The organism is Lentzea xerophila (assembly GCF_051094245.1).
GTDB lineage: Bacteria > Actinomycetota > Actinomycetes > Mycobacteriales > Pseudonocardiaceae > Lentzea > Lentzea xerophila.
Window position 1 is genome coordinate 7,782,902 of sequence record NZ_CP194934.1, and the last position, 111,957, is coordinate 7,894,858.

113 protein-coding genes and 1 pseudogene (2 of these 114 only partly in view) are annotated in these 111,957 nt (G+C 69.5%); 48 read left to right on the forward strand and 66 right to left on the reverse strand.

What is annotated here, in order from left to right; translation table 11 throughout:
• Together ACRSBM_RS37240 and ACRSBM_RS37245 are read left to right on the forward strand one after the other, a co-directional pair.
• Positions 1–86: the 3' end of an ABC transporter ATP-binding protein gene (locus tag ACRSBM_RS37240; RefSeq protein ID WP_434451146.1), read on the forward strand. It extends 823 nt beyond the left edge of the window; 86 of the gene's 909 nt are visible here — the last part of the coding sequence; its start codon lies off the left edge, out of view; it ends in the stop codon at positions 84–86.
• Positions 83–1,264 carry an ABC transporter permease gene (locus tag ACRSBM_RS37245; protein ID WP_434451149.1) on the forward strand — a complete coding sequence of 394 codons (1,182 nt, stop codon included), beginning with the start codon at positions 83–85 and terminating at the stop codon, positions 1,262–1,264. The genes ACRSBM_RS37240 and ACRSBM_RS37245 overlap by 4 nt, the downstream gene beginning before the upstream one ends.
• Here the strand turns inward: ACRSBM_RS37245 and ACRSBM_RS37250 are convergent.
• From ACRSBM_RS37250 to ACRSBM_RS37265, 4 genes are all read right to left on the reverse strand, one after another.
• Positions 1,254–2,495 (reverse strand): cryptochrome/photolyase family protein, encoded by a 1,242-nt coding sequence (locus ACRSBM_RS37250; protein ID WP_434451152.1) that lies wholly within the window; start codon positions 2,493–2,495, stop codon positions 1,254–1,256. The genes ACRSBM_RS37245 and ACRSBM_RS37250 overlap by 11 nt on opposite strands.
• Before the next feature lie 71 nt (positions 2,496–2,566).
• Positions 2,567–3,880, reverse strand: coding sequence for a citrate synthase (locus ACRSBM_RS37255; RefSeq protein ID WP_434451155.1), 1,314 nt, complete (start codon positions 3,878–3,880; stop codon positions 2,567–2,569).
• 225 nt (positions 3,881–4,105) lie between these two features.
• A complete protein-coding gene (locus ACRSBM_RS37260) occupies positions 4,106–5,044 on the reverse strand; it encodes a carbohydrate kinase family protein (RefSeq protein ID WP_434451158.1) in 939 nt (312 codons plus the stop codon).
• Positions 5,041–5,625 (reverse strand): TetR/AcrR family transcriptional regulator, encoded by a 585-nt coding sequence (locus ACRSBM_RS37265; RefSeq protein WP_434451161.1) that lies wholly within the window; start codon positions 5,623–5,625, stop codon positions 5,041–5,043. The genes ACRSBM_RS37260 and ACRSBM_RS37265 overlap by 4 nt, the downstream gene beginning before the upstream one ends.
• A gap of 82 nt (positions 5,626–5,707) precedes the next feature.
• On the opposite strand from ACRSBM_RS37265, the gene ACRSBM_RS37270 reads away from it, so the two are divergent.
• Positions 5,708–6,847: an acyl-CoA dehydrogenase family protein gene (locus tag ACRSBM_RS37270; protein WP_434451164.1), complete on the forward strand. Its 1,140-nt coding sequence runs from the start codon at positions 5,708–5,710 to the stop codon at positions 6,845–6,847.
• 85 nt (positions 6,848–6,932) lie between these two features.
• On the opposite strand, the gene ACRSBM_RS37275 is transcribed toward ACRSBM_RS37270, so the two are convergent.
• From ACRSBM_RS37275 to ACRSBM_RS37285, 3 genes are all read right to left on the reverse strand, one after another.
• Positions 6,933–8,339 carry a transposase gene (locus tag ACRSBM_RS37275; RefSeq protein WP_434451167.1) on the reverse strand — a complete coding sequence of 469 codons (1,407 nt, stop codon included), beginning with the start codon at positions 8,337–8,339 and terminating at the stop codon, positions 6,933–6,935.
• 181 nt (positions 8,340–8,520) lie between these two features.
• On the reverse strand, positions 8,521–9,732 hold the full coding sequence (locus tag ACRSBM_RS37280; RefSeq protein WP_434451169.1) for an amidohydrolase: 1,212 nt from the start codon (positions 9,730–9,732) through the stop codon (positions 8,521–8,523).
• A 61-nt stretch (positions 9,733–9,793) separates the two neighbouring features.
• Entirely contained in the window at positions 9,794–10,684 is an 891-nt protein-coding gene (locus ACRSBM_RS37285) for an aldose 1-epimerase family protein (RefSeq protein WP_434451172.1), read from the reverse strand.
• A gap of 38 nt (positions 10,685–10,722) precedes the next feature.
• Here ACRSBM_RS37285 and ACRSBM_RS37290 point away from each other — a divergent pair, with 38 nt between their 5' ends.
• Both ACRSBM_RS37290 and ACRSBM_RS37295 read left to right on the forward strand, forming a co-directional pair.
• Positions 10,723–11,499: an MBL fold metallo-hydrolase gene (locus ACRSBM_RS37290; RefSeq protein ID WP_434451174.1), complete on the forward strand. Its 777-nt coding sequence runs from the start codon at positions 10,723–10,725 to the stop codon at positions 11,497–11,499.
• Positions 11,496–12,212, forward strand: coding sequence for an AAA family ATPase (locus ACRSBM_RS37295; RefSeq protein ID WP_434451176.1), 717 nt, complete (start codon positions 11,496–11,498; stop codon positions 12,210–12,212). Before ACRSBM_RS37290 ends, ACRSBM_RS37295 begins: the two co-directional genes overlap by 4 nt.
• Before the next feature lies 1 nt (position 12,213).
• On the opposite strand, the gene ACRSBM_RS37300 is transcribed toward ACRSBM_RS37295, so the two are convergent.
• Positions 12,214–13,608: an APC family permease gene (locus tag ACRSBM_RS37300; RefSeq protein ID WP_434451178.1), complete on the reverse strand. Its 1,395-nt coding sequence runs from the start codon at positions 13,606–13,608 to the stop codon at positions 12,214–12,216.
• An 80-nt stretch (positions 13,609–13,688) separates the two neighbouring features.
• On the opposite strand from ACRSBM_RS37300, the gene ACRSBM_RS37305 reads away from it, so the two are divergent.
• Positions 13,689–14,480, forward strand: a complete 792-nt coding sequence (locus ACRSBM_RS37305) for a hypothetical protein (protein WP_434451181.1) — start codon at positions 13,689–13,691, stop codon at positions 14,478–14,480.
• Here the strand turns inward: ACRSBM_RS37305 and ACRSBM_RS37310 are convergent.
• The 8 genes from ACRSBM_RS37310 to ACRSBM_RS37345 form a co-directional block, all read right to left on the reverse strand.
• Positions 14,467–15,672, reverse strand: coding sequence for an MFS transporter (locus ACRSBM_RS37310; RefSeq protein ID WP_434451184.1), 1,206 nt, complete (start codon positions 15,670–15,672; stop codon positions 14,467–14,469). The genes ACRSBM_RS37305 and ACRSBM_RS37310 overlap by 14 nt on opposite strands.
• Before the next feature lie 107 nt (positions 15,673–15,779).
• Positions 15,780–17,714, reverse strand: coding sequence for an asparagine synthase (glutamine-hydrolyzing) (gene asnB, locus ACRSBM_RS37315; protein WP_434451187.1), 1,935 nt, complete (start codon positions 17,712–17,714; stop codon positions 15,780–15,782).
• 212 nt (positions 17,715–17,926) lie between these two features.
• Positions 17,927–18,583, reverse strand: a complete 657-nt coding sequence (gene pdxH / locus ACRSBM_RS37320; protein ID WP_434451189.1) for a pyridoxamine 5'-phosphate oxidase — start codon at positions 18,581–18,583, stop codon at positions 17,927–17,929.
• 155 nt (positions 18,584–18,738) lie between these two features.
• Positions 18,739–19,440, reverse strand: coding sequence for an urease accessory protein UreD (locus ACRSBM_RS37325; RefSeq protein WP_434451192.1), 702 nt, complete (start codon positions 19,438–19,440; stop codon positions 18,739–18,741).
• A gap of 24 nt (positions 19,441–19,464) precedes the next feature.
• Complete coding sequence (ureG, locus tag ACRSBM_RS37330; protein WP_434451194.1) at positions 19,465–20,100, reverse strand: urease accessory protein UreG; 636 nt, start codon at positions 20,098–20,100, stop codon at positions 19,465–19,467.
• Complete coding sequence (locus ACRSBM_RS37335; protein ID WP_434453379.1) at positions 20,090–20,701, reverse strand: urease accessory protein UreF; 612 nt, start codon at positions 20,699–20,701, stop codon at positions 20,090–20,092. Before ACRSBM_RS37335 ends, ureG begins: the two co-directional genes overlap by 11 nt.
• The gene (locus ACRSBM_RS37340) at positions 20,698–22,380 is read right to left on the reverse strand and encodes an urease subunit alpha (protein ID WP_434451197.1); all 1,683 of its coding nucleotides are present in this window, start codon (positions 22,378–22,380) and stop codon (positions 20,698–20,700) included. Before ACRSBM_RS37340 ends, ACRSBM_RS37335 begins: the two co-directional genes overlap by 4 nt.
• Positions 22,377–22,976 carry an urease subunit gamma gene (locus ACRSBM_RS37345; protein WP_434451200.1) on the reverse strand — a complete coding sequence of 200 codons (600 nt, stop codon included), beginning with the start codon at positions 22,974–22,976 and terminating at the stop codon, positions 22,377–22,379. Before ACRSBM_RS37345 ends, ACRSBM_RS37340 begins: the two co-directional genes overlap by 4 nt.
• Before the next feature lie 143 nt (positions 22,977–23,119).
• Between ACRSBM_RS37345 and ACRSBM_RS37350 the strand changes: the two genes are divergently transcribed.
• The 5 genes from ACRSBM_RS37350 to serC all read left to right on the forward strand — a co-directional run bounded on the left by ACRSBM_RS37350 (position 23,120) and on the right by serC (position 27,629).
• Positions 23,120–23,944 carry an ABC transporter ATP-binding protein gene (locus tag ACRSBM_RS37350; protein ID WP_434451203.1) on the forward strand — a complete coding sequence of 275 codons (825 nt, stop codon included), beginning with the start codon at positions 23,120–23,122 and terminating at the stop codon, positions 23,942–23,944.
• Positions 23,941–24,741: an ABC transporter permease gene (locus tag ACRSBM_RS37355; RefSeq protein WP_434451206.1), complete on the forward strand. Its 801-nt coding sequence runs from the start codon at positions 23,941–23,943 to the stop codon at positions 24,739–24,741. Before ACRSBM_RS37350 ends, ACRSBM_RS37355 begins: the two co-directional genes overlap by 4 nt.
• The gene (locus ACRSBM_RS37360; protein WP_434451209.1) at positions 24,720–25,790 is read left to right on the forward strand and encodes a sensor histidine kinase; all 1,071 of its coding nucleotides are present in this window, start codon (positions 24,720–24,722) and stop codon (positions 25,788–25,790) included. The genes ACRSBM_RS37355 and ACRSBM_RS37360 overlap by 22 nt, the downstream gene beginning before the upstream one ends.
• Positions 25,787–26,389: a response regulator gene (locus ACRSBM_RS37365; protein WP_434451211.1), complete on the forward strand. Its 603-nt coding sequence runs from the start codon at positions 25,787–25,789 to the stop codon at positions 26,387–26,389. The genes ACRSBM_RS37360 and ACRSBM_RS37365 overlap by 4 nt, the downstream gene beginning before the upstream one ends.
• 112 nt (positions 26,390–26,501) lie before the next feature.
• Complete coding sequence (gene serC / locus ACRSBM_RS37370; protein ID WP_434451213.1) at positions 26,502–27,629, forward strand: phosphoserine transaminase; 1,128 nt, start codon at positions 26,502–26,504, stop codon at positions 27,627–27,629.
• Positions 27,630–27,689: 60 nt separating this feature from the next.
• Here serC and ACRSBM_RS37375 read toward each other — a convergent pair whose 3' ends face one another.
• Positions 27,690–28,802 carry an ABC transporter permease gene (locus ACRSBM_RS37375; protein WP_434453381.1) on the reverse strand — a complete coding sequence of 371 codons (1,113 nt, stop codon included), beginning with the start codon at positions 28,800–28,802 and terminating at the stop codon, positions 27,690–27,692.
• 95 nt (positions 28,803–28,897) lie between these two features.
• Here ACRSBM_RS37375 and ACRSBM_RS37380 point away from each other — a divergent pair, with 95 nt between their 5' ends.
• The gene (locus tag ACRSBM_RS37380) at positions 28,898–30,106 is read left to right on the forward strand and encodes an RNA-guided endonuclease InsQ/TnpB family protein (protein WP_434451216.1); all 1,209 of its coding nucleotides are present in this window, start codon (positions 28,898–28,900) and stop codon (positions 30,104–30,106) included.
• Positions 30,107–30,112: 6 nt separating this feature from the next.
• Here the strand turns inward: ACRSBM_RS37380 and ACRSBM_RS37385 are convergent, their stop codons facing one another.
• From ACRSBM_RS37385 to ACRSBM_RS37395, 3 genes are read right to left on the reverse strand one after another with little or no spacing between them, the layout of a single operon-like run.
• Positions 30,113–30,763, reverse strand: coding sequence for an ABC transporter ATP-binding protein (locus ACRSBM_RS37385; protein ID WP_434451219.1), 651 nt, complete (start codon positions 30,761–30,763; stop codon positions 30,113–30,115).
• On the reverse strand, positions 30,760–31,800 hold the full coding sequence (locus tag ACRSBM_RS37390; RefSeq protein WP_434451221.1) for a peptidoglycan-binding protein: 1,041 nt from the start codon (positions 31,798–31,800) through the stop codon (positions 30,760–30,762). Before ACRSBM_RS37390 ends, ACRSBM_RS37385 begins: the two co-directional genes overlap by 4 nt.
• 8 nt (positions 31,801–31,808) lie before the next feature.
• Positions 31,809–32,303: a hypothetical protein gene (locus tag ACRSBM_RS37395; RefSeq protein WP_434451224.1), complete on the reverse strand. Its 495-nt coding sequence runs from the start codon at positions 32,301–32,303 to the stop codon at positions 31,809–31,811.
• Positions 32,304–32,392: 89 nt separating this feature from the next.
• Between ACRSBM_RS37395 and ACRSBM_RS37400 the strand changes: the two genes are divergently transcribed.
• The 5 genes from ACRSBM_RS37400 (at position 32,393) to ACRSBM_RS37420 (ending at position 36,155) form a co-directional block, all read left to right on the forward strand.
• Entirely contained in the window at positions 32,393–33,052 is a 660-nt protein-coding gene (locus tag ACRSBM_RS37400) for a response regulator transcription factor (RefSeq protein ID WP_434451227.1), read from the forward strand.
• Positions 33,049–34,191, forward strand: a complete 1,143-nt coding sequence (locus ACRSBM_RS37405; RefSeq protein WP_434451230.1) for a sensor histidine kinase — start codon at positions 33,049–33,051, stop codon at positions 34,189–34,191. Before ACRSBM_RS37400 ends, ACRSBM_RS37405 begins: the two co-directional genes overlap by 4 nt.
• A 101-nt stretch (positions 34,192–34,292) precedes the next feature.
• Positions 34,293–35,225 (forward strand): septation protein SepH, encoded by a 933-nt coding sequence (gene sepH, locus ACRSBM_RS37410; protein ID WP_434451233.1) that lies wholly within the window; start codon positions 34,293–34,295, stop codon positions 35,223–35,225.
• Between the two features lie 16 nt (positions 35,226–35,241).
• Positions 35,242–35,583, forward strand: coding sequence for a hypothetical protein (locus ACRSBM_RS37415; protein ID WP_434451236.1), 342 nt, complete (start codon positions 35,242–35,244; stop codon positions 35,581–35,583).
• A 149-nt stretch (positions 35,584–35,732) separates the two neighbouring features.
• Positions 35,733–36,155 (forward strand): hypothetical protein, encoded by a 423-nt coding sequence (locus ACRSBM_RS37420; protein WP_434451239.1) that lies wholly within the window; start codon positions 35,733–35,735, stop codon positions 36,153–36,155.
• Here ACRSBM_RS37420 and ACRSBM_RS37425 read toward each other — a convergent pair.
• Positions 36,142–36,366, reverse strand: coding sequence for a hypothetical protein (locus ACRSBM_RS37425; RefSeq protein ID WP_434451241.1), 225 nt, complete (start codon positions 36,364–36,366; stop codon positions 36,142–36,144). The two genes, ACRSBM_RS37420 and ACRSBM_RS37425, sit on opposite strands and share 14 nt — an antisense overlap.
• A 157-nt stretch (positions 36,367–36,523) precedes the next feature.
• Here ACRSBM_RS37425 and ACRSBM_RS37430 point away from each other — a divergent pair, with 157 nt between their 5' ends.
• The 3 genes from ACRSBM_RS37430 (at position 36,524) to ACRSBM_RS37440 (ending at position 41,284) form a co-directional block, all read left to right on the forward strand.
• Positions 36,524–38,263: an ABC transporter ATP-binding protein gene (locus tag ACRSBM_RS37430; protein WP_434451244.1), complete on the forward strand. Its 1,740-nt coding sequence runs from the start codon at positions 36,524–36,526 to the stop codon at positions 38,261–38,263.
• Positions 38,260–40,104, forward strand: coding sequence for an ABC transporter ATP-binding protein (locus tag ACRSBM_RS37435; protein WP_434451246.1), 1,845 nt, complete (start codon positions 38,260–38,262; stop codon positions 40,102–40,104). The genes ACRSBM_RS37430 and ACRSBM_RS37435 overlap by 4 nt, the downstream gene beginning before the upstream one ends.
• Before the next feature lie 562 nt (positions 40,105–40,666).
• Positions 40,667–41,284 carry a DUF2537 domain-containing protein gene (locus ACRSBM_RS37440; protein ID WP_434451248.1) on the forward strand — a complete coding sequence of 206 codons (618 nt, stop codon included), beginning with the start codon at positions 40,667–40,669 and terminating at the stop codon, positions 41,282–41,284.
• A gap of 31 nt (positions 41,285–41,315) precedes the next feature.
• Here ACRSBM_RS37440 and ACRSBM_RS37445 read toward each other — a convergent pair whose 3' ends face one another.
• Positions 41,316–42,107, reverse strand: coding sequence for a TrmH family RNA methyltransferase (locus tag ACRSBM_RS37445; protein WP_434451251.1), 792 nt, complete (start codon positions 42,105–42,107; stop codon positions 41,316–41,318).
• 209 nt (positions 42,108–42,316) lie between these two features.
• Between ACRSBM_RS37445 and ACRSBM_RS37450 the strand changes: the two genes are divergently transcribed.
• The gene (locus ACRSBM_RS37450; protein ID WP_434451254.1) at positions 42,317–43,813 is read left to right on the forward strand and encodes a glutamate--cysteine ligase; all 1,497 of its coding nucleotides are present in this window, start codon (positions 42,317–42,319) and stop codon (positions 43,811–43,813) included.
• An 87-nt stretch (positions 43,814–43,900) separates the two neighbouring features.
• Here the strand turns inward: ACRSBM_RS37450 and ACRSBM_RS37455 are convergent, their stop codons facing one another.
• Both ACRSBM_RS37455 and ACRSBM_RS37460 read right to left on the reverse strand, forming a co-directional pair.
• Positions 43,901–44,743: a hypothetical protein gene (locus tag ACRSBM_RS37455; RefSeq protein ID WP_434451257.1), complete on the reverse strand. Its 843-nt coding sequence runs from the start codon at positions 44,741–44,743 to the stop codon at positions 43,901–43,903.
• Positions 44,744–44,779: 36 nt separating this feature from the next.
• Positions 44,780–45,190, reverse strand: coding sequence for a hypothetical protein (locus ACRSBM_RS37460; protein ID WP_045312902.1), 411 nt, complete (start codon positions 45,188–45,190; stop codon positions 44,780–44,782).
• A gap of 368 nt (positions 45,191–45,558) precedes the next feature.
• Between ACRSBM_RS37460 and ACRSBM_RS37465 the strand changes: the two genes are divergently transcribed.
• The gene (locus tag ACRSBM_RS37465; protein WP_434451259.1) at positions 45,559–46,179 is read left to right on the forward strand and encodes a superoxide dismutase; all 621 of its coding nucleotides are present in this window, start codon (positions 45,559–45,561) and stop codon (positions 46,177–46,179) included.
• A gap of 129 nt (positions 46,180–46,308) precedes the next feature.
• Here the strand turns inward: ACRSBM_RS37465 and ACRSBM_RS37470 are convergent, their stop codons facing one another.
• Positions 46,309–47,073: an ABC transporter permease gene (locus ACRSBM_RS37470; protein ID WP_434451262.1), complete on the reverse strand. Its 765-nt coding sequence runs from the start codon at positions 47,071–47,073 to the stop codon at positions 46,309–46,311.
• A 61-nt stretch (positions 47,074–47,134) separates the two neighbouring features.
• Here ACRSBM_RS37470 and ACRSBM_RS37475 point away from each other — a divergent pair, with 61 nt between their 5' ends.
• A complete protein-coding gene (locus ACRSBM_RS37475; RefSeq protein WP_434451265.1) occupies positions 47,135–47,605 on the forward strand; it encodes a hypothetical protein in 471 nt (156 codons plus the stop codon).
• On the opposite strand, the gene ACRSBM_RS37480 is transcribed toward ACRSBM_RS37475, so the two are convergent.
• Positions 47,602–47,865: a DUF2530 domain-containing protein gene (locus tag ACRSBM_RS37480; protein ID WP_434451268.1), complete on the reverse strand. Its 264-nt coding sequence runs from the start codon at positions 47,863–47,865 to the stop codon at positions 47,602–47,604. The genes ACRSBM_RS37475 and ACRSBM_RS37480 overlap by 4 nt on opposite strands.
• Before the next feature lie 16 nt (positions 47,866–47,881).
• Here ACRSBM_RS37480 and ACRSBM_RS37485 point away from each other — a divergent pair, with 16 nt between their 5' ends.
• The 3 genes from ACRSBM_RS37485 to ACRSBM_RS37495 are packed head-to-tail and all read left to right on the forward strand — an operon-like array spanning position 47,882 to position 51,102.
• Positions 47,882–49,315 (forward strand): NCS2 family permease, encoded by a 1,434-nt coding sequence (locus tag ACRSBM_RS37485; protein WP_434451271.1) that lies wholly within the window; start codon positions 47,882–47,884, stop codon positions 49,313–49,315.
• Positions 49,316–49,355: 40 nt separating this feature from the next.
• On the forward strand, positions 49,356–49,781 hold the full coding sequence (locus tag ACRSBM_RS37490) for a MarR family winged helix-turn-helix transcriptional regulator (RefSeq protein WP_434451274.1): 426 nt from the start codon (positions 49,356–49,358) through the stop codon (positions 49,779–49,781).
• Between the two features lie 58 nt (positions 49,782–49,839).
• The gene (locus ACRSBM_RS37495) at positions 49,840–51,102 is read left to right on the forward strand and encodes an MFS transporter (RefSeq protein ID WP_434451276.1); all 1,263 of its coding nucleotides are present in this window, start codon (positions 49,840–49,842) and stop codon (positions 51,100–51,102) included.
• On the opposite strand, the gene ACRSBM_RS37500 is transcribed toward ACRSBM_RS37495, so the two are convergent.
• Together ACRSBM_RS37500 and ACRSBM_RS37505 are read right to left on the reverse strand one after the other, a co-directional pair.
• Positions 51,099–53,873, reverse strand: a complete 2,775-nt coding sequence (locus tag ACRSBM_RS37500; RefSeq protein WP_434451279.1) for a sacsin N-terminal ATP-binding-like domain-containing protein — start codon at positions 53,871–53,873, stop codon at positions 51,099–51,101. The genes ACRSBM_RS37495 and ACRSBM_RS37500 overlap by 4 nt on opposite strands.
• Entirely contained in the window at positions 53,870–54,607 is a 738-nt protein-coding gene (locus ACRSBM_RS37505) for a DUF3027 domain-containing protein (protein ID WP_434451281.1), read from the reverse strand. The genes ACRSBM_RS37500 and ACRSBM_RS37505 overlap by 4 nt, the downstream gene beginning before the upstream one ends.
• A gap of 58 nt (positions 54,608–54,665) precedes the next feature.
• Between ACRSBM_RS37505 and ACRSBM_RS37510 the strand changes: the two genes are divergently transcribed.
• Genes ACRSBM_RS37510 through ACRSBM_RS37520 form a run of 3 tightly spaced genes read left to right on the forward strand, consistent with a single transcriptional unit; the run spans position 54,666 to position 57,403 of the window.
• The gene (locus tag ACRSBM_RS37510) at positions 54,666–55,418 is read left to right on the forward strand and encodes a glutaminyl-peptide cyclotransferase (RefSeq protein WP_434451283.1); all 753 of its coding nucleotides are present in this window, start codon (positions 54,666–54,668) and stop codon (positions 55,416–55,418) included.
• 4 nt (positions 55,419–55,422) lie between these two features.
• Positions 55,423–56,937, forward strand: coding sequence for an MFS transporter (locus ACRSBM_RS37515; protein ID WP_434451285.1), 1,515 nt, complete (start codon positions 55,423–55,425; stop codon positions 56,935–56,937).
• Positions 56,938–56,968: 31 nt separating this feature from the next.
• Positions 56,969–57,403, forward strand: a complete 435-nt coding sequence (locus tag ACRSBM_RS37520) for a DUF2771 family protein (protein WP_434451288.1) — start codon at positions 56,969–56,971, stop codon at positions 57,401–57,403.
• On the opposite strand, the gene ACRSBM_RS37525 is transcribed toward ACRSBM_RS37520, so the two are convergent.
• Both ACRSBM_RS37525 and ACRSBM_RS37530 read right to left on the reverse strand, forming a co-directional pair.
• Complete coding sequence (locus ACRSBM_RS37525) at positions 57,404–57,988, reverse strand: HD domain-containing protein (protein ID WP_434451290.1); 585 nt, start codon at positions 57,986–57,988, stop codon at positions 57,404–57,406. It abuts the gene before it with no gap.
• A gap of 13 nt (positions 57,989–58,001) precedes the next feature.
• Positions 58,002–58,391 (reverse strand): cold-shock protein, encoded by a 390-nt coding sequence (locus ACRSBM_RS37530; protein WP_434451293.1) that lies wholly within the window; start codon positions 58,389–58,391, stop codon positions 58,002–58,004.
• A gap of 124 nt (positions 58,392–58,515) precedes the next feature.
• Here ACRSBM_RS37530 and ACRSBM_RS37535 point away from each other — a divergent pair, with 124 nt between their 5' ends.
• Entirely contained in the window at positions 58,516–58,719 is a 204-nt protein-coding gene (locus ACRSBM_RS37535) for a hypothetical protein (RefSeq protein WP_434451296.1), read from the forward strand.
• Here ACRSBM_RS37535 and ACRSBM_RS37540 read toward each other — a convergent pair.
• A complete protein-coding gene (locus ACRSBM_RS37540) occupies positions 58,691–59,308 on the reverse strand; it encodes an HAD family hydrolase (protein ID WP_434451298.1) in 618 nt (205 codons plus the stop codon). The genes ACRSBM_RS37535 and ACRSBM_RS37540 overlap by 29 nt on opposite strands.
• Before the next feature lie 52 nt (positions 59,309–59,360).
• On the opposite strand from ACRSBM_RS37540, the gene ACRSBM_RS37545 reads away from it, so the two are divergent.
• Positions 59,361–59,903: a TetR/AcrR family transcriptional regulator gene (locus ACRSBM_RS37545; protein WP_434451301.1), complete on the forward strand. Its 543-nt coding sequence runs from the start codon at positions 59,361–59,363 to the stop codon at positions 59,901–59,903.
• Here ACRSBM_RS37545 and ACRSBM_RS37550 read toward each other — a convergent pair whose 3' ends face one another.
• A complete protein-coding gene (locus ACRSBM_RS37550) occupies positions 59,904–60,863 on the reverse strand; it encodes a Gfo/Idh/MocA family protein (RefSeq protein WP_434451304.1) in 960 nt (319 codons plus the stop codon).
• A gap of 21 nt (positions 60,864–60,884) precedes the next feature.
• On the opposite strand from ACRSBM_RS37550, the gene ACRSBM_RS37555 reads away from it, so the two are divergent.
• Positions 60,885–61,259, forward strand: a complete 375-nt coding sequence (locus ACRSBM_RS37555) for a YccF domain-containing protein (protein ID WP_434451306.1) — start codon at positions 60,885–60,887, stop codon at positions 61,257–61,259.
• Between the two features lie 57 nt (positions 61,260–61,316).
• On the opposite strand, the gene ACRSBM_RS37560 is transcribed toward ACRSBM_RS37555, so the two are convergent.
• The 5 genes from ACRSBM_RS37560 to ACRSBM_RS37580 all read right to left on the reverse strand — a co-directional run bounded on the left by ACRSBM_RS37560 (position 61,317) and on the right by ACRSBM_RS37580 (position 65,507).
• Complete coding sequence (locus ACRSBM_RS37560) at positions 61,317–61,730, reverse strand: VOC family protein (protein WP_434451309.1); 414 nt, start codon at positions 61,728–61,730, stop codon at positions 61,317–61,319.
• A gap of 86 nt (positions 61,731–61,816) precedes the next feature.
• Complete coding sequence (locus ACRSBM_RS37565; protein ID WP_434451311.1) at positions 61,817–63,412, reverse strand: AMP-binding protein; 1,596 nt, start codon at positions 63,410–63,412, stop codon at positions 61,817–61,819.
• A gap of 14 nt (positions 63,413–63,426) precedes the next feature.
• Positions 63,427–64,212: a metallophosphoesterase gene (locus tag ACRSBM_RS37570; RefSeq protein ID WP_434453382.1), complete on the reverse strand. Its 786-nt coding sequence runs from the start codon at positions 64,210–64,212 to the stop codon at positions 63,427–63,429.
• Positions 64,213–64,265: 53 nt separating this feature from the next.
• Positions 64,266–65,057 (reverse strand): HAD-IIA family hydrolase, encoded by a 792-nt coding sequence (locus tag ACRSBM_RS37575; RefSeq protein ID WP_434451313.1) that lies wholly within the window; start codon positions 65,055–65,057, stop codon positions 64,266–64,268.
• Between the two features lie 3 nt (positions 65,058–65,060).
• The gene (locus tag ACRSBM_RS37580) at positions 65,061–65,507 is read right to left on the reverse strand and encodes a MarR family winged helix-turn-helix transcriptional regulator (RefSeq protein ID WP_434451316.1); all 447 of its coding nucleotides are present in this window, start codon (positions 65,505–65,507) and stop codon (positions 65,061–65,063) included.
• A 115-nt stretch (positions 65,508–65,622) separates the two neighbouring features.
• Here ACRSBM_RS37580 and moaA point away from each other — a divergent pair, with 115 nt between their 5' ends.
• Together moaA and ACRSBM_RS37590 are read left to right on the forward strand one after the other, a co-directional pair.
• Positions 65,623–66,681 carry a GTP 3',8-cyclase MoaA gene (moaA, locus tag ACRSBM_RS37585; protein WP_434451318.1) on the forward strand — a complete coding sequence of 353 codons (1,059 nt, stop codon included), beginning with the start codon at positions 65,623–65,625 and terminating at the stop codon, positions 66,679–66,681.
• 11 nt (positions 66,682–66,692) lie between these two features.
• Positions 66,693–66,941, forward strand: coding sequence for a MoaD/ThiS family protein (locus tag ACRSBM_RS37590; protein ID WP_434451321.1), 249 nt, complete (start codon positions 66,693–66,695; stop codon positions 66,939–66,941).
• Here ACRSBM_RS37590 and ACRSBM_RS37595 read toward each other — a convergent pair.
• Positions 66,905–69,352 (reverse strand): ATP-binding protein, encoded by a 2,448-nt coding sequence (locus tag ACRSBM_RS37595; RefSeq protein ID WP_434451324.1) that lies wholly within the window; start codon positions 69,350–69,352, stop codon positions 66,905–66,907. The two genes, ACRSBM_RS37590 and ACRSBM_RS37595, sit on opposite strands and share 37 nt — an antisense overlap.
• A gap of 451 nt (positions 69,353–69,803) precedes the next feature.
• Here ACRSBM_RS37595 and ACRSBM_RS37600 point away from each other — a divergent pair, with 451 nt between their 5' ends.
• On the forward strand, positions 69,804–70,448 hold the full coding sequence (locus ACRSBM_RS37600) for a transglycosylase family protein (RefSeq protein WP_434451327.1): 645 nt from the start codon (positions 69,804–69,806) through the stop codon (positions 70,446–70,448).
• Positions 70,449–70,563: 115 nt separating this feature from the next.
• On the opposite strand, the pseudogene ACRSBM_RS37605 reads toward ACRSBM_RS37600, so the two are convergent.
• From ACRSBM_RS37605 to ACRSBM_RS37620, 4 genes and pseudogenes are all read right to left on the reverse strand, one after another.
• Positions 70,564–71,456 (reverse strand): annotated as a pseudogene (locus ACRSBM_RS37605) (molybdenum cofactor biosynthesis protein MoaE).
• Positions 71,453–71,926: a cyclic pyranopterin monophosphate synthase MoaC gene (gene moaC / locus ACRSBM_RS37610; RefSeq protein WP_434451329.1), complete on the reverse strand. Its 474-nt coding sequence runs from the start codon at positions 71,924–71,926 to the stop codon at positions 71,453–71,455. Before moaC ends, ACRSBM_RS37605 begins: the two are co-directional and overlap by 4 nt.
• A 49-nt stretch (positions 71,927–71,975) precedes the next feature.
• Positions 71,976–73,361 carry an NAD-dependent malic enzyme gene (locus ACRSBM_RS37615; RefSeq protein ID WP_434451332.1) on the reverse strand — a complete coding sequence of 462 codons (1,386 nt, stop codon included), beginning with the start codon at positions 73,359–73,361 and terminating at the stop codon, positions 71,976–71,978.
• 142 nt (positions 73,362–73,503) lie between these two features.
• Positions 73,504–73,689 carry a hypothetical protein gene (locus tag ACRSBM_RS37620; RefSeq protein ID WP_319975820.1) on the reverse strand — a complete coding sequence of 62 codons (186 nt, stop codon included), beginning with the start codon at positions 73,687–73,689 and terminating at the stop codon, positions 73,504–73,506.
• 103 nt (positions 73,690–73,792) lie between these two features.
• Between ACRSBM_RS37620 and ACRSBM_RS37625 the strand changes: the two genes are divergently transcribed.
• Positions 73,793–76,045, forward strand: coding sequence for a helicase-associated domain-containing protein (locus ACRSBM_RS37625; protein ID WP_434451336.1), 2,253 nt, complete (start codon positions 73,793–73,795; stop codon positions 76,043–76,045).
• 86 nt (positions 76,046–76,131) lie between these two features.
• Here the strand turns inward: ACRSBM_RS37625 and ACRSBM_RS37630 are convergent, their stop codons facing one another.
• The 4 genes from ACRSBM_RS37630 to ACRSBM_RS37645 are packed head-to-tail and all read right to left on the reverse strand — an operon-like array spanning position 76,132 to position 81,261.
• Complete coding sequence (locus ACRSBM_RS37630; protein ID WP_030470877.1) at positions 76,132–76,737, reverse strand: GTP-binding protein; 606 nt, start codon at positions 76,735–76,737, stop codon at positions 76,132–76,134.
• Positions 76,718–77,464 (reverse strand): DUF742 domain-containing protein, encoded by a 747-nt coding sequence (locus ACRSBM_RS37635; RefSeq protein ID WP_434451340.1) that lies wholly within the window; start codon positions 77,462–77,464, stop codon positions 76,718–76,720. Before ACRSBM_RS37635 ends, ACRSBM_RS37630 begins: the two co-directional genes overlap by 20 nt.
• Positions 77,465–77,494: 30 nt before the next feature.
• Complete coding sequence (locus ACRSBM_RS37640; protein ID WP_030470879.1) at positions 77,495–77,914, reverse strand: roadblock/LC7 domain-containing protein; 420 nt, start codon at positions 77,912–77,914, stop codon at positions 77,495–77,497.
• Positions 77,911–81,261 carry a nitrate- and nitrite sensing domain-containing protein gene (locus ACRSBM_RS37645; RefSeq protein ID WP_434451343.1) on the reverse strand — a complete coding sequence of 1,117 codons (3,351 nt, stop codon included), beginning with the start codon at positions 81,259–81,261 and terminating at the stop codon, positions 77,911–77,913. Before ACRSBM_RS37645 ends, ACRSBM_RS37640 begins: the two co-directional genes overlap by 4 nt.
• Positions 81,262–81,743: 482 nt before the next feature.
• Between ACRSBM_RS37645 and ACRSBM_RS37650 the strand changes: the two genes are divergently transcribed.
• A complete protein-coding gene (locus tag ACRSBM_RS37650; protein WP_434451346.1) occupies positions 81,744–82,721 on the forward strand; it encodes an ABC transporter substrate-binding protein in 978 nt (325 codons plus the stop codon).
• Between the two features lie 58 nt (positions 82,722–82,779).
• On the opposite strand, the gene ACRSBM_RS37655 is transcribed toward ACRSBM_RS37650, so the two are convergent.
• The 3 genes from ACRSBM_RS37655 to ACRSBM_RS37665 all read right to left on the reverse strand — a co-directional run bounded on the left by ACRSBM_RS37655 (position 82,780) and on the right by ACRSBM_RS37665 (position 84,906).
• A complete protein-coding gene (locus ACRSBM_RS37655) occupies positions 82,780–83,559 on the reverse strand; it encodes an LppU/SCO3897 family protein (RefSeq protein WP_434451348.1) in 780 nt (259 codons plus the stop codon).
• Positions 83,560–83,788: 229 nt separating this feature from the next.
• Complete coding sequence (locus ACRSBM_RS37660; protein ID WP_434451350.1) at positions 83,789–84,271, reverse strand: LppU/SCO3897 family protein; 483 nt, start codon at positions 84,269–84,271, stop codon at positions 83,789–83,791.
• Positions 84,272–84,321: 50 nt separating this feature from the next.
• Positions 84,322–84,906 (reverse strand): hypothetical protein, encoded by a 585-nt coding sequence (locus tag ACRSBM_RS37665; protein WP_434451353.1) that lies wholly within the window; start codon positions 84,904–84,906, stop codon positions 84,322–84,324.
• A gap of 109 nt (positions 84,907–85,015) precedes the next feature.
• On the opposite strand from ACRSBM_RS37665, the gene ACRSBM_RS37670 reads away from it, so the two are divergent.
• From ACRSBM_RS37670 to ACRSBM_RS37695, 6 genes are all read left to right on the forward strand, one after another.
• On the forward strand, positions 85,016–86,656 hold the full coding sequence (locus tag ACRSBM_RS37670) for a DNA repair helicase XPB (RefSeq protein ID WP_434451356.1): 1,641 nt from the start codon (positions 85,016–85,018) through the stop codon (positions 86,654–86,656).
• Positions 86,653–87,081, forward strand: a complete 429-nt coding sequence (locus ACRSBM_RS37675; protein WP_434451359.1) for a hypothetical protein — start codon at positions 86,653–86,655, stop codon at positions 87,079–87,081. Before ACRSBM_RS37670 ends, ACRSBM_RS37675 begins: the two co-directional genes overlap by 4 nt.
• 68 nt (positions 87,082–87,149) lie before the next feature.
• Positions 87,150–87,830, forward strand: coding sequence for a response regulator (locus ACRSBM_RS37680; RefSeq protein ID WP_434451362.1), 681 nt, complete (start codon positions 87,150–87,152; stop codon positions 87,828–87,830).
• Positions 87,827–89,206 (forward strand): ATP-binding protein, encoded by a 1,380-nt coding sequence (locus ACRSBM_RS37685; RefSeq protein WP_434451365.1) that lies wholly within the window; start codon positions 87,827–87,829, stop codon positions 89,204–89,206. Before ACRSBM_RS37680 ends, ACRSBM_RS37685 begins: the two co-directional genes overlap by 4 nt.
• A gap of 128 nt (positions 89,207–89,334) precedes the next feature.
• Entirely contained in the window at positions 89,335–89,763 is a 429-nt protein-coding gene (locus ACRSBM_RS37690; RefSeq protein ID WP_434451368.1) for a GerMN domain-containing protein, read from the forward strand.
• 8 nt (positions 89,764–89,771) lie between these two features.
• Positions 89,772–90,704, forward strand: a complete 933-nt coding sequence (locus ACRSBM_RS37695) for an o-succinylbenzoate synthase (RefSeq protein ID WP_434453383.1) — start codon at positions 89,772–89,774, stop codon at positions 90,702–90,704.
• Between the two features lie 39 nt (positions 90,705–90,743).
• Here the strand turns inward: ACRSBM_RS37695 and ACRSBM_RS37700 are convergent, their stop codons facing one another.
• The 8 genes from ACRSBM_RS37700 to ACRSBM_RS37735 form a co-directional block, all read right to left on the reverse strand.
• A complete protein-coding gene (locus tag ACRSBM_RS37700; RefSeq protein ID WP_434451371.1) occupies positions 90,744–91,832 on the reverse strand; it encodes a CapA family protein in 1,089 nt (362 codons plus the stop codon).
• A 26-nt stretch (positions 91,833–91,858) separates the two neighbouring features.
• Positions 91,859–92,452, reverse strand: a complete 594-nt coding sequence (locus ACRSBM_RS37705; RefSeq protein WP_434451373.1) for an SRPBCC family protein — start codon at positions 92,450–92,452, stop codon at positions 91,859–91,861.
• A complete protein-coding gene (locus ACRSBM_RS37710; protein WP_434451376.1) occupies positions 92,449–93,273 on the reverse strand; it encodes an FAD binding domain-containing protein in 825 nt (274 codons plus the stop codon). The genes ACRSBM_RS37705 and ACRSBM_RS37710 overlap by 4 nt, the downstream gene beginning before the upstream one ends.
• The gene (locus ACRSBM_RS37715; RefSeq protein ID WP_434451378.1) at positions 93,270–95,696 is read right to left on the reverse strand and encodes a xanthine dehydrogenase family protein molybdopterin-binding subunit; all 2,427 of its coding nucleotides are present in this window, start codon (positions 95,694–95,696) and stop codon (positions 93,270–93,272) included. The genes ACRSBM_RS37710 and ACRSBM_RS37715 overlap by 4 nt, the downstream gene beginning before the upstream one ends.
• Positions 95,693–96,226, reverse strand: a complete 534-nt coding sequence (locus ACRSBM_RS37720; RefSeq protein WP_434451379.1) for a (2Fe-2S)-binding protein — start codon at positions 96,224–96,226, stop codon at positions 95,693–95,695. The genes ACRSBM_RS37715 and ACRSBM_RS37720 overlap by 4 nt, the downstream gene beginning before the upstream one ends.
• A 92-nt stretch (positions 96,227–96,318) precedes the next feature.
• Entirely contained in the window at positions 96,319–97,410 is a 1,092-nt protein-coding gene (locus ACRSBM_RS37725) for an XdhC family protein (protein ID WP_434451382.1), read from the reverse strand.
• On the reverse strand, positions 97,403–98,377 hold the full coding sequence (locus ACRSBM_RS37730; RefSeq protein WP_434451384.1) for a vWA domain-containing protein: 975 nt from the start codon (positions 98,375–98,377) through the stop codon (positions 97,403–97,405). The genes ACRSBM_RS37725 and ACRSBM_RS37730 overlap by 8 nt, the downstream gene beginning before the upstream one ends.
• Entirely contained in the window at positions 98,374–99,204 is an 831-nt protein-coding gene (locus ACRSBM_RS37735) for an AAA family ATPase (protein ID WP_434451387.1), read from the reverse strand. The genes ACRSBM_RS37730 and ACRSBM_RS37735 overlap by 4 nt, the downstream gene beginning before the upstream one ends.
• A gap of 245 nt (positions 99,205–99,449) precedes the next feature.
• Between ACRSBM_RS37735 and ACRSBM_RS37740 the strand changes: the two genes are divergently transcribed.
• Positions 99,450–99,680, forward strand: a complete 231-nt coding sequence (locus ACRSBM_RS37740; protein WP_434451390.1) for a PspC domain-containing protein — start codon at positions 99,450–99,452, stop codon at positions 99,678–99,680.
• On the opposite strand, the gene ACRSBM_RS37745 is transcribed toward ACRSBM_RS37740, so the two are convergent.
• From ACRSBM_RS37745 to ACRSBM_RS37765, 5 genes are all read right to left on the reverse strand, one after another.
• Positions 99,681–101,048 carry a beta-N-acetylhexosaminidase gene (locus ACRSBM_RS37745; protein WP_434451393.1) on the reverse strand — a complete coding sequence of 456 codons (1,368 nt, stop codon included), beginning with the start codon at positions 101,046–101,048 and terminating at the stop codon, positions 99,681–99,683.
• Positions 101,045–101,878 (reverse strand): carbohydrate ABC transporter permease, encoded by an 834-nt coding sequence (locus ACRSBM_RS37750; RefSeq protein WP_434451396.1) that lies wholly within the window; start codon positions 101,876–101,878, stop codon positions 101,045–101,047. The genes ACRSBM_RS37745 and ACRSBM_RS37750 overlap by 4 nt, the downstream gene beginning before the upstream one ends.
• Positions 101,875–102,759, reverse strand: coding sequence for a carbohydrate ABC transporter permease (locus tag ACRSBM_RS37755; RefSeq protein ID WP_434451398.1), 885 nt, complete (start codon positions 102,757–102,759; stop codon positions 101,875–101,877). Before ACRSBM_RS37755 ends, ACRSBM_RS37750 begins: the two co-directional genes overlap by 4 nt.
• Positions 102,760–102,761: 2 nt before the next feature.
• Positions 102,762–104,039, reverse strand: a complete 1,278-nt coding sequence (locus tag ACRSBM_RS37760) for an extracellular solute-binding protein (protein ID WP_434451401.1) — start codon at positions 104,037–104,039, stop codon at positions 102,762–102,764.
• A gap of 79 nt (positions 104,040–104,118) precedes the next feature.
• Positions 104,119–104,778, reverse strand: a complete 660-nt coding sequence (locus ACRSBM_RS37765) for a copper homeostasis protein CutC (RefSeq protein WP_434451404.1) — start codon at positions 104,776–104,778, stop codon at positions 104,119–104,121.
• A 370-nt stretch (positions 104,779–105,148) separates the two neighbouring features.
• Here ACRSBM_RS37765 and ACRSBM_RS37770 point away from each other — a divergent pair, with 370 nt between their 5' ends.
• Both ACRSBM_RS37770 and ACRSBM_RS37775 read left to right on the forward strand, forming a co-directional pair.
• Positions 105,149–105,754: an RNA polymerase sigma factor gene (locus tag ACRSBM_RS37770; RefSeq protein ID WP_086662592.1), complete on the forward strand. Its 606-nt coding sequence runs from the start codon at positions 105,149–105,151 to the stop codon at positions 105,752–105,754.
• Positions 105,755–105,759: 5 nt separating this feature from the next.
• Positions 105,760–106,236: a carboxypeptidase regulatory-like domain-containing protein gene (locus tag ACRSBM_RS37775; protein ID WP_434453385.1), complete on the forward strand. Its 477-nt coding sequence runs from the start codon at positions 105,760–105,762 to the stop codon at positions 106,234–106,236.
• A gap of 274 nt (positions 106,237–106,510) precedes the next feature.
• On the opposite strand, the gene groL is transcribed toward ACRSBM_RS37775, so the two are convergent.
• The 4 genes from groL to ACRSBM_RS37795 all read right to left on the reverse strand — a co-directional run bounded on the left by groL (position 106,511) and on the right by ACRSBM_RS37795 (position 110,584).
• A complete protein-coding gene (groL, locus tag ACRSBM_RS37780) occupies positions 106,511–108,130 on the reverse strand; it encodes a chaperonin GroEL (protein ID WP_434451407.1) in 1,620 nt (539 codons plus the stop codon).
• A gap of 216 nt (positions 108,131–108,346) precedes the next feature.
• Positions 108,347–109,570 (reverse strand): serine/threonine-protein kinase, encoded by a 1,224-nt coding sequence (locus ACRSBM_RS37785; RefSeq protein WP_434451410.1) that lies wholly within the window; start codon positions 109,568–109,570, stop codon positions 108,347–108,349.
• A 68-nt stretch (positions 109,571–109,638) separates the two neighbouring features.
• Complete coding sequence (locus ACRSBM_RS37790; protein ID WP_236220648.1) at positions 109,639–109,845, reverse strand: cold-shock protein; 207 nt, start codon at positions 109,843–109,845, stop codon at positions 109,639–109,641.
• Between the two features lie 97 nt (positions 109,846–109,942).
• Positions 109,943–110,584 carry an AIM24 family protein gene (locus ACRSBM_RS37795; protein WP_434451413.1) on the reverse strand — a complete coding sequence of 214 codons (642 nt, stop codon included), beginning with the start codon at positions 110,582–110,584 and terminating at the stop codon, positions 109,943–109,945.
• A 28-nt stretch (positions 110,585–110,612) separates the two neighbouring features.
• Here ACRSBM_RS37795 and moeA point away from each other — a divergent pair, with 28 nt between their 5' ends.
• Together moeA and ACRSBM_RS37805 are read left to right on the forward strand one after the other, a co-directional pair.
• On the forward strand, positions 110,613–111,851 hold the full coding sequence (gene moeA / locus ACRSBM_RS37800; RefSeq protein ID WP_434451416.1) for a molybdopterin molybdotransferase MoeA: 1,239 nt from the start codon (positions 110,613–110,615) through the stop codon (positions 111,849–111,851).
• A gap of 27 nt (positions 111,852–111,878) precedes the next feature.
• Positions 111,879–111,957: the 5' portion of a M48 family metallopeptidase gene (locus ACRSBM_RS37805; RefSeq protein WP_434451418.1), read on the forward strand. It continues 1,346 nt past the right edge of the window; the window shows 79 of its 1,425 coding nt (coding positions 1–79); it begins with the start codon at positions 111,879–111,881; its stop codon lies beyond the right edge, outside the window.

Below are 111,957 nucleotides of genomic sequence, written 5' to 3' on the forward strand. Positions count from 1 at the left end.
GTCCTGTGCACGAGTTCTCCCGGCAGCGGCCTTCGCTGACCGAGCTGTTCCGCAACGTCGTGACCACCGAGGGCAGGAGCGCATGACGTCGGCCCGAGCGGTCTCGTTGGTGGCCAAGCGCGAGTTCGTGACGAAGGTGCGCACCCGGTCGTTCCTCATCGGCACGGCGGTGATCATCGCCGTGCTCGCCGGGTACGTGGTGCTTCAGTCGTTGCTGTTCAACGACCAGCAGCAGAGCGTCGTCGGGCTCTCCGGGCAGGCGACGCAGCTCGCGGAACCGTTGCGGGAGAAGGCGAAGTCGTTCGGTGTCGAGGTCGAGACGCGGGACGTCACGACCATGGCCGACGCCGAGCAGCAGGTCCGCGACGGCTCGCTGGACGCGCTGGTGACCGGCGCGCCACCGGAGCTGAAGATGATCGTCAAAGGCTCCGGCGACGAGGTGCTGACGACGGCGCTGAACGACGTGCTGCGCCGGCAGGTCCTGATCGCGCAGCTCGCCGAGGCGGGCATCACCCCGCAGCAGGTCGCGCAGGACCTCGCGGACGTCAGCGTGGCCGTCACCGCGCTCGAACCCGTTGACCCGCAACGAGGTCAGCGCCTCGGGATCGGGTTGATCGTGGCCGCGCTGCTGTACTACTCGCTGCTGGTCTACGGCACGATGGTCGCGCAGGGCGTGGTCGAGGAGAAGTCCAGCCGGGTCGTGGAGATCCTGCTCGCGGCCGTGCGGCCGTGGGAGTTGCTGCTGGGCAAGGTGATCGGCCTCGGCGCGGTCGGCCTGCTGCAGCTGCTGGTGATCTCCACCGTCGGCCTCGGCCTGTCCTCCGCCTTCGACGTGATCGACGTGGGCACGCTGGGAGGTGCCGCGCTGCTGACCGGCGTCCTCTGGTACCTGCTCGGGTTCTTCCTGTACGCCACCGTGTTCGCGGCCGCCGCGTCGCTGGTGTCGCGGCAGGAGGAGCTGCAGTCGGTGCTGACGCCGATCAGCATGACGATCATCGTGGCGTTCGTGGCCGGCATCAACCTGATGATCGGCAGCCCGTCCGGCACGACGGTCACCGTGCTGTCGCTGCTGCCGCCGTTCGCCCCGATCCTGATGCCGGGCCGGATGGCGCTGGGCGTCGCACCGGCCTGGCAGGTCCTGCTGGCGGTCGTGCTGGCGCTGGCGGCCATCGCGGCGATCACCTGGCTGGGCGGCAAGGTCTACGCGAACGCCGTGCTGAGGACCGGCGCCCGCGTCAAGCTCCGCGAGGCGCTCAGGACCTGATGGCCTGGTAGCGGTCGAGCGCCACCCGGCGTTCGACCGCGTGGTCGACGATCGGCGTCAGGCTCGCTGAGTCCGGCGCGTACTTCCGGACGTAGGCGCCGTCCGGGTCGAACTTCCTCGCCTGCGTCACCGGGTTGAAGACGCGGAAGAACGGCGCGGCGTCCGTGCCGCAGCCCGCGACCCACTGCCAGTTGTGCTGGTTCGAGGCGAGGTCGCCGTCGATCAGGTGCCGCATGAAGTGCCGCGCGCCCCACCACCACGGCAGGTGCAGGTCCTTGACGAGGAAGCTGGCCACGATCATGCGCACCCGGTTGTGCATGAAGCCTTCCTGCTGGAGCTGGCGCATGCCCGCGTCGACGATCGGGAAGCCGGTGCGGCCGTTCTTCCACGCCTCGAACAACTCCAGGTCGTCGTCGTGCTTCAGCCGGTCGAACCTGCGGTCGTGGTTCTCGCGCGCCGTCTCCGGCCGGTGCCACAGGACGTCGGCGTAGAACTCGCGCCAGGCGAGCTCGCTGCGGAACGTTCCGGCACAGTCCTGCAGGAGTGTGCGCGGGTGCAGCACGCCCCACCGCAGGAACGCCGACATACGGCTCGTCGCGTCCAGGTCGGGCCGGTCGCGGGTCTTGTCGTAGTCCTCCAGCCGTTCGTCGCGGAACTTCTCCCACTGCGCCATCGCGTCCGGGAGTTTCTCTGCCACAGCCGGGATCTCGACGCTGTAGGCCGGCTCGATCCAGTCCACAGTGGACGAGTCGGAGTCAGCGGGCCTGCGCCAGCCGTGGTCCAGCCAGGCGTTGCGGAACGGCGTGAAGACCTTGAACGGCGTGCCGTCCTGCTTGAGCACCCGGCCCGGCGCGACGGCGTAGGGCGAGCCGGAGCGGACGAGTTCGATGTCCCCCAACGCCTCCTCGACGGCCTCGTCCCGGCGGCGCCCGTACGGCGCGAAGTCCGCCGAGATGTGGACGCTTTCCGCCCCGATCTCCTTCGCCATCCGCGGAACTTCCTTCACCGGGTCGCCGTGCACGACCATCAGCCGGCCGCCCAGTTCGTCGTTCAACGCGTGCAAACACCGGTGCAGGAAATCGATTCGCGGTTGTCCGGACGGTTTCAGCAACCTGTCGTCGAGAACGAACAACGCGAGTGATCGAGGAGATCTTTCCGCCGCCGCGAGAATGGCGGGATGATCGGATGTCCGCAGATCGCGACGGAACCAGAGGAGCGACGGGGAACTCACCGTTCGACGCTAGAACGAACGGGGCGCGCCTGCATGACAGGCGCGCCCCGCACGGGTGAAACAGAGTCCGACTAGCGGTTCTCCATCGCGATGAAGTCGCGCTCCGTCGGGCCGGTGTAGATCTGCCGCGGGCGGCCGATCTTGGTGGCCGGGTCGTTGATCATCTCGCGCCAGTGCGCGATCCAGCCGGGGAGCCGGCCGAGCGCGAACAGCACGGTGAAGAACTTGGTCGGGAAGCCCATCGCCCGGTAGATCAGACCCGTGTAGAAGTCCACGTTCGGGTAGAGCTTGCGGGAGATGAAGTACTCGTCGCTCAGCGCGGCCTCTTCCAGCTGCTTCGCGATGTCGAGCAGCTGGTCGTCGGCGCCGAGCTTGCCGAGGATCTCGTCGGCCGTCTTCTTGATGATCGCGGCGCGCGGGTCGTAGTTCTTGTAGACCCGGTGGCCGAAGCCCATCAGGCGGACGCCGTCCTCCTTGTTCTTGACCTTGTTGACGAACGACTTCACGTCGCCGCCGTCGGCCTTGATCTTCTCGAGCATCTCGAGCACCGCGCTGTTCGCGCCGCCGTGCAGCGGGCCGAACAGGGCGTTGATGCCCGCGGAGATGGACGCGAAGAGGTTCGCCTCGGAGGAGCCGACCAGGCGCACGGTCGACGTGGAGCAGTTCTGCTCGTGGTCGGCGTGCAGGATGAACAGCAGGTCGAGCGCGCGGACCAGGTCCGGGTCGAGGTCGTAGGCCTCGGCCGGGAAGCCGAAGGTCATCCGCAGGAAGTTCTCCACCAGGCCAAGGGAGTTGTCCGGGTAGAGGAACGGCTGGCCGACCGACTTCTTGTACGCGTAGGCCGCGATGGTCGGCAGCTTCGCGAGCAGGCGGATCGTGGAGATCTCCACCTGGTTCGCGTCGAACGGCGACAGCGAGTCCTGGTAGAAGGTCGACAGGGCCGACACCGCGGAGGACAGCACCGGCATCGGGTGCGCGTCGCGCGGGAAGCCGTCGAAGAAGCGCTTGAGGTCCTCGTGCAGCAGGGTGTGCCTGCTGATCTTCTGCGAGAAGTCCTCGAGCTGGGCGGCGGTCGGCAGCTCGCCGTAGATCAGGAGGTAGCTGACCTCGATGAAGTTCGAACGCGCGGCCAACTGCTCGATCGGGTACCCGCGGTAACGCAGAATTCCGGCGTCACCGTCGATGTAGGTGATCTCGGAGGAGCAGGAGGCCGTGTTGACGAAACCGGTGTCCAGGGTTACCAGACCGGTGGTCGACAGCAGCTTGCCGAGATCGATGCCGGACGCGCCTTCGGACGCCCGCACCACCTTCATCTCGAGCTCTCCGCCCTCGTGGCGCAGCGCGACGGTCTGTGGGTCGGTCGGCGCAGTCGTCGCGTCGGGCATTCAAGTCCCTCTCAACGCTCGGACGGGGTGGCGGCGGACCGCGCAGGTCTGCCGTCGTCTCGGACCACCCCGTTGGGATCTGAGTTCTTCAAGTCCACTCACGCTAGTCGGCGGAAGGCCCGCCTCGCAGCAGCGGTGTGAACCGATTCTGTGAGATGGGACCGGCATCACATCCGTAATGCCAGTTTCTAGCGCGGCTACCTCACGGTAGTCGGATCCTCCGTTTTATCCACCCAATGCGGCGGTGAGTTCGCTCGCAAAGGGCGGTTCGGCACCCGCACGGGAACATGTGATCGCGGCGGCCGCGCCCGCGTACGTCAATGCCGCAGTCCATTCGTCCCGTGAGAGCGCGCGCACCTTCCCGGCGCTGAGCGCTTCGTGGTCGTGCAGCCACGCGAGCAGGGCACCTTGCACCGTGTCGCCCGCCCCGATCGTGTCGACCACGTCGACCTTCACGGGTGGCACGTCGACCTGGCCGGTGGCGGTGATCACGGAGAGACCGTCGCCACCCTTGGTCAGCACGACGGCGGCCGGTCCCTGTGAAATCCACGTCCTTGCGATCTCGATCACGTCGCCGTCCTCGGTGTCCGCGAGCCACCGCGCGTCCTCGATGGACACCTTCAGCAACCCGACGTCCGGCAGCCACGAGGCGAACCGCGCGCGGTAGGCGCCCGGATCGTCGATGAGCCCTGCCCGGATGTTGGGGTCGAGCGCCGTGAGCAAGCGCTTGCTCTCGCGCCGCAGCACCTTCTCGTACACCGAGGCGCCGGGTTCGAGGACGAGCGACAGCGTGCCGAACGAGACCGCCGTGACGCCCTCGTCCAGCGGTCCGGGGTCCTCGACGAGCCGGTCGGCGGTGCCCTCGACGTAGAACGAGTAGCGCGCGCTGCCGTCCTCGGCCAGCCCGACGACGGCGAGCGTGGTGTTCTCCGGCCCGCGCTGGACGAGGCCGGTCTCCACGTCCGACGCGTGGAGGCGCTTGATCAGCTGCTCACCGAAGTGGTCGGTCGAGATCCGCGACAGGAAGCCCGCCGGCACGCCCAGCCGCCCGAGCGCCACGGCCACGTTGTACGGCCCGCCACCGAGCTTCGGCGCGAGCGGCGTGAGCTCGTCCTGCCCCACCGGCACCATGTCGACCAGCGACTCACCAGCAACCACGATCACTTCGGGCTCCCATCTCTCTGCAGCCCATCCAACAACAGTTCACCCAGTGCGGTGAACGCCTCGGCATCCGAAACGCCTGCCCGTTTCGTGAGGACACCCGTCTGGATGCTTTCGATGAGCAGCCCCGCCATCTCGGCGAACAACGTCGCGTGCACCTCGCGGAACACGTGCAGTTCCACACCGTCCTGGATGAACGACTTGATGCGCTCGGCGGCGGCACGGGCGTTGCGCTCGTAGGTGGCACGGGTGGGCGGGAAGTCCGCCACGTCCGCGATGAACGCCGCCGAGGCCTTGTTGAGCTCCTCCGCGGCCCCCGCGAGGTAGCTGCCGATGCGTCTGCGCACGTCGTCGAGGCCCGCGATGCGCTTCTCGATGCGCTCGGCGGCGCCCTTGAAGTACCGCCCGACGACCCTCACCGCGAGCTGTTCCTTGCTGCCGGCGAGCGCGTAGAGCGTGGATTTCGAGCAGTGCAGCCTGCCCGCGATGTCGTCCAGCGTGAGGTGACCGAAACCCTCGGTGAGGAAGAGACCCTCCAACCGGGTGAGCAGCTCGGCCTGCCGCTGCGTGAGAGCCCGCGCCATGTGACGACCCTGCCACATTCGCTGGCCGCTGTACTCCAGGACGTCCTACAGTACAGTTACCAGTACACACCGGAGGTCGACGATGCCCGCCGAGCGGCTGCTCCCCACCCAAGAGGCCGAGGACCTGATCGCGCTGGTCAAGGAGATCGCGCGAGACGAACTGAAGCCCCACGCCGCGGACGCCGAGGAGAACGAGAAGTTCCCCAGGGACGCGTTCCGCCTGCTGGGCAGGTCCGGTCTGCTGGGTCTCCCGTACGCCGAGGAGTTCGGCGGCGGCGAGCAGCCCTACGAGGTCTACCTCCAGGCGCTCGAGGAGATCGCCTCGGCGTGGATGACGGTCGCCGTCGGCCTCTCCGTGCACGTGATGTCCTGCTACGGCCTCGCCACCTTCGGCACCCGCGAGCAGCAGGACCGCTGGCTCCCCGAGATGCTCGAGGGCGAACTGCTGGGCGGCTACGCCCTGTCCGAGGTCCAGGCGGGCTCCGACCCGGCCGCCATGTCGACCCGAGCCGTCCGCCAGGGCTCCGAGTACGTCGTGAACGGCACCAAGGCGTGGATCACGCACGCCGGCGCCGCCGACTTCTACACCCTGATGGCCCGCACGTCCCCCGACGCGGGCCGGGGCATCTCCTGCTTCCTCGCCCCCGGCGAGACCGAGGGCCTCACCGCCGCCACGCCCGAGCGCAAGATGGGCCTCACCGGCTCCATCACCGCGCAACTCTCGTTCGACGACGTGCGCTTCGGCACCGACCGCCTGATCGGCAACGAGGGCGACGGCCTCAAGATCGCACTGTCCGCTTTGGACTCCGGCCGCCTCGGCATCGCCGCCTGCGCGGTGGGTCTGGCGCAAGCCGCGCTGGACGAAGCGGTCGCGTACGCCAAGACCCGCACCCAGTTCGGCCGCCCGATCATCGAGTTCCAGGGCCTCGAGTTCCTCCTGGCCGACATGGCCGCCGCGGTCGAGTCGGCCAGGGCGACGTACCTGCAGGCCGCCCGCCGCCGCGACCGCGGCCTCCCGTTCCGCCAGCAGGCGTCGATCGCCAAGCTCATCGCCACGGACGCGGCGATGAAGGTGACGACCGACGCCGTGCAGGTGCTGGGCGGTGCGGGCTACACCCGCGACTTCCCGGTGGAGCGCTACATGCGCGAGGCCAAGGTGTTGCAGATCTTCGAGGGCACCAACCAGATCCAGCGCCTCGTGATCGGCCGGGGCCTGCGCTAGAAGCCAGACTCCGCGAGACAACGTTGATGAGGGGAGCTTTCATAAACCTCAGGTTTATCTGGTGTTTTAACCTCAGGTGAGCTCTTTAGCGGGCCGTCGCGTCAGCGGCGGCTCGTTTCTTGTTGTGTGTCTTGGGTTTGGGTGAGCTGGGGTGTTTGCGGGTCACGGGGTGGCGGGGTGCGGGTGTGGAGGTGCGTCCGGGTGGGCGGCCGGGGCCGGGCTGGGAGGGTTTGCGGGACTTGGCCGGGGTGTCCAGCTCGGGCTGAAGTATCCGAAATCCGCGTTTGACCCGTAGCGGGGACATCAGGCCCGCGCGTTCCCAGGGCAGGCGGTGGTCTGCGACGAGGTCGCGGGCGGCGTGCAGGTGGGTGTAGGAGGCGGCGATCAGCCAGCTCCATCGTTCGGCCTGTTCGGGGGTGCGCAGCCTCGGTGCGGTCCAGCCGAGGTGCTGTTTGATGAACCGGAACAGGTGCTCGATGTGGAAGCGGCGCAGGTAGGCCCGCCAGAGCCGGTCCAGGTCGAACGAGCCGCCCGGTCCGGTCCAGAAAAGCCAGATCGGTTTCTCGTCCGGTGCCGCGGAGTGGATGCGGATCACGCTGCCGCGCACGATCTCCCGTGCCTTGCCTGGGTGCGGGGTCCGGCCGGGTTCGTCGAGTTTCTTGGAGTGCCGCGGGTGCAGGCCGTGCCAGGCCAGTACCGACAGCTCGTGCCGGCGGCCCCGGTCCGGCCGGGGTGGCACGATCCTGATCTCGTCGGGCTCGGGCCAGCTGGCCATCTCCGGCAGTTTCATCGCCGGTCCGTGCACCGGCGGCCGGCCGCGAGCCCCGGCCCGGCGCGGGGGCGGGTCGGTGCGCATCACCGAGTCCGACCGCACCCGGATCAGCATCTGCACCGGCAGTCCGGCCAGCTGCCGGCCGATCCAGGACGCACTGTAGTCACCGTCCAGACACACCACCGGCACGTGCGGCCGGTCGGCGGGCAACCGGTCGAGCAGGGACCTGATCTGGGTCACCGCGACCGCGTGATGGTTGTCATCGGGGCCGATCCGGGCCAGGTCGACCGGCGGCGCCCACGACGAGTGCTCGCTGTTGGTGGCGGCCAGCCACTGAAACCACCAGCCCTCGGTCACCGGTGCCCGCCGGTCACGCCGGTCCTTGGCCGCGTCGTAGTTCAGCGTCCGGCCAGGGCTGGTGACCGCGCCTGGACGGGGCCACTGCGAACAGTCCAGCGCGAACACCAGCGGATCGGCCACGTCCGCGGAGCCGATCACCAGCCGGGTCAACGTCCGCGCGAGCCCCTGGGTGTCGACCCGGCCATCCTTCAACGCCTTGTAGACGCTGCCGTGCCCGCGTCGCAGCGGCGTCTCCAACGTCAGCCACGGCACCGACGACGGCCGCTGCGGACTCACCAGCAACGCGTCCACCAGCTCGAACAACGTGTCCCGCCACGCGCCGAAACAGTCATAGAGCTCGCGCCGGAACCGTTGCAGCACCCGGACTTGGGCACTCAGACCTTGATCAGGCACACTAGGAGACACGGCCACCACTTGTCATGATCGAGTTCTTTGGACGGAACCCGAAGATGATCAAGCGGTGGCCGTGCCTATGTCAAAGATCAGGAGCCTCCTGGTTAAAACACCAGGTTTATGAAAGCTCCCCTCATCAACCTCACTGCTACACGGTCTCGCGGTAGAAGGGGTCGGCCACGACCCCTTCCCCCTTCCGCTCGTCGAACGTGTAAACCTCACGCCCCTCCACGTAAACGTGCAACGCCCGGCTCATCACGTCCAGCGGATCCCCGGACCAGATCACCACGTCGCCGTCCAGCCCCGGCTTCAACGCCCCGACCCGATCGTCCAGCCCCATGATCCGCGCCGGGTTCGTCGTGATCGACCGCAGCGCCACGTCGCTGTCCAGCCCTTCCTTCACCGCCAGCGTGGCCTGGTGCACCAGGAAGTGGATCGGCACCACGGGATGGTCGGTCGTGATCGCCAGCTCGACGCCGGCCCGCGCCAGGATGCCGGGGTTGCGCAGCCCCCGGTTCCGCAGCTCCACTTTGGACCGGGTCGTGAACAACGGCCCGATGATCACCGGAATCTGTTTCTCCGCAATGACATCCGCGATCAGGTGCCCCTCGGTACCGTGGTTGAGGATCAGCCGGTACCCGAACTCGTCGGCCAGCCGGATGGCCGTCGCGATGTCGTCCGCCCGGTGGGCGTGCTGACACCACGGCAGCTCACCCTGCAGGACCTTCCCGAGGATCTCCAGCGTGCCGTTGCGGTCGAAGGCCTTCCCGTCCTTCTCCGCCTCTGCCTTGCGCGCCAGGTAGTCCTGCGCCTTGGTCAGCTCGTCGCGGATGACCGCCGCGACGCCCTGCCGCGTCGACGGCAGCTTGCCCTTGTCGCCGTACACGCGCTTCGGATTCTCGCCCAGCGCGCTCTTGACGCTGACCGGCTCCTTCACGAGCATCTCGTCGACGGTGCGTCCCCAGCACTTCACCGCGACCGTCTGGCCGCCGATGGGGTTGCCGGATCCCGGCTTGATCACCGCGGTGGTCACGCCGCCGCTGAGTGCGTCGGCGAAGCCGAGGTCGGCGGGGTTGATCGCGTCCAGCGCGCGCATCCTGGCGCCGACGGGATCGGTCATCTCGTTGGTGTCCTGGCCGGCCCAGCCCTCGGCCTCCTCGTGGACGCCGATGTGCCCGTGCGCCTCGACGAAGCCGGGCAGCACCCAGGCACCGTCCGCGTCTACGACCTCGATCCCGTCCGGGATGTCGACGTCAGCGCCTACCGCGACGATCTTCCCGTCCTGGATCAGGACGGTGCCGCCTTCGACGGGGTCGCCGTCGACCGGCACGACGTAGCCCCCGGTGATCGCGATGTTCATGGTTAGCAACGCTAACGGTTCCGGCACGCATCGGCCAGCCCCAGAAGGCAACCGGGGAACGCTACGAAGCCAACGGCCGGATCCCCCACCGTCCGCCCCAGGACTTCCCCGGCGCGACCCAGACCAGGTCGACGCCGGAGTTCAACGCGTCCGGCGGACAGGTCATCGGCTCCACGGCCACCGCCCGCCCCCGTCCGGGATAGGAATCGGGCGTGTAGACCTGAACCCACCGGAACACCGGGTCGGCCCACACCTCGACGCCGCCCTCGGACGACGTCAACGTGTGGTGCACCAACCCGTCCGCGGCCGGCTCGCACCCGCCGAACGGTGTGTCCAGCCGTACCCCGTCCAACGGCCGCCCACCGCGGAAGTCGTACTCGGTGCCCTCCACCGGTACGGCCGGGCCGGACGGCACCATCCGCTCGACGTCCAGCGGCAGCACCGTCGTGGCGGCCAACGTCAAAGTGCACGAATCGGTCTTAGCGTTCCCGGCCCGCGGGTACGGATGCGTTCCCACCCCGAACGGCGTGGCGACGTTCCCGACGTTCTTGATCCCGTGGGTCACGGTCAGCCCGCGATCGTCCAGCGCGTAGGACACGGTGACCCGCAAAGCGGCGGGCCAACCGGCCTGCGGCTCCACGGTCGCGACCAGCGACACCAACGATCCGGTGTGCTCCAGCACGTCCCAGGGCCGCCGGCGCAGCAACCCGTGGATCGCGTTGCCGCGGGCGGGCTCGGTCACGTCGAGCTGCTGCCGGACCCCGTCCAGCACCCAGGAGGCCCCGGCGGTCCGGTTCGGCCAGGGCACCAGCACGGCACCGGCGCTCATCGGCGGTTTCTCGTCGGCGCCGAATGTCTCCACATACGGGACGCCATCCACCTCGAAGGACCGCAGACCCGCGCCTACAGTCGTGATCACGGCGGTGGCACCCTCGTACGAGATCCCCAACATGAGGCTGAAGCCTACGGGGCCAGCGGAAGGATTCGCCCATGAAGGTTCACCACCTCAACTGCGCCACGATGCGGCCGCCCCTGGTCGCGGGCGGGCTCGTGGCCCACTGCCTGCTCATCGAGACCGACCAGGGCCTCGTCCTGGTCGACACCGGGTTCGGCACGCACGAGGTGAGCGACCCGAAGGCCACCATCGACCCGCTGAGCCGCACGCTGCTCAAGCCCGCGCTCGACATCAACGAGACGGCGATCAGCCAGGTCGAGAGGCGCGGCCACGCGGCCGAGGACGTCCGGCACATCCTGCTCACCCACCTCGACCTGGACCACGCGGGCGGGCTGCGGGACTTCCCGAACGCCACCGTGCACGTGCTCGACACCGAACTGGAGGCGGCGACGAACCCGAAGTCCGCCAAGGAACGGGCGCGGTACCCGAAGGCGCAGCGCGACGGCGTCACCTTCCGGACCCACACGGCGCAGGGCGAGGACTGGTTCGGGTTCCAGGCCGTGCGGGACGTCCCCGGACTGCCGGCCGACATCCTGATGGTGCCGCTGATCGGCCACACCCGCGGCCACACGGGCATCGCGGTCAAGGGGAACGACGGCTGGCTGCTGCACGCGGGCGACGCCTACTTCTACCGCGGCGAGGTCGAGACGCCGCCGAGCAACATCTTCGCGCTGAAGCTCACCGCCAAGCAGACCGAGACGATCCGCGAGCAGCGTCTGTCCAATGTGGAACGCCTCAAGGAGTTGAAGGCACAGGGAGAGGTCGAGGTGTTCTGCGCCCACGACCCGGTCGAGCTGGCCAGGCTCGCGTGACGTTCGTCCGCCAGGTCCGCCTCGACGGGCAGCACGACACGCACCGCTACCCGTTCACGCTCCCGGTCGTCCAGCACCTGATCAAGCACCCACTGGAGCTCAGGACCCCGATCACGTTCCTCACCGGCGACAACGGTGCGGGCAAGTCCACGCTGGTCGAGGCGATCGCGGTGGCGGCCGGGTTCAACGCGGAGGGCGGCACGCAGTCGTTCCGCTTCGCGACGAAGGCGACCGAGTCGTCGCTCGGCGACTACCTGACGATCAGCTGGGGCACCAGGAAACCCCGCACGGGGTTCTTCCTGCGCGCCGAGTCGTTCTACAACGTCATCACCGAGATCGACCGGATCGGCCAGGGCATTCACGCGTCGTACGGCGGGAAGTCGTTGCACGAGAGGTCACATGGCGAGAGCTTCATCGACCTGATGACGCACCGGTTCGGCGGCAGAGGCCTTTACGTCCTGGACGAACCGGAGGCCGCGCTGTCCGTCAAAGGCTGCCTCACGGTGCTGCGGCGCATGCACGAACTCGTCGGGGAGGGCTCGCAGTTCATCATCGCGACGCACTCGCCGATCCTGCTCGCGGCACCGGGCGCGACCATCCTGGAGATCGGCGACACGATCGACGAGGTCTCCTACGACACAGCGGAACCGGTCGCGCTCACCCGCAACTTCCTGGGTGAGCCCGACCGGTTCCTGAGGCACCTGCTGGACTGAGCTACTTGCCGAGGTTCTCCGGGTGGATCTCCACCTTGCCGTGCAGCATGCGGTTGATGCCCCAGAGCACCAGGCCGGCGAGCAGCAGCCAGCCCGCGATCTTGTAGTCGTCCCACGGGCGGCCGGAGAGCACCGGCATCGCGAGGTACCCGCACGTGATCGCGCCGAGGACCGGAGCCCACGTGGGGGCGCGGAAGTGCTGGTGCTCGGACTTCTCGCGGCGCAGCACGAGGCACGCGATGTTGACGATGGTGAAGACGACCAGCAGCAGCAACGAGGTCGTGCCGCCGAGCTTGCCGATGTCCGCGGTGGACACCAGGATCACCGCGACGCCGGTCGTGAAGACGATCGAGATCCACGGAGTGCGGCGGAACGGGTGCACGGTGCCGAAGAACTTCGGGATGATCTTCTCGTTCGCCATGCCGTACAACAGGCGCGACGCCATCAGCATGTTGATCAGCGCCGAGTTGATGACGGCCAGCAGGCCGATCAACGCGAAGATCCACAGCGGGAAGCCCGGCGCGCCGACGGTGACGACCCTCAGCAACGCGCTGCTGCCGGCCTTCGCGAGCTCCTCGGACGGGATCAGCAACGACGACGTGATCGCGACCAGCACGTAGATCAGCGCCGCGATGCCCATGCCCCACAGCATCGCGCGCGGGAAGATCTTGACCGGGTTGCGGCACTCCTCCGCCATGTTCACCGAGTCCTCGAAGCCGACCATCGCGAAGAACGCGAGCGCCGTGGCCGAGGTGACGGCGAGCATCACGGTGCTGCCGGACGGGACGTGGATCTCGGTGAGCCTGCCGGGCTCGCCGTCACCGTTGATGACCGCCCAGGCGCCGATCAGGATGATGATGACCAGGCCGGACAGCTCGATGCAGGTCAGCACCACGTTGGCCTTGACCGACTCCGAGACGCCGCGGAAGTTGATGACCGCCAGCGCCGCGATGAACACGATCGCGATACCGGTGATCACGAGCGACTCCGGGCTGAGCGCGACGTCGAAGAACTCGACGAGCAGCTGCCTGAGGTACGTGCGGCCGAACGCGAGCGCCGCCGACGAGGCCGACGTGATGCCGGAGCACATGACCGCGAACGCGACCATGAACGTCAGGAAGTGGATCTTGAACGCTCTGTTCGTGTACAGCGCCGCACCGGCGGCCCTGGGATACTTGCCGACGAGCTCGAGATAGCTGAACGCGGTCAGGAACGCCACCACGAACGCGAGCAGGAAGGGCAGCCAGAGCGCGCCGCCGATCTTGCCGGCCACGTTGCCGGTGAGAGCGTAGATGCCGGTCCCGAGGATGTCGCCGACGACGAAGAACAGCAGCAGCTTCGGGCCGATGGCCCGATGTAGCTCTGGTTGCTCCGTTTGTGGAGTCGCTTCAGCCATGCCCGAGGATTCTGCCCGCCTCGCCTGGCCACCAGCACCAACGGACGCCCACCTCACCCAATTGGTGTAACAATCGCACGATGAGACTCGCGGCGTCCGCGATCATCGCCACGCTGGCGCTGACCGCCTGCTCCTCGTCCGAACCCGCGAGCGAGAACACCGCCCAGCACCGGGACGTGAAGAGCCTGGTGGCCGCGGTGACCAAGTCGGTCAACGAGAAGAAGACCTACCGCTTCTCCATCGCGCCACCACCCACGGGCGGCGGTGTCCGGGCGCCCTCCAGCGGCAGCGTGCGGCTGGGCGGCGAAGTGGCGAGCATGGACGCGACCACGACCCGTCCCGTGCAGACGGGCGGCGAGGCGGTGGAGCTGCGGCTGCTCTCGACCACAAAGGACAGTGCGTTCGTGAAGCTCCCCGCGGACGTCTTCGGGCTTCCCGCCGACAAGCCGTGGTTGCTGCTGGACCGCAGGGTCGACGACGACTTCACCACCACGTTGCTCGGTTTCCACGACGTGGTCTACCAGCAGGCCGTCTTCACGTCGTACCACCTGCCGGTGATCGAGGCGGGTGGTGAGCTCAGGCTGACCGCGCAGGTCGGCGGCCACACCCGCTACTCGATCTCGATCGACTACCGGAAGGCCTACGACACCCTGACCGACGAGGGCCTGCGCACCGAGGTGAAGCTCGCGCTCGACCAGCAGATCGCCGGCTCGACCGGCGAGGTCGAACTGGACGGCGCGGGCCTGCCGGTCCGCATCACGATCTCCACCGCGTTCCGGGGCGGGGAGGTCGTCGACGAGGCCCGCTTCTCCGACTGGGGCGGCGACGTGCGGATCACCGAGCCGGACCCGGCCGAGATCAGCTCGCGCTGAACCGGTAGCGCCAGATCGCCGGCAGGAACGCCACCATGACGGCGGTCGCCACGACCACCAGCAGGCCACCGACCGACACGGCCGCCGCGGTGCCGAACGCCGCGCCACCCGTGCCGTGCAGCAGGTCCGCGATGCGCGGCCCGCCCGCCACGACGACGATGAAGACGCCCTGCATCCGCCCGCGCATCTCGTCCGTCGCCGCCGACTGCAGGATGGCGCCGCGGAAGGCCATCGACACCATGTCCGCCGCGCCAGCCAGCGCGAGGAACGCCGCCGCGACCCACAGCGATCCGGCGAGGCCGAAGCCCATGATCGCGAGACCCCAGCCCACCACGGCGAGCGTCACCGCGACACCGTGCCTGCTGACGTTGGCGATCCACCCGGACGTGAGGCCGCACAGCACCGCGCCGACCGGGATCGCCGCGAACAGCACTCCCAGCGCGAACCCGCCGCCGGGCGGGTCGCCGAACGTGTGCTGGGCCATCTCCGGGAACAACGCCCGCGGCATGCCGAACACCATCGCGATGATGTCGAGCACCATGCTCGCCAGCAGCACCTTCTGCGCCCACAGGTAGACGAACCCGTCCAGCACGTCCCTGAGCCCGGCTCGCCGCACCACCCCGTCCAGCGGAGGCATCGGCGGCAGCTTCCAGACCGCGTAGACGGCGGCCACCAGCGCGATGGCGTCCACCAGGTACAGCGTCGACAGCCCGACGACCGGCATGAACGCACCCGCGAGCAACGGCCCGAGCACCGCGCCGAACTGCATGACCGTCGACCCCAGCGCGCTGGCCGACGGCAGCAGTTCCGCCGGCACCAGCCGGGCGATCGACGCCGACCGCGCGGGCGCGTTGGCCGCGAAGAACACTTGCTGCAACCCGAGCAGCGCGATGACCAGCCACACCGAGCCGACGTTCATCGCCGCCTGCACCCACAGCAGCACCGACGAGACCGCGATGCCGGCGTTCGTGACGAGCAGCAGCTTGCGGCGGTCGACGGTGTCCGCGATGGCGCCGCCCCACAGCCCGAAGACCAGCAGCGGAACCAGCGCGACACCGGCGGCGATGCCGACCCACGCCGACGACCCGGTGAGGTCGTAGACCTGCTTGGGCACGGCGACGGCGGTGAGCTGGGAGCCCACCGCCGTGATGATCGTGGAGAGCCACAGCCGTCGATAAGCGACGATCTTCAACGGTCGAGTGTCGATCACGAACGTCGAGCGCGCGCTTCTCCCCACAGTGGCCACTTCGTTAGCCTATGACAACTAACAAGCCATTTACGTGGGGCCTAGGCCACTCGTCAGAGGCGCACCGGGTACACCGGCTCGGGCACCTTCGGGCTGATCCGGCCCTCGACGAAGATCCCGTGCCAGATCATGAAGCACAGCACCGACCACAGCTGCCGGCTGCGGTCGAACTGCTCCGACCTGTGCTCGGCCAGCAGGTCCAGCACCGCGTTCTTGTCGAGCAGGTGCCCGGTCTGCGAGTCGGCGATGATCCCGCGCGCCCAGTCGTACATCTCGGCCCGCAGCCAGTGCCGGATCGGCACCGGGAAGCCCAGCTTGGGCCGGTTCAGCACGTGCGCCGGGATGATCTTCGCCAACGCCTTGCGCAGCGCGTACTTGGTCGTGCCCTCGGTGAGCTTCTGGCCGAGCGGCACCTCGGCGGCGACCTTGAACACCTCGGGGTCGAGGAACGGCACCCGCAGCTCGATCGAGTTCGCCATGGTCACCTTGTCGGCCTTGACGAGGATGTCGCCGCGCAGCCACGTGTACAGGTCGATGTGCTGCATGCGCGCGACCGGGTCCCAGTCCTCCGACTCGCGGTACCAGGGCGCCGTGACGTCCTTGAAGCCGACGCCCTCGACGTAGCCGGGGAACACCGCCCGCACCTGCGCGTCGCTGAAGTTGCGCGCGTTGCCGTAGTAGCGCTCCTCGAGCTTGAGCGACCCGCGCCGCAGCAAATCCTTGCCGCGCACACCCTCCGGGATGCTCTTCGACACCGCGCCCATCAGCTTGCGCACGCTGCCCGGCACCTTCTCGAAGGGCGACAACGACAGCGGCTCGTGGTAGATCACGTACCCGCCGAACAGCTCGTCCGCGCCCTCGCCGGACAACACGGCCTTGACGTACTTACGCGCTTCCTTCGCGATGAAGTACAACGGCACCAACGCCGGGTCCGCCACCGGGTCGTCGAGGTACCAGAGGATGAGCGGCAGCTCCTCCATCATCTCGTCCGGCGACACCGTCCGGACGACGTGCCGCACCCCGATGGCCGCCGCCGTCTCCGCGGCCACGTCCACCTCCGAGTACCCCTCGCGGTCGAACCCGCTGGTGAACGCGATGAGGTTCGGGTTGTGCAGCTTGGCCAGCGTCGCGGTGGCCGTGGAGTCGATACCGCCCGACAGGAACGCGCCGACCGTGACGTCCGGGTCGGAGATCATGTGCTTGGCCACCGAGTCACGCATGACCTCGGCGATCCGCTCGTGCAGCGCCTCGGCCTCGTGCGGCCCGTTCACCGGCCGCGGCGAGAACACCGGCTTGAAGTACCGGTTGAACAGCACCTGCCCACCGGGGCTCACCTTGAACGACGTGCCGGACTCGACGCGCCTGATGGCCTTGTGCAGCGACTCGGGCTCCGGCACGTACTGCAGCACCAGGTAGTGCTGCAACGCCGTCTGGTCCAGCTCCTGGCTGATGCCGAGCACCCCGGTCAGCTGCAGCAGACTCTTCTTCTCCGACGAGAACCCGACCCCGCCCGGCCCGGTGGCCCAGTACAGCGGCTTGATCCCGAACGGGTCCCGCGCTCCGAAGACCACTCGCTCCTGCGCGTCCCAGATCATGAACGCGAACATGCCGCGGAGCTTCTTGACCCAGTCGGCACCGTGGTAGTGGTACCCGGCGACGATCGACTCGCCGTCGCCCTCCGTCTTGAACTGGGCGCCGAAGTGCATGGCCAGCTCGGCCCGCAGCTCCTTGTAGTTGTAGATCTCGCCGTTGAAGTTCAGCGTGTACCGGGTCGGGTTCTCCGGCGGCCCCCACACCAGCGGCTGGTGGCTGTGGTCGAGGTCGATGAACCCGAGCCGGTTGAACCCGTAGACGACCTCGGCGTCGGCCCAGGTGTCCTGCTCGTCGGGACCACGGTGCCGCTGGCAGCGCAGTGCTGCGGCCACAGAACTCCGCGCCGAGGCCGCGGCGGCTTCGGTGGAACAGATGAGTCCGAGCACTCCGCACACGTGAAATCGCACCTCGTCGTTCGCTGTTGCTGAAATCCCAGTATGCCGAAGCTGGGTCGGCACACTCCCGCCACCCGAAGGACGCCCGGGCACCGGGCCGGGTTCCGAGCCCGGCGGTAAGTCGCAGCACAGCAAAAGGGGCGCCTCCCGCCCACAGGAAGCGCCCCATCGCGAAAGCTTCAGTTTCGCAGGGCCACACCGGCCCCGAGGTTCTACGGTGCTACTCGCTCCGAGCCCCAGCCGTCCCGCCCGAGCCGGAAGCGCAACCGGTCGTGCATCCGGTCCCGCCGTCCCTGCCAGAACTCGACCTCCTCGGGCCGGATCCGCCACCCGCCCCAGTGCGGCGGCACGGGGATCTTCTCGGTGTCCGCGAACTGCCGCTCGATCTTGTGCAGCGCGGACTCCAGGGTGGACCGGCCGCTGACCACGCGGGACTGCGGCGAGGCCCAGGCCCCGATCTGCGACCCGCGAGGCCGCGAGTTCCAGTACTCCGCGGTCTCCGCGGACCCGACCTTCTCGACGGTTCCGCGGACGTGCGCCTGCCGCTGCATCGCGAACCACGGGAAGGTCGCCGACGCGTAGCGGGTGGCCATCAGGTCGTGCGACTTGTTCGACGTGTAGTTGGTGAAGAACACCAGCCCACGGGCATCCAGGCCCTTCGCCAGCACCGTGCGCGACGACGGGCGGCCCTTGGTGTCGGTGGTCGCGAGCACCATCGCGTTGGGCTCGGGCAGGCCGGCTCCGGCGGCCTGGTCCAGCCACAGCTGGAGCTGTTCGTGCCAGGTGGCGGCAAGCTCCGACTCGCTGAGCGAGCCCTGCTCGTAGGACACGCGCATCGCCGGTAGTGCGATGTTCGTGGTCTCCGTCATCGGCGAACCTCCAAGCGGCGGCAGAACTCGTGGTCCCTGGACCCGCGACCATACGCACGGGGACCCGATCCCGAAACCGCCTGCGCGGTGATGACCACCACCTGAACGGTGACTGTCCGTACAAAGAACAGTTCTGGATCGAGTCCGGGATCGAGTCAGATGGCGTCGAGCACAGTTGTGACGGCGACCACGTCATCACCCAATGCGGTGACAAGGGTTCCGCCTGCTGCCAACGGAACGGCACTCCACCACTCACCGCCGTCACGAGCTCGCGTCACCGAGTCGAGAACCATTTCAGTGCCAACGACGCGTTTCCCCGCCAAGCCGGCGGAAGACCCGTCGACCGAGCTGTCACCCACCACGAGCTGTTGGTGCAACACCGGCCTCCCGCAACGGGTTGCGCGCACCGACGTGGACAGCGAGCCGGGCGTTTCGCCGGTGCGGCCGAGCACGAGCACCTCCCGCGTTCGCAACTCTGCGTGACTGTCCAATTCGGCCACCACCACTGCCGCGTGGCGCGCGCGGCTCGTCACGACTGTCGGTTCCGGCAGGTAGCGGACGGATCCCTCCACCACGAACCGAACTTCGGACGACGACGCCGCTCCGGACGAACCGGGCAGCAGCAAGGTCGCCGCCACGCCACGAAGGTCCAGCGACGCTCCAGGACCGACCTCGACCGTCAACGACAACGAGTCGCCGCCCAACGGGGCCGTCACCGACGACACGAGGTGCACCAGCGCAACAGGCCCCACGCGTCGGTGCGGCACCAACGTCAACGGCGACTGCGAACGCAGGACCCGCACGACGCTGTTGCCGTGCGAGTCCACCGTGACGACCAACCGCGCTGAAGCCTTCATCGGGGAGCCTTCATCGGAGAGGTTTCACAGCCCGGCCAGCACCCACTTCGCGACCTCGGGCGCGTCCGGGGTCTCGACCAGCGACTGGGCGATGACCGGCAGCTCCCCGCGCATCCGGTGCGCGTCCGAGATCATCACGTCCATGTCCGCGCCGACGAACGGCGCGAGGTCGGTCTTGTTGATGACCAGCAGGTCCGCCGTCGTGACGCCGGGACCGCCTTTGCGCGGCACCTTGTCACCGCCCGCCACGTCGACGACGAAGATCTGCCGGTCCACCAACCCGCGCGAGAACACCGCCGTCAGGTTGTCCCCGCCGCTTTCGATGATCACCAGGTCCAGCGCCGGGAACCGGTGCTCCAGCCGCTCGACGGCGTCCAGGTTGGCCGTGATGTCGTCGCGGATCGCGGTGTGCGGGCAGCAGCCGGTCCGCACGGCCTCGATGCGCGACGGGTCGAGCACGCCCGCCCGCCGCAGGAAGTCGGCGTCCTCGGTCGTGTAGATGTCGTTGGTGACGACCGCCAGCCGCAGCCGCGGTCCCAGCGCGCGGCACAGGGCCGCGGTCAGCGCGGTCTTGCCGCTGCCGACCGGTCCGCCGATGCCGATCCGGGGCGCGGAACCGTGGTGGTGGTCGTGCGGATCGGGCCCGTGGTCAGCTCCCAAAGAGACGCACCCCTTCACGTCGGACATGTGACTCTGCCAAGAGGTCCAAGGCAGGCGAACCCAGTGCGGGAAGCTCCTCGCACGCCCGCGCGGCGACCTCCTCGACACCGAGGGCGGCCACGATCGCGTTGACCCCGAACGGGTCCAGGCCGAGCAACCTGACCGCCGCCGACGCCGGTCCGCTCACCGCGAGATAAGCGCAGGTCAGGGCCGCTTCGTACGGCTCGGCGACCAGCACGCCGATCACCAGCGGCTGGTGCGGGTCTCGCGGGAGTTCGCCGAGCCGGGCGGCGGGCCACGCGCGCCGGGCCGCCCGCAGCATGCCCCGCCCCTGCGCCCGCGAAGCCTCGCGTTGGGCGGGTGACGGCGTGCGGGCGTCCAGCTCCGCGTCCAGCCGGGCGAGGTCCTCACCCCGTGCCGCCGCGGCCGCGAACCCTGCCGCCAGCAGACCGGAAGTCAGCAACCGGCCGTGCAGGAACGACCTGAGCGACGGCTCGTCGTGCACCAGACCGCGCGCGGCAGCCTCCTCCAGCCCGCCGGAGTGCACGTGGCCACCGCCGGGGAAGCGGGAGTCGGCGAGGATCAGCGCGGTCAGCATCAGAACAGGAAATAGCGTTGGGCCATCGGCAGTTCCGCGACCGGCGAGGGCTCGACCAGTGATCCGTCGACGTGCACGGCGAAGCTGTCCGGATCGACCCGCACGTCCGGCATCGCGTCGTTGAGCACCATGTCCGCCTTGCCGACCGACCGCGTCGAGGCCACCGGCAGCACCCGCCGCGCGTACCGGGAGGCGATTCCGGCCTCGATCGCCTCGGGCGCAACGAAGAACACCGAAGAGGCCGCACCGGCCGTGGCACCGAACATCGGCCGCGCCCACACCGGTTGCGGCGTCGGGATCGAGGCGTTCGCGTCACCCATCGCACCCCAGGCGATGAACCCGCCCTTCAGCACCACCGAGGGCCGCACGCCGAAGAACTTGGGCTCCCACAACACCAGATCCGCCAGTTTCCCGGCCTCGACCGAACCGACCTCGGCCGCGATCCCGTGCGCCACAGCGGGGTTGATCGTGTACTTCGCGACGTACCGCCGTGCTCGCAGGTTCGCGTCGAGAGACCGCCGCGAGGACATCACGTGCGCCGTCTGCCAGGTCCGGATGATCACCTCGCCGACGCGGCCCATCGCCTGCGAGTCGGACGAGATCATCGAGATCGCGCCCAGGTCGTGCAGCAGGTCCTCGGCGGCGATCGTGGTCGGCCGGATGCGCGACTCCGCGAACGCCAGGTCCTCCGGCACCGACGGGTTGAGGTGGTGGCACACCATCAGCATGTCGAGGTGTTCCTCGAGCGTGTTGACGGTGTGCGGGCGCGTCGGGTTCGTCGACGACGGCAGCACGTTCGGCAGCGAGACCACGCGGATGATGTCCGGCGCGTGCCCGCCACCGGCGCCCTCGGAGTGGTAGGCGTTGATCGACCGGCCACCGATGGCGTCCACTGTGGACTCCAGGAACCCGGCCTCGTTCAACGTGTCCGTGTGGATCGCGACCTGGACGCCGGACTCGCCGGCCACCCGCAGGCAGGCGTCGATCGCGGCGGGCGTGGTGCCCCAGTCCTCGTGCAGCTTGAACCCGCCGGCGCCGCCCGCCAGCTGCTCGCGCAGGCCTTCGGCCGAGACCGTGTTCCCCTTGCCCAGCAACAGGACGTTGACCGGCAGATGGTCCATCGAGGTCAGCATCCGGCCGAGGTTCCAGGCGCCGGGCGTGACCGTCGTGGCCTTGGTGCCCTCCGCCGGGCCGGTGCCGCCGCCGATCAGCGTCGTCAGCCCGGACGCCAGCGCCTCGTCCACGATCTGCGGGCAGACGAAGTGCACGTGGCAGTCGATGCCGCCCGCGGTGAGGATCTTGCCGTTGCCGGACAGGATCTCCGTGGACGGGCCGATGACCAGCGCGGGATGGACGCCGTCCATCGTGTCCGGGTTGCCGGCCTTGCCGATCGCGACGATCCGGCCGTCCCGCACGCCGACGTCGGCCTTGACCACACCCCAGTGGTCGAGGATCACGGCACCGGTGATGACCAGGTCGGGGGCACCCTCGGCGCGGGTCGCGACGCCCTGGCCCATCGACTCGCGAATCACCTTGCCACCGCCGAAGATCACCTCGTCACCGGAGCCCGCGCCGCGCGAACGGTCCTCGGTGACCTCGATGAACAGGTCGGTGTCGGCGAGCCGGATCCGGTCGCCGACCGTCGGCCCGAGCAGTTCGGCGTAGCGCTCGCGGTCGATCATCGCCGCAACCCCCGGACGATCCTCAGCCCTGCCAGCGGAACCAGCGTGACCTCGCGCTCGACGCCCGGCTCGAACCGCACCGCCGTGCCCGCCGGGATGTCGAGCCGGTAACCGAACGCCCGCGAGCGGTCGAACTCCAGGCCGGTGTTGACCGAGGCGAAGTGGAAGTGCGACCCGACTTGAACGGGCCGGTCGGCGACGTTCACCACGGTCATCGTGACGCGCGGCCGTCCGGGGTTCAGCTCGACGGGTTCGGAGCCGACGACCACCTCTCCCGGCGCCGGACCGGCCGAGGGCGCGATCGGGTGGTGGACGGTGACGAGCTTGGTGCCGTCCGGGAACGTCGCCTCCGCCTGCACCGAGTCGATCATCTCCGGCACACCCCGCATGACCTGCTCCGGCGCGAGCACCGTGCGCCCGCTCTCCATGAGCTCGCTGACCGTGCGGCCGTCCCGCGCGCCCTCCAGCACGTGGTCGGTGATCAACGCGATGGCCTCGGGGTAGTTGAGCAGCACCCCGCGTTCGAGCCTGCGCCGCGCCACGTCGGCGGCGACGTGCACGAGCAGCTTGTCCCGTTCATGCGGCGTCAGATGCACCGAGCTGTTCTAACACGCGGAAGAGCGCTTTCCCGGAGTGGAAACACGGCCGAAACACGACGGCGTGTCCACCGACCGGTTGACAACCGGGGTCAGCGGTGCGGTCGTCCCGCGCAGGGGGTCCAAGATCGCAGGATTGATGCATGAACGCGATCCGAGTGCGGGGCCTGAAGAAGGCCTACAGGGACCACCAGGCGGTGGCGGGGATCGATCTCGACGTCGCCCGCGGGGAGGTGTTCGCGGTCCTCGGCCCGAACGGCGCCGGCAAGACCACGAGCGTCGAGATCCTGGAGGGCCACCGCGACCGGGACGCCGGTGAGGTCAGCGTGCTCGGCGTCGACCCGGCCGTCGGCGGCAGACAGTGGCGTTCGAAGCTCGGCATCGTCCTGCAGAGCGCGACCGACGCCGCCACGCTCTCGGTGCACGAGGCCGTGCACCACTACGCCAGGTACTACGGCGACCCGCGTGACCCGGAGGAGGTCATCGACCTCGTCGGACTCACCGAGAAGGGCAAGGCCCGCGCCGGCACGTTGTCCGGCGGTCAGCGGCGCCGCCTCGACGTGGCGCTCGGCATCATCGGCCGGCCGGAGCTCGTGTTCCTGGACGAACCGACCACCGGTTTCGACCCGGAGGCACGCCGCCGGTTCTGGGGACTGATCAGGCTGCTGGCCTCCGAGGGCACCACGATCCTGCTGACCACGCACTACCTCGACGAGGCCGAGGCGCTCGCCGACCGCGTGGCCGTGCTCGCCGGCGGCCGGATCGTGGCCGAGGGCACGCCGCGGACGCTCGGCGGCCGCGCGCACGCCGACGCCACCGTCCGATGGCTGTCCGACCGCGGCTACACCGAGATCACGACCTCCGAACCCACCAAGACGATCGCCGAACTGTCCCGGCACGGCGAGCTGGCCGAGCTCACGGTCACCCGCCCGTCGCTGGAGGACATCTACCTGGAGCTGATCAAATGACCACCGCGGCTGTTCTGCCCGGAACCCTGTCACTCGGTCTCGCGAGGGGTGCGACCGAGCTGCGGGAGTTCTTCCGGCAGAAGGAGAACCTCATCTTCACGGTGTCGCTGCCCGCGCTGCTGATGCTGCTGCTCGGCACCGTCTACGTCCGCGAACCCGCCGCCGCGCAGATGTTCGCGGCCAGCATGATCGGCGCCGGCATCATCTCGACGTCGTTCGTCGGACTCGGCATGAGCGTGGTGGCCGACCGCGAGGACGGCACGCTGAAGCGCCTGCGCGGCACGCCGATGCCGTTCACGTCCTACTTCATCGGCAAGATCGTCCTGGTCTTCGTCACCAGCCTCTTCGAGGCCGCGCTGCTGCTCGGCGTGGCCGTGCTGCGGTTCGACGTGGAACTCCCCTCCAGCGCCTCCAGGTGGCTGACGTTCGGGTGGGTCTTCACGCTCGGCGTGATCTCGTGCTCGCTGCTCGGCGTGGCGCTGAGCGCGATCGCGAAGTCCACCCGCAACGCCGCGGGCGTGCTGAACCTGCCGTACATCGTGCTGCAGTTCCTCAGCGGTGTGTTCATCATGCAGTCGGTGCTGCCCGAGTCGCTGCGCACGGTGGGGTCGCTCTTCCCGCTGAAGTGGGTGTGTCAGGGTTTCCGCTCGGTGTTCGCACTGGACGACGGCTACGCGGTCATGGAGGCGGCGGGATCATGGGAGCTCGGCAGGATCGCGCTCGTTCTCGGGGCGTGGACGATCGCCGGTCTGGTGCTCGTCAGCCGGACCTTCAGGTGGACCAATACCAGTCGCTGATCACCTGGTACGTGCTCTTCGCGGTCACCCAGGCCATCACGCTCGTGCTCATCCTGATCGACGACAACACCCTCGCCGACCGGCTGTCGGCGGCGGGGTTGTTGTGCCTGAACGGCCTGTGGTTCCTGTTCTACGGCAAGAAGCTGGTGCGGAGCAGGACCGTGGGCTGGCGCGGGTTCGTCTACGCGGCCGGCTCGCTCGCCACGTTCGCGCCGGCGGTGTGGTTCAGCGGCAACGCGACGTTCGCCCTGTTCGGGCTGGTGCCGCAGATCTACATGGCGCTGCCGGTCGCGTGGGCGTTCTTCCCGATGGCGCTGTTCGTGTTCACGCCGCAGATCCTGACCTGGCTCGCGGGTGCCATCCCCACGCTGCCGTGGCCGGGCGCCCTTCTGATCATCGGCTTCTCCCAGGCGTTCGGCTGGGCGATCAGCCGGATCGCGCAACAGAACGAACAGCGCGGTGAACTGCTGCAACGCATCGAGGCGCTGACCATCGAGGCCGAGGGCGCGCGGTGGTCGGCGGAGATCCACGACACGCTGGCACAGGGCTTCACGTCGATCATCACGCTGCTGCAGGGCGCGCAGCCGAACGTGGAGCTGGCGCTGCGAACCGCACGGGAGAACCTCCGCGAGGCACGGGCGCTGGTGGCGGCCAACGCACCGTCGCCTTTGGACGGTTCGTCGCTGGAGGACGCGGTGCGGCGGCTGGTCGACGGCGTGGCGCTGGAGTCGGCGTTCCGCGTGATCGGCGACCCGGTCGGATTGCCGACCTCGGTCGAGGTGGTGCTGCTGCGCACGGTCCAGGAGGCGCTGACCAACGTGGCACGGCACTCCGGGGCGTCGCGGGTCGACGTCGTGATGAGGTTCGACTCCGACGGCGTCTCCCTGGAGGTGCGCGACGACGGGCGCGGGTTCGGTGACGCACCCGAGGGCTTCGGCCTGCGGGGCATGCGCGCACGGCTCGAACAGGTGGGTGGGACGCTCTCGCTGTCGTCGGACGACCAGGATGACGACACCGGAGCGTCGGTGCTGGTGGAGGTGCCACTGTGATCAGGATTCTGCTGGTGGACGACCACCCGGTGGTGCGGCAGGGGCTGCGCGGCATGCTCGTGGCGGACGACCTGGAGGTCGTCGGCGACGCGGGTTCCGGCCAGGAGGCGATCACCCAGGCCGCCCTGCTCAAGCCGGACGTCGTGCTGATGGACCTGCGGATGCCCGAGATGGACGGCGTCGCGGCGACCGCGAAGATCGCCGGCACCGGCCCGCGCGTCCTGGTGCTCACGACGTACGAGACCGATTCGGACATTCTTCGCGCGGTCGAGGCCGGCGCGTCCGGCTACCTGCTCAAGGACTCGACGACCGAGGACCTCATCGCGGCGATCCGGGCGGCGGCGCGCGGGGAGACCGTGCTCGCGCCCTCGATGGTCGCGAAGGTCGTCGGACAGGTCCGCACACCACCGCTGTCCGCGCGGGAGGCCGAGGTGTTGCGCCTGGTCGCGAAGGGCATGTCCAACGCCGAGATCGGCCGGGCGCTGTTCATCTCCGAGGCGACCGTGAAGACCCACCTGCTGCGGGTGTTCAACAAGCTGGGCGTCTCGGACCGCACCGCGGCGGTCACCACGGCCCTGGATCGAGGCATGCTGCAGTGACGCACGACACCCGGTTGACACCTCCCGGCTACCGTCCTGCAACACTGTGAGCTCCGGCAACGGCGCCGGTCAGGTCCTTTCAGCACAGTCGATCGCCCCGGAGGCGTGACCCATGACCCAGACCGCCGATCCGACCTCGTTGGTGCTTCCCGCCGAGCTCAAGCCGTCCGACGGCCGCTTCGGCTGCGGGCCGTCCAAGGTGCGTCCCGAGGCCGTCGCGGCCCTCGCGTCCGAGGGCGCGGCGCTGCTCGGTACCTCGCACCGGCAGAAGCCCGTCAAGAACCTCGTCGGCCGCGTCCGCTCCGGACTGCGCGAGTTGTTCCAGCTGCCCGAGGGCTACGAGGTCGTGCTCGGCAACGGCGGCACCACCGCGTTCTGGGACGCGGCGTCGTTCGGCCTGGTCCGCGAGACCGCGCAGCACTTCACCAACGGTGAGTTCTCCTCGAAGTTCGCGAAGGTCACGCAGACCGCGCCGTTCCTGAAGGACTCGCTGGTCACCAAGGCCGAGCCGGGCACCGCGCCCGAGCTCTTCTACGCCGAGGGCGCCGACCTGGTCGGCTGGGCGCAGAACGAGACCTCGACCGGTGTCGCGATGCCCGTGACCCGCATCGAGGGTTCCGGCGACGCGCTGATCGCGATCGACGCGACGTCCGGCGCCGGTGGCCTGCCGGTCAAGGCCGAGGACTTCGACGTCTACTACTTCGCGCCGCAGAAGTCGTTCGCCTCGGACGGCGGCCTGTGGCTCGCGCTGATGTCGCCGGCCGCGCTCGCCCGCGTCGAGGAGCTCAAGGACCGCTGGGTGCCGGAGTTCCTGTCGCTGCCGACCGCGCTCGACAACTCGACCAAGGACCAGACGTACAACACGCCGTCGGTCGCCACGCTCTTCCTGCTGGCCGAGCAGATCGACTGGATCAACGGCAACGGCGGCCTGGAGTGGGCGGTCGGACGCACCAAGGACTCCTCGGACCGCCTGTACGGCTGGGCCGAGAAGACCGCGTACACGACGCCGTACGTGGAGAAGGCCGCCGACCGCTCACAGGTCGTCGGCACGATCAACTTCTCCGACGACGTGGACGCCGCCACCGTGGCGAAGGTGTTGCGCGCCAACGGCATCGTGGACGTCGAGCCGTACCGCAAGCTCGGCAAGAACCAGCTGCGCGTCGCGATGTTCCCGGCCATCGAGCCGAACGACGTCACGATCCTCACGCAGGCGATCGACTGGGTCGTCGGCCAGCTCTGAAGTTCTCGAGATAGCAGCCTGGGGTGCACCGCGCAGAATCTCGGTGCACCCCAGGGCTTTTCAGGCGAGTGCCTCCGTGGGCGACTGACGAGCCGCCCGCACCGCTGGGTACACGCCGGCGATGGCGCCGATTCCGATCGCCGACCCCACTCCCCCGAGCAGGGCGGGCCACGGCAGTGCCGCCGGCCACTGCTGACTGATCGAATATCCGGCCGTGACCGCGATTCCCACGATCACGCCGACCAGCCCGCCGAGACCGGACAGCAGCACCGACTCGGTGAGGAACTGCCACCGGATCTGCCGCCGGGTCGCCCCGAGCGCCCGCCGCAGACCGATCTCCCTGCGCCGTTCCAGCACCGAGATCACCATCGTGTTCGCCACGCCGACGCCACCCACCAACAACGCGACCCCGCCCAAACCCAGGAACAACGCGTTGTAGGAGCTCTCCGCCAACTGCTGGGCCTCCAGCGCCTCGGACGGCCGGGACACCTTGACCTCGTTCGACTTCTGCGGGTTCAGCGTCGGGCCGAGCAGGTTGCGGACGTTGTCGACCTGGTCCGGGGACGTGCGCACGTAGACCGTGTTCGCGTTGCCCTCGAACCCGAAGGCCTCCTTGGCCGCGTCCCAGCCGATCAGCACCGACCTGTCGATCTCCGGTGAGAGCGGCAGCGGCCCGAGGATGCCGACGACGGTGAACCACTGCCCGTCGATCCACAGCTGCACACCGGGCTTCTCCACGCCCAGACGCGACGCCGCGGTGCCCCCGAGCACCACCGACTTCTCGCCCGACGACAGCCAGCGGCCGGCGCGGACCTCGGCGTCCAGCACCTTCAGCAGGTCCTGCTCCGCCGCCTGCACCTGCAGGCCGAGCGTGTCGCTGGACGGCACGAGGTCGTTCTTGCGGGCGTTCGCGGAGATCTTGCCCGTGGCGCTGGCCGACGACACCGCGCCGATCCGCTTGGCCATCGGCACCGCCGTCTCCGGCAGCTTCGCGTCCTGGCCGAAGAAGTCCTGGCCGGGCGCGGCGGTGAGGAGGTTGGTGCCCAGCTTGGACATCTTGTCCTGCAGAGCCGCCGCGCTGGAGGCCGGGATGCCGACGACGGCGACCACGGCGGCGATGCCGATCGCGATGCCCAGTGCGGACAACACCGCGCGGATCGGGCGGGTCCGCATGCCGAAGAACCCGAGACGGAGGAGGTCGATCACAACGCCCTCCCAACGAAAGCCCGCGTCCAACCAGTCATGGCGTTCCCAGTAGGTTGTTCTTCGTGCGAACGGCGTACAAATGCCGGGCCTACCCGACCCCTGAACAAGCTGCGGTGCTGTCGCGCACCCTCGGGTGCGTGCGTCTGGTGTGGAACAAGACGCTGTGCGAACGGACTCGCCGCTATCGCACCGAAAACGCACCCACGTCGTACAGAGAGACAAGCGCCACGCTGACCACGTGGAGGCGGGGTGGGGAACTCGCGTTCCTGTCGGAGGTGTCTTGTGTGCCGTTGCAGCAAACGTTGCGGCACCAACAGACGGCGTTCCAGAACTTCTTCTCCGGACGTACTCGCTACCCGAAATTCAAACCGCGGACGGCCCGCCAGAGCGCGCATTACACCCGATCGGCGTTCCGGATGCGCGACGGTTCGCTCATCCTGGCCAAGACGAGCGCGCCGCTGCGGTTCATCTGGTCCTTCGACCACATCGACGTCACCGACCTGAATCCAACGATGGTGGTGGTGTCCCGCGAGCCTGATGGCCGCTGGTACGTGAGCTTCGCGGTGGACGTTCCCAAGCCTGCTGCCCCTCGACCCACGAACCGCGCGATCGGGCTCGACCTCGGACTGGCGACCTTCCTGACGACCAGTGACGGCGTCCAGATCGCCAATCCGCGAGACCTGGCCCGCAAAGCCAGAAGCCTTGCCCGCTACCAGCGCAGACTTGCTCGGTGTCAACGCGGCAGCAACAACCGGCACAAAGCCAAAGCCAAGGTCGCTCGTGCTCATCGCAAAATCCGCAACGCGCGGCAGGACTTCCTGCATCGCACCAGCACCGCGTTGGTGCGGTCGGCGGACCTGATCGCGATCGAAGACCTCAACGTCACGGGCATGGTCCGCAACCGCCGGCTCTCCCGTGCCATCTCCGATGCCGGTTGGGGCGAGTTCCGGCGGCAGCTGGAGTACAAGTGCGAACGAGCCGGTCGTTCGCTGGTCGTGATCGACCGCTGGTACCCCTCCAGCAAGACCTGCTCGAACTGCGGGTACCTGCTCGCCGAGTTGAAGCTTTCCGCCCGGCACTGGACGTGTCCGAGCTGCCGCATCCGGCACGACCGGGACTTCAACGCGGCGAAGAACATCCTTGCGGCTGGTCGAGCCGTAGCCCGAGACGCCTTGGGCGATGCCTGCGGAGCTGATGTCAGACGGCAAGGGTCACCCCTTCCGCGATCGGTGATGAAACAGGAAGCGCGCGGCCGAAGTTTCGGTTCGTGAGCGAAGTCAAACGATCACCCCGTCCCGGACCTCGATGCGGCGCGGCGCCCAGGCAGCGATGTCCCGGTCGTGCGTGATCATCACGATCGTCGTGCCGTCGGAGTTGAGGCTCTCCAGCAACTCCAGCACTCCGGCGCCGTTCTTCGTGTCCAGGTTCCCGGTCGGCTCGTCGGCCAGCAGGATCCCCGGCGTGTTCACCACGGCCCGCGCGATCGCGACCCGCTGGCGTTCACCACCGGACAGCTCGTGCGGCTTGTGCAGCGCGCGGTGGATGAGACCGACCCTGTCCAAAGCGGACATCGCCATCGCCCGTCTCTTCGAGCGCGGAACTCCGGCGTAGACGAGTCCGGAGGCCACGTTCTCGATCGCGGACAGTCCCTCGGTGAGGAAGAACTGCTGGAAGACGAACCCGATCGTGCGCGCTCGCAACGCGGACAAAGCGTTGTCGGACAAGGTGGAGATGTCGTTGCCGTCGATCTCCACGGTCCCCGTCGTCGGCTTGTCGAGCGTGCCCATCAGGTGCAGCAGCGTCGACTTCCCCGAGCCGGACGGTCCCACGATCGCGAGCATCTCCCCGCCCCCGACGGTCAGGGAGACGTCGCGCAACGCCTGCACACCACCGGGATACGTCCGGCTCGCGTGGTCGACGGTGATCACTCGGTGGTCACCACCTTCATGCCCTCGCGCAGACCGTCGCCCTGCACCTCGACCTGGCCCTTGGCGAAGATGCCGACGGTGACCTGGATGGTCCTGCCGTCCTCGGTGACGACGCCGTAGCCGCCCTCGTTCAACGCGAGGAGTGCGCCGATCGGGACCGCGAGCACGTTCTGCTTCTTCGACACCGTGAACAGCGCGGTGACGCTGCCGGTGTCGATGCCCTCGGCGGCTTTGGGGTCGTCGACGGAGATCGTCACGACGATCTTCGGCTTGGAGCCCTGGTTCGGGTCGCCCGTGGTGCGGGAGATGCCGGTGATGGTGCCGGTGGTGGGCTTGCCGCCGGTGATCGACAGCTCGACCTTCTCGCCCTGCTTGGCGAGGCGCTGCTTGGACTGCTCCAGCTCGACGGTCACCGCGCGTTCGGTGCCGGTGACCTTCATCAGGTCGCCGCCGGCGGGTGCGCCGAGCTGGCTGGTCAGAGACGACACCCGGATCGCTCCCGGTTGGACGATCACGTCGCCGGAGCCGAGCTTTCCGGTCTGTTCCAGGCCGTTCGCCTTCTGCCACTTCTTCAGCGCGGTGGCCGTGTAGTAGGTGAACTTGTCGTCGGGGGTGCCGAAGTCCTTGAACCCCAGAGCGGCCAGGTTCTCCTCCACCACCTTGACGTCGGGTCCGTTCGACATGCCCGACTCAAGGTCGCGGTAGAGCGGCAACGTGCCGTAGAACAGCGGCACCGGTTTGGCGTCCGCGTGGAACACCGGCTTGCCCTGGTCGATGACAGCGCCCTGGTTCGGCAGCCCGGTGATGGTGCCACTTTTCCGGCCGGCCAGCGCTCGTTCCGCGCCGAAGCCGAGCTGGCCGGTCACCGACTGCTGGTCCGCGAGGTTCGTCCTCTTGACCGGCGCGGTCTTGGACGGGTCGTTCCGCAGCGGTGCGGCGTTGGCCTGGTTGGACGCGATCCTGGTGAGGACGACGACCCCACCGGTGCCGAGCACCACGGCGGCGACGAGTGCGGCGACGAGGATCTTCCTGTTCACGCGGCGTTTCATCCGATCGGCCTCGTCGCGGCCATGCCCTCGCCCATGCCGCAGTCCTTCATGTCCTGCTTGACCTTCTCGTCCTCCATGTCGGGCAGCTCGATCGTCTCGCTCGAGCCGCCGCCCTCGAACTTCGGGTCGGGCCAGTTGTAACCCCTGTCCCGCATGCACTTCGCCTGCTGGCGCATCTTGTCCTGCTCCTCCGGCGACGGTGGCTTGAACTCGCCACCGTTGGGCAGGTGCTTCTTGCAGGCCTCGTTGGCGGCGTTCATCTTCTCCATGTCGACGCTGCCGGCTTCGCCGGCGGGCACGGCCTCGAGCATCACGCCGCCGCTGCCGTCGTCCTTCGGATCCGGCATGTCGATACCGTTGTCCCGCATGCACTTGGCGAACTGGACCATGTCGCCCTTCTCGTCCTTCTTGGCGTCGGCCGGCTGGTCCTTCGACCCGCAGGCGGTGAGCGCCAGGAGCAGGCCCAGCAACGCTGCGATGGTGGGTTTCATGGCGACAGGTCTACGGAGGCCGTCATTCGGCCGCGTTAAGCGAAAGGCCTTATCCGGCGCTTATCCCCTGTTGGCGGAAAATAGGTGTCATGCGTGTGCTGGTGGTCGAGGACGAACAGCTGCTCGCGGACACGATCGCCGAGGGGTTGCGCAGGTACTCGATGGCGGTCGACGTCTGTTACGACGGCGAAGCGGCGTTGGAGCGGGTAGGGGTGCACGCGTACGACGTCGTGGTGCTCGACCGCGACCTGCCCCTCGTCCACGGCGACGAGGTGTGCCGGGCGGTGCACGCGACCGGCGGCGAGGCGCGGGTGCTGATGCTGACGGCGGCGGCCGAGGTGGACGACAGGGTGGCCGGGCTCGGGCTCGGCGCCGACGACTACCTGACCAAGCCGTTCGCGTTCGCCGAGCTCGTGGCCCGCGTGCAGGCGCTGGGCCGCCGGGCTCGTCCCGCCTTGCCGCCGGTACTCGAACGGGCGGGGGTCACGCTGGACCTGCCGCGCCACCAGGCGTCGCGCGACGGGACGTTCCTGCCGCTCTCACCGAAGGAGTTCGCCGTGCTGGAGGTGCTGATGCGGGCCGAGGGCAACGTCGTGAGCCCCGAGGAGCTGCTGGAGAAGGCCTGGGACGAGCACGCCGACCCGTTCACCAACGCCGTGCGGGTGGCGGTGATGACGCTGCGCCGCAAGCTGGGCGCGCCGCAGGTCATCCAGACCGTGCCCGGCGCCGGCTACCGGTTCGGCTCGTGAAGCTGCGGACCAGGCTGACGGCCTGGTACGCCGGGGTGTTCCTGATCGCGGGCGTCGCGCTGATCGGGCTCAACTACTGGCTGCTCGCCGAGTGGATGCCGCTGGAGGGCATGGCGGTCGCGCGCGCGTTGCCCGCCGAGGTGGCGGCGACGTACCAGGGCTTCGCGCCGGTCGAGGCCGCACAGTTGCCCGCCGAGACTCTGGTGGTCAAGGGGGCCGACTTCGCGGCGGACACGATGAGGACGGTCCTCTGGCAATCGATCGTTGCTCTGCTGTTCGCCGCCGTGCTCGCCGTCTGGCTCGGCTGGGTGGTGGCCGGACGGGTGCTGGCGCCGTTGCACTCGATCACGTCGACCGCGCACCGGCTGGAGGCGGAACGGCTGGACCAGCGCATCGAGCTGGACGGGCCGCCGGACGAGCTCAAGGAGCTCGCGGACACCTTCGACGGCATGCTCGACCGGCTCGCGTCGTCGTTCGACAGCCAGAAGCGGTTCGTCGCGAACGCCTCGCACGAGTTGCGCACGCCGTTGGCCGTGCAACGGACGTTGATCGAGGTGGCGTTGGCCGCCCCGGACGCGAACGACGACATGCGCCGTCTCGGAACGCATCTGCTCGACACGAACGAACGAAGCGAGAAGCTCATCGACGGGCTGTTGGTGCTCGCTCGCAGTGACCGCGGACTCGCCACGCGTGAGCTGGTGTGGCTGGACGAGGTGATCGACGACGAGATCGAGTCCTGCGCGGCTCTGGCTTCGGAGAAAAAGGTCACGTTTGCGGTTCGGACGCGCAGGTATCTGGTGGACGGTGATCCGGTCCTACTTGCCCAGCTCGTCGGCAACCTGTTGCGCAACGCCGTGCTCTACAACAAACCGGGCGGCTCCGTCTCGGTCGAGCTTGATCGGGAACTCGTCGTCACCAACACCGGTCCCACCGTGCCTGCCCAGGCAGTACCCGGATTGTTCGAGCCGTTCCGCCGGCTCCGCGACCGCACCGGGACCGCCGGATCCGGCCTCGGACTGTCCATCGTGCAGTCCGTCGCGAGGGCGCACCAGGGCTCCGCGAAGGCTCGTCCGAACGGGGGAGGCGGGCTCGTGGTCCAGGTGAACCTTCCGGAAACCGGCGTGCGACAGGCCTCGTGAACTGGCAAGATCACGTAGAGATATCGGCGAGTCTCCCACTCAAGGACGACTCGTTGTCCTAACGTTGTCTGCTGGCGAGGTGCGAATTCAGGGAGGCCACGATGCGAGCGCTGCGAGTCATCGGGCTCGACGAGGACGGCAAGTCCGTCATCCTCGAGGACCCCGAAAACCGCGGCGAGCGCTTCACGCTCCCCGCGGACGAGCGTCTTCGGGCGGCCCTGCGCGGTGACCTCGCGCGCCTCGGCCAGATGCAGATCGAGTCGGGCGAGGCCCTCATGCGGCCGCGCGAGATCCAGGCCCGCATCCGCGCCGGTGAGTCGATCGATCAGGTCGCGGCCGCCGCCGGCATGCCCACGCACCGCATCGAGCGGTTCGCCTACCCGGTCCTGCTGGAGCGTTCGCGCACGGCCGACCTGGCCCAGCGCGCGCACCCGGTCCGCGAGGACGGCCCGGACGTGCAGACGCTCGGTGAGGTCGTCGCGCACTCGTTCGGGCTGCGCGGCCACGACCTGTCCGACACCTCGTGGGACGCGTGGCGCGGCGACGACGGCCGTTGGATCGTGCAGCTGCACTGGAAGACCGGGCGCTCGGAGAACCGCGCGCACTGGGCGTTCCACCCCGGTGCGCAGGGCGGCACGGTGACGGCACTGGACGACGCGGCCGTCGACCTGATGGACCCGAACCCGAACCGGACCCTGCGCACGGTCCGGCCGGTGACGCAGCTGGCGCGGCAGGCCCTGGAGGCGACTCCGGTCCTTCCCGCCACCGTCCCGGTCGCCGAGGAGCCGGCACCCGTGCCGGTTCCCGCCCAGGCCGCGGCACCCGCTCCCGTCGTGGTGGAGAAGCCGGTCCAGGAGAACCTGCCCGAACCGGAGCCCGTGCCTGCCCCACCCGCACCGCCGGTGCAGAAGGAGCAGGAGCCCGTGGCGGAGAAGCCGGTGCGCAAGGATCCTCCTCCGAAGCGGGGGAAGAAGAACCACCCCATCGTCCCGTCGTGGGAGGACGTTTTACTGGGCGTGCGGTCGAACCGCTGAGTGAGCAGCTGACGCCATGGGACGTCGTGTCGCGCTGGCTGCCGGAGTGGGTGCACTCCTCGGGCTGGCCTGGTGGGGAATGTTCGAGCTCCTCGCCTCGGGCGCGGTCTGCTCGAAGGACGACTGGGGCTGTCTCCGCGCCTTCGTGATCGCCGCACCGGTGTTCGCGGTGGCCGGAGCGGTCGCGGGTGGGTTCGCACTGCGTTCGCTGAGCGTGTCGCGGGCATGGCTGGTGGCCGTGCCCGCGACCCTCATGGCCGTGGTCGCGATGGTGCTCCTGCTGGGGATGACTTTCCTGGCCTTCGCGGTGTTCGCCGCGCTGTACGCGTTGATCGCGCTGATCTCGACGCCGCGGTGAAGATCCGGTAGAGGACCTGTGCGGCCTGCTGCGGCTGGCGCGTCTCTGACCCGCCTGGCCGACCGCCGTCCTGGGACCGGTGGTCACGATCGCGGCCGCCGGTGGCTACGCCTTGGCTGCGGCACTGACCGCTCGTTACCGTGGGCGGCGTGACAGAGCAGAGCACCGCGGGCAGGACGGGTAGGGCGGGACGCCGGCTGTTGTTCCGGGTCGTCCTGTCGATGGCCGTCGGAGCCGGGCTGGTGCTCGGGTGGACGTGGGCGTACGAGTCGGGCTTCCTGAAGTCGTGGCTCGACAGCACGTCGATGTCGACGTTCCTGCTGCTCGTGCTGATCGGGCTGCCGCTCGCGCTCGTGTCGTCGCTGGTGCTGGCCGGGCCGGTCCTGTGGGTCTTCGGGGTGCGGCCGGTGTGGCCGATCATCCTGCTCGGGCCGGTCGTGCTGGGCATCGGGCTCTACTTCAAGGTGCACGAGCCCGTCCTCGGATGGTTCGCGAACCGGCACCACGCCGAGGCGTTGCTCGCGGCCGTCGCCTACGGGCTGGTCGCCCTGTTCACGTTCAAGAGGTCGTAGGCACGTCGTCGAGCAGGTGCAGGTTCCAGCCCTCGCGTTCGCACCAGTCCTCGGCCTCCTCGCGGGTGACGACCTTCGCGTGCCGCGGGCGGCCGCCGGCGAGGCGGTCCCAGCCGTCCGGAGCCAGGACGTAGTTCACTCCGTCGTGTGAGGCGATGAGCCGTCCGTGTGGAAACGCCATCGTCTGCTCGGTTCGCAGAAACCGCGTCATGGTGGTCATCGTGCCCTTGACCTCGACCTAAGTCGAGCCAGCAGGCTCCGGTGAGCAGAAAAACCGGATGCTGAGTGTCGGTCCTCCTTCGTAGTTTGGAGACGACCTGGAGGGGGCTCATCGCGTGAGCGATCAACGTAACTCGACAATCAGGACCTTGCAGAGGTTGTGGCCGTACGTGCGGCCGCACCGCGCACGGATGGCTGTCGTGCTGTCGGCGACGATGCTCGCGATGCTGTGCGGTCTTGGCATCCCGCTGCTCACGCAGCGCATCGTCGACGGCCCGATTCAGAACAAGGAGACCGGGCCGCTGCCCTGGTTGATCCTGGGGGTGCTGCTGCTCGGCCTCGGTGAGGCGGCGCTGTTCTACATCCGGCGCAAGATCGTCGCCCGGCCCGCCGCCGAGGTCGAGGCGCGCATGCGGTTCGACCTGTACCAGCACCTGCAGCGGCTGCCGGTGTCGTTCCACGACCGGTGGCAGTCCGGTCAGCTGCTCTCGCGCGCGACGAACGACCTCACGACCGTGCGGCGGTTCGTCGCGTTCGCGATCGTCTTCCTGATCGTGAACAGCGCGGTCGTGGTGATCGGGCTGGGCGTCATCGCGGCGCTCTCGCCGTGGCTGCTGATCGTGTCGTTGTGCGGCGCGCTGCCGTTGATGGTGATCTCGTACTTCTTCGAGGCGAAGTTCAAGGTCGTCGCGCGGCGGGCGCAGGACCAGGCGGGTGACCTGACGACGACGGTCGAGGAGTCGGTGCTCGGCATCCGGGTGCTCAAGGCGTTCGGGCGCGGGCCGGAACTGTCGAAGCGGTTCCTGGCTCAGGCCCGTGAGCTGCGCACGACGGAGCTGAACAAGATCTCGATCCTGGCCGCGCTGTGGTCGGTGCTGATCGTGCTGCCGGAGCTGTCGATCGCGGGCATGCTCGCCGTCGGCGCGGTCGGCATCGTGAACGGCTGGCTGACGGTCGGCGCGCTGGTCGCGGCGGTCGCGGTGAGCGCGTACCTGCGCTGGCCGGTCGACTCCATCGGCTGGTTGCTGGCGGAGACGAACCAGACCGCCTCGGCGCTGGAACGGTACTGGGAGGTCATCGACTCCCCCGTGACGATCACCGGCCCCGCCTCGCCCGCGCCGCTGCCCACGCCGTTGCGCGGGCACGTCCGGTTCGAGGGCGTGCGGTTCGCGTTCGACGACGGCCGCGAGGTGCTGTCGGGCATCGACCTCGACCTGCGTCCCGGCGAGACCGTGGCGCTGGTCGGCGCGACCGGCTCTGGCAAGACGACGCTGACCGCGCTGGTGCCGCGGCTCGCGGACGTGACCGGCGGCCGGATCACGATCGACGGCACCGACGTGCGGGACCTCTCCCTGGAGGACCTGAGGACTGTCGTGGGCACGGCGTTCGAGGAGCCCGTGCTGTTCTCCGCGTCGGTCACCGAGAACGTGGGGCTGGGCGTGCCGGACGTCTCCGAGACGGCGGTGCGCGAGGCGTTGCGGGTGGCCAAGGCCGAGGAGTTCGTGGAAGCGCTGCCGTGGGGTCTCGCGACCCGGATCGGCGAGCAGGGCCTGTCGCTGTCCGGTGGTCAGCGGCAACGCCTGGCGCTGGCCCGCGCGGTCGTCGGCAGGCCGGCGGTGCTGGTGCTGGACGACCCGCTGTCCGCGCTGGACGTCCACACCGAGGCCGAGGTGGAGGCCGCGCTGCGCCGGGTCCTGCGCGACACCACGGCGCTGGTGGTGGCGCACAGGTCGTCGACCGTGCAGCTCGCCGACCGCGTCGCGTTGCTGGTCGACGGCAAGATCGCCGCGATCGGCGCGCACCGGGAGTTGTTGGAGACCAACGAGGAATACCGGCGTCTGCTGTCCAGCATGGACGAGGACCTGGTCGAAGAGGAGGTGGCGTCGTGAGTGAAGTTGTCGCACCCGTTGCGGCTGAAGAAGAAGAGTGGCGCGGCGTCGCCGCCGAGGAGATCGACGAGATCTCGCACTCGACGGGCCTGCGCCTGCAGGCCCGCTCCCGCAAGCTGCTGGGTTCGTTGCTACGCCCGCACGTCGCCCGCACGTCGCTCGCGATCGCCGCGGTGGTCGGCGGCAACCTGGCGGCGCTAGCGGGCCCGCTGCTGATCGCCGCCGCGATCGACAGGGGCATCCCGTCCGCGCTGTCCGGCGGCCCGGCGATCCTGATCTGGTGCGTGGCCGGCTACGCGGTCTGCGCGGTGCTGACGACGTTCCTGCGCTGGGCGTTCCTGCGCGTCTCCGGCCGAGTCGGCCAGGACCTGCTGCTGGACCTGCGCGGCCGGATCTTCCGCCACTCGCAGGGCCTGTCCGTCGGCTTCCACGAGTCGTACACGTCCGGCAAGGTCATCTCCCGGCTGACCAGCGACGTCGACGCGTTGCAGGACCTGCTGGAAGAGGGCCTCGACAGCCTGTTCAACGCCGCGTTGTCGGTAGTGGGCATCGCGGTGATCCTGATCTGGCTGGACGCCCCGCTGGCCAGCGTCGTGATCGCGGGCTTCGTGCCGCTGTCCTTCCTGTGGCGCTGGTTCCGCCACCGCTCGATGGAGGCCTACCGCGGCACCCGCGGCGCCATCGCCAAGATCATCGTGCAGTTCGTCGAGTCCATGAACGGCATCCGCGCGGTCCAGGCGTTCCGCCGCCAGCCCCGCAACGAGCAGATCATGAACGGCTTCAACGGCCAGTTCCGCGACGCGAACACCGACGCCCTGGGCGTGATGGCCACGTTCGTGGCGACGATCCGCACCATCGGCAACGTCTCGCTGGCCGTCATCCTCGCCTGGGGCGCCTACCGAGTGGCGGGCGGCGCCCTGGAACTGGGCGTCCTGGCGGCGTTCACGCTGTACCTGCGCCGCTTCTACGACCCGTTCGACGAACTGGCGATGTTCGCGAACTCCTACTCCTCCGCCACCGCCGCCCTGGAGAAGATCTCGGGCGTCCTGGAGGAACAACCGTCGGTGCCAGAACCGAAGGCGCCCGTAGCGCTCCCCCACGCGAGAGGCGCGGTCCGCTTCGCCGACGTGGAGTTCCAGTACCCCGGCACGACCAGGCTGGTGCTCCCCCGCTTCTCCCTGGACGTCCCGGCGGGCCAGACCGTGGCCCTGGTAGGCGCGACAGGAGCCGGCAAGACCACGGTGGCGAAGCTGGTGGCCCGCTTCTACGACCCGTCAACGGGCTCCGTCCAACTGGACGGCACCGACCTGCGCTCGGTGGCGGACACAGACCTCCGCCGAGCCGTGGTGATGGTGACGCAGGAGAACTTCCTGTTCTCCGGCTCGGTAGCCGACAACATCGCACTAGGCCGCCCCACCGCCACCAGAGCGGAAATCGAAGCCGCAGCAGCCGAGGTGGGCGCACACGAGTTCATCGCCGCCCTCCCCGACGGCTACGACACAGACGTCCGCAAACGAGGCGGCCGCCTCTCCGCGGGCCAACGCCAAATGGTCGCCTTCGCGCGAGCCTTCCTGGCCAACCCAGCGGTACTGGTCCTGGACGAGGCAACCTCGTCCCTGGACGTCCCCACCGAACGCGCGGTGCAGGCAGCCCTGGAAACAGTGCTGGCGGACCGAACGGCGTTCATCATCGCCCACCGCCTGTCGACGGTCCTGATCGCAGACCGCGTACTGGTGCTGGATGGTGGCATTGTGGTGGAAGACGGCTCCCCCGAGGAGCTGATCGGTGAGCGGGGCCGCTTCGCGGCCCTGCACACGGCCTGGCGCGACTCACTCGCCTAGGCCTGCGGTCGCGTTCGCGCCAATGGGGATCTGGCGCGAACGCGACCCACGCTCCCCCCACCGGGCACCGGGCACCGGGCGACTGGAAGCGTGCCGCCCACCCCCGCACGGCAATAGCAAACGCGAAGGCGAGCACCCATACAACGCCAATGGCGAAGCCGAGGCGACCGCCAAACCCCACTGAGCAGCGGTAATGACGCAACCACCGGGCGATTGGGGCTTGACCTTGAGAGGCGGGATGCGACCGTTGAAGGGATCGGCCGGGCTCCTTATGCCCGGCCGTTTAGGCCGATGAATGCATCCCGCCAGAGGCTCAAGGTCAAGCCCCAATCGCAATCGTCGCGAAGCGGCGATGAAAAGACCCGACCCGGTAAAGGCACCAGAACCAGCCACCAACGCAAGGCGACCGCCCGCATAGGCGACCACCCCGCTGGAACCGCCGCCAACCCACGCAAACCAACCCACGCAAGCCCCCAACAGCAGTCCCTGATCCCCGCACCCGTTCTCCCCCAAACCCCGTTCCGATAGGTTCCTCCAGAAGCTCCAGACCGAGGAGGGTTCAGTGGAGTTGCGAGTCCGGGACGGCCGCGCCGTGCTAGCCGGGGAGGACCCCTCCGGCGATCACGCGGGTGAGCGCGAGGTCGACCCGCACAGCCTGCCCCTCGGTGTCGATCTGGCCGAGGCGCTGCACGAGTGGGCGAAGGTGGCCGACGCGGTCGTGCGCACCGAGACGCCTGCCGACGGCGTGGCCAGCGCGCTGGTCAGCCGCAGGGGCAAGCAGCTCGCGGGCAGGATCGCGGCGGTCATGAACACCGCGGTCCACTACACCGACCCGGTCAGCGGCGAGCAGGTCAGCGTCGACGCGCCGGCACCTCCAGACGCACCTGCCAAAGCCGTGCTGGTGGAAACCGAGGAGGAACCCGAGCCGACGCCGTGGGGCACCGGGCTCACGGTCAGTTTCATCACGGCCGCGATCGTCACGGTGACCGTGGTGTCGCTGTCCCTCGGGCTCGGCGAGACCAGCCAGTGGCTCGCGCTCGTGGCGAACGTGCTGGTCGTGGGCGGTCTGGCACCGTCAGTCTGGCTGGGCCGCCGCGTGCCGGTGTGGCGCTGGGTCGCGTACGGCGTGGTCACCGGCGTAATCGTCGCCTGGCTCGCATTGATCCTGACGCTGCTCTAGCAAGCACCTCCAATAGGCACCCCAGCAGCCCTCAGAGCAACGCGTAAAACGCTACTGCCCCGGCAGTAGCCACATTCAGCGAGTCCACGCCAGACGACATCGGAATCCGCACCGCCACGTCGGCCAAACCGATCGCCTCCTCACTGAGCCCAGGCCCCTCGGACCCCAGCAGCACCGCCACCCGGCGACCACGCAACCCCGCATCCGCAAGATGCAGGGCGGAAGCGCGCGGCGTGAGAGCGGCAACTGTATAACCCTTTTGCCGCAACAGGTTCAACGCCGCGGGCCACTCATCCGTGGTAGCGAACGGCACGCGCAGCACGTGGCCCATCGACACCCGCACGCTGCGTCGATACAGCGGATCGCTGCAGCCGGGCCCGAGCAGCACGCCGTCCACACCGAGCGCCGCGGCGTTGCGGAAGATCGAACCCAGGTTCTCGTGGTCGCCCACGCCCTCCAGCACGGCCAGGCGCTGGGCGCCGGAGACCAGCGCGTCGAACGACACCTCGGGAGCGCGGTCGGCCGCGGCCAGTACACCCCGGTTCAAGTGGAATCCGACGACCGACGCCATAACCTCTGCTGACGTCACGTAGGCGGGAACGTCCAGGTCAGAAAGGTCAAGCGCCTCGATCCGCCGCCGCACCCCGAGCAGCCCGCGCACCGGGTACGGCGAAGCCAGCAGACGTTCCACGACCACCACGCCCTCGGCGATCACGAGACCCCGTCCGCCGGGCCGGTCAGGCCTGCGATCGGCCGTCGACAGGTCGCGGAAGTCGTCCAGCCGGGGGTCAGCCGGGTCGTTGATCTCGATCACCTTCGCCACGCCGGAAGTTTCGCATCCGGCCCGGCGTGGAACAGGCGAGGTAGTCCGGAGGGCGGAACCGCACACGCCCGACCAGCGGATGATCGCTGGTTGTTACCTCGACGTGACAGAGAGCACCGATTTGGGCGATGTAAAGGGGGATTCCGCTGTGTCACGTTTGGCGTTCCGCCTGGCCCGCGCCCACCGGCGCCGAGCGAAGGGGTAGCGGCATGGGAAGCGAAGTGTCCAGCCGCACGTTCACCAGAGACGACCGCCAGCGTTATCGCGAGAAGATGCAGCGGAGTCTCGACGCACTGGCCACGATGCTGGCCGAAGACACGTTCTCCTTTCCCCGTCGGCAGATGGGACTCGAGATCGAGCTGAACCTCGTCGACGACGCGATGCGGCCGGCGATGGCGAACTCGGAGGTGCTCGAGAAGATCGACGATCCCTCGTACACGCTCGAGCTGGGACAGCAGAACCTGGAGATCAACGTCCCGCCGCGCGAGCTCGCCGGGGGCGAGATGCTTGGCCTGGAAGAGGAACTGCGGCAGTCCCTCGACAACGCCGACGCCAAGGCCCACGACGTGGGCGCGAACCTCGCCATGATCGGGGTGCTGCCCACGTTGCGGGAGAGGCACTTCGACCGCAAGTGGCTCTCCGAGGCACCGCGGTATGCACTCCTCAACGACACCATCTTCAAGGCCCGCGGCGAGGAGATGGTGCTGCACATGGAAGGCCCGGCGATGCCGGGCAAGGGCCCGGAGAGGCTGCTCAGCTACGCCGAGTCGATCCTGCCGGAAGCCGCCTGCACGTCGGTGCAGCTGCACCTGCAGGTCGAGCCGACGGACTTCGCCGCGCACTGGAACGCCGCGCAGTGCCTGGCCGGTGTGCAGGTCGCGATCGCGGCGAACTCGGCTTTCCTGCTGGGCAAGGCGCTCTGGCACGAGACCCGGATCCCGCTGTTCCAGCAGGCCACCGACACCCGCCCGGACGAGCTGAAGAACCAGGGCGTCCGTCCGCGCGTGTGGTTCGGTGAACGGTGGATCACGTCGATCTTCGACCTGTTCGAGGAGAACGTGCGCTACTTCCCCAGTCTGCTGCCGGAAACCGACGACGAGGACCCGATCGAGGCCCTCGAAGCCGGTGGCGCGCCTCGTCTTTCCGAGCTGCGCCTGCACAACGGGACGATCTGGCGCTGGAACCGCCCGGTGTACGACGTCGTCGACGGCGTTCCGCACCTGCGCGTCGAGAACCGGGTCCTGCCCGCGGGACCGACGGTGCTCGACACGATGGCGAACGCCGCCTTCTTCTACGGCACCCAGCGCGCGCTCACCGCCCAGGAACGTCCACTGTGGACTCAGATGTCGTTCCAGGCGGCCGAGGAGAACCTCTACACCGGCGCACGGCACGGGATGAACGCCCAGCTGTACTGGCCGGGCATCGGCTGGATCCCGCCGGACGAGCTGGTGCTGCGCCGGCTCCTGCCGATGGCGCACGAGGGTCTGCGCGACTGCGGTGTCTCCGACGAGGCCCGCGAACGCTACCTCGGCGTGATCGAGCAGCGCTGCCTCGCGCGGCGCACGGGATCGTCGTGGCAGCGGGAAACCGTTGCGCTGCTGGAGGAACGCGGCCTGTCCAGGGACGCGGCACTGACCGGCATGCTCAAGCGGTACATGGAACTGATGCACACCGGCGAGCCCGTGCACGCCTGGCATGTCGGCTAGAAACCTGCTGGGGCACCAGCTGGACTCGGGCAGACCGGCGTCAACGGCGCCGCCGGCCTCGCCCCGCCGCACGATCCCGGCCGAACCTCACCCTGCCAACGAAGCCAGGAACTCCTGCCACACCACCCTGGTCAGGTCGGTGTCATCGGCAGCGGCCTGGTCCACGAACACCGCGACCGCCAGCTGCGGGGTGTAGCCGACGGTCCACGGGTGCGCGCCAGGCACGCAGGCGACCCCGTTGCAACCGGGCCGCTCCTTGAGCCGCGCGGTGACCCGGTCCGCCACCTGCTGGTCGACCGCGATGTCGGTGACGACCACCTTCCGGTACAGCAGCGAACCGTCCGCGCCGGTGACCTTGGAGACGAAATACGGCTGGCGCTGGAAGCCTCCGTCAGCGATGACCGCGTACGCCGCCGTCACCTCCAGCGGGCTCATCCGCTCTCGCACCAGGTTCGGCGCACCCGCGTCAGTGAGCGGGCGGAGCACCTCCGCTGCCACTTCCTTCGGCTCGCCGCCCGCCAGATCGGTGTCCCGGCCGTGGCCGAAGTACACCCGCACGTCGCCCGACTCCGCACCGATCGCGGTCACCGATGCGCCCGGACCACCCGGCCGCGAAGCGACCAGCCGCCCGACGACAGCGGCAGCCTCCGCCTGCGCCTTTCCGTCGATCGTCGTCTGGACCACGGCACCGCCGGTCCGGAGCCGGTCGAGCGACAGCCCCTGCTCGTCGAGCTCCGTGACCACCCGGTTCACGAGGTGCGACCGCGGCCCGCCGTCGGCACTGCTCCACAGCGTCGAACCGTCCACGTACTGCAGAACGACCGCCGGCGGCTGCACCGGCGCCGGTGGGTCAGGCCTCAGCCACACCACCGCACCGACGAGCGCCACGACCAGGACCAGCGCGCCGGCATTCGGCAGAAACCGCTTCACAACTCCCCCAGAGCGAAACTCCCCAGGGGCTCGAATCTAGCGGCGCCGTCCGGACTTCAGCGGCGCGACGTCCGCACCGTCGTGGGAAGTCCGGCACTCGTCCGGCGTCACGGCCTCGACGGCCAGCGTCAGCTCACCCTTCACGCCCGTGTAGATCGACTCGCCGCGCGACGCCAGCGAGGCGTGCACGCGGTTCGAGTCGGTGAAGTCGCGCTCGTCCTTCACACGTTTCTTGCCGGTCTCCTCCGGCCGGGTCGCGCTGCGGAGGTTGACCTCCAGCCAGGCCGCGACCTCAGCCGGCGACGTCAGCACTTCCTCAGGGGTGCGTTCCAGCCGAACCTGCCGAGGAGAGGCGTGGTCGAGTGACGTGTGCTCCACATAGGCGTGCCAGTGGGTGTTGCGCATCGACCAGGTCTGTTCGACCGGCCAGTCCTCCTCGGTGGTCATGACACATATCTTCCACCCTTCACACGCGGAAACGTGAGAAGGTCACACACCTTGCTCTGGTGATCACCCGCACGGCGGAAGCGAGCCGTCGATCGCGCGTGACCAGCGACAACGTGCCCTCGTCACGTTCGCGCGCGTGTTCCAGCCGTTCGATAGCCGGCGAATCGAAATGGTTTCGTCGCGCACGGCGGGCTTGGTGGTCGCGCAACGACCCCTCCCCAACCTCCGGACCTCGGACCGGACGACAGCGAAATATTCCTCGCTGTCGGCACGGACACGCTCCGGCGGCACGGACGCCCGAGGCTGGTTGACTCGACCTTGTTGCTAGTAGATTGCAAGAGCCAAGAGAATGCAATTGGGGAGACGTCATGAGCCAGTACGTGCTGCCGGATCTCGACTACGACTACGGCGACCTCGAGCCGGCGATCATCGGTGAGATCAACGAGCTGCACCACGGCAAGCACCACGCCGCCTACGTGAAGGGCGCGAACGACACGCTGGAGCAGATCGAGGAAGCCCGCGACAAGGAGTCCTTCGGCTCCATCGTCGGCCTCGAGACCACGCTGGCGTTCCACCTGGCGGGCCACGCGCTGCACCAGGTGTGGTGGAAGAACCTCTCGCCCAACGGAGGCGACAAGCCGGTCGGCGAGCTCGCGGCCGCGATCGACGAGCACTTCGGCTCGTTCGACAAGTTCCGCGGCCAGCTCAACGCGGCCGCGTCCTCCATCCAGGGCTCTGGCTGGGGCATCCTCGCGTGGGAGCCGATCGGCCAGAAGCTGGTGACCCTGCAGCTCAAGGACCACCACTCGAACCTGTCGATCGCGACCACGCCGCTGCTCGCGTTCGACATCTGGGAGCACGCGTACTACCTGCAGTACCGCAACCTGAAGGCCGACTACATCTCGGCGCTGTGGAACGTCGTCAACTGGGAGGACGTGTCGGCCCGCTTCGAGGCCGCGCGCGCCGGCCAGAACGGTCTGCGGCTCTGACCTGAGCTTCGGCGGTGGATGCTCCGACAAGCCCCCGCTGCCGAACACGACGAGGCCCCCGCTCTGCCCAGAGCGGGGGCCTCGTCCGTTCCCGAACTGACTGCCGCTCCCACCACGAAGCGACGAGACTTAGGTTAGCCTAACTTCGCCTTCCTGGGAAGTCCTCCTGATCAAACCTCTCGCGACGAGCTCGACCACGGTGGCGACGGCGGCGGCCTCGACGGCCAGCAGGGCCAGGAGCACCACGATCTGCAGGGCACCGGCCTGCCAGACCGGCGCGCCGCCCAGCAGCATCCCGACAAAAGCACCCGGAAGGGTGACCAGGCCGACGGTCCTGGTCTGGTCGAGCGGCGGCAGCAACGCCTCGGCGGCGGGCTGCCGGACGAGCAGCCGCACCGCCGCCGGTTCGAGGAACCCCAGCGCCAGCGCCGCCTCGTACTCGCCGCGGCGATCATGCAGGGTGTCGAGGGCGCGGCGGGACGAGAGCGTCGTGGCCGTCATCGCGCCGCCGATCAGGATGCCACCCACCGGGATCAGCGCGATGCCCTCGACCGGCAGCAGACCGAGCGCGAGCAGCAGACCGAGCGCGGGCACGGTGCCCACCAGGATCGCGAGCGCCACCCAGGCGCCCCTGCGGCCGGTCTTGGTGCGGCGAGCCGAGGTCGCGGTGGCCACGACCGCCATCACAGCGAGGAACGCCCACGTGAGCCCGAGGTGGGTCAGGACGAACGTGATCACGGCGGACACGGCCGCGAGCTGGACGACGGCGCGTGCCGCCGCCTTGACGAACGGCTGCGGCCTGGTGAGACCGGTGAACCACGCGATGGCGCCGGCGGCCGCGGTGAAGACGACGCAGACGATCAGCAGCCGCACCCAGTCGGTGGCCAGGATCATGCTCGTGATCACACCCGATCATGCAGTTGCTTTCAATTCGGAATAAGTTCAGAATTGACGGGTGAACATCGTCAACGAAGTGCAGTGGAGCGAGCTGGCGCGCGATCCCAAGAGCGTCGCCGCCATCGCCGACCAACACGAGGTGCGCGTCAAGCGGCGCGACGGGGCAGACCTGATGCTGGTGCGGGCCGACCACCACGCGTATCGGCACAGCGGAGCGGTCACCGCGGCCCGCGCCATGCGATCGCTGTTCCGGCACGCGGGTCCCGACGCCGTGGCGGATGCGCTGCTCGACGAGTTCCCGTGGATCTCGGTACTGCCGAAGTCCGACCGCGCCGAGTTCGTCCAGGAGTTCGTCCGGGCGATCCTGGCGTCCGCCGAGCTCGGCCAGTGGTCCCTGCTCGCGCAGTCCGTACATGAGTGGGCCAACACCGCGATCGTGCACGCCGATCCGGAGCTCGCGCGTGCGCTCAAGGGGCCGAGCACCGGGGACTTCGGTCCGGTACCGAACCCGAAACTGACGGACAACTAGGCGTCGCCGAGGCCCTGCTGAGCCCCGCGTGATCCTCGCCTCGCGGCACGGCGTTGCCAGTAGAAGACTCCGTAACCGATGATCCCGAGCAGACCGCCGGACAGGGTCGTCCAGAGCAGGGTGCTGTTCGAGCGGTCGACGACGAGCACCACCAGGAAACCGAGGAACCACAGCGCGGTGCCACCCAGCACGACAGGCACGGGGTCTGCCAGCCTGTGCGGCAACGAAGGCGGGTGCGGGGCGGAGTCGCGTTCGGACACATCGTAAGGAGAGCAGATGCTGGACGGGTTCTTCAAGATTTCCGAGCGCGGGTCGACCGTGTCGCGCGAAGTGCGCGGCGGTGTCGTGACCTTCTTCACGATGGCCTACATCGTCGTGCTGAACCCGCTGATCATCGGCAGCTTCGCCCCGACGGGACCCGGCGCGCACCCGGACGTGCTCGGCAACATCCTCCCCGTGGGCCAGGTCGCCGCGGTGACGGCGTTGGTCGCCGGTGTCATGACCATCCTGTTCGGACTGATCGCGAACTACCCGTTCGCGCTGGCCACGGGGCTCGGCATCAACTCGTTCGTCGCGGTTTCGGTGGCCGCGAAGGTCTCGTGGCCGGAGGCGATGGGCCTCATCCTGGTCAACGGCCTGGTCGTGCTGCTGCTGGTCGTCACGGGTGTGCGGACCGCGGTGTTCAACGCCGTGCCGAACGAGCTCAAGGCCGCGATCGCCGTCGGCATCGGCCTCTTCATCACCTTCATCGGCCTGGTCGACGCCGGTTTCGTCCGCCGCCTGCCGGACGCCGCCAACACCACGGTGCCGGTCGGGCTCGGCATCAACGGCTCGATCGCGAGCTGGCCGACCCTCGTCTTCGTCGTCGGACTCGTGGTCACGGGCGTGCTGTTCGCGCGCAGGGTCAAGGGCGCGATCCTCATCGGCATCGTCGCGACGGCGATCTTCGCGATCGTCCTCGAGGCGATCGTCAAGGCCGGGCCGTCCGCCGGCGTCAACGCCAAGGGCTGGAACCTCGGCTATCCCGCCCTGCCCGACGAGTTCTTCGGCGTCCCGGACCTCTCCCTGCTCGGCGAGGTGTCGTTCGGCGCCTGGACGAGGCTCCCGGCCCTGGCCGCCGCGCTGATCGTGTTCACGCTGGTCCTGACCGACTTCTTCGACACCGTCGGCACGATGACCGGCCTCGGCAAGGAAGCGGACCTGATCGACAAGGACGGCCAGCTGCCGAACGTCAGCAAGGCCCTGTTCGTCGACGGCCTGGGCGCCGTGGCCGGTGGGGCCGCCTCCAGCTCGTCGAACACCGTCTACATCGAGTCGGCGTCCGGGATCGCGGAGGGCGCCAGGACGGGCCTCGCGAACGTCGTGACCGGCCTGCTGTTCCTGCTGGCGATGTTCTTCACCCCGCTCTACGAGGTCGTGCCGATCGAGGCGGCCGCGCCCGCGCTGGTGATCGTCGGCGCGTTGATGATGATGCAGATCCGCGAGATCGACTTCACCGACTTCACCATCGCCCTCCCCGCGTTCCTGACGATCGTCGTCATGCCGTTCACCTACTCGATCGCGAACGGCATCGGCGCCGGCTTCGTCAGCTACGTGCTGCTCAAGGCCCTGACCGGCAAGGCCCGCGGCATCCACCCGCTGATGTGGATCGTGGCGGCCGCGTTCGTCGTCTACTTCGCGCTCGCACCCATCCAGAGCCTGGTCGCCTGACCATTCGGCGTGAAACTATTTCGTGAGGTATGCTAACTACGTGGCGACAGATCAGCACGGACTGGCGAGCAGGCTGAGGCTTGCCGTCGTCCGGCTCAACCGCCGCCTGCGGGCCCAGCGCACCAACTCGTCGGTGTCGCTCACCCAGGTGTCAGCTCTGTCCACTCTGCACAAGTGCGGACCGCTGACCCCAGGCGAACTGGCGGCCAAGGAAGGCGTGCAGCCGCCGTCGATGACGCGCGTGATCGCCGCCCTGGAGGAGTTCGGCTTCGCGACGCGCAGCCCGCACCCCACTGACGGCCGTCAAGCCATTGTCGAGCTGACCGGCGAAGGCTTGTCGTACCTCGAGGACGAGATCACGGCCCGCGAAGCGTGGCTGGACAAGAAGCTCGCGGAGCTGGACCCGGAAGAACGGGAACTGCTGGCCCGGGCCGCTGACATCATCGACAGGATGGCGGGGCAGTAAGGACGTGTCGGGTTACGCGGGTGGTGGATCAGACGGTTCGCCACCTCGTCGTACCGGAATGTTCGGTTCCTTAGGCATCTACAACTATCGCCTCTACGCGTCCGGCCAGATCATCTCGCTGGTCGGCGTGTGGATGCAGCGGGTGGCTCAGGACTGGCTGGTCCTGGAGCTCTCCAACGGCTCCGCCATGGCCCTGGGTATCGCCGCCTCCCTGCAGTTCCTCCCCGTTCTGCTGCTCTCCATGTGGGGCGGCGTCCTCGCCGACCGCCTGGACAAGCGCAAGCTCCTGCTCTGGCTCGAGTCCGCGCTCGGCCTCTGCGCCCTGGCGCTGGGTCTCCTCGACGTCACCGGCGTGGTCGAGCTCTGGCACGTCTATCTGCTCTGTCTTCTGCTGGGTGCGTTCTCGGCGGTGGAAACGCCGGTGCGCCAGTCGTTCGTCGTCGAGATGGTGGGCCGCGAGTCCCTGACCAACGCCGTCGCGATCAACTCGATGATGTTCAACCTGGCCCGCATCATCGGCCCGGCGATCGCGGGCGTGACGATCGTGGCGATCGGCACCGGCTGGGTCTTCCTGGCCAACGCCATCAGCTTTGTCGGCGTCGTGGGCGGCATCTGGCTGATGCGCACGTCGCAGCTGCTGCGCTCCGAGCCCCTGCCACGCGAGAAAGGTCAGCTCCTCTCCGGCCTGCGCTACGTCCGCGGCCGCCCGGACCTGCTGACCGTGATGCTGCTGGTCTTCTTCGTCGCGACGCTGGGCATGAACTTCTACATGACCCTGGCGATCATGGCCCGCAACGTCTTCGGCGGCGACGCCGACGCCTACGGCCTGCTCTCCACCCTGATCGCCGTGGGCACCCTCGCCGGCGCGATGTGGGCCGCCCGCCGCAAGACCCCCAAGCTCACCGTGTTCATCGGCTCCGCGATCGTCTTCGGCGTCCTGGAAGTCGTCTCGGGGTTGATGCCGACGATGATCCTGACCGGCCTGATGATGATCCCGGTCGGCATCGCGATGATGACGTTCAACACGACCGCGAACGCCACCATCCAGCTGGCCGTCGAACCCGAGATGCGCGGCCGCGTGATGGGCATCTACATGCTGGTCTTCCTCGGCGGCAACCCGGTGGGCGGCCCGCTGATGGGCTGGCTGGGCGAGCTCAACGGCCGGGCGCCGATCGTCGTCGGCGGTGCCGCGTCGGCGATCGTGGCGATCACCGCGTGGATCATCCTGGTGCGGCGTGGCGACATCGGCAAACCACGGCTGCGGCGACGGAAGCAGACCTCGGCGGAGCCACGGCCGGAGCCCGCGGAGGTAGCCCGCTAACCCAGCAGCGTGGCCGCCGACGGATCGGTGATCAGCGCGGCGAACGTGTGCCGGTCCCCCCACCGTCCGGAGACCCAGGCAAGGGCCCTGGCGAGCCCCTCAGGCGTGTCGGCGGCATGGGGAACACCGTCGGCCATCCACCACTCGACCCGCTGCCCGTCGACGTGCAACTCGTCGTGGACGACGACGACCCCGTCGGGCAACGCGACCTCGAGCAGCTCGCAGGCCATCCGGACAGCCGCGAGATCAGCCCAGGACACGACGGCCCCGACGTGGTCCGGCGACCCGTCGAACTCCTCGGACGCCAGCGCGAGGTCCAGCAGGTCCGCAAGCTCCTCGGACCCGTCGGCGAGCAGCACCCGGGACGCGGGCACCACGCCCAGCAGCCAGGGATGGTCCAGCACGACGACCTCGTCCGCCGGGGCCACGGCCCCGCTCAGCACCCGAACCCGTTCGGGCGGAGCGAAATCCCCCTCCGGCAGAGCCGCGTGAGCCCGCAGCACCACGGCGTCCGCGACCACGCGGTCCGGATCCCCGAGCCGGTCCAGCACGAACTCGGCGTCGTCGTCGTCCCAGATCTCCAGCGACGACCGGACACCGGCCGCCCGCAGCACGTGCTCGGGCAGTTCGAGGTCCGGCACGGGGTCGAAGAGCCCGGACAGCAACGCGGCGTCGGCCAGCCGGTACTCCCGCGGCGCCTTGCCTGCCAGCGACGCGTGCCGGGCGATCCACCAGCCCGTGTACCCGTCGGGCTCGGTCACCGCGCGCCAGGTCACCGGGTCGGAGGCCAGCAGCCGCAGCGCCGCGGGCCAGTCGGCGACCAGGTCCAGGTCCCGGACGGCCACCACGCGTGCGGGTTCGTCCGGCACGGAGGACCACCACGCGGACTCGTCGGCGAGGTCGTGGTCCGGCCCGGAGGGCTCGTCGTCGACGACCACCGAGAACCCGTCCACCACACCGGCGGCGACCAGCGCGGCCCGCGGGTAGCTCTCGGCGATCTCCTTGGACAGCAACGGGAACGCGTCGGACTCGACCACGCCGACCAACGGGGAGTCGGGCAGCAGGAGCTCGTCGGCGCGGTGCCACTCACCGTCACCGTCGGGCAGGGCCAACGCCCCGAGCCACGGTTCCTCGCCGGCGCGCACGCCCGCCCGGTCGACCAGCCGCAGCACCGTCTCGACCAGGTCGTACCCGTCGAGTCCGGCCTCGGCGTCCTCCACCGACCGCGCCACGTTCTCGCGCAACGCGGGATCGGCCAGCAGCTCGGAAGCCCCGGCCTCGACCGCGCCCAGCCGCACCAGCAACGGGTGCACGGCGTCCGGGTGCACGACCCGCAGGCCCGGCAACGGTTCGTCGGCGATCAGCGTCGTGTGCGGGCCCGTGACGACGCGGCCGTCGGCCAGCGGCACCGGCAGCGACCGCAGGGCCTCGCGCACGTCCGGGTCCACCTCGGCCAGCGGCGCGAAGGCGGCGTAGACGTCGTGCCACCAGCCGGGGTCGCCGGAGACGCCGGCCAGCGCGGCGACCACGTCGGCCGTCGAAACCCGCGGAACTTCCAGTGCTGCCAACGCCTTCGCGTGCGCCGGGGCGGAGAGTTCGGCGTCCAGCAGTCCGGGCAGGGCGTCCTCGACGAGGTCGACGAGCTCCTCGGAGCCGACGTCCAGGACGCGGGCTCGCGCGGGCTCGATCCACTCGCCGGAGGCCAGCGGCAGCCAGGCGGCGGCACGCAACGAGCGCAGCACCGCCGTTCGCAGCCGATCGTCCACTTCGGACAGCGGGAAGCCCGGCAGCGGCACCAGCGCGGTCCGCTCGACCGCCGGAACACGGGCGACCAGGGCCGGATAAGAGGCAGCGGCGGCGTCGAGCACCGACCACGCGGCCGCGCCTGGCAGGATCCGGCGGCGCGACGGTTCGACCGGCAGGGTCGCGATCAGGCGGGCGGGCAGCGACAGGCGCTCGTCGGTCGGCGTCGGCGCGTGCAGCACGTCCTCGCCCAGCGGCGCGTCCAGCGGGTAGGCCCACGAGACAGTCCACTGAGGACGGTGCTCGACGCCCTGCACCAGCTCGGCGGGCAGTTCGCCGACCGTGCGCTCGACCAGCCAGCGCGACGAGCCGACGGTGACGACGCCGTCCGCGGTGACGAAGCGTTCCCACGACTGGGAGCCGACCTCGACGCGCCGCAGACCGGGCAGCGCCAGCAGGAGATCGGGCACCTCCGCGGCCAGGTCGTCGAGCGAGAGGTCGACCTTCAGCGGCAGCCGGATCTCGGTCGTGAAGCCGGCCGGCACGTCCTCCGTCACCGGCCACACCAGCCGCAGCACCGGCACGTCGCCGCCGCGCTCGGAGGCCAGTTCCGGCACCTCGGCACGGGTACGGGCGGCGGAGAACTCCACGCCGCCCGACACGGACACCACGCGCGGCGCGTCGGTCACGGCCAGCACGGCCGCGAAGCCGACACCGAACTGCCCCACGCCGGACTCCTTCGCCGACGCACGCAACGACGCCAGCGCCGCGACGCCGGCAGCGGTCAGCGGCGCACCCGTGTTCGCGGCACGGAGCTCACCGTCGACCAGGGTGATCCGCAGCACACCGGGCTCGGCACCGGCCGCGTCGGCCGCGTTCTGGGCGAGCTCGACGAGCAGCCGGTCCCGGTAGCCACCGAGCCGGAGGTCTTCCTCGGCGTTCGCGTCTTCACGGAAGCGGGTGGGCGAACCACGCCACGCGGCGAGGACCGAGGTGCGCAGGGCCTCGGTCCCGAACGGGTCGGTCACTCCGAAACGTCCAGAACATCCAGCTGGGCGTCGTCGTAGACCAGGTCGGCGACCGGCACCATCGGGCTGATGTCGACCTCGACCTGCGAGTGCGCGCCGCAGCCGTACTCGACGTGCACGACGCGGCCGTCCGCCGGAGCGATCTCGTTCGCGCAGACGCCGAACGCGGCGCCGAACGCGCCGGCCACGCGGGTGTAGAAGCCGCAGGTGCCGCAGTGCGCGGGGGCGCTACGGGCCATGTCCGAACGCGGGCCGAAGTCCGAGGACGCCCAGCGGTCCGCGGCCTCGAGGCGGCCCTCGCGGGACAGGACGCGGGTGCGGCCGAGGCCGATCTCCAGCGCCACCTCCTCGACGGCCGGGTCGTCCGACTGCACGTAGGCCTCGACCAGGCGCGGGTCGTCCTCGCGGGGTGGCATCAGGTCGCCGACGCCGAGGTCGCCGGCACGGACCCGTTCGCTCCACGGCACCCACTCGGGGGCGACCAGGGCGTCCTGGCCCGGCAACAGCACGACCTCGCTGACCGACACCGGGGTGCCCTCGCCCGCGTAGGCGACGGTCACGGCCCAGGTCCAGCCGCGGTAGCCCGCGTGCTCGGCGTCGAACAGGTGCGTGACGGAGTACTCGTCCTCACCGTGCACACCGACGTGAGCGCCGACGCTGTCCACACCCGCCTCTTCCTGAGCGGCGGCGCGGGCGAGATCAACGGCGTCGAGGAGCATCTCAGTCGCGGTCACATCATGAATTGTGCCGCAGGTCTTCGCCGGGACGAAAACTCGTGCCACCCTCCGTTGGGTGCGCTCACCCGTCTGGCTGGTCGTCGTCGCGGTTCTGGCCGCGTGCTCGACTCAGCAGGAAGCAAAGCCGCAGGTAGAAGTCCTGCAAAAGATTCCGCACGACACGTCGGCGTTCACCCAGGGGTTGGAACTGGTCGACGGCGTCCTCTACGAGGGCACCGGGCTGGAGGGCCAGTCGACGATGCGCGCGCTCGATCCGTCGAGCGGCAGCGTGCGGAAGAAGGTCGATCTGCCCCCGGACTTCTTCGGCGAGGGCATCACCGTCGTCGGCGACACCATCTGGCAGATCACCTGGCGCAACGGCGTCGCGATCGAACGCGACCGCGCGACCCTGGAGGAGCTCCGCCGGGTCTCCTACGAGGGCGAGGGCTGGGGCATCTGCGACGACGGTCAGCGCCTGGTCATGAGCGACGGCACCGCGAAGCTGACCTTCCGCGACCCGAAGTCGTTCGCCGAGACCGGAAGTGTGCAGGTCAGCCGCAACGGCAAGCCTCTGGAGCAGCTCAACGAGCTGGAGTGCGTCGACGGCTTGGTGTGGGCGAACGTGTGGAAGACCGACGAGATCGTCCGCATCGACCCCGCCGGCGGCCAGGTGACGAACACCTACGACCTGTCCTCGCTCAAGCCCACCGGCGACGTGGACGTCCTCAACGGCATCGCGCACGTCCCCGGCACCGACGAGTTCCTGGTCACAGGCAAGAACTGGCCCACCATCTTCCGAGTGAGGTTCAACGGGATGGGGCAGGATTGACGGTGTGACCGGCGACCGCGGACGGAGTGACGGACAGACTCCGAAGCGCTACCCGTGGCAGGACGACGAGTACCAGCCGCGGGAGCGCCGCGGACCCGCGTCCGAACACGGTTTCCAGCCGCCTCCGCGCCGCCCGCAGAACACTCGGCCGCTGCCGAACTCCGATCAGCAGACGACACCGACGCCCAAGCCGCCGCGCAAGCTCACGGTCACGCGCGTCGCGTGGTTCCGGGGCAAGCAGCTCTCGCAGCAGGCGGTCGCGGCGTTCCGGCGCGCGGCCCGCGCCGACGGGGCCGGCAAGTCCGGCATGACGTCGGTCACCTACGCGGTGATGATGAACTACGCCGCCGACGCCGCGATGGCCGTCGCGCTGGCGAACACGCTGTTCTTCAGCGCGGCGACCGCCGAGTCCAAGACCAAGGTCGCGCTCTACCTGCTGATCACGGTCGCGCCGTTCGCGTTGATCGCGCCGGTGATCGGCCCGTTGCTCGACAGGATCCAACGCGGCCGGCGGCTCGCCCTCGCGGCGTCCTGCGTGCTGCGGATCGGGCTGTCGGTCGTGATGGCGCTGAACTTCGACAACTGGCTGCTGTACCCGGCCGCGCTCGGCAGCATGGTGCTGAGCAAGTCGTTCACCGTGCTCAAGTCCGCGATCACCCCGCGCATCCTGCCGCCGGACATCACGCTGTCGAAGACCAACGCCCGCATGACGGTCTTCGGGCTGGCGGCGGGTGCGGTGTTCGGTGCGGTCGCGGCGGGCTTCGCGAACCTGTTCGGCTCGCCCGGCGCGCTGTGGTTCACCGCCGCGTTGTCCCTGGTGAACGCGTGGCTGTGCATGAAGATCCCGTCGTGGGTCGAGGTGACCGAGGGCGAGGTCCCGGCGACGCTGCGGTCCAGGTCCGCCAAGCAACCCGTGTCCCGGCACATCGTGGTCGCCTTGTGGGGCGCCGGTTCCATCCGCATGCTGACGGGGTTCCTCACGCTGTTCGCGGCTTTCGTGGTCCGCGCGCAGACCGAGGGCGACGCGGTCCGGCAGCTCCTGCTGCTCGGCGTGATCGCCGGTGCCGCGGGCGTGGGCAGCTTCCTCGGCAACGCGATCGGCGCGCGCCAGCACTTCGGCAGACCGGACGAGGTGGTCATCGGCTGCGTCGCCACGGCACTCGTCGCGACCGTCGTCGCCGCCGTGCTGCCCGGCCTCGTCACCGCCGCGATCGTCGGCCTGCTGGGCGCGACGGCGTCGTCGCTCGCCAAGATCAGTCTCGACGCGGTGATCCAGGACGACCTGCCGGACGAGTCGCGCGCGTCGGCGTTCGGCCGCTCCGAGACGATCCTGCAGCTCGCGTGGGTCTTCGGCGGCGCACTCGGCGTGCTGCTGCCCGCGACGTTCTGGGTCGGCTTCCTGGTGCTGTCCGTGCTGCTCGCGCTGGGCCTCACCCAGACGTGGATGTACCGCAACGGCACGTCGTTGCACCTGCTCGTCGGCAGGCTCGTCCGCAGGCCGGCTCAGGCGACCCCGTAGGCTTCCTGACGTGCGTCGACTTGCTTCCGTAATGGCTGCCAGCGTTCTCGTGCTGTCCGGGTGCTCGCTGCAACAGCACGACCCCGAGGTCACGTTCTACGCGAACGGCGAGACCATCCGCATCGAGCCGACGATCTACTGCGACGTCGAAGGCTCCAACTGCGCCGAGAAGAACGCGCCGGGCACGTTGAAGGTGCCGCCGGGCAAGGTCGTGCAGATCTCGGTGGACGGACAGCTCGCGGACGGCCTCTGGGAGGTCGTGTGCGTGTACGAGAACGCCGCTCGCGTGCAGGAGGGCTGCACCTCGCCGTTGCTCGGCAAGGGCGACGACTACGCCTACACGCTGGCCGTGCCGGACGACTCCGACCAGCTGCTGCGCATCGAGGTGCACGAGGCGGCCGGCGCGGTGCTGGAGACCGGCCAGCCGCTCATGCGCGGCTCGTGGGTCGTCGACGTCACCCGCTGATCAACGCTTGCCGAACGCCTCCCACCACTCGCTCGGGGCGATCCGCAGGGCCGAGTCGAGCAGGGCCTTGCCGGTGCTGGTGACCACCGACGCCTGCATGGTCTGGATGAAGCGCTCCATCTTCGAGATCCCCGCGGCCTGGTACTCCCTGGCCTGCAGCAGGAGCTCGAGCTTGTCCGCGTCCCGCGAGCAGCGCGCCTCGGGCGTGTGGTCGTCGCCCTTGGCGGACTCGTGCTCGGCGACGAGCGCCTCGATGTGCGCGGCCAGCGGCGCCGGCAGGTGCTGGACCTGGTCCCTGGCCACGGCCTCGGGCGGCATCTTCACGTCGAGGTAGAGCTTGCCGACGTACGGGATGTCGCCGATCCGCGCCTCGGGCACGTCGTGGAAGAGGCCCAGGGTCGCGGCCCGGTCCGGGTTCGCGCCCTCCTGCACGGCGATCGCGTACGCGAGAACGCCCACCCGGAACGAGTGGGCGGCCACCGACTCGGGGTTCGGCACCCCGGCGAAGAGCCACCCCGCTCTGGGCAGGCGTTTGAGCTGGCCGACCTCGTAGACGAACTCGACGATCCTGTCAGCGTCAGACATGACGCCGATCCTTTTACGGATCGAGGTCCCGCGCCACCGCCCGGACGACCTCGGCGACGAGCTTCATGTTCTTCTTGTCCGACGGGTAGCGGCCGCGGCGCAGGTCAGGCTGGACCTTGTTCTCCAGCAGCTTGATCATGTCCTCGATCAGGCCGTGCAGCTCCTCGGCGGGACGGCGGCGCGCCTCGGCGACGGACGGCGCGGGGTCGACCAGGCGCACGGACAGCGCCTGCGGGCCGCGCCGGCCCTCCGCCATGCCGAACTCGATGCGCTGGCCGGGCTTCAACCCGGTGACACCCGGAGGCAGGGCGGACTTGCGGACGTAGACGTCCTCGCCACCGTCCTGGGTGACGAATCCGAAGCCCTTCTCCGTGTCGTACCACTTGACCTTGCCGGTCGGCACCGCGCTCACCATTCCCTTGCGTCTGCACAACGAACGCGCCCAGGGCGTACCCAGGACGCGTCCCACCAGAGTAGCCAGAAGACCAGGCGGAAGGCACCTCCGTTAGCGCGACTACCCTGCCCCCATGACCGCTCCGAAGTTGATGCCGCTCGCCATCGGCCTGTTCGCCGCCGGCGTGTTGGCGATCATCGCGGTCTTCGTGCTCTTCCTCCTGGGCCACAGCGACCTGCCGGTGTGGCTGAACGTGATCGCGACCTATCTCCCGGCCGTCGGCCTGGGGCTCGGCATCATCGCGGTGATCAGGAAATCACGCCAGAAGCGGTCCTGAGCCAGTCCGGGAACTCCCGCAGGTCCTCCAGCACGACCGCGGCACCCGCCTCGGCCAGCTCCGCGCGGGAACAGGGCCCGGTGACCACGCCGACGCCCAGCGCCCCGGCCGCCGCCGCCCCGCGCATGTCGCCGACGTGGTCACCGACGTAGACGGCGGCGCCGTGCAGCTTGAGCGACTCGGCCTTGCCCGTCGACCACAGCTCGCCGTAGAGGTGGTCGACCTCCCAGGCGAGCGCTTTGAGGTGCAGCGCGGCGTTCTTGCGGTACTTGCCGGTCACGATCATGGTCTGGCCGCCCAGCTCCCGCACGCACTGCAGCGCGGCGGACGCTCCGGGCAGCGCGACCGTCGCGGGGATCACGACCTCCGGGTAGAGCGCGCGGAAGAGCGTGATCAGGTCCGGGATCTCCTCCTCGGGCACGCCCATGTCGCGGTAGATCATGTCGAGGGGCGGGCCGAGGTTCGCCGCGAAGTGCTCGCCGTCGAGGTCGTGCCCGGTGCGGGCGCCCACCTCGGTCAGGACGGCGGCCATGCCCGGTCGCGGGTCGATGAGGGTCATGTCGAGGTCGAAACCCACGGTGAACGGCACAGAACCCGACTCTACGTCTTTACAAAGCCTGTAACTGTGTAAAGCTGGCAGCGTGAGCGACATCACCGGGCTCTTACTGGACGCGGCCGCCGACCTGCTGGCCACCCGCGGCTTCCACGGGTTGCGCATGATCGAGGTCGCCAGTCGCGCCGGGGTGAGCAGACAGACCGTCTACAACGAGTTCGGCAACAAGGAGGGGCTCGTCCAGGCCGTCGCGGCCCATCAGACGGAGGAGTACCTCACCGAGGTCGTGACGCGGCTGCGGGAGGACCCCGACCCGTGGGAGGCGATGCGGTCGGCGTTCCGCTACACCTTCGAGCGAACCGAGAAGGACCGGCTGGTCTCCGCCGTGCTGACCGGCCAGAACGCCGAGGACCTGCTGCCGTTCCTGACGATCCGCGGCCATCCCGTGCTGTTCCACGCGACCGAGGTCGTCGAGCGGCACCTCGCCGAGCACTTCCCGGGCCGCCACGTGCGGCTCACGGCCGAGACGACGGTGCGGCTCGCGCTGAGCCACCTGCTGACGCCGAGCGGCGACCTGGACAGCGCGATGGACGCCGTCGTCAGGGTCGCCAAGGCCACGCTGGAGGCGTGATCACCTGCCGTCTCGGTGGTCGTAGTGGACGCCGAGCTGGCCGAGCGCGGTTTCGAGGGTCCGCAGGACGTCCAGCGTGTCCTGCCAGGTGATCAGCGGGTGCTCGGTCAGACCGCCGGCGACGGACTCCTCGACCGCGCGGATCTGGTGCGTGTAGCCGCCGTTTTCGGCGGTGTGCTCCACACCGTTGATGACGACCTTGGTCGGGTTGTACATCGACTCGGCGATCTCGATGCGGCCCTTGGTGCCGATGATCGTCGCACTGCACCCGGTGTCGGCGAGCAGTGAGCAGTTCAGCAACGCGTGCGCACCACCGGGATAGCCGAGCAGCAGCCCGGCGTCCGAGTCCACATCGGACGGTGCCTTGCCGCCCCACGCGCGAACCTCCAGCGGAACGCCGAGCAGCATGTGCGTGAGCGCGACCGGGTAGACACCCACGTCGAGGGTCGCACCACCGCCGGCCTCCCTGGCCCACAGGCGGTCGCCGGGGTCGAACTCGTGCGCGAAGCCGAAGTTCGCGTAGACGGTGCGGACCTCGCCGACCTCACCGTCGCGGACGGCGTCGTGGACCTTGCGGATCAACGGGTTGAACCGCGTCCACATGGCCTCCATCAGGAAGAGGTTCCTCGACCGGGCCCGTTCGACCATCTCCTCGGCGTCCGCGAGCGTGAGCGCGAAGGCCTTCTCGCACAGCACGTGCTTGCCCGCGTCGAGCGCGGCGAGCGTGACCTCGTGGTGCTGGCCGTGCGGTGTGGCGACGTAGACGACGTCGACGTCCGGGTCGGCGAGCAGGTCGCGGTAGTCGCCGTACGCGCGCTCGATGCCGAAGCGGTCGGCGAACGCCCGTGCTCTCGTGACGTCGCGGGAGGACACCGCGAGAACTGTGACGCCCTCGACTTTCAGCATGTCGGCGGTCACGGCCTGCGCGATTCCGCCTGTTGCGATCACTCCCCACTTCATGAGTTGAGCTTAGATGGACGTATGCGCCTCATCCTGAACGTGATCTGGCTGGTGCTCGCCGGTTTCTGGATGGCCGTCGGCTACGCGGTCGCCGGCCTGATCTGCTGCATCCTGATCATCACGATCCCGTGGGGCATCGCGTCGTTCCGCATCGCGAACTACGCGCTCTGGCCGTTCGGCCGCGAGGTCGTGGACAGGCCGGGCGCGGGCACCGGGTCGCTGCTGGGCAACGTCATCTGGATCATCGTCGCCGGCATCTGGCTCGCGATCGGTCACATCGTCACCGGCATCGCGCTGTGCGTGACGATCATCGGCATCCCGCTCGGCGTCGCGAACTTCAAGCTGGTGAAGGTCTCGCTGGTGCCGCTGGGCAAGGAGATCGTCGACGTTCCGTGAGGGTCTTCCGCCCCTCGTCCGGGACGCGGGACGGAAGACCACTCGGTGGCACGGCTTTCAGGCGTCGTTGCCCGACAGCTCGTGCAGGCACAGGATGTTTCCCTCCGTGTCGGTGAACCACGCCGCGCGTTCGGTGCCCATGACCGCGATGTGGCCGGTGGTCTTGAGGCCGGGCAGGTCGTAGTCCTCGAAGCGCACGCCCCTGCCTTCGAGCTCGCGGATCTCGCCCTCGAGGTCGGGCACCTCGAAGCTGAGCACCGTGTGGCCGGTCTGCGCGCCCTTCTCCGCGGGCATCAGCCCCAGCGCGTCACCCTGGCCGATGGCGAAGATCCGCGTGCCGTCCGGGGCCGTGGTGACGGGCTTGAGGCCGAGCAGGTCCGCGTAGAAACGGCCGGCGCGCTCGGGGTCCTCGACGGGCAGCATCGTCGTGGTTCTGGTGGCGGTGAGCATCGGCGCCTCCTTCGACTCCAACGCACCGATGCTGCGCTCGTCCTGACCCTTTCACCAGGGTCTTTGCGCCTCATCGCCCCGTAGCGCGGCGAACACGTTCCGCTGCCTCACGCGTGCCGGGTGCCGTCGTCGAGGCCGAGCAGCTCGACGGACCTGGCCCGCATCTCCACCTTGCGGATCTTGCCCGTCACCGTCATCGGGAACTCGTCCACGACGTGCACGTACCGCGGGATCTTGTAGTGCGCGAGCCTGCCGCCGCAGAACTCCCGGACGGCCTCGGCGGACAGCGGTTCGGCGCCCTCGCGCAGGCGCACCCAGGCCATCAGCTCCTCGCCGTACCGCGCGTCGGGCACGCCGATCACCTGCGCGTCGAGCACGTCCGGGTGGGTGTAGAGGAACTCCTCGATCTCGCGCGGGTAGATGTTCTCGCCGCCGCGGATGACCATGTCCTTGATGCGGCCGGTGATGTTCACGTAGTCGTCGTCGTCCATCACCGCGAGGTCGCCGGTGTGCATCCAGCCCGCCCGGTCCACCGCCTCGGCCGTCTTCTCCGGCTCGTTCCAGTAGCCGAGCATGACCGAGTAACCGCGCGTGCACAGCTCCCCCGGCTCGCCGCGCGGGACCGTGAGGCCGGTGTCCGGGTCCACGATCTTGACCTCGAGGTGCGGGCCGACCCTGCCGACCGTCCCAACGCGACGGTCGAGCGAGTCGTCGACGCGGGTTTGCGTTGACACGGGGGAGGTTTCGGTCATGCCGTAGCAGATCGAGACCTCGCTCATGCCCATGCGTTCGACGACCTGCTTCATCACCTCGACCGGGCACGGCGAGCCCGCCATGATGCCGGTGCGCAGGCTGCTCAGGTCGTAGCCGTCGGCCAGGTCGAGCATCGCGATGAACATCGTCGGCACGCCGTAGAGGCTGGTACAGCGCTCTTCCTGAACGGCCGCAAGGGTTTTCGCCGGATCGAACGCCGGCGCCGGGATCACGACGCACGCGCCGTGACTGGTGGCGGCGAGGTTGCCCATGACCATGCCGAAGCAGTGGTAGAACGGCGGCACCACGCAGATGCGGTCGTGCTCGGTGTAGTTGATCAGCTCGCCGACGAAGTAGCCGTTGTTGAGGATGTTGTGGTGCGAGAGCGTCGCACCCTTGGGAAAGCCCGTGGTGCCGGACGTGTACTGGATGTTGATCGGGTCGTCGCGGTCCAGCTCGACGTCCGGGAGCTCCGTCCCGGTCCACTGTGGATCGTCGACGAAGACGACGTTGCGCAGCGCCTCACACCGCGGCCGGACCTCGTCGATCATGGCCGCGTAGTCCGAGGTTTTGAACTCCCTGGCCGACACCAGCGTGTGGATGCCGGCCTGGTTGAGCACGTACTCCAGCTCGTGCACGCGGTACGCCGGGTTGACGTTGACCAGGATCGCGCCGATCCGGGCCGTCGCGTACTGCACGAACACCCACTCGGCGCAGTTCGGCGCCCAGATCCCGACCCGGTCGCCCTTGCGCACGCCGAGCGAGTGCAGCCCGGCGGCGGCCCTGTCGACCTCGGCCGAGAGCTCGGCGTAGGTCCACCGTCGATCTGTCGCCTTGTCGACAAGTGCCTCACGGTCGCCGAAGCGCGCGACGGTCGCCGCGAGGTTCGCGTGGATGGTGTCGCCCAGCAGCGGGGCGGCGGACGTGCCCGAGGAGTAGCTGGCGGTCATCCACCAGACCGTAGTCAGGCCCCGGCGTATGGCAAGGGCACGACCAGGCACGGACCGCCGCTGTAGAGGCCCGCGTCGATCGCCAGCACCTTGTCGTCGGCGTACACGAGGGGCCCGTCGATCTCCTCCGGCGGCACCCCGAGCTGGTCGGCGATGACGCTGTGGCCGTGCACGATCACGCTGCCCCCAAGGGTCGCGAGCAGCTCGTCCGCGATTTCCGGCCCCTGCGGACCCCGGAACGCGTACCGGGTCGTCATCTTGCGCCAGCACTCCCACCAGTCGACGAGGTCGTCACCCTTGAGCACCTGCCGAACGGCCTCGTTGACCTCCTCGATCGAGGCCCCCCATTCGAGGTAGGCGACCGTGTCGGAGTGCATCAGCAGGTGCTCGCCGCGCAGCTTCAGCACGGGCCGCGTCGTCAGCCACTCGACATGGGCGTCGGTCAGCCGGTCCTGGTCGCTGCGCAGCCCGCCGTTGAGCAGCCAGCTGCGCGCGAACGACCGCGGCCCCATGCTGTCGGGCACCTGGTCGTCGCCGAACCGGTACATGCCGAGCAGCAGCACCTCGTGGTTGCCGATCAGCGAGTTGACCGAGCCACCCGCCGCCGCCGCCTCCTCACCCAGGCGCATGACCAGGTCGATCACGCCGACGCCGTCGGGCCCGCGGTCGACGAAGTCACCGAGGAACCACAGCTCGGCCTCGCCGCCGGTCCAGTGCCCCTCCTCGTCGCACAGCTCGGCGACGTGCAGCGCCCTGGTCAGTTCGGCGAGGTGCCCGTGCACGTCACCCACGACGTACATCGGGCGTCGATCCGTGTCCACCTCCGCGACGATAGGTGATGAATCCTCGCGCGTCAGTGGTCAGTCCAGTCGCCGAACGGGTCCTCAGCGTGACCGACCAGCTCCGCGATCGACTTGAGCACGCGCGTCGGCCGGTACGGGTACATCTCGGCGTGCTCGGCGGTGAAGATGCCGGAGAGCACCAGGATGGTCGACAGGCCCGCTTCCAGGCCCGACCGCACGTCGGTGTCCATCCGGTCGCCGATCATCAGCGCGTTCTCGGAGTGCGAGCCCAGGGCGCGCAGGGCCGAGCGCATCATCAACGGGTTCGGCTTGCCCACGTAGTAGGGCTCGCGGCCGGTGGCGCGCTCGATCAACGCCGCCACGGCGCCGGTCGCGGGCAGTGAGCCCTCGCGGGAGGGGCCCGTCGCGTCCGGGTTGGTCGCGATGAACTTCGCGCCCTCCTCGACGAGGCGGATGGCCTTGGTGATCGCGGTGAAGCTGTAGGTGCGGGTCTCGCCGAGAACCACGTAGTCCGGGTCGCGGTCGGTCAGCACGTAGCCGATCTCGTGCAGCGCCGTCGTGAGGCCGGCCTCGCCGATGACGAACGCCGAGCCGTTCGGGCGCTGCGAGTCGAGGAACCTGGCCGTGGCCAGCGCGGACGTCCAGATGGACTTCTCCGGGATGTCCAGGCCGGTGCGCAGCAGCCGCGCGCGCAGGTCACGTGGCGTGTAGATGGAGTTGTTGGTGAGCACGAGGAACGGGGTCTCGGACGCGCGCAGCTCCGCGACGAACTCGTCCGCTCCGGGGATGAGGTGCTCCTCGTGCACGAGGACGCCGTCCATGTCCATCAAGTAGTGCCACATGGCCTAAGTATCGATCACGCGCTTGCGAAACGTCTCGGTCTGGAGCTTGAGATAACGCTCGATCACCTCGAGCTCACCGTCGTCGAAGTGGCCGAGCACCTCGATGAGGCTCTGCCGCGCCACCTCGAAGATCTGCCCGAACTTGTCCACGTCCCCCACCGTGACCTCGACCAACACCTTGCGGCGGTCGTGCGGGTCACGGACACGGCGGACATATCCGGCACGTTCGAGGCGGTCGATGACGCCCGTGACGGCACCGGTGGAGAGGCCGGAGAGCTCGGCGATCCGGCCGGCGGTGACCGGGCCGCCCGCCCGCATGGCGAGATCGAGGCACTTCTCGTCGGTCGCGGACACCCCCATCTGCTCGGCGACCTTCGTGTGGAACATGACGGTGAGCGCGCTGTGCTCCCTCATGTACCAGGTGAACCTCTCCAGCACTTCTGGTTCCATGTGGAACATCTTAGCCACTAAGACAATTCCTTGTGGTAGTGCTCCAAACGGGCGGAACGTGAGAAACCTCGTTTGTGGAGTCACCTACAAGGTGTTGTTCATTAAGCTAAATAAGGTGACAGCAGTGGAGTTGGGACTACCCATCGTGCGCGGCACCCCGGACGCGTCCGCACGACCGGACACGCCTCTGCTCGTCGACAGGTTCGGGCGGGTGGCGAAGGACCTGCGGGTCTCGCTGACCGACCGGTGCAACCTGCGCTGCACTTACTGCATGCCGGCCGAGGGTCTCGACTGGCTGCGGAAGGACGAGCTGCTCACCGACGACGAGCTGATCCGGCTCATGCGCATCGCCGTGGTCGACCTGGGCGTCACGGACATCCGGTTCACCGGCGGCGAGCCGTTGCTGCGGCGTGGCCTGGAGCAGGTCATCGCGGCGACGGCCGAGCTGGAACCGCGTCCGCGGATGTCGATGACCTCGAACGGCATCGGGCTCTCCCGGCGCGCGCGGTCGTTGAAGGACGCCGGCCTGAACCGGATCAACGTCTCGCTCGACACCCTCGACCCCGACCGGTTCGCGACGCTGACCAGGCGCGACCGCATCACGGACGTGCTGGACGGCCTCGACGCCGCCCGCGAGGCCGGGCTGGAACCGGTGAAGGTCAACTCCGTGCTGATGCGCGGACTGAACGAGGACGAGGCCGTCCCGCTGCTGCGGTTCTGCGTCGAGAACGGCTACCAGCTGCGGTTCATCGAACAGATGCCGCTCGACGCGCAGCACGGCTGGACGCGCACGAACATGGTCACGGCCGACGAGATCCTCACGATGCTCTCGTCCGCCTACACGCTGACACCGGAGGAGACCCCGCGCGGTGGCGCCCCGGCCGAACGCTGGCTGGTCGACGGCGGCCCCGCGGTCGTCGGCGTGATCGCGTCGGTGACCAGGCCGTTCTGCGCCGCCTGCGACCGCACCCGGCTCACCTCCGACGGCCAGATCCGCAACTGCCTGTTCAGCCAGGGCGAGACCGACCTGCGGGCGCTGCTGCGCGACGGCTCACCCGACTCCGCGATCGCCGACGCCTGGCGTGCCACGATGTGGGCCAAAGCGGCCGGTCACGGCATCAACGACGCGGGCTTCTCGCAGCCCGACCGCCCCATGAGCGCCATCGGAGGATGACAGTGACCGCCGTGAGGATCCGGTACTTCGCGGGCGCGCGGGCCGCGGCGGGGGTGACCGACGAGGACCTGCTGCTCGACACCGCCGAACCCACCGTGGCGCTCGTGGTCAGCACCATCGGCGAACGGCACGGCGCGCGGCTCGGCAAGGTCCTCGCCGCGTCGAGCTTCCTGCTGGACGGCGTCGCGGTGCGCGACACGTCCGTGCGCGTGCCCGCCGGCTCTCAGCTGGACGTGCTGCCGCCGTTCGCGGGCGGCTGAGCGCTCAGGTCCCGATCCCAGAAGCGGCACTCCGTCTCGGCGGCCAGGTCCCGCCCGGCCCGGACGGTCTCGTCGGCGGCGGCGTGGTCGCCCATCGACCGCCGCACCCGGGCCAGCACGGCGAGCGTCCGGACACCACGGACCCTCATCTCGCCCTCAACGGCCCGCTCGCGGGCGTGCAGGGCGATCTTCAACGCCTCGGTCAGCTCGCCCGCCGCGTGGTGGTCGGCGGCGAGGCCTGCCAGGGCGTTGACCTCGCCGCGCAGATAGCCGTTCTTCAGGCTGATGGCCAACGCCTCGTTGTGCGCGCTCATGGCCCGGTCGACGTCGCCCAGCGCGCGGTGGATCTCCCCGACCGCGTCGTAGCCGTCGCACTCGTCCTTGGGGCTGTGGGTCTCCTGGGCGTGCCGCACCGCCCGGAGGCCGAAGCCGAGCGCCTCCTCGGTGCGGCCGCGGACCAGGGAGAGGACGGCGTGCGAGTCCAGGCCCGGGATGCGGCGGGCCAGGCCGGGCGGGGCGTCCGCGCGCAGGTCGTCGGCCCTGGCGAGGTACTCCTCGGCCAGGTCGTAGTCGCCTCGCAGCTGGTGCACCTCGACGATCGCGTTCACCGCGAGGATGCGCCCTACCAGCAGGTCCTGCTCCTCCGCGATCTCCAGAGCCCTCGTGGCGTGGGCGAGCGACGCCGAGAGCGGCCCCAGGTCGAGGTACACGCCGCCGAGGTTGAAGACGACCGCCGGGTTGTCCGGTGACATCTCCAGCGCCTCGGCCAGCACCTGCGCGGCGGTGCGCAGGCGGCCGAGCTCCCAGTTCACGATGCCGCTGTTGATCAGCAGTGACGTCATCACCCGCTCGTCGCGGTGAACGCGCAGGATGTCGAGGGCCTTGCCGTAGTCCTCGACGGCGTCGGCGAGGTCGCCGCTGCTCCAGCGGGCGAGGCCCAGGCTGCCGTGCATGACGGCCTGCGGCACCGGCCGGCCCGCCTGCCTGGCCGCGGCGAGACCGGCCCTGGCCGCGGCGAACCAGTCGACGTGGTGGGCCTGGAAGTAGAAGTGGCCGCGCAACATGTCGGCGAGCAGCCAGGCGACGGGGTCCGGACCGGCCTGCTCGACGGCGGCGACGATGTTGGCCCGTTCGGCGTCGAACCACGCGAAGGCGGCCGCCTCGGACTCGAGGTCGTGCCGCGGGAGGTCCGCGGAGAGCTCGGGCAGGTCGAGACGGACGAAGTCGCGGTTGAGCGTGCGGGCGGCCGCTTCGGCGTTCAGCAGGTAGTAGTCGAAGAGCCGCCGGCGCGGGCTCCGGTCGTGCGTCAGGCGGATCGCGTACATGCGGAGCAGGTCGTGAAGGCTGTACCGGTCGTGGTTGTGGTGCACCAGGTTCGCGGCCACGAGTTGCTGGAGCGGCTCGTCCGCCGGTTCGCCGAGCAACGCGGTGGCGGCCTCGACGCCGAAGTCGTGGCCGGGAACAAGCCCCAGCAGCCGGAACAACCGTTGCGCCCCAACCGGTTGCGCCTTGTACGACAGGTCGAACGCGGCGTTGACGGCGACGTCGCCCTCGATCTCCAGGGCGTCCAGCCGGTCGTCGCCGCGCAGCTCGGAGAGGTAGTCGACGAGGTACCCGCCCGCCACGTTCGCGGCCGCGATCCGCAACGCCAGCGGTAGGTGCGCGCAGAGCCGGACGAGCTCCGCGCGGTCGTCCGGCGACCCGGTGATCCGCATCCTCGCGAGGAGCTCCTGCGCCTCGTCCTCCGCGAAGACGGCCAGCCTGACCTGCTCGTACTCGACCAGGTCCGTCCGGCTGGTGACGATCACCCGGCACCTCTCGCCGGACGGCAGCAACGGGCCGACCAGCTCGCGGGTGGCGTTGTCGATCACCACGAGGACGGCGCGATCCGCCGTCATCCTGCGGAACAGCGCGGTCTGCGCGTCGAGGTCGACCGGGACGTCCTCGGCGCCGAGCGCGCGCAGGAACCGGTGCAGCGCCTGGTGCGGCGTCATCGTCGCGCCCTCGGCGAACGCGCGCAGGTTCACGTACAGCTGGCCGTCGGGGAACCGCTCGCCGAGCCGGTGCGCGACGTGGACGGCGAGCGAGGTCTTGCCGACCCCCGGCGGACCGGTGATCGCGAGCACCGGCGCCGTGCCGCCGAGCGCGGCCGCGATCTCGGCCTGCCTGCCGACGAAGTCCGGCAGGTCGGCGGGCAGCTGGTGCGGACCCGGCCGGCGCCGCACGAGGCGGTAGCCGCCGGGTTCGGTGACGACCTGCTCGGTGGTGCGCAGCCGCCGCACGAGGTTGCGCAACGCCTGCCTGGGGTTCGCCGGCAACTCGTCGCCCCACACCGCGTCGATCAGCTCGCCGAACGGCACGGTCCTGCCGGGTTCGGCGGCCAGCGCGGCGCGGAGCGCGTTGATTCTCATGCCACCACATCTTGGCCATCAGGCTGCCACCGCGACCAGGTTCCGGCGACGCGGAACGCCCCTCGCCCGACCGGGACCGGCGCGTCGCAAATGGCCCAATGGGTGTGAGTCAGCTATCACATTGAGTGAAGATCTCGATCGATCTCAGAATGAAAACGGACCGATAACGGCCTCTTTGACCTGCAGTTTTGATTCCCTATCGCAACTTTTCAAAACATAACTATGACATCCATCACAGCTCGATTCATTTGGCGGGCCCGTCTTCGGTTACGTACGGTCGCTCCTCGGCTGGCCCGAACCAGCCGACAGCACGACCGGAGGACCGAACACCGCACCCAGTCCGAGGTCCTCCGGAACGTTCCCGAGCGAGAGCAACCGCCGGACTGGGACGCAGGAGCACACCGGGCCCGAACCCGGTTCCTGACCGCAGGTGTGGTGGACCGAGAGGCAAATGGCTTTCAACCGTGGCAAGCAGGGCAAGCAGGGTTCCGCCGCTCGCACCATCGCCAAGGTCGCGGCAGTCGGCATCATCGCCGGCGCCCCGCTGGGCCTGGCCGTTGGCACCGCCAACGCCGCGCCCGTCAACTGGGACGCCCTCGCGCAGTGCGAGGCAAGTGGTAACTGGGCCGCCAACACGGGCAACGGCTACTACGGCGGTCTCCAGTTCACCCAGCAAACCTGGAACGCCTACGGCGGGCAGGGCAACCCGGCCAACGCCTCCCGCGAGCAGCAGATCGCTGTCGCCGAGCGCGTCGCCGTGGGCCAGGGCGTCAGCAACGCCTGGCCTGCCTGCAGCCGCAAGCTGGGCGCCTACACGGGCGTCGCTCCCAAGAAGACCGCCCCGGTCCAGCAGCAGCAGCGCAAGGTGCAGCCGCAGCAGCGCAAGTCAGCCCCGGTGCAGCAGGCGCCGGCCGTGGCGCTCGCCGGCTCGAAGACCAACCCGAACGGCAACTACGAGATCAAGGCGGGCGACACCCTGTCGAAGATCGCCGAGGCCAACAAGGTCACCGGCGGTTACCAGGCCATCGTGGAGAAGAACAAGGAATTCCTCACGAACCCCGACCTGATCTTCCCGGGCCACAAGATCCTGATCTGAGCAGGACGGGCCGCATGACCGCCGGCCCCGCTGACGTGGGCCGACGTCGGACCAGGGATCTCACCGCCACCCCCCGGCGGTGAGGTCCCTGCCCGCATATCCGGCGCGGGCAGGCTCAGGGGCAGTTGACCCACTCGTCCTTGCCGTCCGGGAACACCTGCCGCTTCCACACCGGCAACCGGGCCTTGACCTCGTCCACCAGGTCGGCACACAGGGAGAACGCCTCCCCGCGGTGCTCGGCGGCCACCGCGCAGGCCAGCGCCACGTCCCCGATCTTCAACGGCCCGACCCGGTGCGACACGGCGATCCCGTGCACCCCCGGATACTTCTCCGCGAGCGCGGAGACCACCTCGGCCACGACATCGCCGGCGGACGGGTGCGAGTGGTACTCCAGCTCCACCACCGGCCGTCCGCCGTCGTGATCACGCACGACACCCGAGAACGTCACCACCGCACCGGCGCGGTCGGACACCACGAGAGCGGCGTGTTCCTCGACCGACAGCGGCTCCTCAGTCACGACGGCCCGCAGCACCACGCTCATCGGTGGTCACCTCCACGCAGTTGGTCGAGGGCATGCTCCACGACGGCCGACAGCACGTCCAGGCCGTCGCGCACTCCGCCGGTGGACCCCGGCAGGTTCACGACCAGCGTCCGCCCCGCCACCCCGGCCACGCCGCGCGACAGCACGGAACCCGGCACGCGCGGCCAGCCGGACATCCGGATGACGTCGGCCAGACCGGGCACCTCGTAGTCCAGGACGGCCCGAGTCGCTTCCGGCGTCCGGTCGGTCGGGTTGATCCCGGTGCCTCCAGTGGTCAGCACCAGGTCGGCACCAGCGGAGACCGCCTCCACCAGGGCCTCGCGGACCGGTTCGCCGTCCGGGACCACGACCGGCGCGGAGACCGCGAAACCCCGCGCGGCCAGCCACTCGGTGATGATCGGTCCGCTGCGGTCCTCGTAGACCCCGGCGGCGGCACGGTTCGAGGCCGTGATCACCACTGCCTTCACGGGCGCTCCCACAGGCCGGACTTGCCGCCTTCCTTGCGCTCCACCCGCACCGCGTCCAGCGACGCGGCCGGGTCGACGGACTTCACCATGTCGTGCAGGGTCAGGCCGGCCACGGAGACCGCGGTCAGGGCCTCCATCTCGACGCCCGTGCGGTCGGTGGTGCGGACCGTGGCCGTGATCAGCACCGAGTCGTCGGCCAGGGCCAGGTCCAGCACCACCGACGACAGTGCGATCGGGTGGCACAGGGGCACGAGCTCCCAGGTGCGCTTCGCGGCCATGATGCCCGCGATCCGGGCGGTCGCGAGGGCGTCGCCCTTGGGCAGGCCGTCGGTGCCCAGCAACCCCACCACCTCGGCGGTCGTGTGCAGGATCCCGGTGGCCACGGCCGTCCGGGTGGTCTGCTCCTTGCCGGAGACGTCGACCATGCGGGCCGCGCCTTGGGAGTCCAGGTGGGTGAACTGCTTGGTCATACCGCGATCGTATGCCTGGCCGGAGGGGAACGGCCCGTGGCCGAACCCGTTACGAAGCCGCTGCCGCCTTGCGCACTGCCTCCGCCACGGCCGGGGCGACGGTGTTGTCGAAGACCGACGGGACGATGAACGACGCGTTCAGGCGCTCGCCGTCCACCACGTCGGCGATGGCCTGCGCGGCGGCCAGCAGCATCGCGTCGGTGATCGTGCGGGCGTGCGCGTCGAGCAGGCCGCGGAAGACGCCGGGGAACGCCAGCACGTTGTTGATCTGGTTCGGGAAGTCCGAGCGGCCGGTCGCGACGACGGCGGCGTGCTGCTGGGCCTCCATCGGGTCGATCTCGGGGTCGGGGTTGGCCAGCGCGAACACGATCGCGTCCTTGGCCATCGTGGCGACCTGGTCGGCGCCGAAGAGGTTCGGGGCCGAGACGCCGATGAAGACGTCGGACCCGACCAGCGCGTCGTGCAGGCGGCCGGACTGGTTGTCCTTGTTGGTGGACGCGGCGATGGACTTCAGGTTCGAGTCCAGGCCGGGACGGTCGCGGTGCACGATGCCGTCGACGTCCACGGCGATGATGTCGCCCGGCGTCTGCGCCTGCAGCAGGCGGATGATCGCGGAACCGGCCGCGCCGACACCGCAGACCGTGATGCGGCAGTCCTTGATGTCCTTGTTCACCACGCGCAGCGCGTTGCGCAGGGCGGCGACGACGACGATCGCGGTGCCGTGCTGGTCGTCGTGGAAGACCGGGATGTCGAGCTTCTCGCGCAGGCGGGCCTCGATCTCGAAGCAGCGCGGCGCGGAGATGTCCTCGAGGTTGATGCCGCCGTACACGGGAGCGATGAGCTCGACCGCGCGGATGATCTCCTCGGTGTCCTGGGTGTCCAGGCAGACCGGCCAGGCGTCGACGCCGGCGAACTTCTTGAACAGCGCGGCCTTGCCCTCCATCACGGGCAGGGCGGCGGCGGGGCCGAGGTTGCCCAGGCCCAGCACGGCCGACCCGTCGGTGACGACGGCGACGGTGTTGCGCTTGATCGTCAGGCGGCGCGCGTCGTCCGGGTTCTTGGCGATGGCCTCACACACACGGGCGACACCCGGCGTGTACGCGCGGGACAGGTCGTCACGGTTGCGCAGCGGCACCTTGGACGAGATCTCGATCTTGCCGCCGAGGTGCACGAGGAACGTGCGGTCCGACACCTTGCGGACGACGATGCCGGGCAACGTCTCCAGCGTGTCGGTGATGTCCTTGGCGTGGTTCGCGGAGAGCGCGTTGCAGGTGAGGTCGATGACGACGCGGTCGTTGTGGGACTCCACGACGTCGAACGCCGTGATCACCCCGCCCGCGCGGCCGACGGCCGAGGTGAGGTCACCCGCGGCGCTCGCTGACGGCGGCGCCTCCAGTCGAACGGTGATCGAGTAACCAGGGCCGGGGACCGGCATCGTCGTCCTCCCACGAAGTGCTGCTCAAGCGGGAAGTGAGCCTATCCCCGGCGCCATTGCGGTACTCACCCGACTCGGCAGTCTTAAGCCGCCCCTGACAATGGGAACGCGGGGGCCCCGCGTTCCCGTCGCGAGCAGGGGGTCAGGACTTGTTGATCTCGGTCACCGGGTGCGTGTAGGGGAGGTTCTCCACCGGCAGCGGGAACGTCACCGTGCCGAACGGGGAGAGCGCACCCTGCACGTCACTGGTCAGTTCGGTGACGGGGTGGCCACCGTCGGGACCTTCCGGCCAGTGCGGGTCGACCCGTCCAGGGCGTCCTTTCGCCACGTTCTCCTCCTCGGTGGTGCCAGATGACGCGCCAAGTGTGACAGACGGGGTTTCCGCGCCCGGCGACGACGAGATGCTCGGCGTCCCCTATACCGTGGTGAGAATGTCCGGCACCACTCTCGCCGACTGGCTGCGCGCCCAGGACGACGCCGCTCTGGTGGCTTTGCTGCGCGCTCGTCCTGACCTGGCAACGCCCCCACCTGCCGATATGTCCGTGCTCGCGACACGGATCGGCACCAGGGCATCGATCGCGCGCGCCTGCGAGGACCTCGACACGTTCACGCTGGCCGTGCTCGAGGCCCTGGTCGTGCAGGGCGCGGACACCGAGGCCGTGGCGTTGCCCACACTCGGCGAGGTGCTCGGGCCGGACGTGAAGCCCAAACCGCTCAGGCAGGCGGTCGCCAGGCTCAGGTCCCTCGCGCTCACCTGGGGCGACGACGACGCGCTGTCGGTCCCACCCCTGACACGCGAGGCGTTCGGCGCCTACCCCGGCGGGCTGGGGCGCAGGACGGGGCAGACCTACGACCTCGACGGCATCACCGAGGGCGAGCAGCGGGTCCTGCAGAAGCTCGCCGCCGGACCGCCCATCGGCGACACCAGGGACGCCTCGCGGGTCGTGCCGCTGGAGAAGGCCGAGACCCCGGTGCAACGGCTGCTCGCGCGCGGTCTGCTGCTGCGGCGCGACCCCGGCACCGTCGAGCTGCCGCGGGAGATCGCGCTCGCGCTGCGCGGGGAACGCCCGCTGGGCCCGATCCGGGTCACCGAACCGAAGCCGAAGACCTCCGCGCTGCAGCAGGCGAGTGTCGACGGCACGGGCGGCGGAGAGGCGCTGGAGCTGGTCCGGCACGTCGAGAACCTGATCGCGAGCTGGTCGGCCGAACCGCCGCCGGTGCTGCGGACGGGCGGCCTGGGCGTCCGCGAGCTGCGCAAGGCCGCCAAGGACCTCGACGTCGACGAACGCCGGGCCGCCCTGCTGATCGAGCTCGTGGTCGGCGCGGACCTGGCCGCGAACACCGAGGCCACCGAACCCGAGTGGGTGCCGACGACCAAGGCCGACGTGTGGCTCGCCGCCACCACCGAGGTCCGCTGGGCCACGGTCGCGCACGCCTGGCTGGAGCTGCCGCGGCTGCCCGCGCTGGTCGGCCGCCGCGACGAGAAGGACAAGCTCTTCAACCCGCTCGCGGACGAGATCCGCCGCGCCCAGGCACCCCGCGACCGCCGGTGGGTCCTGGAGGCGCTCGCCGCGTTCCCGCGGGGCACCGCGATCGCGGACCCCGCCGAACTGGCCGCGCTGCTCGGCTGGCGGGCACCGCGCCGGGGCGGGCGGCAGCGCGACGAACTGGTGCGCTGGACCGTCGAGGAGGGCACCGCGGTCGGCGTGCTCGCCCTCGGCGCCATCACCAGCGCGGGCCGCGTGCTGCTCGACGAGGGCCCCGGCCACGCCGCCAAGACGCTGGGCGACGCGCTGCCCGCACCCCTCGACCACGTGCTGGTGCAGGCCGACCTCACCGTCGTCGCGCCCGGCCGGCTCGAACCGGACCTCGCGGACGAGCTGGCGGTCGTCGCGAACGTCGAGTCCGCCGGCAGCGCGACGGTCTACCGGATCAGCGAGGCCACGGTCCGCCGCGCGCTCGACTCCGGGCGTACCGCCGACGAGCTGCAGGAACTGTTCAGGACCCGCTCGCGCACGCCCGTCCCGCAGTCGCTGACGTACCTGATCGACGACGCCGCCCGCCGCCACGGCAGGTTGCGCGGCGGGGCCGCGGGCTCGTTCCTGCGCTGCGACGACCCGGTGCTGGTCAGCGAGGTCCTCGCCCATCCGGAGGCCGCGCGGCTGGAGCTGCGCCGGATCGCGCCTACGGTGCTGGTCAGCCCGCTGCCGCTGGCGGACGTGCTGGACGGGCTGCGCTCGGCGGGCTTCGCCCCGGCGGCGGAGGGGCCGGACGGCCAGGTCCTCGACCTGCGGCCGGGCGGCCGCCGGACCACGCCGAGGCAGCGCAGTGCCCGCAAACCGGTGTCACCCGCCGTGCCCGCCGACGAACGACTGGGCGAGTTCGTCCGGCTCGTCCGGGCCGGGGATCGGGCCGCCGCCACCCCGCGGGGTGAACGCATCGCCGTTCCCGGCCACCTCGGCGCCGGGCCGTCCGCCACCCTGTCGTTGCTCCAGCAGGCCGCACGGGCGCGGCGCAGCGTGCTCGTCGGGTTCGTCGACTCCCACGGCACGGCGGCACAGCGCGTGATCGAGCCGCACGTCGTCGGTGGCGGTGTGCTGGAGGGGTACGACCACAGCTACGGCGAGGTGCTGAGGTTCCCCCTGCACCGCGTCACGTCCGCCGCGCTGGTGGACGAGGACTGAGGCGGCAGGCACGACGACGAGGCGAGCGCCGCTCCCGAAGGTGGCACCCGCCTCGTCGTCTGCTGTTGTCGTCGGTCCCGGGGAGGTCAGCCCGCGCGGACGGACATCCACTGGCGCATGGCGTGCTCGACCAGCGTGATGAGCGTCTGCTTCGTCGACTGCCGGTTGCGCGCGTCGCACGTCACGATCGGCACCGACTCGTCGATCGTCAACGCCTCGCGCACGTCCTCCAGCCTGTGGTGCAGGAGGCCGTCGAAGCAGTTGACGCCGACGACGTACGGCAGCTGCCGGTCGTCGAAGAAGTCGATCGAGGCGAACGCGTCGGCCAGGCGGCGGGTGTCGACCAGCACGATGGCGCCGATGGCACCCCGTACGAGGTCGTCCCACATGAACCAGAACCGGTGCTGACCCGGTGTACCGAAGAGGTACAGGATCAGGTCGCTGTCGAGCGACACGCGGCCGAAGTCCATCGCGACCGTCGTGGTGACCTTGTTCGGCGTGGCGGAGAGGTCGTCCACCCCCGCGCTGGCCTCGGTCATCACCGCCTCGGTGGTCAACGGGACGATCTCGGACACCGAGCCGACGAACGTCGTCTTGCCCACACCGAAGCCACCCGCCACCACGATCTTGGCGGAGGTCGTCGGCTTCCGTGCGCCCTCGGCGCCCTGGGGACTAGAGCCTGCGAAGCCCACTGAGCACCCTCTCCAGGAATTCCATGGAAGGCCGGTCCCCCACGACCAGACCGCCCTGGTGAATCAAAACCAAACCCATGCTTGCCATGTCGCCGATCAACACCCGCACGACGCCTAGTGGCAAGCGTAGGAGTGCCGCGACCTCGGCCACCGACCGCGTGTCCACACACAGCCCGCAGATCGACCTGTGCTCGGGAAGTACCGCGGCATCCCGTTCGAGGCCACGTTCGCTGGTCGAAATCAGCGCCTCGATAGCAAGGTCGTAATCAGGTCGTGTGCGTCCACCGGTGCGCGTGTACGGCCGCACCAGTGAACCCGAGTCCGCGGACGAATTCTCCTCCGGACGCACAGCAGGCTGCGCACCGGTGCTGTACACCGGCTGCGAGCCCGTGGTGTACGGCAACTGCTCCGGCACCGCGTCCGGCATCTCGTGCTGGCCGAAGAGGTCCGCACCGGGGCCACCGAACAACCCGGAGCCGTACCCGTCTATGTCGAACCGGTTCGGCACGTCGTCGTACGGATACGACGACGAGTCATCCACCTCACGCTGAGACATATCGCCTAGCCCTTGCCCTGTAACCCGCTCATCGTGGGGTGCGTCCTCAGCTTCCTCTGGTTCTTGGGGTATCGCGTCAGGCTCGTCGAACTGGAACCCACCAGAAGCCCACTCCTGGTAGTTGAAGTTCCTACCGAAGCCACGGCCTCTAGCGCCAGATCTACCAGCCATTTGTTCTCACCCCTGAACTTCAGATGAGGTCTAGCGACGGACCACGCCCTGAAGCTGCGCGCGCAGCTCAGGGGTGAGTTGTTGACCGACTCTCTCCACCAACAGCGTCATCTCGTAGGCCACGAGGCCGATGTCGCAGTTGGGTGCCGCCAGGACGGCAAGGCAAGAACCGTCACTGATCGACATGAGGAACAGGTAGCCCCGCTCCATCTCGACGACCGTCTGGTTGACCCCGCCTGCCTCGAAGCAGCGGGCAGCACCCTGGGTGAGGCTGACCAGTCCGGACGCGACCGCGGAGAGCTGCTCTGCACGGTCCCGGGGCAAGCCCTGGGACCCCGCGAGCAACAGCCCGTCCGCGGACACCACAACGGAATGTGCCACGCCGGGCACCCTCCGCACGAAGTCGGTGATAAGCCAACCAAAGCTGCCTGGCTGCGCTGCGGTCGTCACTCCTGCTCCTCGTTCTGCCGGCTCGATTGGTCACCAGCGTATGCCTCGATCAATGCGTGCCGGCCTCGCTTGACACCACTCTGCAGGCTCGACATCCGTCCGCGCACCGCGTCAGCGGTACGGGGCGGCAGCGGCGGGCGCTGTGCTGTCTGCGACAGGGACTGCTGCTTGGGTGCTGCAGATCCTGGCACGAGCTGAGCCTTCGGTGTCCGTTTCGGCAATCCTGCCGTGGTCTTCGTCTCCGGCGTCTTGTTCAACAACGCCTGAGCCGCTTGCCATCCCTCGTCGGCAGGCGACTGCCAAGCCGACTCGGAAGTGAGTGCCGCCGCTGGAGTCTCCTCCACAACGGGCTCCGGTTCCACAACTCGCTCCTGCTCGGCGGGTGCGATCACTTCTTCCTCGACCGCCTTCTGCACCTTCGCGCGCGGCTGGCGCACGGGAAGACCAGCGGCGGACGTGGTGGTGGGCGTCACCGCGGGAACAGGCTTGCGGGTGCGGGTCGGGAGCTCCGGTTCCGGCCCGTCCGACAACGGAGGGGTCGTGACCGGCTCGTCGATGTACTCGACGGAACCCTTGTCGGCACCGCCGAGCCTCGACTCGACGTGCCCGTTGGTGTCAGCGGGTGACGCGTCCGGCGCGGCCGCGGGGACCGGCTGAGCCGCGGCCGCGGACGTCTCGCCGCCGACGGCCTGGAACCACTGCGACAGGACCGCCTCGTAGATCGGCAGGCGTTCCGTCGGGGCGTCCAGGTCGTGCTCGATCTGCTTGCGCGAGGCTTCCGAGGTGCCGTTGCGGTGGGCCATCCCGATGTCCAGGCGGCCCTCGTCGACCGAGGCCCGCGAGACGCCGTTGGACGCGACGGGCTCGTCGTCCTCGATCGGCGGGATCGGCACGAACTGCGTGGTCTCGTAGCCGGGCTCGAAGGAGATCTCGCCGGGCTCCTCGTGCCGGTCCTCGTACGCCGTGAAGAGCGTGGGCTCGCCGAACGAGCCCTCGGGCTCCACCGCCGCCAGCTGGTCGCGGCGCCACCGCTCCGACGGCGTCACGTCCTCGATCGGCGGGTCGCTGTAGACGGGGATCGCCGTCGCGCCGGCACCGGTGTCGGTGATCGAGCTGGGCACGAAGTTGACCGGGATGCCCGGGTTGCTCGGGCTCGACTCGTCGACCCGCGGCGTCATGCCGGTCGAGCCGCCGAACGCGCCCGCGATGCCGCTCGCCCTGGCCGCGGTCGTGCCGATCTCCGTCGTGTGCTCGGCAGGGGCCGGAGCCGGGGACAGGGCCGGCGAGGACGCCGAGGGCGCCGACATGCCGAACGCGGAGGCCAGCGAGCCGGAACCCGACGGCGGGGTCGAGGCCGGGGCCTGACCGGGGATCGCGACGAGCGTCTCCGGCACGATCACCAGTGCCGTCGTGCCGCCCTCGATGTCCTCGTTGCCGCGCAGGCGGACCTTGATGTCGTGGCGCTTGGCGAGCCGCGCGACCACGTACAGGCCCATCCGGCGGGAGACGGCGACGTCGACGTCCGGCGGGTCCGCCAGGCGCTCGTTGGCGTCGATGATCTCCTGGTCGCCCATGCCCACGCCGCGGTCCTGGATCTCGATCGCCAGCTCGCCCTTGCGGGTCTTGGCCGTGCGCACGGTGACCTTGGTGACCGGGTCGGAGAACGCCGTGGCGTTGTCCAGCAGCTCGGCGATGAGGTGCACGAGGTCGTTGACCGCGCGGCCCTGGACGGTGAGGTCCGGGGTCTGGCCGACCTGCACGCGGGCGTACTGCTCGACCTCGGAGACCGCGGCGCCGAGGACCTCGGCGGCCGGGACGGGCCTGGTCAGGCGGCGCGAGAGGTCGGTGCCCGAGAGGACCAGCAGGTTCTCCGAGTTGCGGCGCATGCGGGTCGCGAGGTGGTCCAGCTCGAACAGCGAGGCCAGCTGGTCCGGGTCCTGCTCGTCCTGCTCCAGCCGGTCGATCAGGTTCAGCTGGCGTTCGACCAGCGCCTGCGAGCGGCGGGACAGGTTGACGAACATCGCGTTGACGTTGTCACGCAGGAGGGCCTGCTGGGCGGCCAGTCGCACCGCTTCACCGTGCACCGCGTCGAACGCGCGCGCCACCTGGCCGATCTCTTCGCGCGTGTGCACCGGCACCGGGTCGACGGCGGTCTTGGCCGCGTTCTCCGGGTTCGGGTCCGCGAGGATCCGCTCGACCGCGTCGGGGAGACCGTGGTCGGCGACGTCGAGGGCGGTGCGGCGCAGCGTGCGCAGCGGGTTGAGGATCGAGCGGGCGACGAACAGCGCCATCAGCAGCGCGAGGCCGAGGATCGCGAGCACGATGCCGGACTCGATGTAGGCCCTGGTGCGGGTCTCGCCGGCGAGCTGGTCGGTCTTGGTCTGCAGCTGCTCGACCAGCAGGTTCTCGACGTCGTGGGTCAGGTTGACCGTCAGCGTGGCGGCGATGTCCCACTTCTCGGGCGTGACCTGCGTGAAGTCCTTCGCGCCCGACTGCTGGTTGATCGCCGATTCCTGCATGTCGTTCGCGTTGTCGACGATGAGGCCGGTGACGGTGTCGTCGTAGATCTTGGCCTGGTCGGGCGTCGCGGACTTGCGGAAGTCGTTGCGCGCGGCTTCGAGCTCGGCGTCCGCGGCCTGCAGCGCGCGCAGCTGGGACGGCGTGAACGCCTTGCGCTGGAAGACGTCGAGGAGGATCGCCCGCTTGAGCGACTCCTGCTCCTTGATGCGCGCGATGGCGTTCGTGGTCAGGTGCAGACGCACCAGCTCGGGGTCGTTGATCTCGGAGATCGTCTGCTCACCGAGGTTGATGAGCGTCTCGATCGACTCCGAGTAGGTGCGCTGGACGGCCTCGGCGGGGTACTGCGTGTCGCGCACCGAGTTGCGGAGGCTGTTCAGGCGGTTGAGCTGCTGGAACGCGACCTGGAAGCGCTCGACGGCCGCCGGGTTCAGGTCGGAGCTGAGCTCGGCGATCTTGTTGCTGAACTCCTCGCTCTTGTCGTTCACCCGGCGCAGCTGGCGCTCGAGGACGACCCGGTCGACCTTCTTGTTCGACGCGACGAAGCTGACCGACAGGTCCCGCTCGCGCTGCAGCTGCTGCACGAGCTCCGCGACCGCCGTCTCGAGGCGGATCTGGTTCGCGAGGTTGTTGAACTCAGTGGCCGCCTGGAGGTCACCGCGCACCCGCAGACCACCCAGGGCGAGCGCACAGATCGTCGGAATGAGCAGCACGGCGAGCAGCTTCGTGCGCAACCGCCAGTTGCGCAGGCGCCAGGGCGCGGATCGGGCAGGTCCCGAACCGGGGCCGGTTCCGACGTCGTGCTTCACCTCGTCCGGTGTCACGTTCATCGTACCGTCACCCAGCGCAGCCAGTCCGTCACCCGATTCGGGCCTTTCGGAGCGTGTGGTGTCACCCACGCCAAACTGGCTGGGACCTCTCTCACGTCGGGCCACTCTGGGCTTCCTCTTCCGGCAGCAGTGTCCCGGTCTCTCCCCAGGACCGAGCATGGACTCGTCAAACGGGCCGAATTGCAGCACAGAGGTCGTTCGCCCGGTGAGGCGACCTACCTCGTCTGAAGACACGTCGGTCTACTACAACCTGTGCCACCCGGCGGGGAGCGTAATGGCCACCCCCTGTCCGGGGGAAGTCTCCAGAAGCACTCACCGTATCGAGACGGGGTGTCCTTTCATACGTTCAGGTGGTTAACATCCCCGGTCGTCGGCATGCCTCAAGTTCGTCCGAACGCCCTGTTGGGGCTGCGGGCGACCTGTCGGTGGCGACACTCACTGATCGATTCGATGCTACTCAAGGCCTACCGGCGAGAGGTGCCATGGCTACCCGAGCCAAAGCTCTGCGGCTTGCCGCAGTGCTCATCACGTGTGTTCTGACCGCGAGCTGCGGCCTGTTCGGAAGTTCGTCGGACGGTGGCAACGCGGACATGGAGCGCAACACCCTGCGCATCGGCGTGCTGCCGGTCGTGGACGTGGCCCCCCTGCGGATCGCGCTGAACGAGAAGCTGTTCGAGAAGGCCGGTCTGCAGGTCACCCTGGTCACCCAGCCCAGCGAGGCCGAGGCCATCAAGCAGCTGGACACCACGCTCGACATCACCTGGGCCACGCACGTGAGCCTCTTCCGTGCCGTCGCCGAGGGCACCGAACTGCAGCTGCAGGGCGAGGCCTACCAGGCCGGTCCGAACTCGATGGCGCTGGTCACCTCCTCGACGTCGGACTACGACGACCCCGGCAAGAAGGCCTCGCCGCGCATCGCCGTGAACAGCGAGACCGACATCGGCGCGCTCACCACGCGTGCCGTGCTGGACACCGCCGCGGTCGAGAAGCAGAAGATCAAGTTCACGCCCATGCCGTTCGCGGACATGGAGAGCGCGCTGACCTCCGGCACGGTGGACGCGGCGTTCATGATCGAGCCGTTCATCACCAAGGCGCAGCGCAAGATCGGCGCGAAGATCGTCACCGACACCGCGCGCGGCCCGACACTGGACTTCCCGATGTCCGGCTACGCGGCGTCGAAGAAGTTCGCCGAGGCGAACCCGAAGACGTTGAAGGTGTTCCGGGACGTGCTGCGCGACGCGCAGCAGCGGGCGCAGTCCAACAAGCTCGCCGTGCAGGACTCGCTGACCAGCTACGCCGACGTGGACCAGGCGACCGCCGCGCTCGTGTCCGTGGGCACGTTCCCGCTGTCGCTGAACCCGATCCGGCTCCAGCGCGTCGCCGACATGATGGACACCGAGGACGTGCTGTCCGGTCGTCTCGACGTGCAGCAGCTGCTGCCGCCGGGCACGACGAACTAGCCGCCGGGAACGGGAGAGGCGGGCCGTTTCCGGCCCGCCTCTCCCGTTCCCGTATCCGTCACTGCCCGCCGGAAGCGGTCAGGCAGTAGGTGAGCCCCGGCGAGGGTTCGGTGTACGAGATCGGGGTCGCCTCACCGCAGTCGCCGGCGGCGGACTTCACGACCTTCTCGACCTTGAAGACCTTCTGGACGGCGAACTCGTTGTTGCCCTTCGAGCAGTCGACGACCTTCATGCCCTCCATGTTGATCTTGACGATCTCCTCCTCGTAGCACTTGCCCTCTTCGAGCTTCTCGACGAGGCAGAGCTTCAGCGAGGAGCTGCGGCGACCGGACTCGGTGTACTCGGCGTAGTCCTCGCTCGGGCACGCCTCGGTGGTCGACTTCATGGCCTTGGCGATGATGTAGTTCGCCTCGGGCGCGTTGCAGTCGACCTTCTTGTAGTTCGGCCTGATCGTCGTGCCCGTGACGCTCGCGCACTCGCCGGCCTTGGCGGACGGCTCGGTGATGGCGTCCAGGCCGCCGCCGATGACCGCCCTGACCAGCAGGACGCCGCCGACCAGCACGATGACGCCGACGAGCGAGCCGATGATCTTGCCGGCGGCGCTCTTCTTCGGTGGCGGCGGCGGGCCGTAGGGCATCGGCTGGCCGAGGGGCTGGCCGGGCAGCTGACCGGGAGGCGGGCCGTAGGGGCCGGGCTGCTGGGCGTACGGGTCGCCGGGGTAGCCCTGCTGGGGCGGCGGAGCGTACGGGCCGGGCTGCTGGCCGTACGGCTGCTGCGGGGGCCCACCGGGAGGCGGGCCGTAGGGCCCTGGCTGCTGCGGGTGGTTGGGGTCGGTCACTGGGTTCCTCTCCGACGGGTGGCCCCGATGAGATGCGCGCGGGGGACGCTCAGTTCCGTGGTGATCACGACTGGTCCCGACTTCCGCGCACGCCGAATGGCCCACGCCCCCCGACACGGCCGGAGGAAAGGTTGCCAGGCGGGAGAGGAATCCGCCTGGGCTTTACGGAAACGTTACGGCCGCTTCGATCAGCTACCGGGCTGCGGTATCGAGCCTCGGTGGCGGCAGGTCACCGCTTCTGGTCGCCGCGTTCGAGGCAGAAGGTGACCGCGGGTTCCGGGAAGAACGCCGCGCGCGACTCCCCGCACACACCGCGGTCGGCCTTGCCGCTGACCACCTTGGCGACCTTCACCGAGTCCTTGGTCGCGCAGTCGACCTTCGCGATGCCGGTGTCGGAGTGCTGGCCGTAGCAGGCGCCCTCGACGAAGTTCGGCACGAGGCAGAGCGTGGACTCGCCCACGTAGGTCGAGTAGTCCATGCCGCCGGACGGACACGACTTCTCGTTCCGCGGCAGGATCTTGGCGATCTTGACGGTCGCCTGCTCCGAGGCGCAGTCGAGCGCCTGGTAGTCGAGGCTGCCGAGCGTGCCGGAGATCCGCGCGCAGTCGCCGACCCGCGCCGCCTCGGCCGCGTCGCCCAGCCGGCTCACCACGAACGCGCCGAGCAGGCCGAGCGCGAGGACAACGGCGATACCCAGGCCGACCTTCTTCATGGCCTGGGTATCGGCGTCAGACGGGGTTCAACTCAATCGAGTTCACTCGATCAGGAACCCTCGTGCACACCCATGCAGTAGACCGAGGCCGGCTCGCTGAACCGCAGCTCGCTCGACCCCTCGGGACACACCGTGCCCTCCTCGGGCAGCCCGTCGACCTTCTTCACGATCTTCACGGGCGACTCGGTGGTGCAGGCCTCCTTCTTGAAGGCACCGTCGTCGGTCGAGGTGTAGCAGTTGCCCTCGGCGAGGTTCGGCATCAGGCACAGCGACTTGCCGTCCGACTGCATCTGCTCGTAGATGCCCTCGGCGGGGCAGGGTTCCTCGGCGCTGTTCAGCATCGCGGCGACCCGGTGGGTGGCGCTCACGTCGTCGCACCCCTTGGACGCGATGTTCCACTCGCCGTCCGGCTTGTCGACGTCCTTCGGCGAGGCGCTGACGCAGTCGCCGACCTTGGTGCCGCCCAGCGACGTGAGCGCCCAGACGCCTCCGCCGACCAGCACGATCGCCAGCACGCCGACGATGACGAACTTCAGCCAGTTGTTGTTCTTGGGCGACTCGTCGGTCCCGGCTTCTTCGGGAGCCGGTACCACCGTGGCCGGTGGCTCGACGGGATCGGTCGACTCGGTGCTCATGGGCCAGAACGTACGACACGTCGTGTTGGCTGCGTGTGTCGGCTCACAGTTGTCGTCGCCAGTTGACGCAGGTCGAACGCATTTGGCGTCGTCAGGGACACTTGTCGGCGTGACCGATGGCCCCTTGATCGTCCAGTCGGACAAGACGCTGCTGCTCGAGGTCGACCACCCGCTCGCCGACGACGCGCGCACGTCCATCGCGCCGTTCGCCGAGCTGGAGCGGGCGCCGGAGCACGTGCACACGTATCGCGTGACGCCGCTGGCGTTGTGGAACGCACGTGCGGCCGGGCACGACGCCGAGCAGGTGGTGGACGCGCTGGTGCGGTTCAGCCGCTATCCGGTGCCGCAACCGCTGCTGGTGGACGTGGTCGACACGATGAGCCGCTTCGGGCGGCTGGTGCTCGCCAACAACCCCGCGCACGGGCTGGTCCTGCACTCCAACGACCGCGCGGTGCTCGAAGAGGTGCTGCGCAACAAGAAGGTCGCGCCGATGTTCGGGGCGCGCATCGACGACGACACCGTGATCGTGCACCCGAGTGAGCGCGGGCGGCTCAAGCAGCTGCTGCTCAAGGTCGGGTGGCCCGCCGAGGACCACGCCGGGTACGTCGACGGCGAGGCCCACGCGATCGAGCTGGACGAGAACGGCTGGAAGCTGCGCGACTACCAGCGGCTGGCGGCGCAGGCGTTCTGGGCCGGTGGCTCCGGCGTCGTCGTGCTGCCCTGTGGCGCCGGCAAGACGCTGGTCGGCGCGGCGGCGATGGCCGAGGCGCAGGCGACCACGCTGATCCTGGTCACGAACACCGTGGCGGGCCGGCAGTGGAAGCGGGAGCTGATCGCGCGCACCTCGCTCACCGAGGAGGAGATCGGCGAGTACTCCGGTGAGCGCAAGGAGATCCGGCCGGTCACGATCGCGACCTACCAGGTGATCACCCGCAAGTCGAAGGGCGAGTACAAGCACCTGGAGCTGTTCGACTCGCGCGACTGGGGCCTGATCGTCTACGACGAGGTCCACCTGCTGCCCGCGCCGGTGTTCCGGATGACCGCCGACCTGCAGTCCCGGCGCAGGCTGGGCCTCACCGCCACGCTGGTGCGCGAGGACGGCCAGGAGGGCGACGTCTTCTCGTTGATCGGGCCGAAGCGCTACGACGTGCCGTGGCGCGACATCGAGGCGCAGGGCTGGATCGCTCCCGCCGAGTGCACCGAGGTCCGGGTGACCCTCACGGACAACGAGCGGATGCAGTACGCGACGGCCGAGCCCGAGGAGCGCTACAAGCTCTGCTCGACCGCCCGGACCAAGATCCCGGTGGTCCGCAGGGTGCTGGAGCGGCATCCCGACGAGCCGGCCCTGGTGATCGGTGCTTACCTGGACCAGCTGGACGAGCTGGGCGAGGAACTGGGAGCGCCGGTGATCAAGGGATCGACGAGGAACAAGGAACGCGAGGAGCTGTTCGACCGGTTCCGCAGGGGCGAGCTGCGCACGCTCGTCGTGTCGAAGGTGGCCAACTTCTCCATCGACCTGCCCGAGGCGTCGGTCGCCATCCAGGTGTCCGGCACGTTCGGGTCGCGCCAGGAGGAGGCCCAGCGGCTCGGCCGGATCCTGCGGCCCAAGGGCGACGGCCGGCAGGCGCACTTCTACTCGGTCGTCTCGCGCGACACGCTCGACACCGACTACGCCGCGCACCGCCAGCGGTTCCTGGCCGAGCAGGGCTACGCCTACAAGATCGTCGACGCGGACGACCTCGTCGGATGACGTCCTGGTGGATGTGGAACCCGGCCGGCACCGTGCCCGTGCGGCGGTTCCGGTCGGAGGAGTCGCTCGCCCGCTCCGCACCGGACACCCAGGTGATCCGGGCGGAGGACTTCACCTGCCCCGAGCAACGGCGCCGCGCCACGGCGGTGCGGTCCGACTTCCTGCGCGTGACCGGCGACGCCGTGCAGGTGGCCCTGGTCGAGCAACGGCTGTGGACGCTGCTGGTGGCGTTGCGCCGGGCCCAGCCCCTGCGCGACGCGCTGGCGGCCGCCGCGCCCAGGGCGGGGCGGGCGGCGCTGGTCGCGGAGCCGTCGCGCGAGCTGGCCGAGTTCGACCGGCGCTTCGACCAGTTCGCCGCCGCGTTGCGGGTGCTGGTCGCGGACCCGACGCCGGAACAGCTGCGCCACACCGCCGCTCTGGACTAGGGCCGTCGTTACGCAACGATGACGGCGCGGGAACGTCCTCATGAGACCCGTCGGGAAGGCTGGAGGACATGCCGCGCGTACTGCTGATCGAGGACGACGAGGCGGTCCGCGAGGGACTGTCGCTCGCCCTGACCTACCAGGGGCACACCGTGGACGCGGTGCGCACCGGCGAGGAGGGCCTCGAACTGCTGACGAGCGTCTCGCCGGACGTCGTCGTGCTCGACCTGATGCTGCCGGGCGTGGACGGGTTCGAGGTGTGCCGGCGCATCCGCTCCGCCGGTGACCTGCCGATCATCATGCTGACCGCGCGCAACGACGACATCGACGTCGTCGCGGGCCTGGAGGCCGGCGCCGACGACTACGTGGCCAAACCGGCCCAGGCCCGCGTACTGGAGGCCCGCATCCGCGCCGTGCTGCGCCGGTCCTCCGTCACCGCGGCCGAGGTCGTGGCCGAACGCCACGGCGACCTGACGATCGACCGCGAGGGGCTGGTCGTGACGCGGTTCGGCAAGCCCGTCGCGCTGGCCCCCACCGAACTGCGGCTGCTGCTGGAGCTCTCCTCGTCGCCGGGCCGCGTGATGTCGCGCCAGCAGCTGCTGGAGTCCGTGTGGGACCAGGGCTACCTCGGCGACTCACGGCTGGTCGACGCCTGCGTGCAACGGCTGCGCTCGAAGATCGAGGCCGACCCGGCCGCGCCCCGGTACGTCCAGACGGTGCGCGGCTTCGGCTACCGCTTCGGACCGCTGTGACGCTGCGCCTGCGGCTGCTGCTCGCGTTCGCGCTCCTGACCGTCGTGACCGCGGCGGCCGTGGCGGGCGCCGGTTACGTGCGGGCCCGCGACGCCGTCGTGCAGCGCGCCCAGGACAACGCCGTCATCGAGACCACGAACCGCGTCGAGCAGCTCTACCCGCTGCCCGCCCAGCCGCCGGACCATGCGGCCCTGGAGCGCGTCGCGGGCCGTGTCTCGGGCCGCGAGGGGGCGGCTTCGGCCTACGGCAACGGTCTCTCCGCGGGAAGCATGGACCCCTCCACGATCACGCCCGAGCTGCGGGCCCTGGTGGGCACCGGACGCGTCGGTTGGCAGCGCGTGCAGTACGCGGGCAGCGTGTGGCTCGTCATCGGCATGCAGCTGCGGGTGTCGGGCGGCGGCCCGTCGGGCATCGAGGTGTACGTGCTGAGGCCGTTCACGTCGGAGATCGAGTTCGTCGACGAACTGGCGCGCAACGCGTGGCTCATCGGTGGTGCCGTGCTGATCCTGGCGCTGGCACTGGCGTTCCTGGCCGCGCGCGGCGTGCTGCGGCCCGTGCGGGAGCTGCAGCTGGCGGCCTGGAAGCTCGGGCAGGGCGACCTCTCCGCCCGCGTGCCGGTGCAGGGCCGCGACGAGCTGGCTTCCGTCGCGTCGACCTTCAACAGCACGGCGTCCTCCCTGGAACACCACGTCGGTGAGCTGCGCCGGATGGAAGCGGACGCACGCCGGTTCGTGGCCGACGTGTCGCACGAGCTGCGCACACCCCTCGCCGCGATGACGGCCGTGACCGACGTGCTCGACGCCGAGACGGCCGCGCTGCCGGGCGTGGCCGGGCAGGCCGCCCGGCTGGTGAACCGGGAGACGCAGAACCTGACGCGGCTGGTGAACGACCTGATCGAGGTCACCCGGTTCGACTCGGGCACGGCCGCGCTGGCGCTGGACGACGTCGACGTGGCCGAGGTGGTGCGAACCTGCCTGCGGATGCGCGGGTTCTCCTCCGACGTGTCGGCGACGCTGCCGTCCGGGGTGCGGGCGCGCCTGGACCCGCGGCGGCTGGACGTGATCGTGGCGAACCTGGTGGGCAACGCCCTGCGGCACGGTTCGCCGCCGGTGTCGCTCGGGTTGTCGGTCGCGGACTCCTCCCTGGTGATCGAGGTCGCCGACTCCGGGCCGGGGTTGCCGGCGGAGGTGCTGCCGCACGTGTTCGCGCGGTTCTACAAGGCCGACTCGGCTCGGGGCCGGTCGGAGGGGTCGGGGCTCGGGCTGGCGATCGCCTGGGAGAACGCCCGGCTGCACGGCGGCACGCTGGAGGCTGCGAACCGGCCCGGCGGGGGCGCGCTGTTCACGCTGCGGATGCCGCTGGGCGGTGAGCGGTGAGGCCGAAAACTGTCGGTGCCGCCTGGGAGAATGGAAACAGGGGGACCCCCGGGAGGGGACCCCTGCGCGAGCTTGGGCCGAAGCTCGGGCCGAAGCTTGGGCCGAAGCTTGGGCCGGCGGTGCTCATGGTGGCCGTGCTGGCCGTGCTGGCCGCGTGCGGCGTCCGCCCCACCGACCCGATCCCCGGCCTCGAAGCCCCCAGCGGCCCCGTCGAGAACGCCGCGCCGTCGGTCTACTGGGTGTCCGAGGGCCGGGTGGTCCCGGTCGGCCGTCCCCAGGGCAGCCTGACCGGCTTCGACGTCATCGCCCTGCTCGCCCAGGGCCCCACGAACGCCGAGCAGAGCCGCGGACTCACCACCGAGGTCCCGTTCGACGCCGTCCCGGCCACGGTCGACCGGGTCGCGAACGGCCTCGACGTGACCCTGTCCACCGACGTCTCGCAGCTCAGCGGAGCCGCCGTCCAGCAGATCGTGTGCACGTTGCTCGGCGTCGAGGCCGCCGGGACGGTCAACCTGCGGGGCGGCGGGCATTCGCTCGAGTTCCGCAGGTGCGCTTGAATCGGCGCGTGCACGCCTACTCGATCCCGATGCGCGCCCGGTTCCGCGGCATCACCCAGCGCACCGGACTGCTGTTCGAAGGCCCGGCCGGGTGGGGCGAGTTCTGCCCGTTCGAGGAGTACGACGACGACGAGTCCGCCGCCTGGCTCGCGTGCGCAGTCGAAGCCGCGACCGAGGGCTGGCCGGCGCCGGTGAGGGACCGCGTCCCGGTCAACTGCACCGTGCCCGTGGTCAGCCCCGAGAAGGCACACGAGATCGTCGCGCGCTCCGGCTGCTCGACGGCCAAGGTGAAGGTCGCCGAGTCCACGCTGCGGGAGGACTGCGCACGGCTGGAAGCGGTGCGGGACGCGTTGGGGCCGCAGGGGTTCGTCCGGGTCGACGCGAACATGATGTGGGACGTCGACACGGCCGTCGCCGCGATCAGGGCCATGGACAGGGCCGCTGGAGGACTCCAGTACGTGGAACAGCCGTGCCACACGCTGGACGAACTGGCCGCGGTCCGCAGACGGGTGGGCGTGCCGATCGCCGCGGACGAGTCGATCCGCAAGGCCGAGGACCCGCTCAAGGTCGCCGTGTCCGGGGCCGCGGACATCGCGGTGATCAAGGTGGCGCCACTGGGAGGCGTGCGGAAGGCCCTGGAGGTCGCCGAGGCGTGCGGGCTGCCGTGCGTGGTGTCGTCGGCGCTGGAGACCTCGGTCGGGATGGCGGCCGGGGTCGCGCTGGCCGCGGCACTGCCCGAGCTCGACTACGCGTGCGGGCTCGCGACGTTGCAACTGCTGGACGGCGACGTCACCAGCGACTCACTGCTGCCGGTCGACGGGTACCTGCCGGTGCTCACGAAGGCGCCCGTGCCGGACCGCGTCGAGGAGTTCGGGAGCGATGTGCTCGCGAAGGCCTGGATTTCCCGGTACGACAGGGTGCTGGACAAACTCAGTGGATGAGCCGGTCCACCTGAATTTCAGCGGGAACCCGCAAGCGATCTACGGCTTGGCGCGGGTCAGCCCCTGCTCGGCGGCGCCCATGCTGAGCACGATCCCCTCGGTCCGGTTGATCGCCTCGGTCCGCCGCGCGGTAGCAGGCACCTGGGTCAGGTCCACGAGCCGGATCGGCGGCCCCAGCTCCACCAGGGTGGGCGTGTAGGAGGCCTCGACGACCGACCACCCGGAAGGCCCCTGCTCGAACCTGAACCGCGCGATCACCCCCTCCTCGGTGACGCCACGGGGTTCGGCGTGCCGGGCGACCTCGTTGCCGAGCCCGTAGGCGACCCACTTGCCGCCGATCTTCTCGAACGGCTGCACGACGTGCACGTGCGTGCCGATGATCAGGTCCAGGGCCGGGTCGGCCAGCAGCTTGCGGGCCAGCGCTTTCTGGTCGGCGGTGGCTGCGTGCTGGTACTCGTTGCCCCACTGCACGGACAGCACGACGACCTCGGCGCCGGCGGCACGGGCGGCGCGGGCGTCGGCGAGGATCTTCTCGGCGTTGATCTGGTTCGCGCGCCACGGCTGGGGCAGCGGGATGCCGTTGAACCCGTAGGTGAACGACAGCTGGGCCACGCGGACACCGCCGGCGTCCAGGATCAGCGGTGCGGCGGACTCCTCCTGCGTGCGGTACGAGCCGGTGTGCTTCAGGCCGACGGCGTCCATCGCGTCCAACGTCGTCGTGATCGCCGAGACACCGCGGTCCAGCGTGTGGTTCGAGGCGGTCGAGCACGCGTCGTAACCCACGTCGACCAGGCCTTTCGCCACCTCGGGCGGGGCGAGGAACGCGGGATAGCCGAAGAACGGGCCCTCCTTCGTCCCCAGCGGCACCTCCAGGTGGCACAGGGACAGGTCGGCCTTCAACGTCTCCCGCACGCCCTCGAACAGCGGCAGGAAGTCGCGGCCCGCGGCACCGCCGTCGGCGACCGCCTGCTCGGTCAGCGCCGGGTGGATCAGGATGTCGCCGCCCGCGGTCAGCGTGAACGAACGCGGCGGAGGCGGGCCTGACGACGTGGGCGAGGGCGGGGGCGCCGAGGTGATGACGACGGGCGAGCCGGTGCACGCGGACAGGACGAACCCGGTGGCCAGCACTAACGCGGGCCACCGGGTCGCACGCCTCAGCGCTGCCGCCTGCGTCGCAGGACCACTAACAGCACGACCGCCAGGGCCGCCGCCACGGGCAGCACGCGCTTCAGGACGGGTACGCCTGCCGTGTCGATCAGGTCGATCGGCTCGTCGGGGACCACTCGGAGATGCTGCTGTTGCGCCACCTCGTCAGCATCCCCGGAACCCAGCGTGCTCGCCAGGCATTCCGCGAACTGGGCGACGAGCCTGCCGCTGACCTCGGCGATCAGGCCGCGGCCCAGCTGAGCCGGACGGCCCGTGATCGCCAGGTCGGTCTCCACCTCGACCGAGTCACCGACCTGGACCGTCACGACGGCGGACGCCGTGCCGTTGCCGCGGGTGTCCTTGCCCGCGGCCTTCAGGACGGCGCGGCGCAGCACCGGGTCGATCTCCACGAACTCGCCGCTCCCCCGGTACAGCAGCTGCACCGGGCCGAGCTTGACCTTCACCTCCCCGCTGAACGTCTTGCCGTCGACCGAGGTCAGCGTGGCGCCCGGCAGGCACGGCGCCACCCGCTCCGGGTCGAGCAGCGCCTCCCACACCTCCTCGGCCGGGGCGGGCGAGACGAACGAATGCGCCAACTTCATCCCGCTACCGCCGCCGTCAGCGCACGGCCGGTCAGCACACGGGCCAGGTTGTCCTTGTAGCCGTCACCGGCGGACGCCCGCAGAGCCGCCGCGGAGATCGCCTCGGCCGTGGCCGGCTGTCCGACCAGCGCGGACTCCACGTCGACCGCGCGCACCGGCCCGGAGCCCACGTTGGTGAGACCGACGCGTGCGGCCGCGATGGAGCCGTCGCGGACCTGCACGGCCGCCGCGACCGCGACGATCGACCACGCCTGCGCGACCCGGTTGAGCTTCTCGTAGTGCGCGCCCCACCCGGTGTACTTCGGCACGCGGATGTCGACGAGGATCTCGTCGGGACCCAGCGCCGTCGTGAAGTAGTCGACGAAGAACTCCGCCGCGGGCACCTCACGGCGTCCACCGGGACCGGCGATGACCATCACGGCGTCCAGCGCCAGCGCGGGTGCCAGCAGGTCGCCCGCCGGGTCCGCGTGGCACAGCGAGCCGCCGAACGTGCCGCGGTGCCGGATCTGCGGATCGGCCACCGTGTCCGTGACCAGCTTCAACAGCAACGCGTGGTCGTGGATCAGGTGGTCGCGCTGCACCTCGTAGTGCGTGGTCATGGCACCGATGAGCAACGAGTCGCCGTCGTCGCGCACGCCCGTCAGCTCGGTCAGCCCGCCGATGTCGATCAACGCCGTGGGCGCCGCCAGCCGCATCCGCAGCACCGGCACGAGCGACTGGCCGCCCGCGATGACCTTGGCGTCCTCACCTTCCTCGGCGAGCATCCGCACGGCTTCGTCCACAGTGGACGGGAACAGGTACCTGAACTCCGCCGGGATCACGACTGTCCTCCCTGCGCGTCGATGGAGCCGAGACCGCCCGCGGCCACGTCGCCCGCACCGGGGTCCGAACGGCCCTGCAGCGCGGTCCACACCCGTTCCGGCGACATCGGCATCTCGATGTCCCGCACGCCCAGGTGCCGCACGGCGTCCAGCACGCTGTTGACCACCGCGGGCGTCGAGGCGATCGTGCCCGCCTCACCGACTCCCTTGGCGCCCAACGGGTTCGACGTCGCCGGTGTCGAGGTGCGGTCGGTGACGAACGACGGCAGGTCCGCCGCGCTCGGCACGAGGTAGTCGGCGAACGTCGCCGTCGTCAGCGTGCCCATCTCGTCGTGCGTGGCCTCTTCGTACAACGCCTGCGCGATGCCCTGCGCCAGCCCGCCGTGCACCTGGCCGTCGACGATCAACGGGTTCACGACCGTGCCGACGTCGTCCACGGCCACGTACGACCGGATCTTCACCACGCCTGTCTCGGTGTCCACTTCGGTTGCGCACAAATGGGTTCCGTGCGGGTACGAGAAGTTGTCCGGGTCGAACGTGGCGTCGGCGTCCATGCCGGGTTCCATGCCCTCGGGCAGGTCGTGCGCGACGTGCGCCGCCAGCACGACGTCGCCCAGCGAACGAACCGCCGACGTGCCGCGCACGGAGAACGACCCGGAAGCGAACTCCACGTCCGCCTCGTCGCACTCCATCATGTGCGCGGCCAGCGTCTTCGCCTTGGCCAGCACCTTGTCGGCCGCGTGCACCAGAGCCGTGCCACCGACGGCCAGCGAACGGGATCCGTAGCTGTCCATGCCCTTGTGCGACGTGGCCGTGTCGCCGTGCAGCACCTCGACGTCCTCGAACGGCACGCCGAGCCGGTCCGCGACGATCTGCGACCACACCGTCTCGTGGCCCTGCCCGTGCGGCGAGGTTCCGGTGATCACCTCGACCTTGCCGGTGGGCAGCATGCGGATCGACGCGGTCTCCCACCCGCCCGCGGCGTACCGCAGAGCGCCCAGCACCCGTGACGGCGCGAGGCCGCACATCTCGGTGTAGGTGGAGATCCCGATGCCGAGCTGCACCGGTGCACCGTCGGCCCGGCGCCGTTGCTGCTCCTCGCGCAACGACTCGTAGCCGAACAGCTCCATCGCACGCGCCGTCGCGGCCTCGTAGTGGCCGGAGTCGTACGTGAGACCCGCGACCGTGGTGAACGGGAACTCCTCGTGCCTGATCCAGTTCATCTCGCGGATCTTCATCGGGTCCATGTCCAGCTCGACCGCGAGCTCGTCCATCATCCGCTCGATCGCGAACGTGGCCTCGGGCCGTCCGGCACCGCGATACGCGTCCGTGGGCACCTTGTTCGTGAACACGTTGGTGCACACGAACCGGTAGGCCGCGAACTTGTAGATCGCGTTGAACATGAACGCGCCCAGGATCGGGATGCCCGGTGACACCAGCCGCAGGTACGCGCCCATGTCGGCGAGCAGCTCGACCTTGAGGCCGGTCACGGTGCCGTCGCGGCGGGCGGCCAGCGTGACCTTCTGGAGCTGGTCACGGCCGTGGTGCCCGGACAGCATCGACTCGGTGCGGGTCTCGGTCCACTTCACCGGACGGCCCATCCGCCGCGCGACCAGCAGGCACAGCAGCTCTTCCGGCGTGACCTGGAGCTTGCCGCCGAACCCTCCGCCGACGTCCGGCGCGATCACGCGGAGCTTGTGCTCGGCGATGCCCGTGACGGCCGAGAGCATCCAGCGCAGGATGTGCGGGATCTGCGTGGCGGACCAGACGGTGAACATGTCCGCGCTCGGGTCCACGACGACCGACCGCGGTTCCATGAACGACGGGATCAGCCGCTGCTGCCGGAACGTCCGCTCGATCACGACCTCGGCGGAGGCGATCTCGTCCTCCACGTTCGTCCCGCTGCCCGCCTCGGCGGAGTCGTAGATCCACGTCGCGCACCTGTTCGTGCCGAGGTCCGGGTGCACCAGGTCGTTGTCCCGCAGGGCTTCTTCGAGGTCGAGCACGACCGGGAGTTCGTCGTAGTCGATGTCGATCGCTTCCAGTGCGTCCGCGGCGTGGTACGCGCTGTCGGCGATCACCAGCGCCACGGCCTCACCGGCGAAGTTGACCTGGTCGACGGCCAGCGCGGGCGCGGGCGGCGACTTCATGTCCTCGGTGATCGGCCACGCGCACGGCAGCGAGCCCTGCTCGGCGGCGAGATCCTCACCGGTGAGCACCACGGCGACGCCGGGCATCGCCGTCGCGCGGCTGACGTCGACGTTGGTGATGCGGGCGTGCGCGACGGGACTGCGCAGCACCGCCATGTGCAGCATGCCGGTCAGCTGGAGGTTGTCGGTCCACCTGGTCCGGCCGGTGATCAGGCGTGCGTCCTCCTTGCGGAGCCGGGCCCTGCCGACCTCCGGTTCCGCGGTGGCGGTCATTCGCCACCTACCGGCTGCTTCGCGGTGACCTGGTCATCGCTGTGCTGTTCGATCTTCGGGCCGGCACCCGGCTTCATCCGCTGCGCGGCGTCCTGAACCGCGCGGACGATGTTCTGGTAGCCCGTGCAGCGGCAGAGGTTGCCCTCCAGTCCCTTCCGCACGGTCTCGTCGTCGGGGTCGGACTCGTCGGCGAGCAGGTCGATGGCCTGCATGATCATGCCGGGCGTGCAGAAACCGCACTGCAACGCGTGGTTCGCGCGGAACGCCTCCTGCACGGGATGCAGCTTGCCGTCGCGGGCGAGGCCTTCGATCGTGGTGACCTCGTGCCCGTTCGCCTGCACGGCGAGCAGCTGGCACGACTTCACGCTGTGGCCGTCGAGGTGGACGGTGCAGGCGCCGCAGTTGCCGGTGTCGCAGCCGACGACGGTGCCGGTCTTGCTCAGTCGCTCGCGCAGGTAGTGCACGAGCAGGAGGCGGGGTTCGACCTCGTCGGCGTAGGTCACTCCGTCGACGTTGACCGAGATGTGCATGAACCCTCCCGGATGATCGGATTCAGTGTGGTGGGCTTGGTGTGACGCAGGCCACCCCAGCCTCCTCCCTGTTTGCGACTTCAACAACCCGATCAGTGGTGGATCGGTTCACCAAGATCGACCAGGCGACGGCCGGATCCCTTCCACCGCAAGGAGATGATCTCGGCGGCGATCGACACCGCGGTCTCCTCCGGCGTCCGCGCGCCCAGGTCCAGACCGATCGGCGAGGCCAGCGTCGCCAGCTCGCTCTCGGTCAGTCCGGCTTCCCGCAACCGTTGCAGCCGATCTGCGTGCGTGCGCCGGGATCCCATCGCGCCCACGTAACCGACCTTGAGCCGCAACGCGACTTCCAGCAGCGGAACGTCGAACTTCGGGTCGTGCGTCAGCACCGCGATGACCGTGCGTTCGTCGAGCTTGGCCGCTTCACGCTCCAGGTACCGGTGTGGCCACTCCACGACGACGTCGTCGGCCTCCGGGAACCGGGAGCGGGTCGCGAAGACCGGTCGCGCGTCGCAGACCGTCACGCGGTAGCCGAGGAACGCGCCGAGCCGGGCCATCGCGGCGGCGAAGTCGATCGCACCGAACACGAGCATGCGCGGCGGCGGTTCGAACGAGTTCACGAAGACACTCATGCCCTCGCCGCGCCGCTGACCGTCCGGTCCGTACTGCAGCACCCCGCTGCGCCCGCTCGCCAGCATGCCGCGCGCGTCGTCGGTGACGGCGTCGTCGATGCGCGCGCTGCCGAGGCTGCCGTCCCGGCGGTCCGGCCAGACGACCATGCGCCGCCCGATGCCGTCCGGGTGCTCGATCACGGTCGCGACGGCCACGGGCTGCTCGGCCCTGACCGTCTCCACCACCTCACCGAGCTGCGGAAACGTCTCGGCGCTGATCTTCTCGACGTAGATGTCGATGATCCCGCCGCAGGTCAGCCCGACCGCGAACGCGTCGTCGTCGCTCACCCCGTACCGCTGCAGGACCGGGGCGTCCGTGGTCTGCGCCAGGTCGTACACGGCACCCTCGACGCAGCCGCCGGACACGCTGCCGACCGCCTCGCCGTCCTGCGTCACCAGCATCGCCGCGCCCGCGGGCCGTGGCGCCGAACTGAAGGTCGCGACCACCGTGCCGACCCCGACCGTCTCACCGTTCGCCACCCGCTCGGCGAGGTCGAAGAGGACATCACGCACGGCGCACCTCCTTCAGCAGTTCTTCCAAAGCCCGCACGCTGTGGCCGGCGACCATCATGTCGACGTGCGGCAACACCACCACTACACCTTGCTGGACCGGCCGGTAGCCGGGCTTGCCCGCGTGCGGGTTCGCCCAGATGACCTTGTGGCTCACCCGCCGCAGCCGCGCCATCTCGGTCGCCAGCAGGCTCGGGTCGCCGCGCTCCCAGCCGTCGCTGAACAGCACGACCACCGCGCCTCGCTGCCTCCACTGCTGGTTGAACCGCCGCAGCGCGTCGCCGAGCCGCGTGCCGCCCTCGTAGTCCGGGATGGCCCGCCCGGCGGCCTTCAACGCCCGTTCCGGGTCGCGTTCCCTCAGCTGACGGGTCACGCGGGTCAGCCGGGTGCCGATCGTGCGGACCTCGACGGGCATGGCGTGGGCGACGACGTGCGCGAACCGCAGCAGCGCGTCCGAGTAGGCGGCCATCGAGCCGGAGACGTCGATCAACAGCACCAGCCTGCGCGCCTTCACGCCGCGACGGCGGTGGCGTGGCCGGGCGATCTCACCGCCGGTCTCGATCATCGCGCGCACCGTGCGGGCCAGGTCCATCCGGCCGCGGCGGGCCTTGCGCAGCCGGCGCGACCGTCTGCGCGGCGGCAGCGGGTTCAGCCGGGTGATCAGCGGTGCCGCGTCGAACTCGGAGATGTCCTTGTGCTTCAACACTTCCACGTCGGACGCGGCGACACCGACGGTGACCGAGCCGAGCTCGACCGTCGTGCGTGGACGGGGCGGGGTGCCGCCGAAGTACGCCCGGTACGCGGCGTCGTAGCGCGGCAGGTCGTCCGGGTCGGCGCAGAGCGTGAGGCGCCCGGCCCAGTAGAGGTCGACGTGCTCGGTGGCCCGCAGGAACGCCTGGACGCGGTCCGGCCCGCACTGGAGCCCGGCGCCCCGCAGGACGCGCGTGAACCCCACGCAGGCTTCCGTCACCCCACGATTGTGCTCCCGATGACGCGCTCCGCGTCCTCCCGGTACTTCAGGACCGCGCCGAGGGTCGAGGTGTCCGGCTCCGTGCGGCCCAGCGCCTGCAGCGCCCGCGCCCAGTCCAGCGACTCCGCGACGCCCGGCGGCTTGAGCAGGTCGAGCCCGCGCATCTTCCGCACGGCCTCCGCGACCTGCCCGGCGAGCCGTTCGTCGAGGCCCGGCAGGGTGCGTCTGAGGATCGCGACCTCCCGTTCGAGGCTCGGGTGCTCCAGCCAGTGGTAGAGGCAGCGGCGCTTCAACGCGTCGTGCACCTCGCGGGTCCGGTTCGAGGTCAGCACCGTCAGCGGCGGCGTCGAGGCCCTGATCTCGCCGAACTCCGGGATGCTGACGGCGTTCTCGGAGAGCACCTCGAGCAGGAACGCCTCGAACTCGTCGTCCGCCCGGTCGATCTCGTCGACGAGCAGCACGCACGGCGCGTTCTCCAGCGCCTGCAACAAAGGCCGTGCCAGCAGGAACCGTCGCGTGTAGAGCGAGGCCTCGTCCACCTCGCCGCGCGTCTCCAGCACCCGCAGGTGCATGAGCTGGCGCGGGTAGTCCCAGTCGTACAGAGCCTGCGTGGCGTCGATGCCCTCGTGGCACTGCAACCGGATCAACGGCACGTCCATCGCCTTGGCGAGCGCCAGCGCGAGCGAGGTCTTGCCGGTACCGGGTTCACCTTCGAGGAACAGCGGCCGGCCCATGCGGACCGCGAGGAACGCCGCCGTGGCGATCCCGCCGTCCGGCAGGTACCCGGCGCCGTCGAGCCCTGACGCCAGCTCCTCAGGGGACTCCATGACGCTCAGCGTAGGCCCTGTTCCCAGGGTCTCGTTCGATGAGAGTCGCGGCTGAGGTGGTTCCTGGCGGTGCGGGCGGCCGACCCGCATACCGGTGTTGTATTCGGGTCGGCCGCCCGTGCCTCCAGGGGCCGCCTCAGCCCCGGCTATCGCGAACACGGACCCTGGGAACAGGGCCTGGACTCAGGGTCGGGTTCGGGGTGGTCACCGATGTGCCGGGCCGTCGTTTCGACCACTCTTGAGCCATGACGAACAACGTGCTCAACGATGCGACAGCCCAGGTCAAGAAGCTCCGCAGGAGTCGCAGCGACAAGATGGTCGCCGGCGTCTGCGGCGGTGTCGCCAAGATGATCGGGGTGAACGCCGCGATCATGCGGATCATCCTCGTGGCGGCGACGCTGCTCGGGTTCGGCACCGGAGCGGTCCTCTACGTCGCCGCCTGGATCCTCATGCCCAAGGAAGACGTTGCGATGTGATCACCGTGGAAAACCGGGAATCCCAGGTAGCCGTTGCCAGGGGTGGGGTCCGTCCAGGGGCCGGTACTCCACCCCGAGGGCATCGAGCCTGGGCAGGTGGTGTTCCCGCAGCCGGCGCACGAACCCGGGATCCTTCTCCGCCGGGGACCACACGACCTCGGCGAACGCGGCCAGCCTGGGGAAGGCCGCATAGTCCACTCGCCGGGCCGAGTCGAGGTGCTCGGTCCAGATGTTCGCCTGCGCGCCCAGCAGCCGTCCGGGCTCGTCGCCCGTGAGCGCCGCGGGCACCGGCTCCCACGCGTAGACGTCCTCCAGCGTCGTCACCGTCCCCACCGGGATCGGCTCGTCAGGTGACTCCGACTGCCGGTAGTCCAGGTAGACGTACTGCTCAGGGCACATCACCACGTCGTGGCCCTCGCGCAACGCCGTGACGCCGCCCTCGATGCCACGCCACGACGCGACGACCGTCCCCGCCGGCAGCGGACCGGACTCGAGGACCTCGTCCCACCCGTAGGGGCGCCGACCGCCCCGCACGATGTGCTTCGCGATCGCCCTGACCAGCTCGCCGTCGTGGCCGGGAGCCTCGTCGCCACCGAGTCCGATGACCTCGGACGGGAAGACGTCCATCAGCTCGTCGAACACGTTCCGATAGAAGTCCACCGTGGACTCCTCGGTGTTGAGCACGCGTTCGTTGACGCCCCAGTCGGTCCACACGCCGCCGCCGTGCACGCCCAGTTCGGGGTACGCCGCGATCGCCGCCTGCGAGTGGCCGGGGATGTCGATCTCCGGGACCACCGTGACGTGCCGCTGACGCGCGTACTCGACGATCTCCCGCAGGTCGTCCTGGGTGTAGAAACCGCCGTGCGGACGGCCCGCCATCCCGGCCGAGCGCCGGTCGCCGAACCGCGAGTCCTCCCGCCACGAGCCGACCTCGGTGAGCTTCGGGTAGCGCCTGACCTCGAAGCGCCAGCCCTGGTCGTCGGTGAGGTGCAGGTGCAGGACGTTGAGCTTGTGCGCGGACAGCAGCTCGACGTACCGCAGCACCTCCCGCTTGGGCAGGAAGTGCCGTGACACGTCGAGCATCACGCCGCGCCACGGGAACCTCGGATGGTCGACGATCTCGCACGCCGGGATCACCGACGGCTTCTCGCCCGCCGCCCGGAACGCCTGAGGGCCGAGCAGCTGCCGCAACGTCTGCAGCGCGTTCATCTCGCCTTCGGCGTCGTGCGCCTCGATCAGCACGCCGTCGTCGGACGAGACCAACCGGTAGCCGCCGGGCGGACCGTCGACGAGGACGGTCTCCCAGCCCTGGTACTCGCACAGCCTTCCGCCGTCCACATAGGACACCGGGCGCGGGAGGAGGTTCATCCCTTCACCGCCCCGGCCAGTCCGGACACCAGACGGCGCTGCACGAGCATGAAGAAGATGAGCACAGGGATGGTCATCAGGGTGGAGCCCGCCATGATCGCGCCCCAATCGTTCTGGTCGGGTTTGACGAACACCTGGAGCGCCAGCGGCAGGGTCTGGTTCTCCACGGCCGAGATGATGAACGTCTTGGCGAACAGGAAGTCGTTCCAGGCGTGGATGAACGACAGCACCGACGTCGCCACCAGGCCGGGCGCGACGAGCGGGAACAGCACCTGCCAGAGGAACCGGAACCGCGAGGCGCCGTCCAGGGTGGCGGCCTCCTCGAGCTCCACCGGCACCGCGGCGACGAAGCCGCGCAGCATCCAGATCGCGAACGGCAGGCTGAACGCCAGGTGCACCAGCACGAGCGAGCCGAGGTGGTTCAGGCCGAACACCGGCACGCTGTCGCCGACGGACCGCATCAGGAAGAACAGCGGCACGGTCAACGCCTCGACCGGCACCATCTGCACCACCAGCAGCATGATCAGCAACGTCGTGCGGCTGCGGAACCGGAACCGGGTCAGCGCGGTCGCCGCCAGGAACGAGATCAGGATGCTCAGCGCCACCACGATCAGCGCCACGACGATGCTGTTCATGAAGTAGCGCCCGAAGTTCGCGACCGTCAGCGCCCGCGTGAAGCTGTCGAGCGTCGGCCGCGTCGTCCACGGCACCGGGTCGGCCGAGATGATCTCGTCCTGCGGTTTGAACGCGCTGAGCACCATCCAGAACAGCGGGAACGCCACGACCGCGGCGATGACGAGGACGAAGCCCTCGGTGATCCAGCGCTTCACAGGACCTCCCCCGACCGCCGCAGCGCGCGGAGGTAGAACATCGTGATTCCCAGCAGCAGCACGGTCATCACGACACCGATGGCCGCGCCCAGGCCGTACTCCGACGCCGCGAACGCCTGCTGGTAGGCGTAGACGTTGAGCACGAGGTTGCGCCCGGCGATGCCGCCGCCGTTGGTCATCACGTAGATCTGCGTGAAGACCTTGAAGTCCCAGATGATCGACTGGATCGTCACCACGAGGATGATCGGCTTCAGCAGCGGGAGCGTGACGCTCCACGCCGTGCGGAACGCCGACGCGCCGTCCAGTGCGGCGGCCTCCAGCACCTCGCCCGGAATCGCCTTGATGCCCGCGAAGAGCGTCACCATGACGAACGGGAACGAGCACCAGATCACCTGTGCCGCAACGAGTCCGAACGCCGTCCACTTGTCGAACGTCCAGGAGAAGCCCTGGGTGCCCAGGACCTCGTTCACGAACCCGAAGTTCGCGTCGAACAGGAAGAGCCAGATCGTCGAGCCGGCGACGGCGGGCGTGGACCACGCGCCGAGCGCCGCCAGGAACAACGTCATCCGGACCCACGTGCGGACCCTCGTGGCGAGGATCGCGAGGAACGCGCCCACTAGCAACGTGCCGACCACGCAGACCGCCGCGAAGGCGACGGTCTGCCCGAGCACACCCCAGAACTGCTGGTTCCCCAGCAGGTTCCGGTAGTTCCCGAGGCCGAGGAACTCGAGCGGCGCGCCGCCGCTCACCTGCTCCTGGCCGTAGTCGTAGAGCGAGATGAGCACCAGCTGGTAGATCGGGTAGGCCAGCAGGCCCCCGAGTACCAGCAGCGCTGGAGCCAGGTAGGCGAACGCGGTCCGCCCCTGGCCTTTGGCCGTCATGCTCACGACGTGAAGGCCGCGTTCATCGTCTTGGCGGCGTCGGCGGTGGCCGTGTCGACGTTCTTCGCGCCGGTGACGACCTCCTGGATCATCGTCGGCACCACGGCCTGCGCCTCGATCTTCGCCCACGCCGGCGTGACGGGGACGAACTTCGTGCCGGACTGCAGGGTCTTCGTGAACGGCTCCAGGAACTTGTCGGAGTCCGCGACCTGCTTCTGCACGTCGGTGAACGTCGGCAGGTTGCCCATCGCCGTGTACATCTTCTGCTGGTACTTCTTCGACGCGAGCAGCTGCGTGAACTCGTTCGCGAGCGTCTTGCGCTGCGTGCCCTTCATGACGCCGAGCAGGTTGCCGCCGGCGAACGCGGGCGCGACCGAGCCGGGCGTCTTGCCGGGCAGCGGCACGACGGCGTACTTGCCCGCGGCACTGCTGGCGTCGACGGACTTGCGGTTGAAGTCGCCACCGATGGTCATCGCTGCCTTGCCCGCGCGGAACGCCTCGACGCTCGCGTCACCACCGTTGCCCGCGCAGGCGGCGGGCGGGCAGATGTCGTCCTTGATCAGCTCGGTGTACTTGGCGACACCGGCCCTGGACTCAGCGCTGTCGATCGTGGCGGTGAACTTGCCACCCTCGGACTTGGCGAGGTCACCGCCGTTGGCCCAGATGAACGGCAGTGCGGCGAACAGGTACTTGCCGCCGGCCGAGATGCCGATCAGCTCGGGCTTGCGCTGCCGGATCTCCCGGGCCGTCGTCGCGATCTCGTCCAACGTCGTCGGCGGCTTGAGGCCGAGCTCGGTGAAGACGTCCGTGCGGTAGTACAGCGCGCGGACGCCGACGAACCACGGCACGCCGTACGTCTTGCCGTCGACCTTGGCCGTGTCGAGGATCGTCGGGACCAGGTCCTTGGACTCGCTCCAACCGCTGAGGTCCAGTTCGGAGAACCCGCCGGCGGAGACGTAGCCCGCGAGGTCGGTGTTGCCGAACTCGGCCACGTCCGGCGCGCTCTTGGGGTCGCTGAAGGCGGCCTTGAAGCGCTCCGCGCGGCTGGACACCTGGATGTACTGCACGTCGACGGTGACGCCGCTGTGCTTGCCCTGGAACTCGGTGATCGCCTCCTTCACGACCGCTTCCTTGGGACCCCGGTTGACCTCGTCGAACAACCAGACCCGCAGCTGCCCGGTCTTCTCGTCGGTCCCAGAGCTCGTCGGTCCGGACTGCACCGGAGCGCAGGCGACCACCGCGCCTACGCCCAGCACGGCCACGAGTGTCTTCAGCCTCATCGCGCCCTCCGTATTGCACATGTTGCAACAGCCATTTCACCTGAAGCAACGTGACTGTAGAACGCTCTAGGGCAAGGGTCTAGACCAGAAGAGTGACCCATTCCCGCACGGCCGCGCTGTCGACGGGGGAATCCCAGCCGGACGGACGGACCGCGCTACCAACGTGAAATCCATTCACGCCCGCTACCAGCAGTTCTGGCACGTGACGCTGCTGCAGACCCCCGCCGACGAGCAGCGCGGGAGGCGCCTGCGCGACGAGTTTCTTCAGATTTTCGATTCCGTCCTCGACGCCCTTCGGACTACCGGCGGCGAGGACCGTGTCGCAGCCGAGGGTCTGGACCGTCGCCCAGGAGCGGAAGACGTCGTTCGAGTTGTCCAGCGCGCGGTGGAACGTCCAGGCACAGCCCTCCAGCTCGGCGAGGAGGTTGAGCGTGACGCCCTCGTCGACCTCGCCACCGGCGTCGAGGAAGCCGAGCACGAACTCCGTCGCGCCCGCCTCGCGCAGTTCCCACGCCCGCCGGCGCAGCTGCTTGAGGTTGCCGGGCGCGAACCCCTTGGCGTCCCTGAGCATCACGCGGACGGGAATGTCGACAGCGCTGCGGACGTCCTTGAAGGTGGCGACCGACGGGGTGAGGCCGTCGGAGGCCATGTCGGCGACCAGTTCGAGCCGGTCGGCGCCACCGGCCTGCGCGGCCTCGGCGTCCTTCGCGTTCAGTGCGATCACTTCGAGAATCGGCATGGTCTAGACCATAACGGCCGGTGAGCGAGGGGCGCCCGCATGTGCTTTCGTGAATCGGGAGCGCGTTCGCCTGCTCGTGCGTCAGAGGCTGTATCTGCTCGCCTGAACCCCGCTCTTTCTTGTTGAGCGCTTTGTTCAGGCGTGGAGCGCGCGTCAGCCGGTTCGAGGGGTGCCGGCTGGCGCGGGCTCCCAACACTGGCGGCCCGTGACTCGGAGGGGGATTCACGGGCCGCTGGCATACCCGGAGGAAGATGAGGATCGCGGTGGCGGTGATACTGCTCCAATCGAGTGAATTTTGTATCTACCGCCCAGTTAGCCCTTCATGAGTTGGCGGACGGCGCTGACAGGGGCGGCCGATCGGAGGTGCTGCATGGACGAGCTGCACACGGCGGATGACCGTCCGCCGTGGGACGGGCTTGAAGGCACCGAACGTCATGCGGTGTGCGTCGCTGCCGCGCGCGAGGGCAACCGCCACGCGCTGGACGTCCTGGTGACCGAGCTGACCCCGCTGCTGTGGCACGTCGCCCGCGGCCAGGGCCTCGACCGAGCCGCCGCCGAAGACGTCGTGCAGACCGTGTGGCTCGCGTTCTTGAAGAACATCGAGAACATCAACGAGCCGAAAGCCCTGGTCGGCTACCTGGTGGTCACGACGAGGCGTGAAGCACGCCGAACCTGGACACCCAACAAGCGTGAGACGCACCTGTCCGACGAGTTCGCCGAACAGCTCGAGTCCGACACCGGCCTGCCCGAGGACGTGACGCTGATGGACGACCGCGACCGCCGCCTGTGGCTCGCGTTCGGCCGCCTGACCACGAGGTGCCAGGAACTGCTCCGACTCACCGTGCTCGCGGGGCGCGCCGAGTACCGAGCAGTCGCCGAGGCGCTCGCCATGCCCCACGGCAGCATCGGTCCGACCAGGGGACGGTGCCTGACACTGCTGCGCAACTACCTGGAGACGGAAGGAGGATCGCGGTGAACGAGATCGACCCGCGCGACGACCGCAGGGGTATTGAGGACACCGCCGTCCTCTCCGAACTGAACAGGCTCGTGGACGAACTGGACCCACCGCCCGCCGACCTGGTGGACCGCGTGAAGTTCGCGATAGCCCTGGAATCCCTGGACGTCGAGGTCGCGCGCTGGGAGCGCGCCGGGTCGTTCGCCGGGGTGCGTGGCGGGCAGACCGGCACGATCACGTTCACCGTGGACAACCTGACCCTGATGGTGAACTTCACCTCTACCGGGTCGCGTCATCGGATCGACGGGTGGTTGGTGCCGGCCGGGGAGCACGAGGTGGAGGTTCGCGTGGCCGATCATCAGTCTTCCTGCACCCGGGCTGATGACGGGGGGCGGTTCGTGCTGCCTGATGTGCCGGCTGGAACCACTCAGATTCTGGTGCACCTGGTGAATTCTCGTGGGGAGCCTGGGCGGACTGTTGTCACGCCGACGATCATGCTTTGATTTTCTGGTTTTTGCTGGTTGCTGGGGTCTGGGGTTTTGCGGCGGGTCGGCTTGCGTTGTTCAGGTTACCGAGCCGGGTTAATTCATCGCCGCTTCGCGACGATTGCGATTGGGCAGCGGTTGCGTTATTACCGCTGCTCAGCGGGGTTTGGGCGTCGGTCGGCTGCCGCACACGCCCCCTTTGCCCGGAATGCGCGAATTCGCGGGTGCGGAAAGCCGAACGGCCCGGCTCGCCGAAGCGAACCGGGCCGTTCAGAGGATCAGGCAGCTGGACTCAGAAGTCCATGCCACCGGCGTCCGGCGCGGCCGGAGCAGCGTTCTTCTCCGGCTTGTCCGCGACGACGGCTTCCGTCGTCAGGAACAGCGCGGCGATGGACGCGGCGTTCTGCAGCGCGGAGCGCGTGACCTTGGCCGGGTCGATGATGCCCGCGGCGATCAGGTCCTTGTACTCGCCGGTCGCGGCGTCCAGGCCCTCGCCCGCGGGCAGGGACTTGACGCGCTCGACCACGACGCCGCCTTCGAGGCCGGCGTTGACGGCGATCTGCTTCAGCGGAGCCTCGACGGCAACCTTGACGATGTTGGCGCCAGTGGCCTCGTCGCCGGTCAGGCGCAGACCCGCGAAGGCGGCCTCGGCGGCCTGGAGCAGCGCGACGCCACCACCGGCGACGATGCCCTCCTCGACGGCGGCCTTGGCGTTGCGGACCGCGTCTTCGATGCGGTGCTTGCGCTCCTTGAGCTCGACCTCGGTGGCCGCGCCCGCCTTGATGACGGCGACGCCGCCGGCGAGCTTGGCGAGGCGCTCCTGGAGCTTCTCGCGGTCGTAGTCGGAGTCCGACTTCTCGATCTCGGCGCGGATCTGGTTGACGCGACCCTGGATCTGGTCGGCGTCACCGGCACCCTCGACGATGGTCGTCTCGTCCTTGGTGACGACGACCTTGCGGGCCTTGCCCAGCAGCGAGATGTCGGCGTTCTCCAGCTTCAGGCCGACGTCCTCGGTGATGACCTGGCCACCGGTGAGGGTGGCGATGTCCTGGAGGATGGCCTTGCGGCGGTCACCGAAGCCCGGAGCCTTGACGGCGACGGACTTGAAGGTGCCGCGGATCTTGTTGACGACCAGCGTGGCCAGGGCCTCGCCCTCGACGTCCTCGGAGATGATCAGCAGCGGCTTGCCGCCCTGCATGACCTTCTCCAGGAGCGGGAGCAGGTCCTTGACCGTGGAGATCTTGGAGCCGAACAGCAGGATGTACGGGTCCTCGAGGGTCGCTTCCTGGCGCTCGGGGTCGGTCACGAAGTAACCGGAGATGTAGCCCTTGTCGAAGCGCATACCTTCGGTGAGCTCCAGCTCGAGCCCGAGGGTGTTGCTCTCCTCGACGGTGATGACGCCTTCCTTGCCGACCTTGTCCATCGCCTCGGCGATGAGCTCGCCGATCGTGGGGTCGGCGGCGGAGATGGACGCGGTAGCAGCGATCTGCTCCTTCGTCTCGATCTCCTTGGCGGCCTTCAGGAGCTGCTCGGCAATCGCCTCGACGGCCTGCTCGATGCCGCGCTTGAGGCCGAGCGGGTTCGCACCCGCGGCCACGTTGCGCAGGCCCTCGCGGACCAGAGCCTGTGCCAGCACCGTCGCGGTGGTGGTGCCGTCACCCGCGACGTCGTCGGTCTTCTTCGCGACCTCCTTGACGAGCTCGGCCCCGATCTTCTCCCACGGGTCCTCGAGCTCGATCTCCTTCGCGATGGAGACGCCATCGTTGGTGATGGTCGGCGCGCCCCACTTCTTCTCGAGCACGACGTTGCGGCCCTTGGGGCCGAGCGTCACCTTGACGGCGTCAGCGAGGATGTTCATCCCGCGCTCGAGACCGCGACGGGCTTCCTCGTCGAACGCAATCATCTTGGCCATTGCGGTGTGTTCCTCCGCCTTTGTGGATTCTGGGCCACTGTGGGCGCACGCCCACAGCGGAACACGGTGCGAGTGGCCAGGTTCGGTGCCCGCGACGGACGACTCCCCCGTTGATGAACGAGGGTGCCTCACCGTCCCAGCCTCACTGCTTTGGCACTCGGACGAGCCGAGTGCTAAGTCGTGTTTAGCACTCGGGCACGTCGAGTGCAAGCGACCTCAGCGGGAGGTGCGCACCGGCACAGAGGTCGGCAGGGGCTTGCGCGAGGTCGGTTCGTCGCCGATGTTCAGCGTCGGCGAGGAGCTCGTCTTGGGCTGACGTGCGGGTTCGTCACCGGGCGACAGGATGATCACCACGATGATGATCACCACGATCGCCGCCGCGGCCGCGATGACCGGCGCGAACCACGCCGGTCGCTCCTTGCGGCCGGACGTGAAGGCGCTCACGCCCACCTGGTTCGGCGGGCGCAGCCGGACCGGGTCGGACAGCTGCTGGTAGCCGCCCTGGTACTGACCCTGCTGCCCCATCTGGGGCAGCGGACCGGACCCCGGCGACTGCACGGGGATCGAGCCGGACGCCGGTCCCAGTTGAGCGGGAGCCGAGCCCTGCGCGACCCCGGCGAGGGCGACGCGGGCGGCGTTGACGAGCTCGGCGCAGCTCGCGAACCGCTGCGCCGGGTCCTTCGAGGTGCCCTTGCGGATGACCTCGTCGATGGCCGGCGGCAGTGCCACGAGCTGCGACAACGCCGGAACCGTCTGGCCGAGGTGGCCCGCGATGACCTCCTGCACGCCGCCCTGGAACGGCGGCCGGCCGCTCAGGCAGGCGAACACCATGCAGGCCAGCGCGTACTGGTCGGTGCGGCCGTCGACGGGCTCGCCGCGCAGGTGCTCCGGCGCCGCGTAGGTCGGCGAACCGAGAAAATCACCCGTTCGGGTGCGGTGGCCGGTGGCACCGCGCCTCGTCAGGCCGAAGTCGGCGACGTAGACGTGCTCGCGCACGCCCTCCTTGGTGGTCACCAGGACGTTGGCCGGCTTCACGTCGAGGTGCACGAGGCCCTTGCCGTGCAGCATGTCGAGCGCCTCCGCGACCTGGGCGAGCAGCCTCAGCGTGCGCTCGGGCGTGAGCGGCCCCTCCTTGATGTGACCGGCCAGGTCCTGGCCGTCCACGAGCCGCATGGCGATGTAGAGCAGGCCGTCGACCTCGTCGAAGTCGTACAGCGGCACGATGTTCGCGTGGTCGATGGCCGAGGTGTTGCGCGCCTCGTCCACGAACCGCTCGCGGAACTCCGCGTCGGGCGCCAGGTGCTCACCGATGACCTTGAGCGCGACTTTCCGGCCCAACCTCACGTCCGTGGCCCGGTAGGTCACGCTCATGCCACCGCGGCCGAGCACACCGTCGATCCGGTAATGCGCGATTCGCCGTCCGCTCAGGTCCTCCGACACGCGAGGCAGCCTAACGTCCGGCCGGATCGCCGTGCTTCGGGTTGGTCAAAGCTGTGATCGGAGTGGTCCTAACCGGCGCGGCGGACGTCCGACGCCTGGCTGCGCCCGTCGCGTCCGGCCTGCACCTCGAACTCCACGCGGTCGCCCTCGGAGAGCGTCCGGAAGCCGTCCATCTGGATCGCCGAGTAGTGCACGAACACGTCGGGCCCGCCGTCGGTTGCGATGAAGCCGTATCCCTTTTCGGAGTTGAACCACTTGACGGTACCGAGAGCCAAGGCGTCCTCCTTCAGACCACGCGCAACGCACAGATCACGCAAAGAGCAGAACGCAACGCTAAAAGAAGAAATCTCACTCGGATACCTCCTTACGGAGTCATGAACGCGAGCTGACTCCGTTGGCGCGCAACCAGGTGGTGAGCCGGCGCGGCCCCCGCGTCTGCGTCAGCACGGCACCAGGACCGGCGAAGTCGAACACCAGGCCCTCGCCGGTCTGAATGGATTGCGCGCCGTCGGGTACCGAGGGCCGCAGCCGGCATTGCACGGTGTCCGCGAACGCGACGACGTGGTCGCTGCTGATGGTCACCGCCTCCCCCGCGCCCAGCGTCACGAGGTCGAGCGCGCCGTAGCAGGAGAGCACGACCGCGCCCTTGCCGTGCGCGTAGTTCAGGAAGCCTTCGAGCCCGCCGAACAGCGCCTTCATCGGCGGCGCCTCGGGGTTCATCGCGACCGTGCTGCTCGACGCGATCCAGCTCATCCGGGCGAGGCACCAGCCGTGCGCCCCGTCGAGCTCGACGAGGTGCAGGTCGCCGGGCAGCACGGGGGCCGCGTCGATCCAGCCGCCCTCCGCGCCCGCCGTGCACAGCGCCACCGCCTTGGCGCCCGCGCCCTTCACCTCGACCGCGAGCCCGTAGCTCGTGGCCGCGATGGTCAGCGGGTCGACCAGCACCATCTCGCCGGGCGCGACCACGAGTCTCGCCACGCCGAACGTCGGTGTGTGCCGGGTCCGGACCTGCACGAACAACACCTCCGGGGAAGAACTGGGAATGCGATCGTCACGATCACCGCGACGTTGGCAGTATGCAGTCGTGTCCCCCACCTCTGTCGCCGAACACCGCCAGCGCGTCGCCGAGCTCGTCGGGCTGATGCCCGTGCTGCGGCTCCCGCTCGACGAGTGCCTCGGGCTCGTGCTCGCCACCGACGTCGCCGCGCCGCTGGACCTGCCGCCGTTCGACAACTCGGCGATGGACGGGTACGCGGTGCGCGCCGCCGACCTGGCCGCCGAGCTTCCGGTCCGCCTCCGCGTGGCCGACGACATCCCCGCCGGCCGCACGCGGCTCAACCCGCTGGAGCCCGGCACCGTGCAGCGGATCATGACCGGTGCGCCCGTGCCTCCGGGTGCGGACGCGGTGGTCCAGGTCGAGTGGACCGACGGCGGCACGGAGACCGTGACGATCAACCAGGCGGTCTCGCCCGGCCAGAACATCCGCGTCGGCGGCGACGACGTGCGCAAGGGCGACCCGGTGCTGGCCGCGGGCACGGTGCTGCGGCCGTCCACGCTCGGTCTCGCCTCGGCGCTCGGGCTGCCCGAGCTGCCGGTGCGCCGCCGTCCGCGGGTGCTGATCCTCTCGACGGGCTCCGAGCTGGTCGAACCCGGCCAGCCGTTGCAGCCGGGCCAGATCTACGAGTCGAACGGCATGATGCTCGCCTCCGCCGTGCGGGACGCGGGAGGCGCCGCCGTGCGGCTGCGGTTCGTGCCGGACGACGTCGAGGCGTTCCACGAGGCGTTGCGGCCGTACCTCGGCTCGGTGGACGTGATCATGACGTCCGGCGGGGTCAGCGCTGGCGCGTACGAGGTGGTCAAGGACGCCCTGGCCGGCCACGACGTCAAGTTCACCAAGGTCGCGATGCAGCCGGGCGGGCCGCAGGGTTCGGGCAGCTACGAGGGCGTGCCGGTGCTGTCGCTGCCGGGCAACCCGGTGAGCGCGCAGGTGTCGTTCGAGGTGTTCGTGCGGCCGGCGCTGCTGGCGTCGATGGGTCACCCGCGGCCGGAACGCCCCACCGTGCGGGCAACCATCACGACTTCGCTGACGTCTCCAGCGGGGAAGACGCAGTTCCGGCGCGGCCTGCACGACCCGTCGTCCGGCCAGGTCGTGACGCCGGTCGGCGGGCCGGGCTCGCACCTGCTGTCGGCGCTCGCGCTGTCGAACTGCCTGATCGAGGTGCCCGAGGACGTGACGGAGCTGGCCGCGGGAGCCGAGGTCACCGTCAGATACCTGCAGTAGGTCCGGACGTTCTGGGGGAACGCAGAGATGAGAGCGGCGCTGGCACTTGTGATGCTCGCCGGGTTCTTCGTGCTCGCGGTGGGCGTCACCGTGCTGCTGGGCGGCG

What these genes read in the sequence shown, in the direction of transcription:
- ACRSBM_RS37245 (WP_434451149.1), top strand. Translation starts at nt 83, where the DNA reads ATGACGTCGGCCCGAGCGGTCTCGTTGGTGGCCAAGCGCGAGTTCGTG.
- ACRSBM_RS37255 (WP_434451155.1), bottom strand. Translation starts at nt 3,880, where the DNA reads ATGCCCGACGCGACGACTGCGCCGACCGACCCACAGACCGTCGCGCTG.
- ACRSBM_RS37265 (WP_434451161.1), bottom strand. Translation starts at nt 5,625, where the DNA reads ATGGCGCGGGCTCTCACGCAGCGGCAGGCCGAGCTGCTCACCCGGTTG.
- ACRSBM_RS37270 (WP_434451164.1), top strand. Translation starts at nt 5,708, where the DNA reads ATGCCCGCCGAGCGGCTGCTCCCCACCCAAGAGGCCGAGGACCTGATC.
- ACRSBM_RS37280 (WP_434451169.1), bottom strand. Translation starts at nt 9,732, where the DNA reads ATGAACATCGCGATCACCGGGGGCTACGTCGTGCCGGTCGACGGCGAC.
- ACRSBM_RS37285 (WP_434451172.1), bottom strand. Translation starts at nt 10,684, where the DNA reads ATGTTGGGGATCTCGTACGAGGGTGCCACCGCCGTGATCACGACTGTA.
- ACRSBM_RS37290 (WP_434451174.1), top strand. Translation starts at nt 10,723, where the DNA reads ATGAAGGTTCACCACCTCAACTGCGCCACGATGCGGCCGCCCCTGGTC.
- ACRSBM_RS37300 (WP_434451178.1), bottom strand. Translation starts at nt 13,608, where the DNA reads ATGGCTGAAGCGACTCCACAAACGGAGCAACCAGAGCTACATCGGGCC.
- ACRSBM_RS37305 (WP_434451181.1), top strand. Translation starts at nt 13,689, where the DNA reads ATGAGACTCGCGGCGTCCGCGATCATCGCCACGCTGGCGCTGACCGCC.
- pdxH (WP_434451189.1), bottom strand. Translation starts at nt 18,583, where the DNA reads ATGACGGAGACCACGAACATCGCACTACCGGCGATGCGCGTGTCCTAC.
- ACRSBM_RS37325 (WP_434451192.1), bottom strand. Translation starts at nt 19,440, where the DNA reads ATGAAGGCTTCAGCGCGGTTGGTCGTCACGGTGGACTCGCACGGCAAC.
- ACRSBM_RS37340 (WP_434451197.1), bottom strand. Translation starts at nt 22,380, where the DNA reads ATGATCGACCGCGAGCGCTACGCCGAACTGCTCGGGCCGACGGTCGGC.
- ACRSBM_RS37350 (WP_434451203.1), top strand. Translation starts at nt 23,120, where the DNA reads ATGAACGCGATCCGAGTGCGGGGCCTGAAGAAGGCCTACAGGGACCAC.
- ACRSBM_RS37355 (WP_434451206.1), top strand. Translation starts at nt 23,941, where the DNA reads ATGACCACCGCGGCTGTTCTGCCCGGAACCCTGTCACTCGGTCTCGCG.
- serC (WP_434451213.1), top strand. Translation starts at nt 26,502, where the DNA reads ATGACCCAGACCGCCGATCCGACCTCGTTGGTGCTTCCCGCCGAGCTC.
- ACRSBM_RS37375 (WP_434453381.1), bottom strand. Translation starts at nt 28,802, where the DNA reads ATGCGGACCCGCCCGATCCGCGCGGTGTTGTCCGCACTGGGCATCGCG.
- ACRSBM_RS37395 (WP_434451224.1), bottom strand. Translation starts at nt 32,303, where the DNA reads ATGAAACCCACCATCGCAGCGTTGCTGGGCCTGCTCCTGGCGCTCACC.
- ACRSBM_RS37400 (WP_434451227.1), top strand. Translation starts at nt 32,393, where the DNA reads ATGCGTGTGCTGGTGGTCGAGGACGAACAGCTGCTCGCGGACACGATC.
- sepH (WP_434451233.1), top strand. Translation starts at nt 34,293, where the DNA reads ATGCGAGCGCTGCGAGTCATCGGGCTCGACGAGGACGGCAAGTCCGTC.
- ACRSBM_RS37415 (WP_434451236.1), top strand. Translation starts at nt 35,242, where the DNA reads ATGGGACGTCGTGTCGCGCTGGCTGCCGGAGTGGGTGCACTCCTCGGG.
- ACRSBM_RS37425 (WP_434451241.1), bottom strand. Translation starts at nt 36,366, where the DNA reads ATGACGCGGTTTCTGCGAACCGAGCAGACGATGGCGTTTCCACACGGA.
- ACRSBM_RS37450 (WP_434451254.1), top strand. Translation starts at nt 42,317, where the DNA reads ATGGGAAGCGAAGTGTCCAGCCGCACGTTCACCAGAGACGACCGCCAG.
- ACRSBM_RS37460 (WP_045312902.1), bottom strand. Translation starts at nt 45,190, where the DNA reads ATGACCACCGAGGAGGACTGGCCGGTCGAACAGACCTGGTCGATGCGC.
- ACRSBM_RS37465 (WP_434451259.1), top strand. Translation starts at nt 45,559, where the DNA reads ATGAGCCAGTACGTGCTGCCGGATCTCGACTACGACTACGGCGACCTC.
- ACRSBM_RS37470 (WP_434451262.1), bottom strand. Translation starts at nt 47,073, where the DNA reads ATGATCCTGGCCACCGACTGGGTGCGGCTGCTGATCGTCTGCGTCGTC.
- ACRSBM_RS37485 (WP_434451271.1), top strand. Translation starts at nt 47,882, where the DNA reads ATGCTGGACGGGTTCTTCAAGATTTCCGAGCGCGGGTCGACCGTGTCG.
- ACRSBM_RS37495 (WP_434451276.1), top strand. Translation starts at nt 49,840, where the DNA reads ATGTTCGGTTCCTTAGGCATCTACAACTATCGCCTCTACGCGTCCGGC.
- ACRSBM_RS37520 (WP_434451288.1), top strand. Translation starts at nt 56,969, where the DNA reads ATGGCTGCCAGCGTTCTCGTGCTGTCCGGGTGCTCGCTGCAACAGCAC.
- ACRSBM_RS37525 (WP_434451290.1), bottom strand. Translation starts at nt 57,988, where the DNA reads ATGTCTGACGCTGACAGGATCGTCGAGTTCGTCTACGAGGTCGGCCAG.
- ACRSBM_RS37535 (WP_434451296.1), top strand. Translation starts at nt 58,516, where the DNA reads ATGACCGCTCCGAAGTTGATGCCGCTCGCCATCGGCCTGTTCGCCGCC.
- ACRSBM_RS37550 (WP_434451304.1), bottom strand. Translation starts at nt 60,863, where the DNA reads ATGAAGTGGGGAGTGATCGCAACAGGCGGAATCGCGCAGGCCGTGACC.
- ACRSBM_RS37555 (WP_434451306.1), top strand. Translation starts at nt 60,885, where the DNA reads ATGCGCCTCATCCTGAACGTGATCTGGCTGGTGCTCGCCGGTTTCTGG.
- ACRSBM_RS37565 (WP_434451311.1), bottom strand. Translation starts at nt 63,412, where the DNA reads ATGACCGCCAGCTACTCCTCGGGCACGTCCGCCGCCCCGCTGCTGGGC.
- ACRSBM_RS37570 (WP_434453382.1), bottom strand. Translation starts at nt 64,212, where the DNA reads ATGTACGTCGTGGGTGACGTGCACGGGCACCTCGCCGAACTGACCAGG.
- ACRSBM_RS37575 (WP_434451313.1), bottom strand. Translation starts at nt 65,057, where the DNA reads ATGTGGCACTACTTGATGGACATGGACGGCGTCCTCGTGCACGAGGAG.
- ACRSBM_RS37580 (WP_434451316.1), bottom strand. Translation starts at nt 65,507, where the DNA reads ATGGAACCAGAAGTGCTGGAGAGGTTCACCTGGTACATGAGGGAGCAC.
- ACRSBM_RS37595 (WP_434451324.1), bottom strand. Translation starts at nt 69,352, where the DNA reads ATGAGAATCAACGCGCTCCGCGCCGCGCTGGCCGCCGAACCCGGCAGG.
- ACRSBM_RS37600 (WP_434451327.1), top strand. Translation starts at nt 69,804, where the DNA reads ATGGCTTTCAACCGTGGCAAGCAGGGCAAGCAGGGTTCCGCCGCTCGC.
- moaC (WP_434451329.1), bottom strand. Translation starts at nt 71,926, where the DNA reads ATGACCAAGCAGTTCACCCACCTGGACTCCCAAGGCGCGGCCCGCATG.
- ACRSBM_RS37615 (WP_434451332.1), bottom strand. Translation starts at nt 73,361, where the DNA reads ATGCCGGTCCCCGGCCCTGGTTACTCGATCACCGTTCGACTGGAGGCG.
- ACRSBM_RS37625 (WP_434451336.1), top strand. Translation starts at nt 73,793, where the DNA reads ATGTCCGGCACCACTCTCGCCGACTGGCTGCGCGCCCAGGACGACGCC.
- ACRSBM_RS37635 (WP_434451340.1), bottom strand. Translation starts at nt 77,464, where the DNA reads ATGGCTGGTAGATCTGGCGCTAGAGGCCGTGGCTTCGGTAGGAACTTC.
- ACRSBM_RS37645 (WP_434451343.1), bottom strand. Translation starts at nt 81,261, where the DNA reads ATGAACGTGACACCGGACGAGGTGAAGCACGACGTCGGAACCGGCCCC.
- ACRSBM_RS37650 (WP_434451346.1), top strand. Translation starts at nt 81,744, where the DNA reads ATGGCTACCCGAGCCAAAGCTCTGCGGCTTGCCGCAGTGCTCATCACG.
- ACRSBM_RS37660 (WP_434451350.1), bottom strand. Translation starts at nt 84,271, where the DNA reads ATGAAGAAGGTCGGCCTGGGTATCGCCGTTGTCCTCGCGCTCGGCCTG.
- ACRSBM_RS37665 (WP_434451353.1), bottom strand. Translation starts at nt 84,906, where the DNA reads ATGAGCACCGAGTCGACCGATCCCGTCGAGCCACCGGCCACGGTGGTA.
- ACRSBM_RS37675 (WP_434451359.1), top strand. Translation starts at nt 86,653, where the DNA reads ATGACGTCCTGGTGGATGTGGAACCCGGCCGGCACCGTGCCCGTGCGG.
- ACRSBM_RS37680 (WP_434451362.1), top strand. Translation starts at nt 87,150, where the DNA reads ATGCCGCGCGTACTGCTGATCGAGGACGACGAGGCGGTCCGCGAGGGA.
- ACRSBM_RS37705 (WP_434451373.1), bottom strand. Translation starts at nt 92,452, where the DNA reads ATGAAGTTGGCGCATTCGTTCGTCTCGCCCGCCCCGGCCGAGGAGGTG.
- ACRSBM_RS37715 (WP_434451378.1), bottom strand. Translation starts at nt 95,696, where the DNA reads ATGACCGCCACCGCGGAACCGGAGGTCGGCAGGGCCCGGCTCCGCAAG.
- ACRSBM_RS37720 (WP_434451379.1), bottom strand. Translation starts at nt 96,226, where the DNA reads ATGCACATCTCGGTCAACGTCGACGGAGTGACCTACGCCGACGAGGTC.
- ACRSBM_RS37735 (WP_434451387.1), bottom strand. Translation starts at nt 99,204, where the DNA reads ATGGAGTCCCCTGAGGAGCTGGCGTCAGGGCTCGACGGCGCCGGGTAC.
- ACRSBM_RS37740 (WP_434451390.1), top strand. Translation starts at nt 99,450, where the DNA reads ATGACGAACAACGTGCTCAACGATGCGACAGCCCAGGTCAAGAAGCTC.
- ACRSBM_RS37745 (WP_434451393.1), bottom strand. Translation starts at nt 101,048, where the DNA reads ATGAACCTCCTCCCGCGCCCGGTGTCCTATGTGGACGGCGGAAGGCTG.
- ACRSBM_RS37755 (WP_434451398.1), bottom strand. Translation starts at nt 102,759, where the DNA reads ATGACGGCCAAAGGCCAGGGGCGGACCGCGTTCGCCTACCTGGCTCCA.
- ACRSBM_RS37760 (WP_434451401.1), bottom strand. Translation starts at nt 104,039, where the DNA reads ATGAGGCTGAAGACACTCGTGGCCGTGCTGGGCGTAGGCGCGGTGGTC.
- ACRSBM_RS37765 (WP_434451404.1), bottom strand. Translation starts at nt 104,778, where the DNA reads ATGCCGATTCTCGAAGTGATCGCACTGAACGCGAAGGACGCCGAGGCC.
- ACRSBM_RS37770 (WP_086662592.1), top strand. Translation starts at nt 105,149, where the DNA reads ATGGACGAGCTGCACACGGCGGATGACCGTCCGCCGTGGGACGGGCTT.
- groL (WP_434451407.1), bottom strand. Translation starts at nt 108,130, where the DNA reads ATGGCCAAGATGATTGCGTTCGACGAGGAAGCCCGTCGCGGTCTCGAG.
- moeA (WP_434451416.1), top strand. Translation starts at nt 110,613, where the DNA reads ATGCGATCGTCACGATCACCGCGACGTTGGCAGTATGCAGTCGTGTCC.